This window comes from Microbacterium abyssi, from assembly GCF_015277895.1.
GTDB classification, from domain to species: domain Bacteria; phylum Actinomycetota; class Actinomycetes; order Actinomycetales; family Microbacteriaceae; genus Microbacterium; species Microbacterium abyssi.
Map to the genome: position 1 here is coordinate 2995153 of NZ_CP063815.1, position 114117 is coordinate 3109269.

108 protein-coding genes (2 of these 108 cut by a window edge) are annotated in these 114117 nt (G+C 68.7%); 62 read left to right on the forward strand and 46 right to left on the reverse strand.

Going from position 1 to position 114117, the window contains the following annotated elements; all coding sequences use genetic code 11:
* A protein-coding gene (locus IM776_RS14430) for a TrmH family RNA methyltransferase (protein ID WP_194420772.1) crosses the window boundary here: on the reverse strand, positions 1-262 show its 5' portion. Its footprint begins 353 nt before the window's first position; the window shows 262 of its 615 coding nt (coding positions 1-262); its start codon is at positions 260-262; its stop codon lies beyond the left edge, outside the window.
* A gap of 155 nt (positions 263-417) precedes the next feature.
* Between IM776_RS14430 and IM776_RS14435 the strand changes: the two genes are divergently transcribed.
* Genes IM776_RS14435 through IM776_RS14450 form a run of 4 tightly spaced genes read left to right on the forward strand, consistent with a single transcriptional unit; the run spans position 418 to position 2625 of the window.
* A complete protein-coding gene (locus IM776_RS14435; RefSeq protein WP_194420773.1) occupies positions 418-1050 on the forward strand; it encodes a metal-dependent transcriptional regulator in 633 nt (210 codons plus the stop codon).
* Between the two features lie 41 nt (positions 1051-1091).
* On the forward strand, positions 1092-1892 hold the full coding sequence (locus tag IM776_RS14440) for an HAD-IIA family hydrolase (RefSeq protein ID WP_194420774.1): 801 nt from the start codon (positions 1092-1094) through the stop codon (positions 1890-1892).
* Between the two features lie 5 nt (positions 1893-1897).
* Complete coding sequence (locus tag IM776_RS14445) at positions 1898-2467, forward strand: YdeI/OmpD-associated family protein (RefSeq protein ID WP_194420775.1); 570 nt, start codon at positions 1898-1900, stop codon at positions 2465-2467.
* A complete protein-coding gene (locus IM776_RS14450) occupies positions 2464-2625 on the forward strand; it encodes a hypothetical protein (RefSeq protein ID WP_194420776.1) in 162 nt (53 codons plus the stop codon). Before IM776_RS14445 ends, IM776_RS14450 begins: the two co-directional genes overlap by 4 nt.
* 127 nt (positions 2626-2752) lie before the next feature.
* On the opposite strand, the gene IM776_RS14455 is transcribed toward IM776_RS14450, so the two are convergent.
* From IM776_RS14455 to pyrE, 3 genes are all read right to left on the reverse strand, one after another.
* Positions 2753-3913, reverse strand: coding sequence for an anhydro-N-acetylmuramic acid kinase (locus tag IM776_RS14455; RefSeq protein WP_194420777.1), 1161 nt, complete (start codon positions 3911-3913; stop codon positions 2753-2755).
* 116 nt (positions 3914-4029) lie between these two features.
* Positions 4030-4932 (reverse strand): ROK family protein, encoded by a 903-nt coding sequence (locus IM776_RS14460; protein WP_194420778.1) that lies wholly within the window; start codon positions 4930-4932, stop codon positions 4030-4032.
* Entirely contained in the window at positions 4929-5486 is a 558-nt protein-coding gene (gene pyrE, locus IM776_RS14465; RefSeq protein WP_194420779.1) for an orotate phosphoribosyltransferase, read from the reverse strand. The genes IM776_RS14460 and pyrE overlap by 4 nt, the downstream gene beginning before the upstream one ends.
* A gap of 85 nt (positions 5487-5571) precedes the next feature.
* Between pyrE and IM776_RS14470 the strand changes: the two genes are divergently transcribed.
* Together IM776_RS14470 and IM776_RS14475 are read left to right on the forward strand one after the other, a co-directional pair.
* A complete protein-coding gene (locus IM776_RS14470; RefSeq protein WP_194420780.1) occupies positions 5572-6108 on the forward strand; it encodes a YbhB/YbcL family Raf kinase inhibitor-like protein in 537 nt (178 codons plus the stop codon).
* A gap of 28 nt (positions 6109-6136) precedes the next feature.
* Entirely contained in the window at positions 6137-6982 is an 846-nt protein-coding gene (locus IM776_RS14475; RefSeq protein WP_194420781.1) for an exodeoxyribonuclease III, read from the forward strand.
* 34 nt (positions 6983-7016) lie between these two features.
* On the opposite strand, the gene IM776_RS14480 is transcribed toward IM776_RS14475, so the two are convergent.
* Both IM776_RS14480 and IM776_RS14485 read right to left on the reverse strand, forming a co-directional pair.
* Positions 7017-8000, reverse strand: a complete 984-nt coding sequence (locus tag IM776_RS14480) for a DUF1416 domain-containing protein (RefSeq protein WP_194420782.1) — start codon at positions 7998-8000, stop codon at positions 7017-7019.
* A gap of 201 nt (positions 8001-8201) precedes the next feature.
* Entirely contained in the window at positions 8202-8690 is a 489-nt protein-coding gene (locus tag IM776_RS14485; protein WP_323740983.1) for a dihydrofolate reductase family protein, read from the reverse strand.
* Positions 8691-9019: 329 nt separating this feature from the next.
* Between IM776_RS14485 and IM776_RS14490 the strand changes: the two genes are divergently transcribed.
* Together IM776_RS14490 and IM776_RS14495 are read left to right on the forward strand one after the other, a co-directional pair.
* Positions 9020-10282, forward strand: a complete 1263-nt coding sequence (locus tag IM776_RS14490) for a sensor histidine kinase (RefSeq protein ID WP_194420784.1) — start codon at positions 9020-9022, stop codon at positions 10280-10282.
* Positions 10279-10953: a response regulator gene (locus tag IM776_RS14495; protein ID WP_194420787.1), complete on the forward strand. Its 675-nt coding sequence runs from the start codon at positions 10279-10281 to the stop codon at positions 10951-10953. Before IM776_RS14490 ends, IM776_RS14495 begins: the two co-directional genes overlap by 4 nt.
* 73 nt (positions 10954-11026) lie before the next feature.
* Here the strand turns inward: IM776_RS14495 and IM776_RS14500 are convergent, their stop codons facing one another.
* Positions 11027-11599, reverse strand: a complete 573-nt coding sequence (locus tag IM776_RS14500; protein WP_228479781.1) for an NADPH-dependent FMN reductase — start codon at positions 11597-11599, stop codon at positions 11027-11029.
* 247 nt (positions 11600-11846) lie between these two features.
* Here IM776_RS14500 and IM776_RS14505 point away from each other — a divergent pair, with 247 nt between their 5' ends.
* The 9 genes from IM776_RS14505 to IM776_RS14545 all read left to right on the forward strand — a co-directional run bounded on the left by IM776_RS14505 (position 11847) and on the right by IM776_RS14545 (position 21893).
* Positions 11847-12710, forward strand: a complete 864-nt coding sequence (locus tag IM776_RS14505; protein ID WP_194422666.1) for an ABC transporter ATP-binding protein — start codon at positions 11847-11849, stop codon at positions 12708-12710.
* Positions 12707-13804, forward strand: coding sequence for an ABC transporter permease (locus IM776_RS14510; RefSeq protein WP_194420792.1), 1098 nt, complete (start codon positions 12707-12709; stop codon positions 13802-13804). Before IM776_RS14505 ends, IM776_RS14510 begins: the two co-directional genes overlap by 4 nt.
* A gap of 288 nt (positions 13805-14092) precedes the next feature.
* On the forward strand, positions 14093-15688 hold the full coding sequence (locus IM776_RS14515; RefSeq protein WP_194420795.1) for a peptide ABC transporter substrate-binding protein: 1596 nt from the start codon (positions 14093-14095) through the stop codon (positions 15686-15688).
* A gap of 42 nt (positions 15689-15730) precedes the next feature.
* Positions 15731-17113 carry a M14 family zinc carboxypeptidase gene (locus IM776_RS14520; protein ID WP_194420797.1) on the forward strand — a complete coding sequence of 461 codons (1383 nt, stop codon included), beginning with the start codon at positions 15731-15733 and terminating at the stop codon, positions 17111-17113.
* A gap of 22 nt (positions 17114-17135) precedes the next feature.
* Positions 17136-18062, forward strand: coding sequence for an ABC transporter permease (locus IM776_RS14525; protein ID WP_194420800.1), 927 nt, complete (start codon positions 17136-17138; stop codon positions 18060-18062).
* Positions 18055-18975, forward strand: coding sequence for an ABC transporter permease (locus IM776_RS14530; RefSeq protein ID WP_228479782.1), 921 nt, complete (start codon positions 18055-18057; stop codon positions 18973-18975). The genes IM776_RS14525 and IM776_RS14530 overlap by 8 nt, the downstream gene beginning before the upstream one ends.
* A 37-nt stretch (positions 18976-19012) precedes the next feature.
* A complete protein-coding gene (locus IM776_RS14535; RefSeq protein ID WP_194420805.1) occupies positions 19013-19528 on the forward strand; it encodes a GbsR/MarR family transcriptional regulator in 516 nt (171 codons plus the stop codon).
* 2 nt (positions 19529-19530) lie between these two features.
* A complete protein-coding gene (locus IM776_RS14540; RefSeq protein ID WP_194420807.1) occupies positions 19531-21198 on the forward strand; it encodes a dipeptide ABC transporter ATP-binding protein in 1668 nt (555 codons plus the stop codon).
* A 107-nt stretch (positions 21199-21305) separates the two neighbouring features.
* Positions 21306-21893 carry a nitroreductase family protein gene (locus IM776_RS14545; RefSeq protein ID WP_194420810.1) on the forward strand — a complete coding sequence of 196 codons (588 nt, stop codon included), beginning with the start codon at positions 21306-21308 and terminating at the stop codon, positions 21891-21893.
* Between the two features lie 237 nt (positions 21894-22130).
* Here the strand turns inward: IM776_RS14545 and IM776_RS14550 are convergent, their stop codons facing one another.
* Complete coding sequence (locus IM776_RS14550; RefSeq protein ID WP_194420812.1) at positions 22131-22730, reverse strand: TetR/AcrR family transcriptional regulator; 600 nt, start codon at positions 22728-22730, stop codon at positions 22131-22133.
* A 129-nt stretch (positions 22731-22859) separates the two neighbouring features.
* Here IM776_RS14550 and IM776_RS14555 point away from each other — a divergent pair, with 129 nt between their 5' ends.
* The 3 genes from IM776_RS14555 to paaZ are packed head-to-tail and all read left to right on the forward strand — an operon-like array spanning position 22860 to position 26469.
* Positions 22860-23600 carry an enoyl-CoA hydratase/isomerase family protein gene (locus IM776_RS14555; protein ID WP_194420813.1) on the forward strand — a complete coding sequence of 247 codons (741 nt, stop codon included), beginning with the start codon at positions 22860-22862 and terminating at the stop codon, positions 23598-23600.
* Complete coding sequence (locus IM776_RS14560) at positions 23597-24436, forward strand: 3-hydroxyacyl-CoA dehydrogenase family protein (RefSeq protein WP_228479783.1); 840 nt, start codon at positions 23597-23599, stop codon at positions 24434-24436. Before IM776_RS14555 ends, IM776_RS14560 begins: the two co-directional genes overlap by 4 nt.
* Positions 24433-26469, forward strand: a complete 2037-nt coding sequence (gene paaZ / locus IM776_RS14565) for a phenylacetic acid degradation bifunctional protein PaaZ (RefSeq protein ID WP_194420814.1) — start codon at positions 24433-24435, stop codon at positions 26467-26469. The genes IM776_RS14560 and paaZ overlap by 4 nt, the downstream gene beginning before the upstream one ends.
* A 10-nt stretch (positions 26470-26479) precedes the next feature.
* On the opposite strand, the gene IM776_RS14570 is transcribed toward paaZ, so the two are convergent.
* Positions 26480-26902 carry an HIT family protein gene (locus tag IM776_RS14570; protein WP_194420816.1) on the reverse strand — a complete coding sequence of 141 codons (423 nt, stop codon included), beginning with the start codon at positions 26900-26902 and terminating at the stop codon, positions 26480-26482.
* 174 nt (positions 26903-27076) lie between these two features.
* Here IM776_RS14570 and IM776_RS14575 point away from each other — a divergent pair, with 174 nt between their 5' ends.
* The 7 genes from IM776_RS14575 to IM776_RS14605 all read left to right on the forward strand — a co-directional run bounded on the left by IM776_RS14575 (position 27077) and on the right by IM776_RS14605 (position 33099).
* Positions 27077-28549 carry an HNH endonuclease signature motif containing protein gene (locus IM776_RS14575; RefSeq protein WP_194420818.1) on the forward strand — a complete coding sequence of 491 codons (1473 nt, stop codon included), beginning with the start codon at positions 27077-27079 and terminating at the stop codon, positions 28547-28549.
* A 78-nt stretch (positions 28550-28627) separates the two neighbouring features.
* Positions 28628-29596, forward strand: coding sequence for a 1,2-phenylacetyl-CoA epoxidase subunit PaaA (paaA, locus tag IM776_RS14580; RefSeq protein ID WP_194420827.1), 969 nt, complete (start codon positions 28628-28630; stop codon positions 29594-29596).
* Positions 29593-29895, forward strand: coding sequence for a 1,2-phenylacetyl-CoA epoxidase subunit PaaB (gene paaB, locus IM776_RS14585; protein ID WP_194420829.1), 303 nt, complete (start codon positions 29593-29595; stop codon positions 29893-29895). Before paaA ends, paaB begins: the two co-directional genes overlap by 4 nt.
* On the forward strand, positions 29895-30716 hold the full coding sequence (paaC, locus tag IM776_RS14590) for a 1,2-phenylacetyl-CoA epoxidase subunit PaaC (RefSeq protein WP_194422669.1): 822 nt from the start codon (positions 29895-29897) through the stop codon (positions 30714-30716). Before paaB ends, paaC begins: the two co-directional genes overlap by 1 nt.
* Positions 30710-31204 carry a 1,2-phenylacetyl-CoA epoxidase subunit PaaD gene (gene paaD / locus IM776_RS14595; protein WP_194420831.1) on the forward strand — a complete coding sequence of 165 codons (495 nt, stop codon included), beginning with the start codon at positions 30710-30712 and terminating at the stop codon, positions 31202-31204. Before paaC ends, paaD begins: the two co-directional genes overlap by 7 nt.
* A complete protein-coding gene (gene paaE / locus IM776_RS14600) occupies positions 31159-32307 on the forward strand; it encodes a 1,2-phenylacetyl-CoA epoxidase subunit PaaE (RefSeq protein WP_194420836.1) in 1149 nt (382 codons plus the stop codon). The genes paaD and paaE overlap by 46 nt, the downstream gene beginning before the upstream one ends.
* A gap of 21 nt (positions 32308-32328) precedes the next feature.
* Positions 32329-33099, forward strand: a complete 771-nt coding sequence (locus IM776_RS14605) for an enoyl-CoA hydratase/isomerase family protein (protein WP_194420837.1) — start codon at positions 32329-32331, stop codon at positions 33097-33099.
* Between the two features lie 66 nt (positions 33100-33165).
* Here the strand turns inward: IM776_RS14605 and pntB are convergent, their stop codons facing one another.
* The 4 genes from pntB to coaBC form a co-directional block, all read right to left on the reverse strand.
* Positions 33166-34578, reverse strand: a complete 1413-nt coding sequence (gene pntB, locus IM776_RS14610; protein ID WP_194420840.1) for a Re/Si-specific NAD(P)(+) transhydrogenase subunit beta — start codon at positions 34576-34578, stop codon at positions 33166-33168.
* Positions 34575-36149, reverse strand: a complete 1575-nt coding sequence (locus tag IM776_RS14615; protein ID WP_194420847.1) for a Re/Si-specific NAD(P)(+) transhydrogenase subunit alpha — start codon at positions 36147-36149, stop codon at positions 34575-34577. The genes pntB and IM776_RS14615 overlap by 4 nt, the downstream gene beginning before the upstream one ends.
* Before the next feature lie 317 nt (positions 36150-36466).
* Positions 36467-38614, reverse strand: coding sequence for an ATP-dependent Clp protease ATP-binding subunit (locus IM776_RS14620; protein ID WP_194420855.1), 2148 nt, complete (start codon positions 38612-38614; stop codon positions 36467-36469).
* Positions 38615-38636: 22 nt separating this feature from the next.
* Positions 38637-39854 (reverse strand): bifunctional phosphopantothenoylcysteine decarboxylase/phosphopantothenate--cysteine ligase CoaBC, encoded by a 1218-nt coding sequence (gene coaBC / locus IM776_RS14625; RefSeq protein WP_194420865.1) that lies wholly within the window; start codon positions 39852-39854, stop codon positions 38637-38639.
* A 90-nt stretch (positions 39855-39944) separates the two neighbouring features.
* On the opposite strand from coaBC, the gene IM776_RS14630 reads away from it, so the two are divergent.
* Complete coding sequence (locus tag IM776_RS14630) at positions 39945-40637, forward strand: NRDE family protein (RefSeq protein ID WP_194420869.1); 693 nt, start codon at positions 39945-39947, stop codon at positions 40635-40637.
* Positions 40638-40654: 17 nt separating this feature from the next.
* Here the strand turns inward: IM776_RS14630 and IM776_RS14635 are convergent, their stop codons facing one another.
* Entirely contained in the window at positions 40655-41632 is a 978-nt protein-coding gene (locus IM776_RS14635; RefSeq protein ID WP_194420870.1) for a GlxA family transcriptional regulator, read from the reverse strand.
* A 101-nt stretch (positions 41633-41733) separates the two neighbouring features.
* On the opposite strand from IM776_RS14635, the gene IM776_RS14640 reads away from it, so the two are divergent.
* Positions 41734-41895 (forward strand): hypothetical protein, encoded by a 162-nt coding sequence (locus tag IM776_RS14640; protein WP_194420871.1) that lies wholly within the window; start codon positions 41734-41736, stop codon positions 41893-41895.
* A gap of 47 nt (positions 41896-41942) precedes the next feature.
* On the opposite strand, the gene IM776_RS14645 is transcribed toward IM776_RS14640, so the two are convergent.
* Positions 41943-43124, reverse strand: coding sequence for a glycosyltransferase family 4 protein (locus tag IM776_RS14645; protein WP_194420872.1), 1182 nt, complete (start codon positions 43122-43124; stop codon positions 41943-41945).
* Between the two features lie 4 nt (positions 43125-43128).
* Complete coding sequence (locus IM776_RS14650; RefSeq protein ID WP_228479785.1) at positions 43129-44310, reverse strand: glycosyltransferase; 1182 nt, start codon at positions 44308-44310, stop codon at positions 43129-43131.
* 169 nt (positions 44311-44479) lie between these two features.
* Between IM776_RS14650 and IM776_RS14655 the strand changes: the two genes are divergently transcribed.
* From IM776_RS14655 to IM776_RS14715, 13 genes are all read left to right on the forward strand, one after another.
* The gene (locus IM776_RS14655; protein WP_194420874.1) at positions 44480-45082 is read left to right on the forward strand and encodes a helix-turn-helix domain-containing protein; all 603 of its coding nucleotides are present in this window, start codon (positions 44480-44482) and stop codon (positions 45080-45082) included.
* A 3-nt stretch (positions 45083-45085) separates the two neighbouring features.
* A complete protein-coding gene (locus IM776_RS14660; RefSeq protein WP_194420875.1) occupies positions 45086-46273 on the forward strand; it encodes a CaiB/BaiF CoA transferase family protein in 1188 nt (395 codons plus the stop codon).
* A 149-nt stretch (positions 46274-46422) separates the two neighbouring features.
* Positions 46423-47718, forward strand: coding sequence for an MFS transporter (locus tag IM776_RS14665; protein ID WP_194420876.1), 1296 nt, complete (start codon positions 46423-46425; stop codon positions 47716-47718).
* A gap of 5 nt (positions 47719-47723) precedes the next feature.
* Positions 47724-49088 carry an FAD-dependent oxidoreductase gene (locus tag IM776_RS14670; protein WP_194420877.1) on the forward strand — a complete coding sequence of 455 codons (1365 nt, stop codon included), beginning with the start codon at positions 47724-47726 and terminating at the stop codon, positions 49086-49088.
* Positions 49085-50275 (forward strand): CaiB/BaiF CoA transferase family protein, encoded by a 1191-nt coding sequence (locus IM776_RS14675; protein ID WP_194420878.1) that lies wholly within the window; start codon positions 49085-49087, stop codon positions 50273-50275. Before IM776_RS14670 ends, IM776_RS14675 begins: the two co-directional genes overlap by 4 nt.
* Positions 50272-51090 carry an enoyl-CoA hydratase-related protein gene (locus IM776_RS14680; protein ID WP_194420879.1) on the forward strand — a complete coding sequence of 273 codons (819 nt, stop codon included), beginning with the start codon at positions 50272-50274 and terminating at the stop codon, positions 51088-51090. Before IM776_RS14675 ends, IM776_RS14680 begins: the two co-directional genes overlap by 4 nt.
* Positions 51072-52010: a dihydrodipicolinate synthase family protein gene (locus IM776_RS14685; protein ID WP_228479786.1), complete on the forward strand. Its 939-nt coding sequence runs from the start codon at positions 51072-51074 to the stop codon at positions 52008-52010. The genes IM776_RS14680 and IM776_RS14685 overlap by 19 nt, the downstream gene beginning before the upstream one ends.
* A 1-nt stretch (position 52011) precedes the next feature.
* Positions 52012-52785, forward strand: coding sequence for an SDR family oxidoreductase (locus tag IM776_RS14690; RefSeq protein ID WP_194420880.1), 774 nt, complete (start codon positions 52012-52014; stop codon positions 52783-52785).
* A gap of 17 nt (positions 52786-52802) precedes the next feature.
* Positions 52803-54239 carry an aldehyde dehydrogenase family protein gene (locus IM776_RS14695; RefSeq protein WP_194420881.1) on the forward strand — a complete coding sequence of 479 codons (1437 nt, stop codon included), beginning with the start codon at positions 52803-52805 and terminating at the stop codon, positions 54237-54239.
* A gap of 2 nt (positions 54240-54241) precedes the next feature.
* Positions 54242-54655: a cytidine deaminase family protein gene (locus tag IM776_RS14700; protein WP_194420882.1), complete on the forward strand. Its 414-nt coding sequence runs from the start codon at positions 54242-54244 to the stop codon at positions 54653-54655.
* Positions 54656-54707: 52 nt separating this feature from the next.
* Complete coding sequence (locus IM776_RS14705; RefSeq protein WP_194420883.1) at positions 54708-55286, forward strand: hypothetical protein; 579 nt, start codon at positions 54708-54710, stop codon at positions 55284-55286.
* Between the two features lie 58 nt (positions 55287-55344).
* The gene (locus IM776_RS14710) at positions 55345-55824 is read left to right on the forward strand and encodes a MarR family winged helix-turn-helix transcriptional regulator (protein WP_194420884.1); all 480 of its coding nucleotides are present in this window, start codon (positions 55345-55347) and stop codon (positions 55822-55824) included.
* On the forward strand, positions 55821-56492 hold the full coding sequence (locus tag IM776_RS14715) for a hypothetical protein (protein WP_228479787.1): 672 nt from the start codon (positions 55821-55823) through the stop codon (positions 56490-56492). The genes IM776_RS14710 and IM776_RS14715 overlap by 4 nt, the downstream gene beginning before the upstream one ends.
* Positions 56493-56513: 21 nt before the next feature.
* On the opposite strand, the gene IM776_RS14720 is transcribed toward IM776_RS14715, so the two are convergent.
* Positions 56514-57170: an SRPBCC domain-containing protein gene (locus tag IM776_RS14720; RefSeq protein WP_194422672.1), complete on the reverse strand. Its 657-nt coding sequence runs from the start codon at positions 57168-57170 to the stop codon at positions 56514-56516.
* Positions 57171-57172: 2 nt separating this feature from the next.
* A complete protein-coding gene (locus IM776_RS14725; RefSeq protein ID WP_194420885.1) occupies positions 57173-57526 on the reverse strand; it encodes an ArsR/SmtB family transcription factor in 354 nt (117 codons plus the stop codon).
* Between the two features lie 174 nt (positions 57527-57700).
* On the opposite strand from IM776_RS14725, the gene IM776_RS14730 reads away from it, so the two are divergent.
* Positions 57701-58399, forward strand: a complete 699-nt coding sequence (locus tag IM776_RS14730; RefSeq protein WP_228479788.1) for a Pr6Pr family membrane protein — start codon at positions 57701-57703, stop codon at positions 58397-58399.
* Here IM776_RS14730 and IM776_RS14735 read toward each other — a convergent pair.
* From IM776_RS14735 to IM776_RS14755, 5 genes are all read right to left on the reverse strand, one after another.
* On the reverse strand, positions 58359-59723 hold the full coding sequence (locus IM776_RS14735) for a flavin monoamine oxidase family protein (RefSeq protein ID WP_228479995.1): 1365 nt from the start codon (positions 59721-59723) through the stop codon (positions 58359-58361). The genes IM776_RS14730 and IM776_RS14735 overlap by 41 nt on opposite strands.
* A 142-nt stretch (positions 59724-59865) precedes the next feature.
* Positions 59866-61497, reverse strand: coding sequence for a fucose isomerase (locus IM776_RS14740; protein ID WP_228479789.1), 1632 nt, complete (start codon positions 61495-61497; stop codon positions 59866-59868).
* Positions 61494-64073 (reverse strand): GH116 family glycosyl-hydrolase, encoded by a 2580-nt coding sequence (locus tag IM776_RS14745; RefSeq protein WP_194420888.1) that lies wholly within the window; start codon positions 64071-64073, stop codon positions 61494-61496. Before IM776_RS14745 ends, IM776_RS14740 begins: the two co-directional genes overlap by 4 nt.
* Positions 64066-65562 carry an FGGY-family carbohydrate kinase gene (locus IM776_RS14750; RefSeq protein ID WP_194420889.1) on the reverse strand — a complete coding sequence of 499 codons (1497 nt, stop codon included), beginning with the start codon at positions 65560-65562 and terminating at the stop codon, positions 64066-64068. Before IM776_RS14750 ends, IM776_RS14745 begins: the two co-directional genes overlap by 8 nt.
* Before the next feature lie 197 nt (positions 65563-65759).
* Complete coding sequence (locus IM776_RS14755) at positions 65760-66740, reverse strand: LacI family DNA-binding transcriptional regulator (RefSeq protein WP_194420890.1); 981 nt, start codon at positions 66738-66740, stop codon at positions 65760-65762.
* Positions 66741-66884: 144 nt separating this feature from the next.
* On the opposite strand from IM776_RS14755, the gene IM776_RS14760 reads away from it, so the two are divergent.
* From IM776_RS14760 to IM776_RS14770, 3 genes are read left to right on the forward strand one after another with little or no spacing between them, the layout of a single operon-like run.
* Positions 66885-68030, forward strand: a complete 1146-nt coding sequence (locus tag IM776_RS14760) for a glycoside hydrolase family 172 protein (protein WP_228479790.1) — start codon at positions 66885-66887, stop codon at positions 68028-68030.
* Between the two features lie 4 nt (positions 68031-68034).
* Positions 68035-69201, forward strand: a complete 1167-nt coding sequence (locus tag IM776_RS14765; protein ID WP_194420891.1) for a DUF4185 domain-containing protein — start codon at positions 68035-68037, stop codon at positions 69199-69201.
* A gap of 29 nt (positions 69202-69230) precedes the next feature.
* Positions 69231-69974 (forward strand): SDR family NAD(P)-dependent oxidoreductase, encoded by a 744-nt coding sequence (locus tag IM776_RS14770; protein ID WP_194420892.1) that lies wholly within the window; start codon positions 69231-69233, stop codon positions 69972-69974.
* Positions 69975-70042: 68 nt separating this feature from the next.
* Here IM776_RS14770 and IM776_RS14775 read toward each other — a convergent pair whose 3' ends face one another.
* Entirely contained in the window at positions 70043-70531 is a 489-nt protein-coding gene (locus IM776_RS14775) for a nucleotidyltransferase family protein (RefSeq protein WP_194420893.1), read from the reverse strand.
* 49 nt (positions 70532-70580) lie between these two features.
* Between IM776_RS14775 and IM776_RS14780 the strand changes: the two genes are divergently transcribed.
* Positions 70581-71606 carry a lactonase family protein gene (locus tag IM776_RS14780; RefSeq protein WP_194420894.1) on the forward strand — a complete coding sequence of 342 codons (1026 nt, stop codon included), beginning with the start codon at positions 70581-70583 and terminating at the stop codon, positions 71604-71606.
* Positions 71607-71610: 4 nt separating this feature from the next.
* Here IM776_RS14780 and IM776_RS14785 read toward each other — a convergent pair whose 3' ends face one another.
* The 5 genes from IM776_RS14785 to IM776_RS14805 form a co-directional block, all read right to left on the reverse strand.
* A complete protein-coding gene (locus IM776_RS14785) occupies positions 71611-72198 on the reverse strand; it encodes a P-loop NTPase family protein (protein ID WP_194420895.1) in 588 nt (195 codons plus the stop codon).
* A 2-nt stretch (positions 72199-72200) separates the two neighbouring features.
* The gene (locus IM776_RS14790; RefSeq protein ID WP_194420896.1) at positions 72201-73097 is read right to left on the reverse strand and encodes a carbohydrate ABC transporter permease; all 897 of its coding nucleotides are present in this window, start codon (positions 73095-73097) and stop codon (positions 72201-72203) included.
* Position 73098: 1 nt separating this feature from the next.
* On the reverse strand, positions 73099-74025 hold the full coding sequence (locus IM776_RS14795) for a carbohydrate ABC transporter permease (RefSeq protein WP_194420897.1): 927 nt from the start codon (positions 74023-74025) through the stop codon (positions 73099-73101).
* A 69-nt stretch (positions 74026-74094) separates the two neighbouring features.
* Positions 74095-75459: an ABC transporter substrate-binding protein gene (locus IM776_RS14800; protein ID WP_194420898.1), complete on the reverse strand. Its 1365-nt coding sequence runs from the start codon at positions 75457-75459 to the stop codon at positions 74095-74097.
* Positions 75460-75568: 109 nt separating this feature from the next.
* Positions 75569-76720, reverse strand: a complete 1152-nt coding sequence (locus tag IM776_RS14805; RefSeq protein ID WP_194420899.1) for a DUF4185 domain-containing protein — start codon at positions 76718-76720, stop codon at positions 75569-75571.
* Positions 76721-76834: 114 nt separating this feature from the next.
* On the opposite strand from IM776_RS14805, the gene IM776_RS14810 reads away from it, so the two are divergent.
* Positions 76835-77806, forward strand: a complete 972-nt coding sequence (locus IM776_RS14810; RefSeq protein WP_228479791.1) for a hypothetical protein — start codon at positions 76835-76837, stop codon at positions 77804-77806.
* A gap of 99 nt (positions 77807-77905) precedes the next feature.
* On the opposite strand, the gene IM776_RS14815 is transcribed toward IM776_RS14810, so the two are convergent.
* The 4 genes from IM776_RS14815 to IM776_RS14830 all read right to left on the reverse strand — a co-directional run bounded on the left by IM776_RS14815 (position 77906) and on the right by IM776_RS14830 (position 81979).
* Positions 77906-78775 carry a dihydrodipicolinate synthase family protein gene (locus tag IM776_RS14815; protein ID WP_194420900.1) on the reverse strand — a complete coding sequence of 290 codons (870 nt, stop codon included), beginning with the start codon at positions 78773-78775 and terminating at the stop codon, positions 77906-77908.
* A complete protein-coding gene (locus IM776_RS14820; RefSeq protein ID WP_194420901.1) occupies positions 78772-80418 on the reverse strand; it encodes a tripartite tricarboxylate transporter permease in 1647 nt (548 codons plus the stop codon). Before IM776_RS14820 ends, IM776_RS14815 begins: the two co-directional genes overlap by 4 nt.
* On the reverse strand, positions 80415-80942 hold the full coding sequence (locus IM776_RS14825) for a tripartite tricarboxylate transporter TctB family protein (protein WP_194420902.1): 528 nt from the start codon (positions 80940-80942) through the stop codon (positions 80415-80417). Before IM776_RS14825 ends, IM776_RS14820 begins: the two co-directional genes overlap by 4 nt.
* Before the next feature lie 68 nt (positions 80943-81010).
* A complete protein-coding gene (locus IM776_RS14830) occupies positions 81011-81979 on the reverse strand; it encodes a tripartite tricarboxylate transporter substrate binding protein (RefSeq protein WP_194420903.1) in 969 nt (322 codons plus the stop codon).
* A 139-nt stretch (positions 81980-82118) separates the two neighbouring features.
* Here IM776_RS14830 and IM776_RS14835 point away from each other — a divergent pair, with 139 nt between their 5' ends.
* Positions 82119-83525 carry a GH1 family beta-glucosidase gene (locus IM776_RS14835; protein WP_194420904.1) on the forward strand — a complete coding sequence of 469 codons (1407 nt, stop codon included), beginning with the start codon at positions 82119-82121 and terminating at the stop codon, positions 83523-83525.
* A 72-nt stretch (positions 83526-83597) separates the two neighbouring features.
* Here IM776_RS14835 and IM776_RS14840 read toward each other — a convergent pair whose 3' ends face one another.
* From IM776_RS14840 to IM776_RS14850, 3 genes are all read right to left on the reverse strand, one after another.
* Positions 83598-84965 (reverse strand): extracellular solute-binding protein, encoded by a 1368-nt coding sequence (locus tag IM776_RS14840; protein ID WP_194420905.1) that lies wholly within the window; start codon positions 84963-84965, stop codon positions 83598-83600.
* A 110-nt stretch (positions 84966-85075) separates the two neighbouring features.
* Positions 85076-86029, reverse strand: coding sequence for a carbohydrate ABC transporter permease (locus tag IM776_RS14845; protein WP_194420906.1), 954 nt, complete (start codon positions 86027-86029; stop codon positions 85076-85078).
* Positions 86029-87024 (reverse strand): carbohydrate ABC transporter permease, encoded by a 996-nt coding sequence (locus tag IM776_RS14850; protein ID WP_228479792.1) that lies wholly within the window; start codon positions 87022-87024, stop codon positions 86029-86031. The genes IM776_RS14845 and IM776_RS14850 overlap by 1 nt, the downstream gene beginning before the upstream one ends.
* Positions 87025-87262: 238 nt before the next feature.
* Between IM776_RS14850 and IM776_RS14855 the strand changes: the two genes are divergently transcribed.
* A complete protein-coding gene (locus tag IM776_RS14855; protein WP_228479793.1) occupies positions 87263-88786 on the forward strand; it encodes an FAD-dependent oxidoreductase in 1524 nt (507 codons plus the stop codon).
* A gap of 7 nt (positions 88787-88793) precedes the next feature.
* On the opposite strand, the gene IM776_RS14860 is transcribed toward IM776_RS14855, so the two are convergent.
* Genes IM776_RS14860 through IM776_RS14870 form a run of 3 tightly spaced genes read right to left on the reverse strand, consistent with a single transcriptional unit; the run spans position 88794 to position 91395 of the window.
* Positions 88794-89393, reverse strand: coding sequence for a class II aldolase/adducin family protein (locus IM776_RS14860; RefSeq protein ID WP_194420908.1), 600 nt, complete (start codon positions 89391-89393; stop codon positions 88794-88796).
* Positions 89390-90646 carry a 3-oxo-tetronate kinase gene (otnK, locus tag IM776_RS14865; protein ID WP_194420909.1) on the reverse strand — a complete coding sequence of 419 codons (1257 nt, stop codon included), beginning with the start codon at positions 90644-90646 and terminating at the stop codon, positions 89390-89392. The genes IM776_RS14860 and otnK overlap by 4 nt, the downstream gene beginning before the upstream one ends.
* Positions 90643-91395, reverse strand: coding sequence for a DeoR/GlpR family DNA-binding transcription regulator (locus IM776_RS14870; protein ID WP_194420910.1), 753 nt, complete (start codon positions 91393-91395; stop codon positions 90643-90645). Before IM776_RS14870 ends, otnK begins: the two co-directional genes overlap by 4 nt.
* 72 nt (positions 91396-91467) lie before the next feature.
* Between IM776_RS14870 and IM776_RS14875 the strand changes: the two genes are divergently transcribed.
* The 12 genes from IM776_RS14875 to IM776_RS14930 all read left to right on the forward strand — a co-directional run bounded on the left by IM776_RS14875 (position 91468) and on the right by IM776_RS14930 (position 107525).
* A complete protein-coding gene (locus tag IM776_RS14875; protein ID WP_194420911.1) occupies positions 91468-92874 on the forward strand; it encodes an FGGY-family carbohydrate kinase in 1407 nt (468 codons plus the stop codon).
* Complete coding sequence (locus IM776_RS14880; protein WP_194420912.1) at positions 92871-93743, forward strand: hypothetical protein; 873 nt, start codon at positions 92871-92873, stop codon at positions 93741-93743. Before IM776_RS14875 ends, IM776_RS14880 begins: the two co-directional genes overlap by 4 nt.
* Complete coding sequence (locus IM776_RS14885) at positions 93740-94399, forward strand: aspartate/glutamate racemase family protein (RefSeq protein WP_194420913.1); 660 nt, start codon at positions 93740-93742, stop codon at positions 94397-94399. The genes IM776_RS14880 and IM776_RS14885 overlap by 4 nt, the downstream gene beginning before the upstream one ends.
* A 63-nt stretch (positions 94400-94462) precedes the next feature.
* Positions 94463-95758, forward strand: a complete 1296-nt coding sequence (locus IM776_RS14890) for a cytochrome P450 (protein ID WP_194420914.1) — start codon at positions 94463-94465, stop codon at positions 95756-95758.
* 113 nt (positions 95759-95871) lie between these two features.
* Positions 95872-97653: an alpha-galactosidase gene (locus IM776_RS14895; RefSeq protein ID WP_194420915.1), complete on the forward strand. Its 1782-nt coding sequence runs from the start codon at positions 95872-95874 to the stop codon at positions 97651-97653.
* On the forward strand, positions 97650-99497 hold the full coding sequence (locus tag IM776_RS14900; protein ID WP_194420916.1) for an MBL fold metallo-hydrolase: 1848 nt from the start codon (positions 97650-97652) through the stop codon (positions 99495-99497). The genes IM776_RS14895 and IM776_RS14900 overlap by 4 nt, the downstream gene beginning before the upstream one ends.
* Positions 99494-100522, forward strand: coding sequence for a LacI family DNA-binding transcriptional regulator (locus IM776_RS14905; protein ID WP_194420917.1), 1029 nt, complete (start codon positions 99494-99496; stop codon positions 100520-100522). The genes IM776_RS14900 and IM776_RS14905 overlap by 4 nt, the downstream gene beginning before the upstream one ends.
* Before the next feature lie 133 nt (positions 100523-100655).
* On the forward strand, positions 100656-101618 hold the full coding sequence (locus IM776_RS14910) for an ROK family protein (RefSeq protein ID WP_194420918.1): 963 nt from the start codon (positions 100656-100658) through the stop codon (positions 101616-101618).
* Complete coding sequence (locus IM776_RS14915; RefSeq protein ID WP_194420919.1) at positions 101611-102189, forward strand: D-sedoheptulose-7-phosphate isomerase; 579 nt, start codon at positions 101611-101613, stop codon at positions 102187-102189. The genes IM776_RS14910 and IM776_RS14915 overlap by 8 nt, the downstream gene beginning before the upstream one ends.
* On the forward strand, positions 102186-104894 hold the full coding sequence (locus IM776_RS14920) for an alpha-mannosidase (RefSeq protein WP_194420920.1): 2709 nt from the start codon (positions 102186-102188) through the stop codon (positions 104892-104894). The genes IM776_RS14915 and IM776_RS14920 overlap by 4 nt, the downstream gene beginning before the upstream one ends.
* Positions 104891-106753: a hypothetical protein gene (locus IM776_RS14925; protein ID WP_194420921.1), complete on the forward strand. Its 1863-nt coding sequence runs from the start codon at positions 104891-104893 to the stop codon at positions 106751-106753. Before IM776_RS14920 ends, IM776_RS14925 begins: the two co-directional genes overlap by 4 nt.
* A 76-nt stretch (positions 106754-106829) precedes the next feature.
* A complete protein-coding gene (locus tag IM776_RS14930; RefSeq protein WP_194420922.1) occupies positions 106830-107525 on the forward strand; it encodes an alpha/beta fold hydrolase in 696 nt (231 codons plus the stop codon).
* 34 nt (positions 107526-107559) lie between these two features.
* On the opposite strand, the gene IM776_RS14935 is transcribed toward IM776_RS14930, so the two are convergent.
* The 7 genes from IM776_RS14935 to dnaK form a co-directional block, all read right to left on the reverse strand.
* A complete protein-coding gene (locus tag IM776_RS14935; protein WP_194420923.1) occupies positions 107560-108594 on the reverse strand; it encodes a Gfo/Idh/MocA family protein in 1035 nt (344 codons plus the stop codon).
* Positions 108591-109607 (reverse strand): Gfo/Idh/MocA family protein, encoded by a 1017-nt coding sequence (locus IM776_RS14940; protein WP_228479794.1) that lies wholly within the window; start codon positions 109605-109607, stop codon positions 108591-108593. Before IM776_RS14940 ends, IM776_RS14935 begins: the two co-directional genes overlap by 4 nt.
* Positions 109608-109722: 115 nt before the next feature.
* Positions 109723-110388 carry a GntR family transcriptional regulator gene (locus tag IM776_RS14945; protein WP_194420924.1) on the reverse strand — a complete coding sequence of 222 codons (666 nt, stop codon included), beginning with the start codon at positions 110386-110388 and terminating at the stop codon, positions 109723-109725.
* Positions 110389-110432: 44 nt separating this feature from the next.
* Positions 110433-110852, reverse strand: a complete 420-nt coding sequence (locus IM776_RS14950; protein WP_194420925.1) for a heat shock protein transcriptional repressor HspR — start codon at positions 110850-110852, stop codon at positions 110433-110435.
* A 95-nt stretch (positions 110853-110947) separates the two neighbouring features.
* The gene (locus IM776_RS14955; protein WP_194420926.1) at positions 110948-111931 is read right to left on the reverse strand and encodes a DnaJ C-terminal domain-containing protein; all 984 of its coding nucleotides are present in this window, start codon (positions 111929-111931) and stop codon (positions 110948-110950) included.
* 7 nt (positions 111932-111938) lie between these two features.
* Positions 111939-112562, reverse strand: coding sequence for a nucleotide exchange factor GrpE (locus IM776_RS14960; RefSeq protein ID WP_194420927.1), 624 nt, complete (start codon positions 112560-112562; stop codon positions 111939-111941).
* 2 nt (positions 112563-112564) lie between these two features.
* Positions 112565-114117: the 3' portion of a molecular chaperone DnaK gene (gene dnaK / locus IM776_RS14965; RefSeq protein WP_194420928.1), read on the reverse strand. It continues 307 nt past the right edge of the window; only the last 1553 of its 1860 coding nucleotides appear in the window; its start codon lies beyond the right edge, outside the window; its stop codon occupies positions 112565-112567.

Below are 114117 nucleotides of genomic sequence, written 5' to 3' on the forward strand. Positions count from 1 at the left end.
TGTCGGCGAGGAACGCGTTGGCGCTGCGCACGATCGAGCCGATGTTCATGTCGTGCTGCCAGTTCTCGATCGCGACGTGGAACGGATGGCGCTTCGTGTCGAGGTCGGCGACGATCGCCTCCATCCGCCAGTAGCGGTAGCGATCGATCACGTTGCGGGTGTCGCCGTGCTCGAGCAGCTCGGGGTCGTAGTGGTCGCCCTCGGGCCATTCGCCCTCCCAGGGTCCCAGGCCGTGGGTGCTGCGCTCGGGGGTCTCGGTCACTGTCTCAGCGTAGCCTCGCCCGTCGGCGCCCCCGCTTGCCGTCCGCGCCCCCAGGTATAGGCGTCGCCAGCCGGGGGCACGGACGGTAACGGGGGGCGGGGTTCGAGGAGCACGGCCGCCCCGCTGGGCGGGACAGCCGCGGGTAGTCTGGAGCCGTGGCATCCCCGGCAGCTGACGACTACCTGAAGACGGTGTACGCGCACACCGAGTGGCAGGACGCCCCGATCACGCCGTCGGTTCTCGCCGCCAAGCTCGGCATCGCACCGTCGAGCGTGACCGAGATGGTCAAGAAGCTCGCGGCCGCAGGCCTCGTCTCGCACGTGCCGTACGGCGCGGTGCGTCTCACGGCAGAGGGCGAGGCGCGGGCGCTGCAGATGGTGCGGCGGCACCGGCTGATCGAGACCTGGCTGGTGCAGGAGTTCGGCTATGCCTGGGACGAGGTGCACGACGAGGCCGAGATCCTTGAGCACACCATCAGCGACCGCCTGCTGGGGGGCATCGACGCCCGCCTCGGCCACCCCCGTTTCGACCCGCACGGCGATGCGATCCCGGATGCGTCCGGTGAGGTCGTGCGCGAGCCGTTCGTGCTGCTCGCCTCAGCCACGGCGGGCCACGAGGGACGCGTGCTGAGGGTCAGCGACGTCGACCCGGAGCTGCTGCGGGCACTCGACGCGCTGGGCCTGGCGGTCTCGTCCGGGGTGCGCGTGACCGCCGAGGGCATCGAGCTCGACGGCGCGCCGGTCATCCTTCCGGACGGTGCCGCCGACGTCGTGTGGCTCAGCGCGTAGCATCCGCGGTCGACGCCGGCTCCGACCAATAGGCTGAGCACATGGCACATCGCGATGACATCGAATGCTGGCTCACCGACATGGATGGTGTGCTCGTCCATGAGAACGAGGCCATCCCCGGGGCCTCCGAGCTGCTCGCGGGGTGGGAGGCGAACGGCATCCCGTATCTCGTGCTGACGAACAACTCGATCTTCACCGCGCGCGACCTGTCCGCGCGCCTCCGCGCGAGTGGGCTGAACGTTCCCGAGGAGCGTATCTGGACCTCGGCCCTGGCCACCGCGGACTTCCTCAAGCAGCAGGTACCGGGCGGCTCGGCGTTCGTCATCGGCGAAGCAGGCATCCTCACCGCCCTGCACGATGCCGGTTTCGTGATGACCGAGACGAACCCCGACTTCGTGGTGGTCGGCGAGACGCGCACGTACTCCTTCGAGGCGATCACCAGGGCGATCCGCCTGATCAACAGGGGCGCGCGCTTCATCATCACCAACCCGGATGCCACCGGCCCGAGCGTCGACGGCGTGCTGCCCGCGACCGGCGCTGTCGCGGCGCTCATCACCAAGGCCACCGGACGCGAGCCGTACGTGGTCGGCAAGCCGAACCCGATGATGTTCCGCTCGGCACTGAACAAGATCGGCGCCCACTCGAAGAAGACCGGCATGATCGGCGACCGCATGGACACCGACATCGTCGCCGGCATCGAGGCGGGCCTGCACACGGTGCTCGTGCTCACCGGCATCAGCGATCAGCGCGAGATCGAGAAGTACCCGTTCCGGCCGGATGAGATCGTCGACTCGGTCGCCGACCTGCTGCCCACCATCACCGGGACCATCAAGACAGTCTGAAGCTGATGGGCGTTCTCGACGACGGCGAGCGGATCACGCTGGCGGATGCCGCGGCCTGGCGCGCCTGGCTCGAAGAGCATCACGCGACCGCCGCAGGTGTGTGGGTGATGAACGTGCGCGGCGCGGGAGCCGGTTCGTCACTCGAGTACGAGGATTCCGTCCGGCAGGCGCTGTGCTTCGGATGGATCGACGGGCCGGTGCGCACGTTCCCGGAGGGCAACGGGCAGTGGTTCTCGCCGCGGCGGCCGTCAAGCGGCTGGGCTGCGACCAACAAGGCTCGACTGGCCCTGCTCGAGGAGGCGGGGATGCTGGCGCCGGCCGGCATCCGCGCGATCGAGGTCGCGAAGGCCAACGGCACCTGGGAGATGCTCGACGGCCCTGAGGCCGGGATCGAGCCGCACGAGCTCAGCGCGGCATTGGATGCCGTCCCTGCCGCGCGCGCGAACTGGGACGCCTTCCCGAAGTCGGTGAAGAAGCTTGGCCTGACGCTTATCGCGACGGCGAAGCGGCCGGAGACGAGGTCGGCCCGCATCGCGAAGGTCGTCGCGGATGCCGCGGACGGAAAGCGCCCATGAATCAGAGCGATCTGCTGTTCCTCGTGATGATCCTCATCGGTCTGTCGACCCTGACGATCATCATCTGGCAGTTCGTGGGATCCCGCCGCCGCGGCGGTCGCGGTGACGACCGCTCGGGCAACTGGTGGGAAGGCCCCTGGGACGACGACAAGCGCTGAGCGGCCGCCTGCGGGGCGCTCGCGCTGACCCGGGGAGGTGTCGCTTCGTGTCGCTTCGGCGCACCCCGAGCGACACTCTCGGCCACCTGCCCGATCTACGCTCGGTCAGCGTGCGGAATGCCTCGGCTCAGCGTGCGGTGAGCACCAGGCTGCGCAGCTCGGCGACGGGCTCGGGCATCCGCAGCGGACCGGCACCCGGGGTGATCGTGCCGAGGATGCGCGGTTCGCGCGCACCGGTGCCGCCGGGGACGACGGCGGCCACGCCGTGCATCGTGCACCAGCCGATCAGCGCGAACAGGATCGCCTCTTTCGCATCGGCCGAGGCGCCGAGCTCGTCGGCCAAGACGACTTCGGTACCGGGGAGCGCGGCGCGCAGCCCGTCCATGATCAGCGGGTTGTGGCATCCGCCGCCCGACACGGCGAGGAAGCCGACGCCGGCGTTCCGAACGTCCTGCGCGACGGTGCGAACGGTGAGCTCGGTGAGCGTGCGCACCAGGTCGGCCACCGGGATGTCGCGACCGAGTGCGGCGACGCGCTCGCGCACGTAGTCGAGGTGGAAGTGCTCCTTGCCCGTGCTCTTGGGGGCGGCGAGCGCGTAGTACGGGTCGGCCAGCAGCTCGCCCAGCAGCTCGTCGTCGACGGTGCCGGCCAGTGCGATGCGGGCATCCTCGTCGTAGCCGAGCGGGTTGAGTCCGTACGCCGCGATGACCGCGTCGACGAGCGCGTTCGCCGGGCCGATGTCGTACGCCGACAGTCCATCCCCGACGATCGTGATGTTGGCGATGCCGCCGAGGTTCAGCGCGGCCGAAACGCCCGCGCGCCCGCGCAGCAGCAACTCGTCGAGGAACGACACCAGCGGGGCGCCGTGGCCGCCCGCGGTGATGTCGCGGATCCGCACATCCGAGACGACCGGGGCGCCGACCGCCTCGGCGATCCAGGCCGGCTGCCCGATCTGGAGCGTGCCGCGGGCGTGATCGCCCTCGACCCAGTGGAAGACGGTCTGGCCGTGCGTGCTGACCGCGTCGACGCCGCCGACGGATGCCGCGACATCCCGCGCGACGTCCGCGAACGCCTGACCGATCAGGGTGTCGAGCTCGCACACCTCGGCGAGCGTCGTCGGTGCGGGCGGGAGCGCGGCGACCAGGCGGGCGCGCAGCGCAGGCGCGTAGGGCACGCTGTCCGAGTGCAGCACCACGCCGCGCAGCATCCCGTCCTGCTCGATGAAGTCGACGACGGTGACGTCGATCCCGTCATGAGAGGTGCCGGAGAGCAGACCGAGTACGCGCATCACTCGAGCCTACGATGCCCCGATCCGCGGACACCTTCACGATCTGCGGACGTTCTGGCCGGATTCGTCCGCAGATCGGTACAACCTCAGCAGATCGGGGGCACCAGATCGGCCGGCTACCGCAGCACGAACGCGGCGGCGCCGATGAGCGGGCCCTCGTCGCCGAGCCCCGAGCGCACCACGCGCGCCGCGCGAGAGTAGTCGTGCGCGGCGGATGCCGTCAGCGCCGCCTGCACGAGGTCGATGTAGTCGTCCGACACTCGGGAGAAGCCTCCGCCGATCGCGATCACGTCGAGGTCGACGAGGGTCGCGGCATCCGCCAGCGCCTCTCCCACCGCACGCGCCGAGCGCTCGATCGCGGCGCGGGCGATCGCGTCGCCGGCTGCGGCATCCCGGGCCAAGTCCTCGCCGGTCGCTCCCGTCCAACCCCGCGACTGCGCCCACGAGGCGCTCGCCGGTCCGGATGCGATCTCCTCGAGCGTCAGCCCGCCCTCGCGGCGCATCTGCCCGAGGTGGCCGGCGTTCCCCGAAGCCCCGGGGACGTACCGGCCGTCGACGACGAACCCGCCGCCGACGCCGGTCGAGACGACGATCGACAGCGATGCCCGCGCCTCTCGCGTGGCGCCCAGCCAGGATTCGGCGAGCGCGAGCGCACCGCCGTCGTGCCCGAAGACGGTGCGGATGTCGCGGCCGAGAACGTCGGATGCCGCGGAGCGGACAGCATCCGCCAGTCCGTACCCGCGGGCGAGGGGCATGTTGACCGGCAGGATCGTGCCGGTGTCGCGATCGACGGGACCCGCGCTGCCGACTCCGGCGCCGACGAGCTCGGCCTCAGCAGGAAGGGCGGCGAGCGCGTGCGCGACGACGGCGCGGATCGCGGCATCCATCGACGTCGGCGTCGCCTCGCGACCCGTCGCCTGCCTGCTGCGGCTGCCGGAGACGAGCGTCCCGTCGGCGCCGACCAGCGCCGCTTCGAGCTTGGTGCCGCCGACGTCGACGGCGAGCGCGTAGCGGCTCACTGCGGATCGAGTCCGAGGTCGTCCAGGTCGAAGGCGGCGAGCCACTGGAGCCCCTCGGCCTCGATGGCTGCCTGCGCGCCGGTCTTGCGGTCGACGATCACGGCGACGGCGACGATCTCTGCGCCCTCGCGGCGCAGCGCCTCGACGGCCTTGAGCGCGGACTGTCCGGTGGTGGAGGTGTCCTCCAGCACCACGACGCGCTTGCCCGCGACATCTGCGCCCTCGATCTGCCGGCCGCGGCCGTGGTCCTTGGGCTCCTTGCGGACCACGAACGCGTCCAGGGCACGATCGGTGGCGACCGAGGCGTGCATGACGGAGTTGGCGATCGGGTCGGCGCCGAGGGTGAGTCCGCCGACCGCGACGACGTCGAGCCCGCCGATCAGGTCGAGCATGATGCGGCCGATCGCGGGAGCAGCGCGGTGGTCGAGGGTGAGCTTGCGCATGTCGACGTAGTATGTCGCCTTCTTGCCGCTCGAGAGGGTGAAGTCGCCGTGGAACACCGCCTCATCCTTTATCAGGGCGAGCAGGGATCGGCGGTCGGCGTCGAGAGTCACGGCATCCAGTGTAGGGCGCGCCGCCGGTGGTCACGCATGGCCGTTTCGCCTATCGTGGCGATGGATCCGTAACGCAGGGAGGCCCATGTTCTCGTACGACCCCTATGCCGAATTGGCCGCGCTCCGCGACTTCGCTCCTCTCGAACTGACCAGCCCCGACTTCGAACCCGGCGGCCCGCTGCCGCTGTTCGCCTGGGCGACTGAACGCGGCGGTGAGGATCGCTCACCCGCACTGCAGTGGTCGCAGCCGCCGGCGGGCACGAAGAGCATCGCGATCTCTTGCTTCGATCCGGATGCACCGACCGGATCCGGGTTCTGGCACTGGGCGGTCTTCAACCTGCCGGCGAGCACCACGACGCTCGCCAGCGGCATCGGCGACCTCGCCGCGCTCCCGCCGGGCGCGACGGTGTTGCCGAACGAGTCCCGCACCGAGCGCTTCATCGGTGCGGCGCCGCCCGAGGGCACCGGCGTGCACCGCTACTTCTTCGTCGTCGACGCGCTCGACGTCGACGCCCTCGAGATCGCGCCCGGCTCCACGCCGGCGGTGCTCGGCTTCAACCGGCACTTCCACTCGATCGCCCGCGGCATCCTGATGGGGACGGCGGATCCGGCCGAGCGCTGACGTCGTAGGTCGCCCGTAGGCTGGACGCATGCGTCTGGCCACCTGGAACATCAACTCGATTCGCACCCGCGTCTCCCGCGCCGTCGACTTCGCCGTACGTGAGGACATCGACGTGCTCGCGCTGCAGGAGATCAAATGCACGCCCGAGCAGTTCCCGTACGCACCGTTCGAAGAGGCGGGCTATCACGTCGAGGCGCACGGCCTGAATCAGTGGAACGGCGTCGCGATCGCCAGCAGGCTGCCGATCACCGATGTCGAGACGTCGTTCGCGGGGATGCCGGGCTTCGCGAAGGGGCATGAGGGCCCGGATGCTCCGCTCGAGGCCCGCGCGATCGGCGCGACGATCGACGGCGTCAAGGTGTGGAGTCTCTACGTGCCCAACGGCCGTTCGCTGGGCGACCCGCACTATCTGTACAAGCTGCACTGGCTCGATGAGCTGCGTCAGGCGACGGCCGCCGAGTTGCGGGCGAATCCCGACCTGCCGCTCGCCCTGGTCGGCGACTTCAACATCATCCCGCTGCCCGAGGACAATGGCGATCCGGCCATCGTCGAGGGCGTCTCGACGCACGTGTCGCCGCAGGAGCGCGCCGCGTTCTTCGCCCTCGAGACCGCCGGTGTCATCGACGTCGTGCGCCCGCTGATCCCCGACGGGTTCACGTACTGGGACTACCAGCGCCTGAAATTCCCCCGCAACGAGGGGATAAGAATCGACTTCATCCTCGGTTCGCGCGCGCTGGCGGATGCCGTGACCGGAGCATCCATCCACCGGAACGAGCGCAAGGGCGAGCAGCCCAGCGATCACGTCCCGGTGGTCGTCGACCTCGACTTCGGCGGCGCCGACGAAGATGACGACATGCCGATGATCTTCGCCTGAGCGCGGTGGCGGCCGGCCGTCTTCTCAGCTGTCCTCAGACGTGGACACGCCCGCGCGACAGGAGCAGTCCACCGGCCACGAGCATCATCGCCGCGAACACCATGATCAGCACAGGCGTCTCGCTGCCCGTCGCAGCCAGAGAGCCTGTGCTCGCAGTGCCCTCGACTGGACGCTCCACCGGATCGACGGGAGCGGCCGGTGCCGCTGGAGTCCCCAACGAGAAGTCGATTCCCGCTCGAACCTCAGTCCCCGCGACCGTGATGGGCGTTGCCTCCGCAGCGGTGGTGACGTGGTCGAAGTACTGGACCCCCAGGTCGGCTTGGGTCTCCTGGGGGATCGCTGAAGCGCGAACGATGTATGTCCCCGCCGGGACGTAGAGCGTGTACGTGCCGCTGGTGTTCGCGTACGCCATCGCGAGGAAGACGCCGTTCTGGTCGTAGGCCTCGACGAACCGGTCATAGACGGCAGCGTCGCCGGTGTCGATGGTGCCGGTGATCAGGGCACTTGGCGCGAGCACGGCGTCGATGCCGACCAACTGATCCTCCTCGGCCACGGTGATCGGCACTGCGTCCACCTCCGCGCGCGCGTCCGGCCAGTACTCGCTGAGCGCAGCGTCCTCGTAACTGACGAAGTGCAACGTGTACGTCCCCGGCGCAAGAGAGATCGTGTACGACCCGTCCGCACCGATGTCCACACTGTCGCTGTATCCGCCGGCGTCAGTCACCGAGACGACGCCCACCGCGGGCGCGCCATCGGAGGCACGCGTCACGGTTCCACTGATGCTCGATGCTGCGGCCGCGAGCGTGACGGCACCGGTCTCGGCGGCGGGATCCTGCTCCTCGACCACGACCTCGTCCCCGATGCTTTCGTCGAGTGCACCCGTGGGCGCGGCGTCGGCCGGCCCATCCTCTGCATGCTCCGCCTCCTCCGACACCCCCTCCGGCGCAACCGCCTCCGTCGTCTCGACCGGCGCAGTCGGGGATTCCTCCGCAGCGTTCGCCGCAGCAGCTCCCGTCATGATCATGACTGCCACTGCCAGTCCCGCAAAATACGCGCGCGCCACAGCGCGCGACCGCGATCGCACCATCGTCACCCTCGGATCTCATCGGACACTCGGCGGCCTTGCCGATGCCCGTTCCCCCTGCTCCAAGCGGTGCATTAGGTATGAATCTAGCGCCCGAACGGGCTCGCGAGGAAGCGCCGGCTTGGGGCTGTGAAGTCACGACTCCATCGTGCCGGTGCGGACGGCGCCGGCCGCTGGCGCGTAGCGCAGACTCACCGCGCCGTTGTCGCCGGCCTCGACCCCGAGCAGCGTCAGATTTCCCGGAGCGAGCCCGTCCGGGAAGACCTTCTTCCCCTGTCCGAGCACCAGCGGGTACACCCAGAGCTGCAGCACGTCGAACAGCTGAGCGTCCAGCAGCGTGTGCACGAAGTCGATGCTGCCGATCACGTGCACGTCCTGATGATGAGCACGCAGCCACTGCATCTCGGCATCCAGATCGTCGCCGATGCGCGTCGATCCCTGCCAGTCGAGCGGGATACCGGGGTTCCGGGATGCCACGTACTTCGGAACCCGGTCGAACAGCTGTCCGATCCACCCCTCCGGCCCGGTCGTGTGCTGCGGCCAGTACCCGGCGAAGATGTCGTAGGTGCGGCGCCCGAGCAGCAGCGGTGGACATGCCCTCCATGACCCACCTTCCGACCGCATCGTCGGGCACTCCGGCCTGCCAGCCACCGAACGGGAACCGCCCCGAGGTGTCCTCCTCGGGTGCGCCCGGTGCCTGCGCCACGCCGTCGAGCGTGGTGAAGAGGTCGATGATGATGCGACCGCTCATGATGCTTCGCCCTGTTCGGCCATGAAGGAGTCGGGCCCCGTGGGGAGATGGACGAAGATCTTCGTGGACATGCGGATGGACCTCCTTGTCGCGGTTGTGCTTCCCAGGGTGCGCCTGTTCACGCCCGATGTCGATGGGTTCTCGGGCCCGAATCCCCCGCAGGGCGGATGCCGTGGCATCCGAGCCCCCGTACCGTTGAGGCATGTCCGCTACTTCCCGTGCGCTGACGCCGCGTCAGCGTCAGGCCGATGCGCTGCTGGCCGTCGTCGTGTTCCTCACCGGCATCATCAGCGCCGCGCTGTCGGCGATCTCGGAGATCTACGGCGACGAGCAGGCGCCGCTCTGGCAGGCCCTGATCTACCTGGCGATCATCTCGGCACCGCTCGCCTTCCGCCGGGTCTGGCCCGCACCGGTCGCGATCATCGTCTCCGTCGCCTACTTCGTCTCGGTCACACTGCACCTCCCCGAGATCTACGCGGGGAACATCGCGGTGTTCATCTCGCTGTACACGGTCGGCGCCTGGATGGCGAACCGCCGTGCCGCCATGGTTGTGCGCGCGGCGATCATCGCCGGCATGTTCATCTGGCTGCTGTTCACGATGTACCGCGACGCCGTCGACGCCGCTCGCGAGGAGGACGTCATCGCGGGCGCGATGTCGCCGTACCTGGCGTTCATGCTGCTGAACCTGCTGATCAACGTGCTCTACTTCGCGGGTGCGTACTACTTCGGCGAGCATGCCTGGAACGCTGCCATGCAGCGCCAGGCCCTCGAGCAGCGCACCGCCGATCTCGAGCGCGAGCGCGAGGTCACCGCTGCGCAGGCCGTCGCGCTGGACAGGGTGCGCATCGCCCGTGAGCTGCACGATGTCGTCGCGCACCATGTATCGGTGATGGGCGTGCAGGCGGGTGCCGCGCGGATGGTGATCGACCAGGATTCTGCGAAATCGAAGGATCTGCTCGGCGGCATCGAGACATCCGCGCGAGAGGCGATCAGCGAGCTGCGGCATCTGCTCGAGACGCTGCGCGCGTCCGGCGCCGACGGCGAGGATGCGCCCTCCACCGTCGGGCTGGCCGACATCGCGGCGCTCGTCGACGCGTCAAACGCCGCGGGGCTGCACACCGAGTTCTCCGTCGTGGGCGATGAGCGGCCCGTCCCCTCGGTCGTGCAGGTGAACCTGTACCGGATCGCACAGGAATCGCTCACGAACGCGCGGCGTCATGCGGGTGCCGCCGCCACGGTGGACCTGCGCCTGCGCTACACGGATGACGACATCGAGCTCGAGGTCGTCAACACCGGCCGTCGCGTGCTCGCGCCGCGTCCGGGTATGGGCCAGCTCGGTATGCGTGAGCGCGTCCTCGCCTCCGGCGGCACGCTCGAATCGGGGCCGCGTGAACAGGGCGGCTGGCGGGTTCGCGCGCGGATCCCGCTCGTCGATTCCGCAGACCTCATCGGGGCGTCCGCATGACCGCTCCGATCCGCGTGCTCCTCGTCGACGACCACTCGATGCTGCGCGCCGGGTTCCGGACGATCCTTGACAGCCAGGCCGACATGACGGTGATCGGCGAGGCCGCGACGGGCGCCGAGGCGGTGGTGCAGGCATCCGCTCTGCGACCCGACGTGATCAGCATGGACGTGCAGATGCCCGACATGGACGGCATCGAGGCGACCCGCCGGATCGTCTCCGACGCGGACGTGCACGCCGCGATCGCGATCGTGACGACCTTCGACCGCGACGACTACCTGTTCAGCGCCCTGGATGCCGGCGCCAGCGGGTTCCTTCTCAAGAACAGCAGTCCGGAGGATCTCGTCGCGGCGGTCCGCGTGCTCGCCGCGGGCGACGGGATGCTGGCGCCGGAGGTGACCAGGCGGGTCGTGCAGCGCTATGCGGCGGGAGCGCCGGGCGCTGAGAGTGCGGCCACGGCATCCGCCCCGCTGGCGCTCGCGGATCCCTTCACCGATCGTGAAGCCGAGGTGTTGGCGCTGATGGCGGAGGCGATGAGCAATGCGGAGATCGCAGCGGCGCTGTTCATCGGCGAGGCGACGGTGAAGACGCACGTGTCGCGGATCCTGCAGAAGCTCGGCGCGCGCGACCGCGTGCAGGCCGTGGTGCTCGCGTTGCGGGGCGGGCTCGCGTAGGCCCCGGTGAAAGGAGGAAAGTGGTCGGCATCCAACCGAGAACCGACCACTCTCCTCCTTTCGAGCCTTGGGCTTACGCGTTCAGGAGCTCCGCGGAGTGCTGCACGCGCGAGATGAGGCCGTTGAACGCCTCGAGGTAACCGACGAGGAAACCGGCCGTCGAGTCGTCCGTGACCTGGCCGTCCTCGGTGAACAGACCCGGGCGGTCCTGGATGAAGCCCTCCGGCTGACCCATGGTGATCGCGTTGAAGTGGCCGAGAATGGCGCGCAGGTGCTGCTGGGCGGCCGCAGTGGCGACGCCAGAGCCCGAGGTGCCGATGACGGCGGTGGGCTTGCCGAAGAACGACATCTCACCGTAGGGGCGGGTCGACCAGTCGAGTGCGTTCTTCAGGACGCCCGGGATGGAGCGGCTGTACTCGGGAGTGAGGATGATGACGCCGTCGACGTCGGCGATCGCCTTCTTGAAGTCGAGGGCGACCTGCGGGAAGTCGGCGTCGAAATCGGGCGAATAGAAGGGCAGGTCCTTGATCGGGATCTCGACGAGCTCCGTACCCTCAGGTGCAAGGTTCGCCAGCACGCGCGCGAGGCGGCGGTTGATGGAGGTGCTGGAGATGCTGCCGACGATGTATCCGATGGTGCGGGTCACAGGGAGATTCCTTCTGTTCGGGCTCAGGGCGAGCCGGGGATGTTCCGTGGGTGCAACGACCACCCGAGGGATTCTATTCCGGTGAATGTAGGAGGATTCTGAGCGCTCCACCAAGAGGCGGAGGGCGAAGATCCGCCCTGTGGGGGATGCCGCGCCCCTGGCTCGCTCCATAGCGTGGAGTCATGGGACGAACTGAGCGAAGGAGCGAGTCGAAGTGACTTCAGGAACACTGCAGCTGACCGGCGTCATGAAGAGCTACGGCTCTCGGCGCGTGCTCGACGACATCACCTTTCCGGTCCACGCCGGCCGGCTGACGGGGTTCGTGGGCGGCAACGGCGCCGGCAAGACGACCACGATGCGCATAATCCTCGGCCTGCTCGTCTCCGACGGCGGCTCGGTCACGCTCGGCGGCACCGCGCTCACCGGCGACGCCCGCCGCCAGTTCGGCTACATGCCCGAGGAGCGCGGCCTGTACCCGAAGATGAAGGTGCTCGAGCAGGTCGTGTACTTCGCGCGGCTGCATGGCTTCTCCAAGGCGGATGCCACGGCGAAGGCCACGGCTCTGCTCACCGAACTCGGGCTCGAGGAGCGACTGAACGACAACATCGAGGCGCTCTCGCTCGGCAATCAGCAGCGCGCGCAGATCGCGGCATCCCTCGTGCATGAGCCGGAGGTGCTCATCCTCGACGAGCCGTTCTCGGGCCTGGACCCGCTCGCCGTCGAAACGGTCGCCGGCGTACTCCAGGAACGGGCGTCGCGCGGCGTCTCCGTGCTGTTCTCGTCGCACCAGCTCGACGTCGTCGAGCGCCTCTGCGACGACCTGGTCATCATCGCGGGCGGCACGATCCGCGCCGCGGGTCCCCGCGAGGAGCTGCGCGAGCAGCACTCGGCACCGCGCTGGGAGCTCGAGGGAACGAGCGACGTCGGCTGGCTCCGCGACGAACCCGGCGTCACCGTCGTCGACTTCGAGGGCGGCAGTGCCGTGTTCGACGTCGAGGATCCCGCCACCGCGCAGCGCGTGCTCCGGCGCGCCCTGCAGGACGGCGACGTCAGCAGGTTCGGTCCGCAGCATCCCACCCTCGCCCAGATCTTCAAGGAGGTCATCCAGTGAACGCCTCATCGACCAACGCCGTCTCCACCGGCCAGGGCGTCTGGCTCGTCGCCGAACGCGAGCTGAGCACCAAGCTGCGCAGCAAGGCGTACCTGATCTCCACCGGCATCCTGCTGCTGATCGCCCTCGCCGGCGTCATCTGGGCCGGCTTCTCCTCTTCGAACACCAGCTCGACGCCCATCGCGGCGACGAGCGCGACGGCATCCGCTCTTTCGGAGGTCGACGGCTACGAGGTGACCGAGGTGACGGATCGGGATGAGGCGACCGCGCTCGTCGAATCGGGCGAGGTCGACGCCGCTGTGATCGACGACGCATCGTCCGCGACCGGCCTCGTGATCATCGCCGACGAGGAAGCGCCCCAGAGCCTGCTGATGGCACTTTCCGTGTCGCCGGAGGTCGAACTGCTCAACCCGGACGCTGCCAGCGGTCCGCTGCGCTACCTCCTCGGCATCGGCTTCGGCCTGGTGTTCATGATGGCCGCCATCACCTTCGGGTCGCCGATCTCCACCAGCGTCGTCGAGGAGAAGCAGACCCGAGTCATCGAGATTCTGCTCTCGACCATCCCGGCACGCGTGCTGCTGGCCGGCAAGGTGATCGGGAACACGATCCTCGCGATCTCGCAGATCCTCCTGCTGGTGGCTGTGGGCACCGTCGGCCTCATCGTCACAGGGCAGACCGCGCTCCTCGCCGGGCTCGGCGGTCCGGTGATCTGGTTCGCGGTGTTCTTCCTGTTCGGATTCATCCTGCTCGCGGCGATGTTCGCGGCCGCAGGATCGATGGTGTCGCGCCAGGAGGACGTCGGCGCCACTCTGACCCCGGTGATGTACCTGACGATGATCCCGTACTTCCTGGTGATCTTCTTCGGCGACAACCCGGTCGTGATGACCGTGCTCTCTTACGTGCCGTTCTCTGCCCCGGTCGGGATGCCGATCCGGCTTTTCTTCAACGAGGCGGAGTGGTGGGAGCCGCTCGCGTCGCTGGCGATCATGCTCGTCGCGTGCGTGCTGGTGATCCTGCTCGGCGCGAAGATCTACGAGAACTCGCTGCTGAAGATGGGCGCGCGGGTGAAGTTCCGCGAGGCGCTGCGGGGCTGAAGCGCCCGAATCCTCTGAGACTGCATTCCGCGGACGAGACGCACCGGATTCCGGGCGATCTCGGCCGCGGAATGCAGTTTCGTGTGGGTGGTGCCCGATTCAGCGATGGGTATTGCGCTTGGGCGTCGGGCGTGTTTCACTCCTATTACAACTTTCAGTAATCCCTGAAAGTTCATTGACGATTGAACCGGATTCCTTCTAGCGTTCTGGGAACACGGCTGCGAACCCGAGCAGCCCGTCCCCGCCGCACCGAGACGGATTCCAGACGGTGTGGCTCAAGGAGGAGTTATGCACAGCAAGGCACGACTGGTGGCGGCCGCGTCGGCGGTGGCAGCGCTGACGCTCGCAGGATGCTCGGCAGGTCAGACGGATGACGGCGGCGGCACCGCCGACCCGATCCGGTACGCCGTCGAGCAGCCGGACTCGATGATCCCCGGCAACCAGTTCAGCTCATACGTCATCCTGGAGTCGATCTTCGCTCCGCTCACGCAGGTCGACGAGGACGGCGAGGTCTCCTTCGTCGCGGCCGAGTCGGTGGAATCCGACGATGCGCAGACCTGGACGATCACGCTCCGCGACGGCTGGACCTTCCACGACGGCGAGCCCGTCACCGCGCAGGACTACGTGGACACGTGGAACTACGCCGCCTACGGCCCGAACGCGTGGGTGAACGGCCCGCAGCTGGCGAACGTCGCCGGCTACGCCGACCTGAACCCCGCCGAGGGAGAGCCGACCGCGACCGAGCTCGCAGGGCTCTCGGTCGTCGACGACCGCACCTTCACGGTCGAGCTGTCGGCCCCCGACCGCCAGTACCCGCTGCAGCTCGGCATCGGCCAGACCGGCCTGTACCCGCTGCCCTCCGAGGCGCTGGACGACTTGGAGGCCTGGGAAGCGGCGCCGGTCGGCAACGGACCGTTCGAGCTCACGGACGGCTGGAGCGAGTCCGACCCGATCGAGGCCGTGGCCTACGACGACTACGCCGGGGATGCGCCCACGCTCGACGCCGTGACGTTCGTGCCGTACCTCGACACCGCCACCGCCTACACCGACGCTCTCGCGGGCGACATCGACATCGCCGCGATCGCGGCCGGTCAGGCCGTGCAGGCGCGCAACGACTTCGGCGAGAGCGTCTACGAGCTCGACGCCCCCGGTGTCGACTTCCTCGGCTTCACCCTGTCCGACCCGCGCTTCTCGGACATCCGCGTCCGCCAGGCGATCTCGATGGCCATCGACCGAGAGGCCATCAACGATGCCGTGTTCGGCGGATCCCAGGTGCCGGCCACCTCGCTCACCGCGCCCAGCATGCCCGGCGATCCCGAGGGCGTGTGCGGCGAGTACTGCGAGTTCGACCCGGATGCCGCGAAGGCACTGCTCGAAGAGGCCGGCGGCTTCGACGGCGAGATGAAGATCCACTTCGTCGCCAACTGGGGTCAGGAGGACTACTTCGAGGCGATCGCGAACCAGCTGCGCCAGAACCTCGGCATCGAGTCCGTCATCGCCAGCCCCTCGGCCGATTTCGCCGCCTTCACCGACGCCGTGCAGAAAGGGGAGACCGACGGGCCGTTCCGCGCTCGCTGGGGTGCTCTCTACCCCAGCCAGCAGAACACGCTCACCGCGGTGTTCACCGCCACGGGCGAGGGCAACTTCGGCGCCGGCGGCTACAGCAGCCCCGAGGTCGACGAACTGCTGCGACAGGCGAACGCCGCTGACACGCTCGAGGAGTCCCTGGCCGGATACGTGGCCGCACAGGAGCGGATCCTGCAGGACTTCCCGACCGTGCCGATGTTCGGCAACCGCTACCTGTACGTGACCTCGGACCGCATCGCCGAACTGCACACCAACGCGGGCGCGATCGATGTGCCCAAGATCGCCGTCGCCGACTGACGCGCCCCGACGCACACTTCCTCAGGACGGAGCAGTATCACCGTGCACGACCCCCAGGCTGCGCTCGGCACGACGGAGGACATCCTCCGCCGTGCCGGCGCGGTGCCGCAGCTGACCAGCATCCCCACCGTCGACGAGCTGAACGCCGGCCTCGAGCGACTGCGTTCCGAGTACCCGGATCTCATCTCGTGCGAGCGCATCGGCACGAGCCGGCTCGGCGAGCCGATCCGGCTGTATCACGTCGGCTCGGGTCGCCGATCGGCGCTCATCGTGGGCGGGGTGCACCCGAACGAACCGATCGGTTCACTGACGATCCTGCACCTGGTCGAGCAGCTCGCCGTCGACGAAGCGTTCCGCACCGGCTGCGACACCGCGTGGCACATCGTGCCGTGCGCCGACCCCGATGGCATGCGTCTGAACGAGGGCTGGTTCGCGAATCCGTCCGATCGCGGGCTCTACACCCGCGAGTTCTTCCGTCCCGCACCCGACGAGCAGGTGGAGTGGACGTTCCCGTTCGCCTACAAGGACGCCTACTTCGACGCCATGATGCCCGAGACGGTCGCCCTCGCCAGGGCCATCGATCTCACCACCCCCGACCTGTACGTCCCGCTGCACAACAGCGAGGGCGGCGGAGCGTACTTCTACCTGTCGCGCCCCGTGCCGGCTCTGTATCCGCTGCTGCACGAGATCACGGCATCCTGCGGGGTGCCGCTGCACACCGGCGAACCGGAGGGCGCGCACTTCACCGTGCTCGCCGACGCGATCTATGAGATGGGCACTCTGCAAGACGCCTACGACTGGACCGAGGAGGCCGGCCTCGACCCGTATCCGCCCGGCAGCGCCGGCGACGCGTCGACCTCGTACGCGAGCCGCTACGGAACCCTGTCGCTGATCGCCGAGCTGCCTCAGTTCGGCGACCCGGCCGCCGATGACTCGTCGCTGACCGACACCGTGCATCGCGATGCCCTGCGTCGCTGCGGAGAGCGGCTCGTCGACACCGGCCGCATCCTCACCGAGGTGATCGCCTCGGTCGACGCGCACGTGCGGATGGACACGCCGCTGCTGCGAGCCGCGCGCGTCTTCTCACCGATGGCCACCGGCGCCGGCAGGGCGGATCTCCTCCGCGCCGAGAAGGAGGACGACCGCCGCGCCACCGTGGCCGAGCTCAGCAGCCTCGACGGCGTGGTGAACCTGCACCGTCTGCGCTGGGGCGGGATGCTGCGGCGTGCACTGAACGCCGAGGTCGCAGCGGGCGTCGCAAGCCCCGAGGTTCGGCGAGCCGCGGCGGAGATCCAGAGCGTCTTCGACGGATGGCTCGCCGAGGCCCGAGCGGGAGGCGACGCTCCCCCGCTGCCGCTGGCACAGGTCGTCGGTGTGCAGTACGGGGCTATCCTCGCCGCACACGCCCAGTTGGAACGATCCTGATGCGGATCATGCCCTGATGCGAATGACACTCAGCGTCCTGCAACGCCTGGCCGGCTTCGCGCTGGTCTTCATCGGCGTGACCTTCATCATCTATGTGGCCGTCTTCAGCCTGCCCGGTGACCCCATCCGCGCGCTGGCGGGCGACCGGCAGCTTCCGCAATCGGTGGTGGATGCCATCAACGCGAAGTACCTGCTCGATCAGCCGCTGTGGGTGCAGTACACGAACTACCTCGGCAATCTGCTGCAGGGCGATCTCGGCCTCGATCTCACCGGTCGTGCCGTCGCCGACAAGCTCGCCGCCCGCTGGCCGGTCACCATCACACTCGCGCTCACGGCCTGGGTGATCCAGGTCGTCCTCGGGCTCGCAGTGGGCATCGTCTCGGCGCTGAAGAACGGCACCGTGATCGACAAGGGACTGCTGGTGATCACGATCGGCTTGAGCTGCATCCCGGTCTTCGTCCTCGGCATCACCGCCCAGATCATCTTCGGCGTACGGCTGGACTGGCTGCCCGTCGCCGGCATCAGCGACGGATGGCCGCTGTCGTATCTGCTGCCGTCGCTGGTGATCGCCGCGATCGGCCTCGCCTCGGTGTCGCGGCTCGTGCGCGGTTCGATGATCGAGAACCTCGAGGCCGACTACGTGCGCACGGCACGGGCCAAGGGCATCGGCGAGGGCCGCGTGGTAGGTCTGCACGTCATGCGGAACTCCCTCATCCCGACGGCGACGTTCCTCGCGACCGACCTCGGGTTCCTGCTCGGCGGGACGGTCGTCATCGAAGGGATCTTCAACCTGCCCGGCGTCGGAAACCTGCTCTTCACGGCGATCCGCGACCATGAGGCGGCGATGGTGGTCGGGATCTCCACCGCGCTGATCGTCATCTTCCTGCTCACCTCGCTGCTCGTGGACGCCATCCATGCGCTGCTCGACCCGAGGATCCGACGTGCCTGAGAACATCCCGCCGACCACGGCGAAGATCCCCGCGCCCAAGACCACCCGGATCGCCGTGCCTCAGAAGCGGCAGAGCCCGTGGCGGATGCTGCTGCGCCGGCCGCTGTTCTGGATCGCGGCGGTCATCCTGCTCGTCATGCTGGCGTTCGCAGTGGCGCCGGCACCGTTCGCCGGCCTCTTCGGCAACGGCGATCCGCGCGCCTGCGATCTCGCGAACAGCAAGGTCGAGTCCGCTCCGGGGCATCCGTTCGGGTTCGATCTGCAGGGCTGCGATATCTGGGCCGGCGCTGTCTACGGAGCGCAGGCGTCGATCTCGGTCGGCCTGCTCGCGACGACCATCGCGCTGGCGATCGCGCTCATCATGGGGCTCATCGCCGGCATGGGCGGGCGCGCGGCCGACTGGATCGTGTCCCGCCTGACCGAGGTGTTCCTGGGATTCCCGTTCCTGCTCGCGGCGATCGTCGTCCTGAACATGCTCGGCACGCGCAGCGTCCTGACGGTCGGCGTCGTGCTCGGGGTGTTCGGCTGGCCCATGATGGCGCGGCTGATGCGCGCCTCGGTGCGATCGGTGACGGGAGCGGACCACGTCCTCGCCGCGCGCACCATGGGCCTCGGCACCGGACGGATCATCGCCCGCTACGTCGTTCCGAACGCGGTCCAGCCCGTGCTGCTGCTCGCCACGCTCACGATCGGCGGGGTGATCGTCGCCGAGAGCACGCTGACGTACCTCGGCATCGGGCTCTCCTCGCCCGCCATCTCGTGGGGCCTGCAGATCGCGGCGGGCTCCCGGGTGTTCCAGACCTCTCCGCACGTGCTCGTGCTGCCGAGCATCATGCTCGCCCTCACCGTGCTCGCCGTGGTCGCGCTGGGCGAAGAGCTGCGCAGCGTCTTCGATCCGCGCGAGCGCCGGTGAGGGTGGGATGCTGAGGATGCAGGAGAAGGGATCGAACATGGCGGATGACACCACCGAAGAGGCCGACGAGCGCGAGCAGTACCGGCGCGAGTTCGCCGAGGAGATCAGTCTGATCTGGGAGATGACGGGCACTTCCCGCATGGACGGCAAGGTGCTCGGTTATCTGATGATCATGGACAAGCCGTACATCTCGTCGGCCGAGCTGGCCGAGGCGCTGAGCGCCAGCACCGGGGCTGTCTCGATGGCGACGCGGCGCCTGATCGACACGAACTACATCCGGCGTCACCCGGTGCCGGGCGACCGCAGCCACTATTTCAAGGCCGAAGAGGATCCGTGGGGAAGCTTCCTCGCGAACGAACGCCGCTACTTCGATCGGCACATCCGCTCGATCGACACGGCGCTGCACTGGCTCGGTCCCGGTGAGGATGATGCCCGCATCCGCCTCACCAACGGCCGCGACTACCTGGAGTGGGTGCAGGACTACCACCACAAGATGCTCGCCGACTGGCAGGAGCACAAGCGCGCCCGCGACGAGGGCGCAGACAAGGGCTGACGATGAGCGCACCGACCGACGACTCCGTGCTCGACGCTGCGACCGCCGTGCTCGGCATCCGCGATCTGCGGGTGCGATTCGGCAGGCGCGATCCGATCGAGGTCGTCCACGGACTCGATCTCGACATCGCACAGGGCGAGGTCGTCGCCGTGGTCGGCGAGTCCGGATCAGGCAAGTCGGTGACGGCGCTGTCGGTGATCGGGCTGCTGCCCGAGAACGCGCACGCCACCGGGTCGATCACCCTGCAGGGGCGCGAGCTCCTGGGGCTGGGGGCGAGCGAGATGCGGCGCCTCCGCGGATCCGAGATCGCGATGATCTCGCAGGATCCCGTGGCATCCCTCAACCCGGTCTTCACCATCGGGTTCCAGGTGGTCGAGGCCGTGCGCGCGCACGACCGCACGCTGAGCACCCGCGCCGCGCGGCGGCGGGCGATCGAGCTGCTCGAGCTCGTCGATCTGCCCGAGCCCGCGCGGCGCATGAAGCAGTACCCGCACGAACTCTCGGGCGGGCAGTGCCAGCGCATCGGTATCGCGATGGCCCTGGCATCGGACCCGCGGCTGCTGATCGCCGATGAGCCGACGACCGCGCTCGATGTGACCGTGCAGGCCGAAGTGCTCGACGTGCTCGCGCGCGTCGGACGGCGAGAGGGTCGCGCCATTCTGCTCATCACGCACGACATGGGTGTGGTCGCCGAGCTCGCTGACCGCGTGGTGGTCATGCGCGACGGAGAGCTCGTCGAGCAGGGCTCCGTGCGAGGGGTGCTGATGAAGCCGACCGCGCCGTACACGAAGCAGCTGCTCAGCGCCGTGCCGCGCATCGGCTCGCGGGTCGCTTCTGACGCGGGCGCGGAAGCGGATGCGGCGCTCGTGCTGGACGTCGCGGATCTCGAGGTCACATACGGCGGCCGGATCCGCGGGCTGTACCGAGCCGTCGAAGGGGTCAGCCTCCAGGTGCGTCGCGGAGAGATCCTCGGACTGGTCGGCGAGTCCGGCAGCGGCAAGTCGACGATCGGGCGTGCGATCATCGGCGCAGCGCCCGCCACCGGCGGATCGATCCGGGTGGACGGAGTCGACATGCTCGGTGCGTCCAGGGCCGTGCGGCGGGAGACCCGGCGGCGGATCGGCGTCGTGTTCCAGAACCCGGCGCTGTCGCTGAATCCCCGGTACACCGTGCGGCAGAGCGTCGCCGAGCCGCTGCATGCCATCCGCGGATTGCAGGGCAGCGAGCTTCGCGACCGGGTGGATTCGCTGCTGGACTCTGTCGGGCTGCTCGAGCGCGCCGGGCGCTACCCGCATGAGCTCTCCGGCGGCCAGAAGCAGCGCGTCGCCATCGCCCGCGGTGTGGCGCTGGATCCTGCTCTGCTCATCGCCGACGAGCCGACCAGTGCCCTTGACGTCTCCGTGCAGGCACAGGTCCTGGATGTGTTCCGCGAGCTGCAGGAGCGGCTGAAGTTCGCATGCGTGTTCGTCAGCCACGATCTGGCCGTCGTCGACGAGTTGTGCGACAGCGTGACCGTGCTGCGCCGTGGAGTCGTGGTCGAGTCCGGCTCGCGCGAGCAGGTGCTGCAGCATCCGTCCGACGACTACACCAGGCGTCTGCTGGCGGCGGCGCCCGTGCCGGATCCCGACCTGCAGAAGGAGCGGCGCGCCGCGCGCCTCGCGATGGCGTGAATGACGCCGTGTGACTGACGCACAGGCGGGCCGTATTAGCCTGAATGGATCGAGGACGAAGGGGTCCGCAGTTCCGATCGGTCGCCCCTTCGACCCCGAAAGGCATCATGAGCACTCCCATCCTCGAGCGCACCGCTGAGACCTCCGTACCCGTTCTCGACGTCCTCGCCGCGCGGTGGAGTCCGCGCGCCTTCGACCCGAGCAGCCCGATCGACGAGGGCAAGCTCACCGCAGCGCTGGAGGCGGCGCGCTGGTCGCCGTCGGCCAGCAACACCCAGCCGTGGCGCTTCATCGTCGCCCGACGCGGCACAGACCTGCACGCCGCGATCGACGGCGCGCTGATGGGCTTCAACCGCGAGTGGGCCGGCAACGCGCAGGTGCTGATCGCCGCGTTCGCGGAAGAGACGGATGCCGATGGCAACCCCCGTCCCTGGGCGCAGTACGACCTGGGCCAGGCAGTCGCGCACCTGTCGGTGCAGGCGCACGCCGACGGCCTGTTCGTGCACCAGATGGGCGGCATCGAGCGCGACGCGCTGCAGGCGCTGCCCGGGGTCGAAGACCGCTTCACGCCGGTGTCCGTGATCGCACTCGGCGAGATCGGCGACGCGTCGACCCTGTCCGAGAAGCTTCAGCAGCGCGAGGTCGCTCCCCGCGCCCGCCGGCCCCTCGCAGAGACGGTCATCGCCTCTGCCTGACGCCGCGTCGGCTCGGCCGCCGGCGCCTGGACGAGACGATCATCGCGAGCGCCTGAGCCTGGCTTCGACTCCCTGCGGTCGCTCAGCCCGTTTCGTCTTCGGCGCTGCGCGCCTGCGCTCAACGACCCGCATCAGCTGCCGAGCTATTCAAGGGCGTCCTTCCGCGGGTCGTTGAGCGAGCACAGCGAGACGAAACGGGGTGAGCGAGCCGAAAGCGAGTCGAAGCCTCCTGGGACGTCAGGGCTTCACGAGACCATTCAGTGCGACAGCCAGCACGTCGCGCGCGAGCTCGGCGGCATCCTCGCCGCCGCTCGGCCGGTACCACTCGACGATCGAGTTGACCATGCCGAACAGCAGACGCGTGGCGACCGACGGATCGACGTCCGACCGCACCGTCCCCTCGGCCTGTGCCGACCGCACGAGCCCCGTCACGTCCCGGTCGAATGCGCGACGCCGCTCGAGTGCGGCCCGCTCGACATCACTGTTTCCGCGCACCCGCAGCAGCAGAGTGACGTAGGGCAGCTTGTCGACGAGCACGAGCACCGCTCCGTGCAGCACCTGCTCGAGCCGGGCGCGGGCGGAACCATCACCGGCATCCTGCAGCACCCCTTCGAGCCCGCCGAGCGCCTCCTCGAGCGCGACCTCGAGCAGCTCCTCCTTCGAGGCGAAGTGGTGGTACAGCGCAGACTTCGAGAGTCCGAGGCGCATCGCGAGCGACGCGACCGAGGTCGCGTCGTATCCCTGCTCGATGAACACCTGCACTGCGATCTCGAGGATCTGGTCCCGGTCGTAGCCGGGGCGTCCTCGGCGTGCGGGTGTCTGGTCGGCGTCTGACACGCTGTCCAGTCTGGCACGCGCGGCAGGGTCGACATCCGTGATTGCCGGGCTGCGGCATCCTTGCCATAATCGATTACTGAACGAACGGTCAGAAATTGCCACGTTCCGACGACGCGGTCAGGAGGGCAGATGCACGAGGCACTCCTCGTCGACCGACGGCCCGACCGTGTGATCGCGCAGCTGAACCGACCAGACAGGCGCAACGCGATCGACCGCGAGACGATCGACGCGCTGCATTCGCTCTGCGCGGAGCTCGAGGCCCTGCCCCGCGTGCTCATCCTCATCGGCAGCGGCGACGACTTCGCGGCCGGTGCCGACATCGCTCAGCTCCGCGCCCGCCGCGCCGAAGACGCGCACCTCGGCATCAATGCGATGGCGTTCATCCGCATCGCCGCGCTCCCGATGCCGGCGATCGCCGCGCTCGACGGCTATGCGCTCGGCGGCGGCGCCGAACTCGCCTATGCCGCGGACATCCGAATCGCCACCCCGCGTCTGAAGATCGGCAATCCCGAGCCCACCCTCGGCATCATCGCCGCGGCGGGGGCGACGTGGCGCCTCCGCGAGATCGTCGGCGACGGCCTCGCAGCCGAGATGCTGCTGACCGGACGCACATTGACGGCTGATGAGGCCCTCGCCGCTGGCCTGGTGTCCGGCATCCACGCGCCCGACGAGCTAGTGCCTGCAGCGCACGCGATCGCCGACCGGATCGCGGCCGCGGATCCGCTCGCGATCCGGCACACGAAGACCGCGCTGCGCGCACCGCGCGACGCCCACCCGTCGATCGACGGCGACCTGCAGGCGGAGCTGTTCGAAAGTCCGGAGAAGATGCGCCGGATGACCGAGTTCCTTGAGCGGAAGGGGCGCCGGTGAAGGTCGGGGTCCTCGGCGGCGGGCGCATGGGCGCCGGCATCGCGCACGCGTTCCTGCTGGCCGACTGCGAGGTCGTGGTCGTCGAGCGCGATGACCAGACGGTGGATGCCGCCGCGCAGCGCATCAGCGAGAGCATCGCGCGTTCGATCGAGCGCGGAGCGACCGGTCGTGGTGCCGACGAGCTGGAAGCCGCGCTGACGGTCGGACGCGACATCGCGGCGTTCTCAGTGTGCGAGACCGTGATCGAGGCGGTGCCGGAGGATCGTGCGGTGAAGGCCGAGGCCCTGTCGCGGATCGCGGGCGCGGCACCGGATGCCGTGATCGCATCCAACACGTCATCCATCTCGATCGACGATCTGGCCGCGTCGCTCGCCCGGCCCGATCGCTTTCTGGGGCTGCACTTCTTCAACCCGGTGCCGGCTTCGACACTGGTCGAGGTCGTCGCCGGCGCAGCGACCGCGCCCGCCGTGCTCGACCGGGCGCGCGGCTGGGTCGAATTGCTCGGCAAGACGCCGATCGTCGTCCGCGACTCCCCCGGCTTCGCGTCCAGCCGCCTCGGGATCGTGCTCGCGCTGGAGGCGATCAGGATGCTGGAATCCGGCGTCGCTTCGGCGGAGGACCTCGATCGTGCGATGGAGCTGGGGTACCGGCATCCGATGGGTCCGCTCCGCACCACCGACATCGTCGGACTCGACGTGCGCCTCGGCATCGCCGAGGAGCTCCAGGCGGCGCTCGGCGAGCGGTTCGCGCCGCCCGCGCTGCTGCGGCAGCTCGTCGCCGAGGGAAAACTCGGCCGCAAGAGCGGCGAAGGCTTCTACAGGTGGGAGAGACCATGACTTCAGCGACCGGGATCGTGCCGAGCTACCTGCAGGACGCGTGGTGGACGCCAGAGCCGACCGGCGATACGACCGTCATCCGGGATGCCTCGACCGGTGAGGAGATCGCGCGCGTCAGTACCGAGGGCCTTGATCTCGCCGCGGCTCTCGAGCATGCGCGCACCGTCGGCCAGACCTCGCTCGGTGAGCTGACCTTCCATCAGCGCGCCCTGCTGCTGAAGCAGTTCGCGCTCGCGCTGACGGAGCGCAAGGACGAGCTGTACGCGCTGTCGGCGCGCACCGGTGCGACCAGGGCCGACTCGTGGGTCGACATCGACGGCGGCATAGGCGTGCTGTTCGCCTATTCGGGCAAGGGACGCCGCGAGCTGCCGAACGCGCAGGTGTACGTCGACGGACCGGTCGAACCGCTGTCGAAGGACGGCAGCTTCCTCGGTCGTCACGTGTACACCCGGCTACCGGGGGTCGCCGTGCAGATCAACGCGTTCAACTTCCCCGTGTGGGGGCCGCTGGAGAAGTTCGCGCCCGCGTTCCTCGCCGGGATGCCGTCATTGATCAAGCCCGCCACACCCACCGGGTACCTGACCGAGGCGATGGTGCGGATCCTCGTGGACTCCGGCCTGCTGCCGGCGGGGTCGCTGCAGCTCGTCAGCGGCAGCGTGCCGACGCTGTTCACTGAGCTGCGGCTCGGGGACGTCATCGGGTTCACCGGCAGTGCGTCGACCGCCGCCTCATTGCACTCGCGGACGCCGTCCGGCGTGCGATTCACCGCAGAGACGGATTCGATCAACGCCTCTCTGCTCGGACCGGATGCCGTCGCCGGCACACCGGAGTTCGACGCGTACATCCGTCAGCTCGTCGTCGAGATGACGTCGAAGGCCGGGCAGAAATGCACTGCCATCCGGCGCGCGGTCGTGCCGACAGCACAGGCGGATGCCGTGATCGACGCCGTCCGCGCGCGCATCGACGAGAAGACCGTCCTCGGTGATCCTCGGGACGAGGGCGTGACGATGGGTCCGCTCGTGTCGCTCGAGCAGCGCGATGAGGTGCTGCGTCAGGTGCAGGCTCTCGTCGACGGCGGCGGGCGGATCGTCATCGGCTCTTCGGAAGCGCCCGCGGAAGCACCCGCGCGTGACGGCGCGTTCGTGCCGCCCGTGATGCTGCGCTTCGACGACGCGCATGCCGATGCCGTCCACACCGTGGAGGCGTTCGGCCCCGTGTCCTCACTGATCACGTACGACACCGTGGCACAGGCATCCGACATCGTCGCCCGCGGCGGCGGTTCCCTCGTCACCAGCGTCGCGACGCACGACGCGGAGTTCGCGGCGCGGATCATGGCCGGCATCGCCGCGTCGAACGGACGCGTGCTGTTCCTGGATCGCGACGACGCCCGCTCGTCCACCGGCCACGGCTCTCCGATGCCGGGCCTGGTGCACGGCGGGCCGGGTCGCGCGGGCGGCGGCGAGGAGCTGGGCGGCATCCGCGCGGTGCTGCATCACATGCAGCGGACGGCTGTGCAGGGCTCGCCGGAGATGCTCACGGCGATCACCGGGGTGTGGCACGCGGGGGCGGCCGCACGCGAGGACGGCGTGCACCCCTTCCGCAAGCCGCTCGCGCAGCTGCGGATCGGCGACCGCGTCGCCTCGGCATCCCGCGAAGTCACGCTCGAAGACATCGAGACGTTCGCGCACTTCACCGGCGACACGTTCTACGCGCACATGGACGAGGAGGCCGCCGCCGCCAACCCGTTCTTCCCCGGTCGCGTCGCGCACGGCTATCTGCTGGTGTCGTGGGCCGCTGGCTTGTTCGTCGATCCCGACCCCGGCCCCGTGCTCGCGAACTATGGACTGGAGGACCTGCGCTTCGTGACGCCCGTGTCTCCCGGCGACAGCATCCGCGTCGAGTTGACGGCCAAGCAGATCACGCCGCGCGAGACCGACGAGTACGGCGAGGTGCGCTGGGATGCCGTGATCCGCAACCAGGACGACGAGACCGTCGCGACGTATGACGTGCTGACGCTGGTGGCGAAGGAGTAGAGCGGGGCTTTCAGTCCGGTCGCCGCAGAGCTGCGGAGAGCAGTCGCGCCAGTTGCGCTCTGGCGTCGGCGTCAGATGGCATCCCTGGTTCGAAGGGCGACTCCATTCGATCCTTGCTCTTGTCTCGATAGCGTGGGATCACGTGCAGGTGAAAGTGGAAGACGGTCTGCCACCCGACGTCTCCGTTGCAGTTCAGCAGGTTCACGCCTTCAGCCCCGAATTGGCTGTGCACGGCCTTCGCAATCCGTTGTGCGGCGAGCGTGGTCGCGACCAGGTCCTCGGGCGCAACGCTGAGAAGGTCGGCACTGTGACGTTTCGGGATGACGAGCAGATGGCCATCTGATCCAGGGTCGATGTCCATGAACGCCAGGGTTGTCGCATCCTCGGCGACTTTGTCGCACGGCGCACGTCCGGCGACGATCTCACAAAACACGCACGAATCGTCTGGTGCGTCCTGAGCAACTCAACCGCTTGAATCACCCATTCACTGGTCGAGAAACTGGAGCGAGTGCGCACTTCTGCAGCGCGTTCGAGATCGTTTCGAAAAGTCCCCTGATCGGCCAGTTCTTCAGGTCCGAATGTCGGTGGCCCTCGCTCTAATAGAGGTATGAACAGCATCACTGCTCACCTCGAAGACCTGGACAGGTCTCTCGCCGAGGCGAGCAGTGATGCGTTCGGACGCGAAGAGATTCCCGACCTCTCGGATGCTGACATCGCCGCGCTGCTCGAAGCGAGCGGCCGCATCCAGAAGCGGATCGAGGGGCTGCAGGTCGAGGCGACAGTGCAGGTCATCGAACGGTCGGCGCCGATGCGCGATGACAAGATGACGGCGAAATACGGGTGGTCGCGGCCGGTCGACCTGGTGCGAGTCCTGACGCGCTCGGAGTCACGCGACGCGAACCGCGTGGTGAAGACAGCCCGACTGCTGACCCGCAACCGGGGGATGTCGAGCGGAGAGTTCGTGCCCGCCCGCTACCCGGAACTACGCCAGGCGATGGTGTCTGGAGCAATGGGCGTCGCGGGACTTCTGGCGGCGATGGAGCCGCTGGAGCAGTCCCGCGACCGAATCTTCGACGACGACCGTCTGGAAGCCGACCGTCAGCTCGCCGACCTCGCCTGCGGGATCATCCGCGACGACGACAGGCAGACGGGCACGGTTCCATTGCCGACGCCGGAGGATCTGCGGATGCTGTCGCGCGTACTGGTCGCCTATCTCGACCCCGACGGCGCCGAGCCGGCAGACAAGGCCGGCGCGCGAGGACGCAGCTTCATGATCGGGCGCGAACGCAACGGCAACGTGCCGGTACGCGGCAACATCCTGCCGGAGGTGGCCGGGCAATTGCAGTTGCTGATGGACAGCACGTGCAACCCGCGCGTCGATGGCCCGGACGACCCGACCGCCGGAGTGCGATTCGAGGAGAGCCCCGACGAGGAGCTCACCCCGAACGGCGAAACGCACAGCACCGCACGGATCGATGAGCGCACCCGCACGCAGAAGATGCACGACGCGTTCGCGATGATCGTAGGCGTCGCCGCCCGCGCCGGCGAGTTCCCCGACATCGGCGGCGCCGCGCCCACCCTGGTCGTGACGGTGACCGCCGAGGACTACGCATCCGGCAGCGGATGGGCGACCGTCCTCAACACCGGCGACCGCATCCCCTCACGCGTCGCCGCGCAGACCGGGTGCGCGGGCGGCATCCAGCGCGTCATGTTCGACGAGAACGGCCGCATCGCCGCAATCGGCACATCCGCACGAATCTTCAATGCCCTGCAACGGCGCGCGATCACCTTGCGTGACGACGGCTGCATCATTCCTGGTTGCACGGTGCCGGCATCCTGGTGCGAGATCCACCACGTCACCGAGCACGCCGACGGCGGTCCGACACACACCGACAACGGCGTCCTGCTGTGCTGGTGGCATCACCGCAACCTCCATCTCTCCGAGTGGCGGATCCGCATGAATCGAGGCATCCCGGAGGTACGCGGACCGCGGTGGTGGGATCACGAACAACGCTGGCACCCAGCCGGATCGCCTCGCCCTCGAGTACACGCTGGCGGCGCCGGGATCCGCACCGGGTGATGCGCGATCCGCGCGGGTGTGCGAGAATTACTGAACGTACGGTCAGTAATGACGCACCATGACGACGAAGGGGTCGTGATGACCGAGGCCACCCGCGACGAAGAGACCACCGCCGAGCAGCGCCGGTTCGACGAGATCATCTCGGCGGACTCGCGCATCGAGCCGCGCGACTGGATGCCGGATGCCTACCGCAAGACGCTCATCCGGCAGATCTCGCAGCACGCGCACTCCGAGATCATCGGCATGCAGCCCGAGGGCAACTGGATCAGCCGCGCACCGAGCCTCAAGCGCAAGGCGATCCTCATGGCGAAGGTGCAGGACGAGGCAGGCCACGGCCTGTACCTCTACTCCGCCGCGCAGACGCTCGGCATCACGCGCGACGAGATGACCGACCAACTCATCACCGGCAAGGCGAAGTACTCGTCGATCTTCAACTACCCCACGCCGACGTGGGCCGACATGGGCGCGATCGGCTGGCTCGTCGACGGCGCCGCGATCTGCAACCAGGTGCCGCTGTGCCGCGCGTCGTACGGACCGTACGGGCGTGCCATGGTGCGCGTCTGCAAGGAGGAGTCGTTCCACCAGCGGCAGGGTTTCGAGATCCTGCTGACCCTCATGCAGGGCAGCGACGCGCAGCGCGAGATGGCGCAGGATGCCGTGAACCGCTGGTACTGGCCGAGCCTGATGATGTTCGGTCCGCCCGACGGCGACTCCCCGAACTCGGCCCAGTCGATGGCCTGGAACATCAAGCGCTTCTCGAACGACGAGCTGCGTCAGCGCTTCATCGGGATGCTGGTACCGCAGGCCGAGGTGCTCGGCATCACCCTCCCTGATCCTGAGCTGCGCTTCGACGAGGAGACCCAGCAGTACGTCGGCGGCGAGATCGACTGGACCGAGTTCTTCGAGGTGCTCGCCGGTCGCGGCCCGATGAACGCCGAGCGGGTCAGGGCACGGCGCGAGGCGCACGAAGAGGGTGCCTGGGTGCGCGCGGCCGCAGCCGAGTACGCGCGCAAGCAGGCAGCGCGGGCAGAGGAGGTAGCGGCATGAGTGAGACAGCATCTTCGTCTGAGATGTGGCCGCTGTGGGAGGTGTTCGTCCGCGCGAACCGCGGAATGAGCCACGTGCACGCGGGGTCGTTGCACGCTCCGGATGCCGAGCTCGCGGTGCGCAACGCCCGCGACCTGTACACGCGGCGCGGCGAGGGCACCTCGATCTGGGTGGTGCCGTCGGATGCCATCACGGCCAGCGACCCGGACGCCAAGGGCTCGTTCTTCGAGAGCCCCGCCGGTAAGAACTACCGCCATGCGGTGTACTACACCGCATCCGAGGGGGTGCCGCACCTGTGATGTCCCATGACCCGCACGGCGCCGTCACCGTCGACGAGCTCGAGCTCAGCGCTGAGCTCGCAGGCAGTGGAGACGCCGTCGCCTCCGCCGCCGTCGCCGAGTACGCCCTCTGGCTCGGCGACGATGCGCTGATCCTCTCGCAGCAACTCGGCGCCTGGATCGCCCGCGCCCCAGAGCTCGAAGAGGATGTCGCGCTCGGCAACATCGCCCTCGACCTGCTCGGCCATGCGCGCTCGCTGCTCCGCTACGCCGGCACCGCCGACGGGCGCACCGAGGACGACCTCGCCTACTTCCGCGACGAACCGGAGTTCCGCAGCGCCTGGCTCTTCGAGCAGCCGAACGGCGACTTCGCGCAGACGATCGCGCGGCAGCTCGCGGCATCCGCGTACCTGTTCGAGCTGTACTCCGCCCTGCGCCTCTCACGCGACGCGACGCTCGCAGCCATCGCCGAGAAGTCGCTCAAGGAGGTCGACTATCACCGCGACCACGCCGTCCAGTGGACGCTGCGCCTCGCGGGCGGCACCGACGAATCGCGCCGCCGCATGATCCGTGCGGTGACCGATGTCTGGCCGTACGTCGACGAGCTGTTCCGCGACGAGCCGTTGATCGACGAGCTCGACGGCATCGCGGTGCGCCCATCGGTCCTGCGCGACGGGTTCGACGCCGCGGTCGACGTCGTCTTCGCCGAAGCCGACCTCCACCGTCCCGAAGGCCAGCCGTCCGCCGGCGGCGGGCGCCGCGGCATCCATTTCCCCGCCCTGTCGCGCATCCTCGCCGAGATGCAGGTTCTCGCAAGACAGCATCCGGGGGCGACATGGTGACCACCACACGCCGACAGGACGCCTGGCGCGTCGCTGCGACCGTGACCGACCCCGAGGTCCCCGTCCTGACGATCGAAGACCTCGGCGTCCTGCGAGACGTAACGGTCGACGGCGAGCGCGTCACGGTCACGCTCACGCCGACGTACAGCGGATGCCCGGCGCTGGACGCCATGCGCGACGACGTGATCCTCGCGCTCACCGCCGCCGGCTTCGACCACGTCGATGTGCGCACCACGCTCTCTCCCGCGTGGACGACGGACTGGATGACGGATGCCGGGAAGCGCAAGCTCACCGAGTTCGGCATCGCCCCGCCGACCGGTCGTGCGGCGCTGGGGCGGGGACCGGTGAAACTCCGGCTCGCCGTGAAGTGCCCGCGCTGCGGATCACCTGACACCCGCGAGATCGCGCGCTTCGGCTCGACCTCCTGCAAGGCGCTCTACGAATGCCGCGCCTGCCTCGAGCCCTTCGACCACTTCAAAGTGCTGTGAACGCCACCACGCGCACACGCCGCCGCGGGCGCTTCCACGAGCTCGAGGTCACCGAGGTCAGGCCGCTCACCGCGGAGAGCATCGAGGTCACATTCGCCGTGCCACCGGAGCTGCATGACGACTACCAGTACCTTCCTGGCCAGTACGTGGCGCTGCGCGCCCACGTCGACGGCCAAGAGGTGCGCCGCAGCTACTCGATCTGCCGGCCGCCGAGCCCCGGCCGCATCAGCGTCGGCATCAAGCGCGACCTCGGCGGACTGTTCTCGGTCTGGGCGCACGAGAACCTCAAGCCCGGCGACCGCATCGAGGTGATGAGCCCGGAGGGGAAGTTCACCACCAACCTCCCCGACCTCGACCACGCGCATATCGCGGGCATCGCCGCGGGTTCGGGCGTGACGCCGATGATGGCGCTGGCGGCTCACGTGCTGGCATCCTCGCCGACGGCGCAGTTCAGTCTCGTCTACACGAACCGCGCCACTCAGGACGTCATGTTCCTCGACGACCTCGCCGACCTGAAGGACCGCTACCCGTCCCGCCTCGCACTGCACCATGTGCTCTCGCGCGAGCAGCGCACCGCTCCCCTGCTGTCCGGGCGCATCGACGGCGAGAAACTCGGTGCGATCCTCGACGGGCTGGTACCGCCGGGGACCGTCACGGAGTGGTTCCTGTGCGGGCCGTTCGACCTCGTCGCACTGTGCCGCGAGACGCTCGAGGCGCGCGGAGTGCCGACGGGCAGCATCCGCTTCGAGCTGTTCACGAGCGACGCCGATGGCCCGCGCGTCGATCGCGGGCGCCCCGTCGTGATCGACAAGGGCGACGAGGTGCGGAAGATCGAGTTCACGCTCGACGGCCTGTCGTCGACGGTCGAGTCGCCGGTGTCGGCGAACGAGGCGATCCTGGATGCCGCGTTGCGCGTCCGCGGAGACGTGCCGTTCGCGTGCGCCGGAGGGGTCTGCGGCACGTGCCGGGCCCGCCTGCTCGAGGGCGAGGTGCGGATGACGCAGAACTTCGCGCTCGAGCCGGAGGAGCTCGAACGCGGCTATGTGCTGACCTGCCAATCCCACCCGACCACGGCATCCGTGGTCGTCGACTACGACGCGTGACCCCACAACAGACGGAGCGCCATGATCGACCTGACCATCGCCGATGACATCGCCCACGTGGTGCTGAACGCGCCGGAGAAGCGCAACGCGCTGGACGTCCAGGCGCTCGCCGACCTCGGCGCCGCGTACGACGACGCCGAAGCCGCGGGCGTGCGGTCGCTCGTGCTGCGCGGCGAAGGGCCGGGCTTCTGCGCGGGTCGAGACATCGCCGGCGTCGACCCGGCGACGGACGACGTGACCGGCTACCTCGACGGGCTCGTCACGCCGCTGCTGAAGAAGATGTCGTCGTTTCCCGCACCGACCTTCGCGGCCGCGCACGGTGCCTGCCTCGGGGTGGGTCTCGGTCTGCTCATCGCCACGGACGTCGTCTACGTCGCGGACAACGCGAAGATCGGCTCTCCCTTCGCCGCCCTCGGAGCAACGCTCGACTCCGGCGGACATGCGCTGTTCTACGAGCGGCTCGGCGCGCACAGGACGCTCGACCTCATCTACACGGGCCGGCTCATGAGCGGCGCGGAGGCCGTGCAGTCCGGCCTGTTCTCGCAGGTGTTCCAGGAGGATAAGGTGCAGGCGGCGACGGAAGACGCGGCATCCCGCGCCGCCCGGGGCGCGACACAGGCGTTTCTCGCGAGCAAGCGCCTCGTCGCCCGGCTGCGCGACGAGCGACTCGCGCTCTGGGATGCCGTCGCCGTCGAGAACGCGAATCAGGCGTCGCTGCGCGACACCGCCGACTACCGCGAGGGATTCGCGGCGTTCCAGCAGAAGCGGAAGCCGGAGTTCACCGGGCGCTGACTTCAGGTCGCACTTTCTGCCGGTCTCAGCACGCCAGAGCGGCAGGAAGTGCGACCTGAACGAGGGTTACAGCGCTCGCAGGATGTCGTCCACCCGATCCTTCGCATCACCGAACAGCATCTGCGCGTTCTCGCGGAAGAACAGCGGGTTCTGCACGCCGGCATACCCCGAGGCCATCGAGCGCTTGAACACGATCACGTTCTCGGCTTCCCACACGCGCAGCACCGGCATTCCGGCGATCGGGCTGCTGGGATCCTCGGCCGCCGCGGGGTTCACGGTGTCGTTCGCGCCGATCACGAGGACGACGGCGGTGGATGCCAGGTCGTCGTTGATCTCGTCCATCTCGAGCACGATGTCGTACGGCACCTTGGCCTCGGCCAGCAGCACGTTCATGTGCCCGGGCAGGCGTCCGGCGACGGGATGGATGCCGAACCTGACGTCCACGCCGCGATCGCGCAGTTTCTGCGTGAGCTCGGCGACCGGGTACTGCGCCTGTGCGACGGCCATGCCGTAGCCGGGTGTGATCACGACGGTCGAGGCGCTGCCGAGCATGTCGGCCACGGACGCCGCGTCGATCTCACGATGCTCGCCGTGGTCGACGTCATCCTTCGTCGGCGCCGCGATGCCGAACCCGCCGGCGATCACCGAGATGAACGACCGGTTCATGGCCTTGCACATGATGTACGACAGATACGCACCGGAAGATCCGACCAGCGCACCCGTGACGATCAGCAGGTCGTTGTTCAGCAGGAAGCCCGCGGCGGCGGCGGCCCAGCCGGAGTAGCTGTTCAGCATCGAGACGACCACCGGCATGTCGCCGCCGCCGATCGAAGCGACCAGGTGCCACCCGAGCGCCAGAGACAGGGCGGTGACGACGATCAGCAGCACGAGCGACGGCGTCATGACGTACCAGACCGTCAGGCCGATGAACACGACGATCGCACCGAGGTTCAGCACGTTCTTGCCCGGCAGCATGAGCGGCTTCGACGAGATGCGCCCCGACAGCTTCAGGAACGCGACGATGGATCCGGTGAACGTCACGCCGCCGATGAAGATGCCGATGAACACCTCGGCGTGGTGGATGTCGGCGAGCGCGCCGGTGAGCCCGGGGCTGTGCAGGTGGCCGTTCCAGCCGACGAGCACGGCCGCGAGACCCACGAAGCTGTGCAGCAGCGCGATGAGCTCCGGCATGCCGGTCATCTCGACGCTGCGCGCCCGCCAGAGGCCGATGACCGCGCCGACGAGCATCGCGACCAGCAGCAGCACGAGCCCGAGGATCGCCTGCGGCTGCCCCCACGCACCCTGGAACGTGACCCAGATCGTGGCGACCAGGGCGATCGCCATGCCGACCATGCCGTAGGTGACGCCGGCGCGCGAGGACTCGTGGCGACTGAGCCCTGCGAGGCTCATGATGAACAGCAGAGCGGCGACGATGTACGCGGCGCCCGCGACGGATGCGGAGAGTTCGACGGCGCTCATCGGCCGGCCCCCTTCTCAGAAGTCGAGGGCGCGTCCTTGGAGAACATCTTCAGCATGCGGCGCGTGACCGCGAACCCTCCGAAGATGTTGATGGATGCCACGAGCACGGCGATCGCGGACAGGATCTGCACCACGAGGTTCGGCGTCGCGATCTGCACGATCGCGCCGACGATGATGATGCCCGAGATGGCGTTGGTGACGCTCATGAGCGGCGTGTGCAGGGCGTGCGAGACCTTGCCGATGACATAGAAGCCGATCACGACCGACAGCATCAGCACGGTGAAGTGCTGCGGCAGAGGCGCCGGCGCGACCGCGTTGACGAGGAACAGCGCGGCGATGCCTGCCGCGACCAGCGCGACCTTCGCACCGGCCGACAGGCCCTTCTTCTTCGCAGGGGCGGCGGGTGCGGCATCCACAGCCTTCGAAACAGGCGCCGCCGACACCTGCACCGGCGGTGGCGGCCAGGTCTCCTCGCCGTCGCGCACGACCGTCACGGTCCGCTGCACGACGTCGTCGAAATCGAGCACGAGCTGCCCGTCCTTGGCCGGCGTGAGCAGCTTCAGCAGATTGACGAGATTCGTGCCGTACAACTGCGAGGCCTGGGTGGGCAGGCGCCCGGCGAGGTCCGTGTAGCCGAGGATGATGACGCCGTTCGCCGTGACGACGCGCTCGCCTGCGACCGAGCCCTCGACGTTTCCGCCCTGTGCGGCTGCCATGTCGACGATGACGCTGCCCGGTTTCATGCTCGCGACATCCGCCGCCGTGATGAGCCGCGGGGCGGCGCGGCCCGGGATCAGAGCGGTGGTGATGATGATGTCGACGTCCGCGGCCTGCTCGGAGTAGAGCTCTGCGGCGCGGCGGTCATACGCCTCGCTGGTCGCCTTGGCGTAGCCGTCGCTGGAGATCTCCTTCTGCTCCTCGGGCACGATGACCTCGAGGTACGTGCCGCCGATCGACTTCACCTGATCGGCGACTTCTGGACGCGGATCGGTCGCGCGCACGATCGCGCCGAGGCTGGATGCCGCACCGATGGCGGCGAGCCCGGCGACACCGGCACCGGCCACGAGCACCTTCGCCGGCGGCACCTTGCCCGCAGCGGTGACCTGTCCGGTGAAGAACCGGCCGAACTCGTTCGCCGCTTCGACGACCGCGCGGTAGCCCGAGATGTTCGACATCGAGCTGAGCACATCCATCGACTGCGCCCGCGAGATGCGCGGCACCGCATCCAGCGCCAGCGCGGTGATGCCGCGCGTCGCGAGCGCCTGACGCAGCTCAGGGCGCAGGTTCGGGCTCAGCTGTGCGATGAGCGTCGCGCCGTCCGCGATTCTGGCGATCTCGGCATCCGTCGGGGCGTTGACCTTCAGCAGGATGGGCGACGCCCACGCCTGATCGGCGCTGACGATCACCGCGCCGGCGGTCGCGTAGGCGTCGTCGGGATAGGCGGATGCCACGCCCGCACCTGTTTCGACCGCGACGTCGTAGCCGAGCTTGCGCAGGGCCCCTACGGTCTGCGGCGTGGCGGCGACCCGCGTCTCGCCGTCCTGCTCACGCACGATGCCGATCTGCGTCATCACAGCTCCTGTCTCCCGTCGGCGACGAACGGAACAGTCCGCCGTCGACACACATGAGACGAGACTCTATCGACGGGACACCGAAGCGCAAGGGGATATTTCGTTCGATCGGATCGAAAGAAATCCTGTTCTTGAGATTTCATCAACTCCAGCGCCGCGCGTGCATCCATGGGCGCGCTCCAGGTCACACAAAGTGCGGGTTCGGCGGCCGAGCACCCGCATGTTCTGAGACACGCACCGGATGATGTCTCAGAACATGCGAGTTCATGCCCCTCGCGGTCGCCACTTCTGAGACACGCGCCGCGGCGCCCGGCCGCTCAGGCCGAGGTCAGCACCAGCCCCGCGCCGTCGGCCGAGACATCCACGCGCACGGTGTCGCCGTCGTGCACTCCGCCGGACAGCAGGGCGGTTGCGAGCTTGTTCTGCACCTCGTTCTGGATCAGCCGGCGCAGCGGCCGCGCGCCGTACACGGGGTCGTACCCCCGCTGGGCGAGCCACGAGCGGGCGTCAGGGGTGACCGCGAGCGTCAGCCGGCGATCGTGCAGCCGCTGCTGCAGCTGATCGACGGTGAGTTCGACGATCTGCGCGAGGTCGTCCTCCGACAGCGCCGAGAACATCACGATGTCGTCGAGACGGTTGAGGAACTCAGGACGGAACGACTGCCGCACCAGCGCCATCACGGCTTCCCGCTTCTCGCCCTCGGACATCACCGGGTCGATGAGGATCGGCGAGCCGATGTTCGAGGTGAGGATCAGGATGACGTTCGAGAAGTCGACCGTCCGCCCCTGCCCGTCGGTGAGGCGGCCGTCGTCGAGCACCTGCAGCAGCACGTCGAACACCTCGGCGTGCGCCTTCTCGACCTCGTCGAGCAGCACGACGCTGTACGGACGGCGACGCACGGCCTCGGTCAGCTGACCGCCCTGCTCATATCCGACGTACCCCGGAGGGGCACCGACGAGACGCGAGACTGTGTGCTTCTCGCCGTACTCCGACATGTCGATGCGCACCATCGCGTGCTCATCGTCGAACAGGAACTCCGCGAGAGCCTTGGCGAGCTCGGTCTTTCCCACACCGGTCGGTCCGAGGAACAGGAAGGACCCGGTCGGGCGACCGGGGTCGCTGATGCCGGCACGCGAGCGGCGCACGGCATCCGCCACCGCGCGCACCGCGTTCTTCTGGCCGATCAGGCGCCGGCCGAGCTCGTGCTCCAGGTGCAGCAGCTTCTCGCTCTCGCCCTGCAGCAGGCGTCCGACGGGGATGCCGGTCCACGCAGCGATGACGCCTGCGATGTCCTCCTCGGTGACCTGGTCGTTGACCATACGGCCCTCGCCCGACTCGGCGGAGGCGGCTTCGGCCTGCTCGGCCTCGGCGATGTCGCGCTCCAGGCGCTTGATCGTCTCGTACTCGAGCTTCGACGCCTTGGTGTAGTCGGCCTCGCGCATCGCGAGGTCGCGCTGCGTGACCGCATCGTCGAGCTGCTTCTTCAGTTCGCCCACCCGGTTCAGGCCTGACTTCTCGCGGGCCCAGCGCTCTTCGAGGACGGCGAGTTCGCGCTCCTGCTCGGCCAGCTGCTCGCGGAGCGCAGCCAGGCGCTCCTTGGAGGCCGCGTCCTTCTCCTTCTTCAGCGCGAGCTCTTCGAGCTTCATCCGGTCGACCTGACGCTTGAGCTGGTCGATCTCGACCGGAGACGAATCGATCTCCATCTTGAGCCGCGACATGGCCTCGTCCATCAGGTCGATGGCCTTGTCGGGCAGCTGGCGGCTCGGCAGATACCGGTTCGACAGCGCCGCAGCGGCGACGAGCGCGCTGTCCGCGATCGTCACGCCGTGGTGCGCCTCGTACCGGCCCTTGAGCCCGCGCAGGATCGCGATGCTGTCCTCGACCGTCGGCTCACCGACGTAGACCTGCTGGAAGCGGCGTTCGAGCGCGGCATCCTTCTCGATGAACTCGCGGTACTCGTTCAGCGTCGTGGCACCGATCAGGCGCAGCTCACCGCGGGCGAGCATTGGCTTGAGCATGTTGGATGCCGCGACCGATCCCTCGCCGCCGCCGGCGCCCATGAGCGTGTGCAGCTCGTCGATGAACGTGATGATCTGCCCGTCGGACTCGGTGATCTCCTTGAGCACCTGCTTCAGGCGCTCCTCGAACTGGCCGCGGTACATCGCACCGGCGACGAGCGCGGAGATGTCGAGGGTGATGAGGTCCTTGTCCTTCAGGGATTCGGCGACGTCGCCCGCGACGATGCGCTGAGCCAGCCCCTCGACGACGGCGGTCTTGCCGACGCCCGGTTCGCCGATGAGCACGGGGTTGTTCTTCGTGCGGCGGGTGAGCACCTGGCTGACGCGACGGATCTCGCTGTCACGGCCGATCACCGGGTCGAGCTTGCCCTGGCGGGCGCGGTCGGTCAGGTTGATGCCGAACTGCTCGAGGGCGGACTGCTGTTCATTTTGTGCGGGCGTGGTCATCTGCTTCCTCCTGGAGGACTCCTTACAAAGTTGAGTGTTGTTGACTCAAGTTTAGCACCGCGTCCCAGATCGCGCGAGCGACCTCGCGCTTGGATCCCTCGGCCGACGCCACCACCGCTCCGCCGTCGCCGATGACCTCGACCGCGTTGTCAGGGTTCTCGAATCCATGCGCGGCGTCGGCGAGATTCACCGCGAGCAGGTCGACGCCCTTGCGGTCGCGCTTGCGTCTGGCGCGCTCGCGCCGCGCGTCGGCATCCGTGAGCGTCTCGGCGGCGAACGCGACGACGATCTGGCCGTTCGGGCGTGAGGCGGCCAGCCCGGTGACGATGTCGTCGTTCTCGACGAGATCGATCCGGTCGAGGACGCCCTCCTCCTTGGTGAGCTTCTGTTCGGCGGCGCTCGTCGGACGGTAGTCGGCGACCGCGGCCGCCATGATCACGACGGCGGCGGATGCCGCGGCATCCCGCATCGCCTCGCCGAGCTCTGCGGCGGCGCCGACCGTGCGGACGTCGATGAGCGGATGCCGCGCTCCGGCGAGCACGTCTGCGGAGATGTTCGCCGCGACGAGGGTGACCTGCGCACCGCGCGCTGCCGCCTCGGCGGCGAGCGCGACGCCCTGCCGACCGCTGGAGCGGTTGCCGAGGAAGCGCACCGGATCGATCGGCTCGCGCGTGCCGCCCGCGGAGATCGCGACGCGCGTGCCGGCCAGATCCTGCGGGGTGAGGAGGGCGAGGGCTGCGTCGAAGATCTCCTCGGGTTCGAGCATCCGTCCCGGGCCCGAGTCGCCGCCGGTCAGTTCGCCGTCGGCGGGGCCGAGGATGTGCACGCCGCGCTCGCGGAGGGTCTGGATGTTGGCCTGCGTGGCCGGATGCCGCCACATCTCGGTGTGCATCGCGGGGGTGATCGCGACAGGGGCGGTCGTCGCGAGGAGGGTGGTGCCGAGCAGGTCGTCGGCGAGGCCGACGGTCATCTTCGCGATGGTGTTCGCGGTGGCCGGCGCCACGATGATGAGCTCAGCGGCCTGCCCGAGTGCGACGTGGCGCACCTTCGCGACGTCGTCGTGGACGCTGGTGGTGACCGTGTTGCGGCTCACCGCCTCCCAGGTCGGAGTGCCGACGAACCGCAGCGCGTCCTCGGTGGGGATGACCGTCACCTCGTGTCCGGCCTTGATGAGCAGCCGCACCAGCTGCACCGTCTTGTACGCGGCGATGCCGCCCGTGACTCCGACGACGATGTTCATGCCTCGATTCTGCCCGACGCGTGGATGCCGCGGGGCCTGGCGTGAGCCGACCCGCGGGTCCGCACACCGGCACGCACCTAGACTGGGCGCGTGTGCACGGTCGTCATCGATGTCGCAGAGCCCGGCGGTTCGCGGCTGCTCGCCGTCCGCGACGAGGATCCTGAGCGGGCCTGGGATTCCCTCGGCGAGTGGTGGCCGGAGCAGTACCCCGGAGTGGTCGGCATCCGCGATCGGCGGGCGGGAGGAGCCTGGCTCGCGGTCGACCGCACCACGCACCGCCTCGCCGTGCTGCTGAACCGCGCCGACGTCCTCGACCTTCCAGAGGATCGAGTGCGCAGTCGGGGCAGTCTCGCGCTCGAGTCCGTCGCGGGGCGCTCCCCCGAAGGCCCACTGCCGATGCACGGCTTCAATCTTCTCGAGATCGGCCCGGATGCCGCCCGCGTGCTGTCGTGGGACGGGCGGATGCTGCGCGAGACGCCCGTGCCGCGCGGCGTCCACATGATCGCCCACGACGACCTCGACGATCAGGCGACCGCCCGCATCGCACGCTGGCTGCCGGAGTTCCGCGAGCGCCCTGCGCGCACGGACGGGTGGGAGCGACGCTGGATCGACCTGCTCGCGGCATCCGCTCGTCTGGACCCGACCGACGACGCCGCGATCATTCGCGACAACCGTCCGCACGGATACCCGACGCAGTCGCTGCTGTACTGCGTCGCGGACGTCGGGCACCACGGCGTCGAGATCGACGAGTCGAAGCTGACCGCGCCGGGCCACTGGGGCTGACGGAGCCCCGGGCCGGCTCAGGCCACCGGAACCGCGTCCTCGCTCGTCGTGCATGAGAAGGTCGCGCGGTACGCGGTCGGCGTCGTGCCGAGCACGCGGGCGAAGTTCTGGCGGAGCACCGCCGCCGAGGCGAACCCGCATTCCGTGGCGATGACCTCCAGGCCGAGATCGGTGCGCTCCAGCAGCCGTTGCGCCTGGATGATCCGCTGCCGGGCGAGCCATGCGGCCGGGGTCGCACCGTGCTCCGCCTTGAACCGGCGGGCGAACGTGCGCGGAGACATGTGCGCGCGTCCGGCGAGATGATCGACGGTCAGCTCTTCACGGAGATTCTCCATCGCCCACTCGGTGACGGCGGCGAGCGAGTCGCTCTGCACGGCGCTGATCGGCCGGTCGATGAACTGCGCCTGGCCCCCGTCGCGCTGCGGCGGCACGACCATGCGGCGCGCGACGCGGTTCGTCAGCTCCGCACCGATCTCCTGGCGCAGCAGGTGCAGGCAGGCGTCCAGGCCCGCGGCCGTGCCGGCGCTGGTGATGATGCGCCCGTCCTGCACGAACAGCACGTCGGGATCGACGTCGATCTGCGGATACATCGTCATCATGGTGTCGGAGTACATCCAGTGCGTCGTGGCCCTGCGCCCGTCGAGCACCCCCGCCTGCGCGAGCACGAAAGAGCCGCTGCAGACGCTGAGCAGCCAGGCGCCGCGCGCCGCGGCATCCCGCACCGCGTCGAGGACGCGCGGATCGGTGTGCCCCCACCACTCGCGCGGGATCGGGCACACGACGACGAGGTCGGCCTCGTAGGCGAAGGAGAGGTCGTTCTCCACGTTGACGGAGAAGCCCATCTTGGATGCGACGCGCCCTGCGTCTGCGGCGACGACGCGGAAGTCGAAGTTCGGGACGCCGTCGTCAGAACGGTCAAGCCCGAACGCCTCGCACGCGACGCCGAACTCAAAGGGCGCGAAGCCGTCCTGGAGGATGCACGCGACGGTCTTCATGGCACTCCTTCGTGGTGATCGAATCAGCGTGGCAGTTTTTCGATGATCTATGTCTATTCTGCCACTCGTGGCACGATTCCACCAGGCGTAGCTTTTCTGCCATGATCATCGTCATCCTTCTCGCAGCACTCGCCCTGATCGGCCTGGTCGCGACAGTGGTCGAGATCCACCGCGACGGATACCGGGCAGCGCCCACGGACTGGACGCGCGTCGCCGAGCACGACACCCTCAGGGACGCCGAGTCCACAGTCGCGTACCGCTGAACGGCACCCGTACTCCGGAGACGCGCGAAGCAGCCCCCGCGCGCCGATCAACCCGCGCGCAGCACGCGCTCGTAGATCTCGATCATCGCCGCCGTGCGCGATGACTGGCGGAAGGCCGCGGCGACCTCGGGATCGGGCGTCGGCGCGCTGCCGGCCGAGAGGTCGGATGCCGCCTGCTTCAGCGTCGCGGCGAGCGCGGCGACCGACCCGTCGGACACGGCCCACAGTCCCCCGCGCAGTTCGGCGGCGATGTCGGGGTCGCTGACGATCGTCGGGGTGCCGAGCGTCGCCGCCTCGAACGGAGTCATACCCTGCGTCTCGAATCCGATGGAGGTCTGCACCACAGCATCCGCCGCCGCGATCCGCGCGAGCGTCTCGGCGTAGGGCAGGCGCCCGGCGAAGCGGATGCCGTCATGCCTGCGGGCGATCTTCTCCGCTGCGCGCAGCTGCCCTCCCCCGCCGATGACCTCGATGTCGGCATCCACCTGCGATTCGACGACCGCCTCGAGGAACGGCAGGAGCCTCTTCTCGGGACTCATCCGTCCGAGCCAGACGAACCGCGGGCGCCGGTCGCCCCGCTCCTCCCGCGCGGCCAGAACCGACGCGAGCAGGTCGTCGTCGATGCCGTTCCAGATGACGTCGACATCACCGAAGACATCGTGCTGCTCGAGGCGGCGCGCGAAATGCCCCGACGGTGCGGTGACGGCGTTGGCGACCTGGGCGATGCCGCGCAGGAAGGCCCAGCCATCGCTGCCGGACACCGGCCGGCCGATCCCGCGCATCGCCCGGCGCCGCCACAGGTTCAGCACGGCCAGCACCTGACGGTGCAGGGGCGTGACGGCCGCCATACCGACGTCGACGCGGTTGTGCATCGTGTGGACGACCGGGATGCCGTGCCGATGTGCGAAGCGATGGCCGATGAACGCGCCCCAGAAGTCGGCCTGCACGTGCACGAGGTCGACGGGCGGACGCGAGGCGAGAGCACGATCGAGGTATCGGTCGGTTCTGCGGCCTGGCCACGACATCGAGTACTCGCGGTCGAGCGTGATCGGGATCGAGGGGAGATCCAGGTAACCCGCATCCGACGACCCGCGCGACGCGTGCATCCTCGGCGCCACCGCCGTGACGGTGTGCCCGGCGCGCTCGAGGAATCGCCGCTGCAGCCGCATCGACACCTGCGCTCCGCCGAGGGACTCGAGGTGCTGATCGCCGAAGAAGACGATGTGCATCGGACTACTCCGGCAGCGGCTGGTCGCGGTAGAGCGCCTCGAAGGTGTCGAGGGTGCGGTTGATGTCGTGCACGATGACGCCGTCGAGCGAGGCCTGCTGCATCCGCTCATACTCCTCGGTCGACGCGGTGAACACATCCGTGAGCCGCGCGGCGAGCTCGTCGACGTCGCCGGGCTCGAACAGGTATCCGTTCTCGCCGTCGTGGACGAGGTGAGGGAGGGCGACGGCATCCGCGGCGACGACCGGCAGGGCGGATGCCATCGCCTCCATCGTCGCGATGGACTGCAGCTCGGCGATCGACGCGATGACGAACAGGCTCGCGCGCGACAGCACGGCGCGCAGCTCCTCGTCGGTCGTGCGGCCGTGGAACGTGACGCGATCGGACAGGCCGAGCTCGCCGGTGAGTCGTTCAAGGCTCTTGCGCTGATCTCCGCCGCCGACGATGTCGAAGCTGACATCGAGCGCCGGGTCGAGCTTCGTCATGGCCTCGAGGATGATCTCGACCTGCTTCTCGGCGGTCAGACGCCCGACGAAGACCATCCGGTTCTTCTCGCGCTGCCCCATCGTCGGGGTGTACTGCGTGCGGTCGATGCCGCAGCTCACCGGGATCACGCCGCTGACCTCGACCGTGCGCTCGAGGAAGTCGGCTGCGCGGCGGGTCGGGGTGGTGATCGCGCGGGTGAGGTCGAACGTGCGCTTGGCGTCGGCCCACGCGAGCTTCAGCACGATGTCGTCGACGAACTTCGGCATCGTGGTGTGATCGAGGATGTTCTCGGCCATCACGTGGTTGGTGGCGATGACCGGGATGCCGCGCTGGTGCGCGATGCGCGAGAGCCCGCGCCCGATCACGATGTGCGACTGGATGTGCACGACGTCGGGCTTCACACGGTCGAGCACCTTGCGGGCGTAGTGCTTGGAGCGCCACGGCCACACGAACCGCAGCCAGTCGTGAGGCGCCCAGCGCACCGACGGCAGACGATGCAGCGTCATCGGCTCGCCCTCGATGACCTCGGTTGCGGGCTGCGCACGGCGATATTTCCGATTCGGCGCGACCACGTGCACGTCGTGCCCGCGCTGCACGAGCCCTGCGGCCAGGCGCTCAGCGAACCGTGCGGCTCCGTTGATGTCGGGAGCGAAGGTGTCGCAGCCGATGAGGATCTTCAGCGGGGCGTCAGGGGAGGTCACGGATTTGCAGCCTTTGGTACGCGGGAACCCGGATCCGGGCGCTGGCAACTCTACCCGAGGGCCCTGCGGACACCGGGGAGCACTGCCGTCGACCCGAGGACGACGCGCGCACAGCTGACAGTGAAGAGATTCAATATAATTGAGGAACCTTCAACCCGGGAGCCACACCATGGGTACTACTTCCACACCGGCCGGACCGGCCGTCGCGAACCTGCTCGAGGGCATCGGCGAGACCGTCCGGTCGATGCGCAAGAAGAAGAAGCTCACGCTCGCAGACCTCGCCGAAGCCACCGGTTTGAGCGCGGCGATCATCAGCCAACTCGAGCGAGGGCGCGCGAACCCCTCGTTCAGTACGCTTGCGCAGCTCGCCCACGGCCTCGACATCCCGGTCGGCAAACTCCTGCCGTCATATCACGAGACGAAATCTCCAGTGGTGCGACGCAGTGAGCGCCGCGACCTCCGCCGAAGCACACCGGAAGGCATGGGGCAGGCAGTGTACGAGCTGCTCGTGCCCGACCTCAACGGCGCTCTCGAGGCGCTCTGGGTCGTCACCGATCCCGGGCACGACACCAGCGACGCTCCATTCACCCATGGCGGCGAGGAGTTCGGCCTCATCATCTCCGGCCGCCTCGAGATCTGCGTGGACGGCGAGCTGTTCCAGCTCGACGGCGGCGACTCCATCCGTTTCGATTCCACCAAGCCGCACTGGTTCCGCAATACGTCGAGCGAGCAGTGCGTCGCGGTGTGGGTCAACACGCCTCCGACCTGGTGATCCATGCAGGGCTCCACGCTTCCCCTTGACGGCATCCGTGTCATCGACTTCACGCAAGTCATGCTCGGCCCGTCGTGCACCCAAGCGCTCGGGGACTTCGGTGCGGACGTCGTCAAGGTGGAGCGGCCGGGCGGCGGCGACCTCTCGCGCACCGGCGTGCTCGCGGCGACCGGAGGCGACAACCCGATCTTCCTCGCGCTGAACCGGAACAAGCGCGGGATCGTCGTCGATCTCACCACCCCCGCCGGTCGCGAGGTGATCGCCGATCTCATCCGCGGCGCCGACGTCGTGGTCAGCAATTTCCGGCCAGGCGTGATGGAACGCCTCGGATTCGGAGCACAGGCCGTCGCCGAACTCAACCCGCGGGCGATCTGGGCGGCCGGATCCGGCTTCGGCGCTTCCGGCCCGTATGCGCACAAGGGCGGCCAGGACATCCTGGGACAGGCGTACTCCGGTGTCATGAAGCGGCTCGCCGACCCTTCGCATCCGGTGACGATCTACGCCACCCCGATCGCCGACTACACAGCGGGCCTGCATCTCGTGCAGGGCATTCTTCTCGCGCTCCTGCACCGTGAGCGCACCGGCGTCGGGCAGCGCGTCGAAGTGAGCCTGTACGACTCGATGCTCGCCATGCAGATGCAAGAGGCGACCACCCGGCTGATGTACGACCAGGAGCTCAACTGGGCGCTCATGCCCCTGACCGGATGCTTCCCCACCAGCGACTCCGAGATCGTCATCATCGGCGCCTTCAAGGAGAACCCGCTCGCCGACATCTGCCGCGCCCTGGATCTGCCGGACCTGTCGGCCGAAGAGCGCTTCGCGACGCTCGACGGACTCAGAAGCAATCGAGATGAGATACGCGGCATCATCGGGGCGCGACTGCGGGAGAACAGCTCTGCGCACTTCCTGGCCGCGCTGGAGCGCGAAGACGTGTTGTGCGGCCCGGTGCGCACACTCGACGAGGCGCTGCATGATCCGCAGACCGAGCACAACCGGATGATCCTGGAGTTCGAGGACCAGGACGGCCGCCTCATCCGCACGATCGCGCCTCCGATCCACCTCTCCGAGGTGCCTTCGCTGGTGCGCCACGCACCTCCGCGAATCGGCGAGCATACGATCGAGCTCCTCAACGACCTCGGGTACGACGACGCCAAAATCGAAACTATGCGTGCATCAGGCGCGATTCGTTGAAGAATCTGTTTGATATCACAAATATTTTTAGTAAGGTGAAGATGTCGCGGTGAGGCATTCGGAACCTCGCCCGACTCCACCAATCCCAGGGTTCTTCGACGTGTCACGTCGAAGTGACCTGCAAGCAGTGTCGCTTGACAAGGAGCATCATGACCGACACCACCGTCGACACCTCCCGCGAAGTCCGACGCCTCACCCCTGATGCCAAGCGCGGCCTTCTCGGCCTCGGACTCGGCAACACCCTCGAGTGGTACGACTGGATGATCTTCGGACTCCTGTCGGCCTACCTCGGCCCGCAGTTCTTCCCGTCCGATGATCCCGTCGCCGAAACCATGAGCGCCCTCGCCGTGTTCGCTGTCGGATTCTTCTTCCGGCCACTCGGCGGCATCGTGCTCGGAACTGTTGCCGACCGCATCGGCCGCCGCAAGGTGATGATGCTGTCGATCATCCTCATGGCGATCAGCACGCTCGTGATCGCTCTGGTCCCGACATACGAGTCCATCGGAGCCTGGGCCGGCGTCATCCTGCTGTTGTGCCGCGTGGTGCAGGGCATCTCCACTGGAGTGGAGGCTCCCCTGTCCACAGCGCACGCCGTCGAACTGGTCCCAGAGGGGCGCGAAGGCTTCGTGGCCGGCATCATCTCGTTCTTCGTGAACATCGGGATCGTGGGCGCGCCGCTGGTGACATGGCTGGTGACACTTGCTCTGAACGAGTCTGAGATGTCCGAGTGGGGCTGGCGCGTCCCGTTCATCGTCGGCGCGCTGCTCAGCGTCGTCATCATCTACCTGCGCCGCACTCTCCCCGAAACCATGACGAAGGAGGAGCTGAAGAGCACCTCCACGGGGTCAGTGTGGACCGGTGTGCGGCGCAGCTGGCTGAGCGTGCTCGCGATCGTGTTCATCGTCGGAGCTGTGCAGGCATACAACTATGCCTGGAACGTCGGTCTCCCGAATGCTGCACGATCCACCATGCAGGAAGACCCATCCGCGGTCTTCGGCTTCACGACGCTGCTGGGACTCATCATGGTCGTCGGCAGCCTCGTGGTCGGCAAGCTCACCGACGGAAGGTCGCTGTCGCGCTGGTTCATCGTGACACGCCTGCTGGCGATCCCCTCGGTGTTCATCATGCTTCTGTACGTGCAGCCCGGGCTGGGCGGCTTCGCCGCCGTGCTCCTCGGCGGCTCGATCGTGCTGGTCCTCAACATGACGCTCTACAACGTCGTCTCGGCATCTCTCATGCCGAAGGTCTATCGCGGTGCCGGCGCCTCGCTCGGCTACGGACTCGGCGTCGCGATCTTCGGTGGCACCGCCTCGTACCTGTTGGTGTGGTTCCAGAGCCTCGGCCTGCACTGGTTGTTCCCCTCCTATGTCGCCGTACTCTGCGCCCTCAGCATCGTCTTCTACCTCGTCGCCCGCCGTGTCAACGGCATCCATCTCGGAAAGTGATCTACATGTCGTACCGCAGCACCGAACTCGCCGTCACCAGCGCCGATCTGAAGGCCCCTATCGTCTCCCGCTCCGACGTCATCGTCGTGGGAGGAGGCCCGGCCGGCGTCGCCGCCGCCGTCACCGCTGCCCGGTCAGGCGTCTCAGTCACGCTGATCGAGCGCTACCCCTCGCTCGGCGGACTGGCCTCGGGCGGAATGGTGCTCGTGCTCGATGACATGATCAACGGGCAGGAGATCACCGTCACCGGCATCGTCTCGGAGTACATCGAGCGCCTGCAGAAGCTCGGACTCGCCGTCGTGCCCCCCAAGGAGGACCGTAAGCAGTCCCAGGAGCTGTGGAACAAGTGGGGCCGCTGGGGAACCTTCGACTTCCACACCCACACGCAGCCGAAGCCCATCTGCTACGCGGCGGCGTTCGACCCCGACGGCTGGAAGCGCGTCTCGAACGACCTCGTCCGTGAGGCAGGGGTGAAGGTCGCGATGCACTCGGTGTTCTCTCGTCCGATCGTCGACGCCGGCGTCATGAAGGGCGTCATCGTCGAGACCAAGGCCGGTCCGCAGGCCTACCTCGGCGACATCGTCATCGACACCACCGGCGACATAGACGTGGCATCCCGCGCCGGCGCCGACTACAACCAGGGCAGCTACATCACGACCCTCGTCTTCCGCCTCGGCGGCGTCGACACGGCTCGCGCCGAGGAGTTCGAGCAGCAGGACCCGAAGGCCGCCCGTGCGATCAACCGCACTGTCAAGCGCATACTCGGCGGCGCGTGGGACCTGTGGTGGCTGAAGACGCCGCTGCCCGGCGTCGTCTGGTGCAACGCTCCGCACATGCGCGGATTCGACGGCACGGACCCGCTCTCGCTCACCGAGGCGGAGTTCACGGCACGCGATCGCATCGCCGAGGCCGTCGGCTACGTGCGTGAAAACCTTCCCGGATTCGAGAGCGCCTACGTGCTCGACACCGCGCCGCAGATGGGCGTCCGTCAGACCCGCCTGCTCGAGGGCGAGTACGTCATGACGAAGGACGACGTCGTGCAGCGTCGCCACTTCGCCGACACGGTCGCCCGTGGCCGCGACTACTACTACCCCTACCGATCGCTGCTGCCCAAGAACGTGGATCAGCTGCTGGTCGCCGGCCGCCACTACTCGGCGACCTCGGAGGCGCAGAAGTCCTCGCGCGAGATCCCGCCGTGCATGGCCATGGGTCAGGCGACCGGAGTCGCCGCGGCACTCGCGCTGTCGCAGAACAAGCTCGTGCGGGACGTCGACGCCGTCGAGATCCAGGCGGGCATGCGGCAGCACAATGCCGACCCGGGCGACCGCCCGTCGGCCAACGCCACCCTCGAGGAGGCGATCCTGGTATGACTCGGCTCGCGCTGCCCCTCGACGGCATCACCGTCGTCGACTTCACGCAGGTGTTCATGGGACCGAGTTGCACGCAGCTGCTCGGAGACTTCGGCGCCGACGTCATCAAGGTCGAACGCCCGGGTGTCGGCGACTCGTCACGCAACTCCTACCCCGACAAGGACGGGCAGGACAACCCGATCTTCCAGTCGATCAACCGCAACAAGCGAGGCCTGTCGATCGACACGAAGAGTGAAGAGGGGCGTGAGGTGCTGCGGCGCATCATCGCCGACGCGGATGTCGTCGTGAGCAACTTCCGCGCAGGGGTGATGGAGCGCATGGGCTTCGGCTACGAGGAGCTGCGCGAGACCAACCAGCGTCTGGTCTGGGCGTCCGGAACCGGATTCGGCACGGAAGGGCCATACGCGTCGCTGGGCGGGCAGGACGTCATCAACCAGGCCTACTCGGGTGTGATGTGGCGCCGCAGCGGCACGGACGACCCGCTGTCGATCTATCCGACGACGCTGTGCGACTACACCACGGGCATGCACCTGTTCCAGGGCATCCTGCTGGCGCTGCGCGCCCGCGAGGCGACGGGTGATGGCCAGAAGGTCGAGGTGACGATGTACGACTCGATGCTGCACATGCAGATGCAGGAGGCGTGCATGCAGCTCAACCGCGGCTACGAGGTCAACTGGGGGCGGATGCCGCTGTCGGCGGTCTTCGCCACCACGGACGGCGCGGTGTGCATGGTGGGCGGCTTCACCCCCGACCCGCTGACGCACATCTCACGCGCTCTCGAGTTCGACGAGAACCTCACCGATCGCCCCGAGTTCGCCACGTTCGACGATCAGATGACCAACCGCATCCAGCTCCACGAGGTGCTCGCCGCGCAGGTCGCGACGAACACCACCGCGCACTGGACGGCCCGTCTCGAGGCGGAGGGAGTGCTGAACGCGCCGGTGCGCTCGCTCGCCGAGACTCTCGACGACGCGCAGACGGCGGCGAACGGCATGATCGTCGAGGCGGAGCATCCGACCGCCGGCCGGTTCCGGATGCTGGATGCCCCGATCCACCTGTCGAACACCCCCGCCACCGTGCGGCGGGTGGCGCCGCGACTCGGCGAGCACAATGTCGAGGTGCTGCGCGACAACGGATTCGACGACGACGCGATCACCAAGCTGCAGGAGTTGGGAGTGCTGCGATGACCGATACCGCCGCGACCACGGCGCGCATCGACGAGGTGCGCCTGACCATCGACGACCGCCGAGTGGCCACCGTCACGATCGACCGTCAACACGTGCTGAACGCGGTCGACGGCCGAACCCTCGCCCGGCTGAACGAGATCTGGGCGCAGCTCGAGGCAGATGAGTCGATCCGTGCCGTCATCGTCACCGGCGCCGGTGAGCGCGCCTTCTGCGCCGGCGCCGACATGGCCGCCGGCAGCGTGGAGAAGACGGGGCTGGAGTACTGGGGAGACGGCGACCCCAACGGGTTCGGCGGGCTCAGCCTCCGAGCCACCCTGGACGTCCCGGTGATCGCGCAGGTCAACGGCTACGCACTCGGTGGCGGGATGGAGATGGTGCTCGGCGCCGACATCGTCGTCGCCTCAGAGAACGCACAGTTCGCCCTGCCCGAGCCCCGGGTCGGACGGCTCGCACTCGACGGCGGCATTCCGAATCTCGTTCGCCGCATCCCCTACACGCAGGCCATGGGCATCCTGCTGACGGGCCGTAAGGTCCCGGCAGCGGAGATGGCTCGACTCGGTCTCGTGAACGAGGTCGTTCCCCTCAGCGACCTGCCAGATGCGGTCGAGCGATGGGTCGCACAGATCCTTCTGTGCGCGCCGTCGTCGGTGCGAGCAGTGAAGCAGATCGTCAACCGGACCGGGCACCTCACTGCCGCCGAGGCGCGGAACGCGAGCGTTCCTGCGCTCGTCGCGTCCCTCGCAGGCTCCGAGCAGCACGAAGGAGTGCGCGCCTTCCAGGAGAAGCGGATGCCGTCATGGGCGGAGCAGTCATGACCGGCGCGCCGGCCGACGTCGAACCGCTCGCACGCGGAGTGTGGGGCGTCGTGGCGACGCCCTTCCGTGGTGTGCACTGCGCGGTCGACACCGAGAGCCTCGGGCGCCTCGTTCGTCACTACGAGGCCGTCGGGGCGACCGGACTCACCGTCCTCGGCGTGTTCGGCGAAGCCAGCACGCTCACGGCGAGCGAGCGAGCCCTCGTGCTGAAGACGGCCGCTGACGAGACGTCGCTGCCGATCGTCGCCGGCATCACCTCCCTCGCGACCGCTCCGGCGATCGATGAGATCGAGACGGCACGCGCCGTCCTCGGCGAGCGCCTGGCGGCCGTCATGATCCAGGTGAACTCCCCACGCTCGGATGCCGTCGTGCGCCACCTCGAGGACATCCACGCCGCCACCGGCACTCCGGTGGTGCTGCAGGATTACCCGGTCGCGAGCGGGGTCACCATCTCGACCGACGACCTGCTGCGGGTCATCGGCGCCTGCTCCTTCATCAGTGCGGTGAAGGCCGAGGCCCCGCCGACAGCCGCCGCGATCGCTCGCATCTCCGCAATCACCACGGCTTCGGTGTTCGGCGGACTGGGCGGGCAGAGCCTGCTCGACGAGCTCGCCGCCGGCTCGGCCGGAGCCATGACCGGGTTCTCGATCCCCGAGGCCCTGGTCGCGTGCGTGAACGCGTGGCTCTCCGGCGACGAACAGGGCGCCCGTGAGGTGTTCACCCCGTTCCTGCCGCTGGTGAACTTCGAGCAGCAGCCGAAGATCGCGCTCGCCCTGCGCAAGGACCTCTTCGCCCGCCGGTCGTTCTTCACCGAGCGCACGGTGCGCGCCCCCGGTGCGGCGTTCCCCGAGCAGCTCGAACCGCTTGCGATCAGCCACCTGGAGCACGCCGAAGCGCTGCTCGCCGCCGGGACGGCCTGACATGGATCTCGGGCTGCACGGGAAGACCGCATTCATCGCCGCATCGACGGGAGGACTCGGACGTTCCGTCGCCGAGGCGCTCGGCCGAGAGGGTGCGAATATCGTCGTGACGGGACGCCGAGGTGACGAAGCCGCCGCGATCGCCGCCGCACTCCCGTCCGCGATAGGCCTCGAGGTCGACCTGCTGGACGCCGACTCCCGCGCGCAGGCGGTGGATGCCGCAGAAGCGGAGTTCGGCACGATCGACATCCTGGTGATCAACGGGCCGGGCCCCCGGGCGTCCGCCGCGAGCGATCTGACATCCGCTGACGTCGAGACCGCGTTCGCGCAGCTCGTCGCCCCAGGCCAGAGCCTCGTGAACCGCACGCTGCCCGATATGCGCGAGCGGGGCTGGGGGCGCATCCTCGCGATCGGCTCGAGCGGGATCGCCGCTCCCCTCGAGAACCTGGCATCGTCGAACCTCGGCCGTGCGGCGCTGGCCGGCTACCTCAAGACGCTCGCCGGCGAGGTCGCCCGGGACGGCGTCACCGTGAACCTGCTCCTGCCCGGCCGCATCGCCACCGACCGGGTGGCTGCGCTGGATGCCGCGACCGCCGACCGCACCGGCGTCGACGTCGACACCGTCCGCGAGCGCTCTGCCGCCGGCATCCCCATCGGCCGCTATGGCGACCCCGCCGAGTTCGGGGCGGCCGGAGCATTCCTGTGCAGCGCACAGGCCTCTTACATCACTGGCATCGCTCTGCGATGCGACGGCGGACTGGTTCGTTCGCTGTGAGATCGGAAAGGACTCTCATGACTACTCCCGCACTGGCTCAGCACCTCATCGGCGGCGCCCTCCTCGGCGATGCAGAGAAGGAGCGCCGCAACCCGGCGAGACTCGAACAGGTCGCCGTGCTCTCGCCCTCAGGCACCGCAGCCGACGCGGACAGTGCGATCTCCGCGGCCGTCGCCGCGCAGCCCGCGTGGGCGCGGATGCCGCTGCCTGCACGCGGAGCGATCCTGTTGAAAGCCGCGGAGATCCTCCGCGAGCGCACCCCACAGGTCGCCGCAGATCTCGTGCGCGAGGAGGGCAAGACCATCGCCGAGGCCACCGGCGAGGTCGGCCGCGCGATCGGCGTGCTGCAGTTCTTCGGCTCCCTCGGCTGGGCTGCCACCGGTAGCACCTTCGCGAGCGGCATCCCCGCCACCACCGTCAACACCCGGCGTGAGCCGATCGGCGTCGTCGGCCTCATCACGCCGTGGAACTTCCCCATCGCGATCCCGGCGTGGAAGACCGCGCCCGCGCTGATCAGCGGCAACGCCGTTGTCCTGAAGCCCGCCGAGCTCACCCCGATGTCGGCCACGCATCTGGCCGTCGCATTGCATGAGGCCGGTCTTCCGGACGGCGTGTTCAACGTCGTGCACGGCAGCGGCCGCGTGGTCGGCGACGCGATCGCTCGGGACCCACGCGTGGGCGCCCTGTCGTTCACCGGGTCCACGGCCGTCGGCCTGGGACTCGAGAAGACTCTCCAGGAGCGCCGCGCGCGCGTGCAGCTCGAGATGGGTGGCAAGAACGGCGTGCTCGTGGTCGACGACGCCGACGCCCGCCGCGCAGCGCAGGTGGTCGCCGCCGGCGGCTTCTCGCTGACCGGCCAGGCGTGCACCGCGACCTCGCGCGTGTATGTGACTCCCGGCATCCGTGATGCGTTCCTGAGCGAGCTCGCCGACCTCGCCCGCACCTACGTGCCGGGCGACGGCCTCGACGCCGCCACCACGATGGGTCCCGTGGTCAGCGAGGACCAGCTTCAGCGCGACGTCTCGGCCGTGCAGGAGGCGCTCGACGGGGGCGCACGGCTGCTCGCCGGCGCCGCTGAGGCGAGGGGACTGAACTTCGCTCCCGTGGTGGCCGTCGACGTCGAGCACACCGCGCCGATCGCCACGGAGGAGATCTTCGGCCCTGTCGTCGCCGTCATCGACGTGCCCGACTACGAGGCGGGGCTCGCCGCGCTCAACGACTCGCCGTACGGCCTGACCGCCGGCATCTGCACCACGAGCCTGAAGCACTCCTCGGACTTCGCCGACCGCGTGCAGGCCGGTGTCGTGAAGGTCAACCGACCGACCTCAGGCCTCGATCTGCACGTGCCCTTCGGCGGTGTGAAGGAGTCCTCGTCGAACACCTTCCGCGAGCAGGGACACACCGCCACCCAGTTCTACACCTGGGAGAAGACCACCTACGTCGGCGTCGAGTGAGCATGCACGCACTCACCGCCGACGACCACGCACTCGTGCGCGCGGCGTCCGATCTGCTCGTTCGCGCGTACGACGACCGCAACCATCGGGTCGCCGCGGCTGTGCGCGGAGCGTCGGGCGAGGTGCACCTCGGGCTGCACCTCGCCTCGACCAGGGTGAACATCTGCGCCGAGCCGAGCGCGATCGCGAACGCCCGCATGGCCGGAGAGAACGGACTCGACACGATCGTCGCCGTGGGCATGGGCGCTGACGGCCTGCCGAAGGTCATCAATCCGTGCGGTGTCTGCCGCGAACTCGTTCCGCATTACGGCGAGGGGCTGCGGGTGATCGTCGATGACGCCGGAGAGATCGGCGTCATCGCTCCGGCCGATCTCCTGCCGATCCCGTGGGTACGAGCGCAGTCCTACGACAACTGAGCCCGCTCCCCATGCTGAGCCGGCTCCGAGCAGCATCCTCTAGCGTGTGATCATGCGCATCGTCAGCTCCGCAGACCCGCAGCTCTGGATCCCGGTCACCGACTCCTTCGGCTGGAAGGGACGCCGCCATCGCAAGGCGGCGATCCGGATGCTGATGATGCAGGCCGGCGGAGCGGCCCTGCCGCGCGGGACCAAGGTGGGCGCCTGGGCGCTCAGCCAGTTCGCGCCGGCGCTGATGAAGCGCGCCGACGGGCGCGTGCTGGTGTGGACCTGGAAGGCCGACCCCGAGCTCGTCGTCGCGATGGCCACGACGCAGGAGCTCACCAACGACGTGCGTCGCGCCCGCGCGATGATGCCCATCGAGTACGACGATACCGAGACGTTCTCCTCCGCGCTGGGCGCCGGCGAGAAGCTCGTGATGTCGCTCCCGCCCGACCCGAACCAGCCGCCGTTCGCGACGTACACGTGGGACACCGGCTCGCACCTGATCACCCTGTCTGCGGTCGGCGGCGACCGCGAGCGGTTCGGCACGCTCATCCCCGCGCTGGACGACCTGGCGCGCAGCATCCGGATCGCCGACGATGTCACCGGCGGCGAGTCGCCGGACGTGCTCCGCATCGACCCGGCCTGACCCGGGGAGCGCGTCACGATTTAGTGAAGTCGCGTAATGATGTAGTAGCATCACTATTATGACTCCGCTGCTGCTCGATCGTCTTCTCCAGATCGCCGACCTCTTCCAGAAGGACATGGCGCGCGCCTTCGCGGGCACCGGCCTGACGACCGCTCGCGTCCATCTGCTCTGGATGCTGCAGCACCACGGCCCGTCGACGCAGCAGGCGCTCGCCCAGCTCTGCGAGGTGAGCCCGCGCAACATCACCGGGCTCGTCGATGGGCTCGAGCACTCCGGACATGTGCGTCGCACCCCGCATCCGACCGACCGCCGCGCGGTGCTCGTCGAACTCACCGAGACCGCGCGCGAGACGATGGCGAAGATGCAGCAGGAGCACGTCGAGCTCAACGAGACACTGGTCGCCTCGATCACTCCGGAGGATCGTGCCGCCGTGGAGCGCGGTGTCGCCGCGCTCGCCGATCACCTCGCGGCGCTGGTCGCGGACGCCGAGAGTGACGCCGCCGAGATGACGGATGCCGGTGCGAGGGCCGGAGCATGACCGCAGAGATCACGATCCAGCGACCGGCACCGACCCGATGGCAGCGCTTCGCATCGATGATGCGGCGAGCGCTCCACGCCGAGCTGCGGGTGTACTCGAGCATCGGTCGGGCGATCGCGCGGCGGCCCGCGGTACCACGCGGCGGCACCGGCATCGGCTACCACCGCCCGACACTGACGGTGCTGATCGTCTTCATCGTGCTGTCCGCAGTCGAGATCCCGATCATCGACCTGATCGTGCACCGCTGGCCCGCCGTGCGCATCGGATTCCTCATCCTGGGCATCTGGGGACTGACGTGGATGATCGGACTGCTGTGCGCGATGCTGATGCGTCCGCACGCTGTCGCGCCCGACGGCATCGTGATCCGGGGCGGGCTCGAGGTCGACGTCGCGATCCCGTGGAGCGCCGTCGCCTCGGTCGCGATTCGCAAGCGGATCGACGAACCGAAGCAGCCTCGCGTCACGGAGCGACCGGACGGCTGGGAGTACGCGGAGCGCGTCCTGCACGAGACCAACATCCTGATCGAACTGGAGCAGCCTCACCCGGTGCGGCTGCCGGGCCTTCCGCCGCGCGGTGGCGAACAGCTGGTCACGTCCGTGCGCATCTGGGCAGACGACCCGCGCGCCTTCCTGGACGCCGCACGCCCATTCCTCCTCGCGGCGGACTGACGACGCCGTGAGGACTACCGGTCATTGCTGGCCGGTGTAGAACGCGTACGTCGCCTCGGCAGCACTCGCGGCAGCCGCGGAATCGGCACCGGCGGCGATATGCGCTGCAGCCCAACCGTCGGCGGCCGCGCGGGTGAAGGCCTTGCCCTCGTCGGACAGCTGCCAGGCCTCGGCCTCTGCGGGCGAGATGGATCCGTCGACCGAGCCGAGGTGCAGGGCGAGACCCAGCAGTGCCTGGTCCCAGCCGACGCCGGTGGCCCCGGGTCCGTACGTCTCCCACATCCCCGGCGGCACGTCAGCGGTCCGCGCCGTGTGCTCGAGCTCGAATCGCGTTCGGTCGGCGCTCTCTTCGGTGAGTCTGACCGTGAGCCAGGTGACGCCACCGCCGTACTCCCAGGTGACCCGATATGAGGCCGTTCCACCGGACGGCGGGCTGCATTCGAGCACCTCGCCTCCCGCATTGCCCTCGAGCTGATACCGTCCGCCGAGTTCGAGATCGCCGGAGACGGGCAGGAACCAGCGCGCGATGCGCTCGGGCGTCGTCACCGCCTGCCAGACGTCGTCGATCCCGGACGGATACCGCTCACCGATCGTCTGCACGTTCGACGGCGCGCCGTCGATGTCTGCGGTGCGCAGCTCCCGCTCGACCGCGTCGATCTGCTTCTGGATGTCAACCATGGTCATGCCTCTCCTTCTTCGGATCCTTCCCGTGCACGATCGCGTCTGCCGCGGGTGAGTTCGGTGTCGAGCGCGGCGAGCGGCCCGTTCCAGAATCGCTCGAACGGGCTCAGCCACGCGCTCGCACGCTGCACGCCTGCCGCATCGACGGCGTAGAGCCGCCGGGTGCCCTCGGCGCGCACGGTGGCGAAGCCCTGTTCGCGCAGGAGACGCAGATGCTGCGAGACAGCAGGCTGGCTGATGCCGAACTCGGCCTGGATGACCGAGCCGATCGCGCCCGCGGACTCCTCGCCCTCGGCGAGCAGCTCGAGGATGCGTCGGCGGACCGGATCTCCGAGGACGTCGAGTGCGTGCATGCCTCCATACTTGCGTTGTTGCTTATATAAGTCAAGACACAAATATCGGGGGCCCATGGGGGTTCTGAAGGGAGGTCCTACGTAGACTCGCCGGATGACGCATTCGCACGTCATCCATGGCGCACCGGGCCGGGAGGGAGATCACGGGACGTGAGAGCACGGAACACGTTCGGCGTGCTTCGCCTCTTCACGGCCGCCGTGTGCCTGATCGCGCTCGTGCACCGGCTGTTCTGGGGACTCAGCTCGCAGACCATCGCCGGCCGCAACTTCTTCGCGTATCTCACGGTCGAGTCGAACATCGCCCTGGTCGTGGTGCTGATCATCGGCGGCGTTCTCGCCTTCACTCGCCTCGCGGATCCACGCTGGTTCAGCATCTCCCTGTCTCTCGTGCTCACCTGGACCATCACAGCGGGTCTCGCGTTCGCGCTGATCGTGTGGCAGGCCGGACTCCGCGGCATCCGCGTGGATGTGCCCTGGTCGGATCAGCTGCTGCACTTCTGGCTGCCCGCGTTCACCGCGATCGCCTGGACGCTCACCCCCGGCCATCGCTCCGTACCATGGTGGATCGTGCCCGGGTCGCTGGTGTTCCCGCTGGCGTGGGGCGGAGTGACGATGTGGCGGGGTCCGATGATCGGCTGGTACCCGTACTACTTCCTGGACCTGCGCCAGGTCAGCGGTATCGGCGAATTCCTTGTCACGAGCGGCATCGCTCTGGCGATCTTCGCGCTGATCGCAGCCGTGCTCGCACTGATCAGCAGGATCAGTCCGGCGAAGGCCGAGCGCCGGGCGGGCTCCGGAGCCGATCCGAACGCCGGCGGCGACTCGAAGCGGGTCAGCCCGCCTCCGGCGGCAGGAACGGCGCCAGCGACGTGAGCGCTGCGAGAAGCGCATCCTGATCCTCGAGCTCGGCGAAGCTCTCGGCCGCGTCTGCGCCGACGATGCCGACGAGGATGCCGTCGCCGGTGGCGGGCATCAGATTGATCCAGGTGCGCACCGGGTCGTCGCCGCCGACGGAGTGCCAGATCGTGGCGTCGGTCTCCCAGAACGGCTCGTCGTAGCGCAGCCAGATCGTCTCGATGTGGCCCGTGCCGAGGGCGTTGATCGCGCCGCGATGCGAGAACGGCAGGGGTGGCGAGAAGTCGACGCCACCAGCCTGCAGCACTCCGAGCGGTACGGTCACGACGACGCGATCGAACGACGTGGACTCGCCGGTGCCCAGGCGCAGGCTGACGCCGGCATCGTCGTACGCGATTCGGGTCACGGGGGATGACAGGGTGAGCTGCGCGCTCGTCAGCAGTGACTTGACGTGCGCATCGAAATCGCCGGTCACCGCTCGCAGCTCGGAGGAGGGCAGCTCGGGCGGGAACCACGAGGAGAGCACATCGGCATCCGCACCCGCCGTCGTGGCGAGATACGAGAGCAGCGCCGCGATGCTCGGATCCTCGAGATCGGCCCCCGTCTCGGTGAGCGCTTCGGCGAGCGCGATGTCGGTCGGAAGCTTCTGTGCCGCAGCGATGGCCGTCTCGAGCGGAGCGTTGCCGATCGGCTCGACGTCGCCTTCCGGCGACCGCCAGAGAGCGGATGACAGCTCCGTGGTCTCGGGCAGGCCGGATTCCTCGCGCGCAGGTTCGTCGCCTTCGGCAAGCGCTGGGAGCAGCCAGCCGCCGAGCTGGATCGGCACCGCCCACTCCTCGTCGAGCTGCGAGTGCGCACGCCCGCCGACGCGGTCGCGTGCTTCGAGGACCGTGACGTCGAGGTCGGCATCCGCGAGTCCGGCCGCCACCGCGGCGCCGGCGAGGCCCGCGCCGATCACGGCGATCCGCTCGCCGGGTGCCGCCATCGCACGGATGCGCACCGCGGCACTCTCGCCGGAGTGGATCGCCCCGCGGATGGTGGCCGGATTGTCGGCATCCGTCGCCTCGCCGGCGAAGAACACGCGACCGTCGACCGGTTCCGCCAGGCGACTGCGGGCGTCGGCCTGCACGCCGATGCGCGTGTAGCTGACCGCGCCGCGTGAGTACGGGTCGGTCGCCCACGTGCTGCGGACCGTGGCTGCCGGAGCGGGAACCGGGGTGGTCGGCAGTGGTGAGGGCGTGCGCGTCTTCGTGGGCGTGGGCTTCGGCTCCGGTGTGCAGGACACGAGCAGCACGCCGAGGGCGCCGGCTCCGGCGCCGACCAGCAGTTCTCGACGCGTCATCCTCACCCGCGCCAGACTACCCGCTCCGTCTCGCTCGCACCCAGGCCGCGAGAATCGCTTTGCTGAATGGGAATCGTGCTCCCACGCTGATTCTCGAGCAGCAAAGCAATTCTCGCGGCGACGCGCAGCGTACGCGGGAGCGTCAGACCGTGACGTCGCCGATCAGGTTCACCTTGATGCCCATGCCGTCGAACATCGCGGCCTTGGCGATCAGGGCCTTGTCGGCGGTCTCGGCATCCGGCGCGTACACGAGCTGCGCGTGGTTGGCCTTGTGACGGGCCATGAACTGGTCGCGCGAGACGCCGTGCAGCACGACGTGCGCGATCGGCCACTCCGGGTTGGTGGCCGCGTGACGACGAGCGGTCTCCTCCGCGGGCAGTTCGACTACCGAGGCACGGAAGATGTCGGCCTGCAGGATGCCGTCGGCGATGAACACACGCGAGAGCACGACCTCGCCGGGCTGCGAGACGCCGTTGAGCGTCGCACCACCCGCGGGGAAGAACACGTGCCCCTGACGCCAGCCCTCGGCCTTGTCCCAGCCGCCGAGGTGCGAGGCGGGAACCGAGCCCGAGATCTCGTACGCCCAGACGAACTGGCCGTCGTACTCCTCGCCCCAGCGCACGTCGTGCAGGGTGTTGTCGGGCACGAGCCCCATGGCGCGCCACACGCGGTCGGTGACCAGCGCGTCGACCGCGACGCCCTCATCGGCCTCGTTGAAGTGCGGGAAGGCGCGACCGGCGTGCAGTTCGCGTTTCCCGTCACGGGAGAACACCGGAGGACGCTCGGTCGAGTTCAGGATGCCCTCGGCGAGGTCGGATGCCGGGACGAGATCCTTGAGGCCCTGCTGGTACTGGATGCCCACGGCATCCAGACCGAAGTCGTCCGCGATGCGGAGGGCGGCGATGTACATCTTCATCTGCCACTGCACCTGCTCACGGGTGAGCTCGGTGGCACCGTCCTCGCCGTACTTGAAGGTCATGCCGGCATCGATCAGCCAGTCATACGCAGCATTCGCCTCTTCCTCCTTGACCTGGAGCATCTCGGCGTACAGCGCGGACTGCGACAGCCGCTCCTTGTAGATGCCGGTCTGGTTGAGCAGCTCGTCGTCGAAGATGGCGTTGTACATGCCCATGCAGCCCTCGTCGAAGACGCCGATGATGGCCTTCTCGTCGAGCAGCTGCGCGGCGAGCGCCTCGCCGAGCTGCTTCTCGGGGCTGTCCGGCAGGGCCGGGAGCTCGCGGACGTGCGAGTAGTCGTGGGTGATGGTGCCGGTCTCGGTCCACTCCTTCAGCCCCTGACGGAACCACTCGTCGGTGAAGTCGACCGACCAGGTGGTGGCGTACGGCTTGTCCATCTTCGTCAGGCCCGCGTTGAGGCCGAGGAGCCCGACCAGCCCCGGCCAGTCACCAGCGAAGTTGGCGACCGTGAGAATCGGGCCCTCGTGGGTGCGGAGCCCGGCGAGCACGTGGTGCGAGTACTGCCAGTTCGCGATCGCGACGATGAGCGGTGCGCCTGTGGGGATGTTCTTGAAGACCTCGAGGCCCATGCGCTGGCTGGAGATGAAGCCGTGTCCGGTCTCCGGGTCGACGTCGAAGGCGCGGACGACGCTCCAGCCGAGTCCCTCGAACACGCTGGTGACGCCGGCCTCGAGGGCGACCTGGGTCGGCCAGCCGCCGACGTTGGCCGACTCGCGCAGGTCACCGGAGGTGATCAGGTACGCGGTCTTGGGGGCGGATGCCGGACGCGTCGCCGGCGTGGGAAGGGTGTAGCTCATGATTCCTCCGGTGTTGAGTGGTTGTCTGGGAGCCGCGCGGCGTACACGTCGCCGGCACGGAGTCGGATGCCACGGGCGATGGTCGCACCGTGGAGCTGCAGTTCATCGGCCACGAGACGGCCGCCGTCGAGGCGGAGCGTGAGGGTGTCGCCGTCGATCTCGACGCGCCCCCACCCCGTACCCGTGGTGAACAGCGATCGGAAGGGGCCGCTCGTGGCCGGCGCGAAGCCGAGCGTGCGCGACGGGGCGTCCCACTGCGCGCCGGCAGCGGCGATGATCAGAGCCCAGGACGCCAGCGAGCGGGCGTAGTGGTTGCCGCACTCGATCTCGTTCCACGGGTTGCGATGGGCACCGTCGTATCGTGCGCGCAGCGTGCGCTCGATCAGCAGGGCGTCCTCTGTGCGGCCGGCGAACATCAGGGATGCCGCAACCTGGTGCTCGATGCCCGTCCACACCTCGTCGGAGTACACGAACGGGATCGCGGGCCGTCCGCCGCGCGGCCACGAGGCGAGCAGCAGTCCGCCCTCGTCGTTCAATGCGTACACGCGCTGCGTGCTCTCGTGCCGGGACAGGTCGACGCGGTGGTTGTGGGCGACGATCGCGGCGAGCGCGGACTCGATGCGCTCGGGCGGCAGCAGATGCCCGAGTCCTCCGAGGAAGGCGTGGAACTGTCCGAGCAGCTGGTCGGAGAGGATGCCCTCGCCGTACTGGTAGCGATGCTGGTCGACGTCGGAGATCACCTGCCGGTAGTACTCGCCGTTCCAGAGGACGGCATCCATGGCATCCGCCGCGCGGTCGGCGCGCGCCGACCAGTCCCGCGCACGATCGGTCTCGCCGAGGTGTTCGGCCATCCGGGCGCCGGCGCGCAGGGCGGCGAGGAGGATGCCGTTCGCGAGCGGCTCGATCCCGTGGAACTCGATGTCGTAGGTGTTGTGCAGCTCGCCGTCGAGCAGGCCGTCGCCGTCGCGGTCCCATTCGCGGAGCGCGTGGTCGAGCGAGCGGGATGCCGCCGGCCACAGCTCCGCGAGGAAGTCGTCGTCGCCGCTGAAGCGCCACTCCCTGTGCAGGCGCAGCAGGGTGCCGAGCTGTCCGTCGACGGCTGGACCCATGAACCACGACGGGCCGCCGAAGACGCGGTTGCCACGGAACTTCTGGGCGCCGCCTGCATCCGTCTCGAGCAGGTACTCGGCCCGGCGCGCGCTGCGCTCGAGCGACGGGAAAAGCCACGCCGCCGTCTGCGCGTAAGACCAGACGTGGGTGCAGGTGCCCTCGCAGGATCCGCCGTGGTCGAAGGACCCCTCCCAGGCGGCGAACACGGGGCCCTCGCCCAGCTCGGGGTTGGGCGATTCGAGCACGAAGCAGGTCGTCGAGCGGAGGGCGGCGATGTTCGCACCGGCTGCGTCGCTGATGACGGGATCGAGGCTGCCGCCGTAGAGTGCCGCGACGAAGGCGTTCGTCTTGTCCTCGAGCGCGGGGAGCTCGCGGTGCAGGTGCGCGGCTGCCGACCAGGCGTCGGGCCAGAGCGTGGCGTAGTGGTTGCGGACGACGCCGCTCTCGGGGTCGTCCAGGATGATGTGGCCGTGCCAGCCGCGGCGCCGGTTGGGGAAGCTCCAGGCGAGCACGAACTCGAAGTCGTAGCTCTCCCCGGGAGCGAGCGTGTGCACGATGCCGAGGGACCCGGTGCGGATCCGCGGCAGCTTCGCCATCATCTGCTCTTCGGTCAGCTGGGTGTCCGCGCCATCGGCGTCCAGCTCCGCGAACAGCCCGTGCGGACGGTCCTCCAGCGTGAGCCGGGGCTCGGGTGCCAGCACCCCGTCGTCGGCGAGGTCGTTCCAGAACAGCCGGGCGCCGTCGGGCCAGTAGCTGGTCACCCATTGCGGTTTCACGGTGGTCGAGGCGTCCGTCGTGGTCAGGCTCAGGGTGCCGTAGCCGGGGTCGTCCTCGGGGAGGTCGATGCCGAAGTCGAGCCCGCGCACGTCGCCGTCGTCGCGCCAGCGGACGGTCTGCGTGGCGCGCATGCCCCAGGGCGCGTCGGGCCCCGGCGTACCGCGACCGGCGGTGTGCGAGACGCTGCCGGCGACGGTCACGGCGACCGGCGACGGCCCCGGGTTGGTCACCCGGTAGCGCAGCACGGCGGCGGGGATGCCGGACGCATCAGCGTCGAGCGGCACGAGAGGCGTGAAGGCGCGGAGCGAGACGTCGACGGGAAGGTCGTCGTCGGTGAAGTCGATGTCGACCACGGGATACTCGCCGTGGAGCGTTGCCCCGGCGAGCCGCGGCAGGCCCGCGAGCTGGTCGAACGGGTATCCGGCATCCGCGTCGTGACGGCCGGTGAACCGCGCCTCGAGAACGCGGGTGATCGCCTCGCCGCCTTCGGGCGCCGCGTGGATCGCGAAGAAGGAGTGCGGGTTGCGGCGACCCTTGTCGGGCAGGTTCTCCAGCTCCCAGTCGCGCAGCTCGCCGCGCGCGCCGAGCGAGACGTTGCCGGTGCCGATGCCGCCGAGCGGGAAGGCGGTGGCCTGCGAGGTGTGCGGGATGCCGCGCGCCCGGCGCTGCGCAGGCTGCCGCTCACTCACGGCGGGCTCCGCGCTGTTCGGCCGCGAGCTCGTGCACGACGTCCTTGGATCCCTCGTACAGGCGCACGTAGCGGTCGAAGAGCGTGTCGTAGAAGTCGGCGAGCGCCGGGTCGGGCCTGATGGTCTCGGTGATCGGGTTCCAGTCCGTGATGACCGGGGCTTCGCCCTCGTTCGCGACGGCGGATGCCGCGAGGAACGCAGCCCCGTAGCTGGCGCCGATCGTCGTCGCGGGCAGCTCCTGCACGAGACCCGTGACGTCGGAGACGACCTGCAGCCAGAGGCGGCCCTGCGTGCCCCCGCCGACGGCGACGATGCGACGGATGTCGGCGCCCGCCGCACGCATGGTCTCGACGTTGTGCCGCACCCCGAGCGCGGTTGCTTCGAGGGCGGCGCGGTACAGGTCGCCGCGGGTGTGCTCGAGGGTGAGTCCCGCGATGACGCCGCGGGCGTCCGGGTCCTGGATGGGCGTGCGCTCCCCCGCGAAGTACGGCAGGACGAGCAGCCCGTTCGCGCCGGGGCCGGAGGTCTCGGCATCCGCCAGCAGATCCGGATAGTCGGAGCCGGTGAGATCCTTCAGCCACGCCGTCAGCGCGCCCGAGGTGGACAGGCCGCCGGCGAGGTTGCGGGTGCCGGGGAACGCGCCGGCGGTGGTCCACATCGACGGGGTGCGCAACGTCTCATCGCCGGTGGCGACCAGGAACATGGTCGTGCCGTACATCAGCATGAGGTCAGAGGCCCCGTGGGCGCCGACGCTGACCGCCTCGGTCCAGGCGTCGATCGTGCCGGTGATGACCGGTGTGCCCTCCGGAATGCCGGTGAGCTCTGCCGCTTCGGCGGTCACGTGGCCGGCGATCTCACCCGCCCAGGTGAGCCGCGGCTGTTCGATCCGGCCGGCGTAGCGCTGCCACCACGCGTCATACCAGGTCTCGTTCTCGATGTCGTAGAGCGGCGAGGTCTGGCTGGCCGACTGGTGGTCGAGCACATAGGCGCCGGTGAGATGGCGGGCGAGCCAGGATGCCGGCATGAAGAAGCGCTCGGCGCGGGACCAGGCATCCGGCTCCTCGTCCGCGATCCAGGCGATCTTCGCGCCGCCGGCCTGCGAGGTGAGGGTCGAGCCGCCGATGCGGGTGATCTCGTCGGTGCCGAGTTCGTCGTTCATGCGGGTGATCTGGGCGCCGGAGCGCGTGTCGACGCCGTAGAGGATCGCCGGGCGGACGGGCTGGTCGTCGGCGTCGGCCAGGAGCACGCAGGGGCCCATGCCGCTGACGCCGACGGCGGTGATCTCGGCGTCCTGGTGGGCGGCGATCAGCTCGCGGGCGATGTCGGTGAACTCGTCCCACCAGATGCCCGCGTCCATCTCGACCCAGCCGGTGTGCGGGCGGTCGACGTCGTGCGCACGAGTGGCGGATGCCACGATCCTGCCGTCCTCGGCGACGAGCACGCCCTTCGTGCTCGACGTGCCGACGTCGACACCGAGGGTGCAGCGCATGCGGTCCTCCCTGATCGCGAGTTGTGATGACAGCCTACGCGAAATCGATTTCATGCCGCAAGCAGGTCGGCCGATCCGTCGGGACGGGCCCGCCGATCCATCGGGAGGGGTCGCATGTGGTCGCCTGGCCGCGCGCGAGGCGACCAATCGCGCCACCTCCGGTGCGAGCCGCGGCGCGGGCTCGGCGGGGCGGCGACTCAGCGCAGGATGCTGGCGGACTGCAGTTCGTTGCGCAGCACGACCGTGCGCGCGGGCTGCTGGTCTCCGCGAATGCGCTCGAGCAGCATGTTCGCCGCGGTGACGCCCATGTGTCGGGCCGGCAACCGCACCACGGTCACCGCACTCGGCGAGAGCGTCGTGAACGGCAGCGATCCGATGACCGCGACGCCGACGGCGGGAGGGGTGAGTCCGTGCTCGGTGAGCACCTGGATCGCCCCGACGCCGATGAGGTTGTTTCCGGCGACGACGGCATCCGGCGGCTCGGGCAGTGCGAGCAGCTCCTCCATGGCAGCGCGGCCGCCGTCCACCCGGAAGGTCGAGAAGCGCAGCAGGTCGGGGTCGGTGTCGCGGCCGTCCGCGGTGATGGCATCCTGCCATCCGGCGGCGCGCTCGGCGGCGGTGTCGATGTGGGCCGGACCCCCGATGTACGCGATGCGGCGGTAACCGGCGCGGATGAGGTCCTTCGTCGCCGAGGTTCCCGCGGCACGGTTCGCCATCACGACGCCGTCGACGTCGTACGCGGTGTGGCGGTCGACGGCGACGACGGGCCGTCCGGTCGAGATGATCTGATCGAGGTTCGAGAGCTCGGAGGAGGTCGCGATGATGACGCCGGACATGTGCTCGGCGATCGCGATCTGCAGGTATGTCGACTCCTTGTCGACCTGGGCATCCGAGTTGCACAGGACCACGGAGTAGCCGGCCTTGGAGGCGACGTCCTCGACGCCGCGCGCCATCTCGGTGAAGTACGGGTTCTCGATGTCGGGGATCACGAGGGCGATGACCTCGGAGCTCTGCGTACGGAGTGTGCGCGCGGCGCGGTTGGGCGTGAAGTTCAGCTGCTTCGCGGCGTCGCGGACCGCGGCGACCTTCTCGTTGGACACGCTGGTGCCGTTGAAGACGCGCGAGACAGTGGCCGGCGAGACTCCGGCCAGCTCCGCGACGTCGTAGATCGTGGACATGTGCACCTCACTGCATCTTCCGGTTGCCCGGTCGTGATGAAACAGTATCGTGCCCGAGGGCGCCCTGGCGCTCGAGTCTGAAATCGATTACATTTGGGACACCGCGATGCCCGGCGCCTTCCCGCCGGCCAGACACACAAGGACGTGAACGAAGAGATGACATCCGCACCCTCTGATCTCGCATCGATCGCCGCACTGCGCTCCGTGCAGACCCGATCGATCTCGCCGGAGAACTTCGACGGCTCCGTCGGGGGCGGCGGTCGCGCCACCGAGGGGACGGGCGCCTCCTGCGCCCGCGATCTCGGGCCGGGCTGGAAGATCTCGCCCAGCGTCGACATCAAGGCCGGAGAGACCTTCGAGCTGGCAGACATCCAGGGCGCGGGCAAGATCACGCACATCTGGATCACCACTCACACCGACAACTGGCGCACGCTGCTGTTGCGCGCATACTGGGACGGCGCGGAGGAGCCCGCCGTCGAGGTGCCGTACGGCGACTTCTTCTGCAACGGCTGGGGCGTCTTCTCGCAGGTGAACTCGCAGACCATCGCCGCCAACCCGCACGGCGGGTTCAACTCCTACTGGCCGATGCCGTTCCGCGACGGCGCACGCCTGACGATCGAGAACACCTCGGTCGTCGACGTCCGCGTTTACTACCAGGTCACCTACGAGATCGGCGGCGACTACTCGAACGACGCCTACTTCCACGCGCAGTGGCGCCGCTCGAATCCCCTCGAGGACAAGACACCGCACACGATCCTCGAGGGCATCGAGGGCCAGGGGCAGTACGTCGGCACCTACATCGCGTGGGGTGTGAACTCGAACGGCTGGTGGGGCGAGGGCGAGATCAAGTTCTATCTCGACGACGACACCGATTACCCGACGATCGCCGGCACCGGAACCGAGGATTACTTCGGCGGCGCCTGGAACTTCGACATCCCCGGCCAGGGGTACACCGAGTTCTCCACCCCGTACCTCGGGATGCCGCAGGTGATCAAGCCCGACGGCCTGTACGTCTCGCAGCAGCGGTTCGGCATGTACCGCTGGCATCTGCTGGACCCCATTCACTTCAGCTCCGGCATCCCGAAGGTCGACATCCAGGCGCTCGGCTGGCGAAGCGGATGGCGCTACCTGCCGCTGCGCGACGACATCGCCTCGACCGCGGTGTTCTACCTCGACCGCCCGACGGCACGCCGCCCGAAGACGCCGACGGCCGACGACATGGAGGTGCACTTGAGCACCGCTCCGGTTCCGGACATCGGCGCGACGCCACCGCGGGCGCCCCAGGACTGACGCCGTGCGCCGCGCCGTCGCTTCGGCCGGGCTCGCCGCACTGGTGCTCGTGGCGACCGGATGCTCGTCGCCGGCGCCGGACGGGATGCCCGCGCCGATGCCCGACGCGGCGTTCTCGGCGATCGTCGCGGACAAGCCGACCGCCATCGGCATCTCCGATGGCGACCTGTGGCCCAGCTGCTGGTCGGAGGACGACGCGCTGTACACCGCCAACGGCGACGGCGCAGGATTCGGCAACGAGTTCAGCGACATCGTGATGAACCGGGTGAGCGGCACCCCGGCATCCGATGACCTGACCGGCGAGGCGCTCGCGCTCGGCGACGAGCTGGGCCAGGTGTGGTCGGGCGAGGGCTTCTCGCGCAAGCCGACCGGAATGCTGTGCATCGGCGGCAGCATCTACCTCGCCGTGCAGGATCTCGCGTTGGACTTCAACGCCGCCCCCGCGGCCACGATCGCGCGCAGCGATGACCACGGCGAGACCTGGATGTGGGATCAGACGGCACCGATGTTCGACGACGGCGTGTTCACGACGATCTGGTTCGCCGACTACGGTCAGGATGCGGCATCCGCGCCCGATCCCGGCTACGCGTACGCGTACGGGCTCGACGGGAATTGGCGCGATTCCTTCTCGGATGCCGTGCCGGACCCGACGGAACTGTTCCTCGCGCGCGTCCCGGTCGAGTCGGTGCAGGATGCCGAGACGTGGGAGTTCTACGCCGGCGAGCCGGGCGATGCGGATGCCACGTGGACGGACGATATCGCGTCGAAGCGCCCGGTCCTTATCGATGAGCGACGACAGCATCCCGGCGAAGGGAACAACGACGACGATGCGGGTCAGACCGTCGGCGTGCACGACCTGAGCGTCATCTCGCAGGGCGGGGTGACCTACCTGCCGAAGCGTGATCGCTATCTGTACACGTCGTGGACGGAGTTCACCTTCGAGTTCTACGAATCGCCGACCCCATGGGGTCCGTGGACGCTGTTCCTCTCGGAGGACTTCGGCGAGTACCCGTGGGATGCCGAGCGCATCGGCGGGTACGGCACGACGATCCCATCGAAGTTCGTCTCGGAGGATGAGAAGACGATGTGGGTGCAGTCCAACGTCTGCCCGTGCGCACCGGCGGGGACGACGTCGTACTGGTTCGGCCTGCGCGAGCTGACCCTGGGCTGAGACCGCCCGCTGACGAAAGGAATGAGGACATGACAGAAGCGGTCTATCCCGACCTCGACGGCAAACTCGTCGTCGTCACCGGCGGCGGGCGAGGCATCGGGCTCGCGACGGTGCGCCGGTTCATCGGCCAGGGCGCCCGGGTGGTCGTGCTCGATCTGGCGGGCGACGCGGACGTCGATGCGGAGTTCATCGAGGTCGACGTGACGGATGCCGGTGCCGTGGCATCCGCGGCTGACAAGCTGACCGCACGACTCGGCGCTCCCGATGTGGTGCTGAACGCCGCGGGTATCGTGCGCTCGGCGAGCGCGGAGGACATGTCGGCAGAGGACTGGACACGCGTGATCGACGTCAACCTCTCCGGCACCTTCCACGTGTGCCAGGCCTTCGGCAGGCACATGCTCGCCGCCGGTCGCGGCGCAATCGTCAACATCGCATCGATGAGCGGGACGGTGAGCAATTTCCCGCAGAAGCAGGTGAGCTACAACGCGTCCAAGGCCGGTGTGATGCACCTCACCAAGACCCTGGCCGGGGAATGGGCGGATCGCGGTGTGCGCGTGAACTCGGTCTCCCCCGGCTACATCGCCACGGATCTGACGGCTGCGCTGCTCGAGCGCGAGCCCGAGCTCGGCGAAGTGTGGCGTGAGAGAACACCCACGGGCCGCCTGGGAACGCCAGACGAGGTCGCGTCGATCATCCTGTTCCTCGCCTCGGAGGCGTCGAGCCTGATGACCGGCTCCGACGTCATCGCCGACGGCGGATACACCGTCTGGTGACCAATCGCCCCCGTGCATAGCGTCGAGATGCGCGACGGCTTCGGTGAGGAGTTCGTGCAACGTGCGGCTCACAGCGGTACCGCCTCGGCGAGCGCTCGTTCACGCGCGTACTCGGGCAACCCCCGCACCGGCACGACGTCGACGTGCGCGTCAAGAACAGCGGACAACTCGCGTTCGAGCCTCGACAGCGCTCCGAGACCCAACGCACGCGGAGTCTCGACGAGCATGTCGACGTCGGATTCCGGTGTCTCTGTTCGTCTCGCGACGCTCCCGAAGATGCGGGCATCGGTGACGTCGTATTTCGCGAGCAAGTCGATCATCTTCTCGCGCTGCTGCGCGACGCGCAGTGCCAACGGTCCCGGTGGCTTCTGACGCAACAACCGCGACACCTCGGGCTGACTTCGGCGCACGATCTGCGCGATCTCGCGCTGGGACAGCCCTGCGGACGCGGCGCGGTGCGTGGCATCGAGCAGCAGGTCGCGAGACTGGCGCTGCAGTGCGTCTGCTCGCGCCGCTTCGCTGCTGATCTCCTCAGCCAATCGCGTTCGCATATCCATATAGCAGATGCTATCACCCGGGTTCCCGCGTCTGGCTTACGATCGAGGCATGACCGACTCTCCGCTCGTCCTGGTCGCCAACGCGGGCGACGGCGCCATCAGCACCTTCCGGCTCGGGGACGGACGGCTCGAGCGCCTGGCCGTCACCGACGGACTGCCGGGATGCTCGACCTTCGCCGTGGACGTCCCGCGCGACCTGGTCTATGCCGGCGTGAAGGGCGAGCCCGCCGGCATCCTGACTCTCTCGCTCGATCGCGAGAGCGGCCGACTCACGCAGGAGTCACGCCTCGACCTGCCGGACGGCGGCATGAACTACCTCGCGCTCGCGCGGAGCGGCGCCGGTCTGCTCGGCGCGTCGTATGGGGGCGGCTACGGCATCAGCTGCCCGATCGCAGGCGGCGTCGTGGGCGCGCCCGTGTCGAGGATCGAGTTCCCGAACCTTCACTCGGTCCTGCCCAGCGCCGACGGCCGCTTCGCCTACTTCGTCTCGCTCGGGGCCGACCTCGTGGCACAGTACGCACTGACCGACGATCTGCGGCTCGAGCCGCTGGCGCCCGAGACGGTGGCTGCACCGGCGGGAAGCGGACCACGGCATCTCGTGCTGAATGACGCGCAGGACGCCGTGTACGTGCTGACCGAGTTCTCCGGCGAGGTGCTGCACTACGGCCGCGACACGACCACCGGCGAACTCACGCTGCGCGGAGCGGCCACCGCCTACGACACGGCCAAGGACCTGGGTCACAGCGTGTTCGGCGCGGACCCGCTCGCGAACCACTACATCTGGGGTGCGGACCTGCACTTCGGCGCGGGCGGCCGGCTGTGGAGCTCGGAGCGCACCGAGAGCACGCTGGGCGCCGTCTCTGTGACCGAAGACGGCTCGGTCTCGCCGCCGCAGCGCTTCACTGCCACGGAGACCCAGCCGCGCGGATTCGCCATCAGCCCCGATGGCGCCTACCTCGTCGCCGCGGGCGAGAGGTCGACGACCGTCTCGCTCTACGCCGTGCAAGACGACGAGCTCGAGCTCCTTCAGCGCGCCGAGACCGGCCAGGGCGCGAACTGGGTCCGCTTCGTCTGAGCCGTCACCGCCGCTGCAGCTGTTCGACCGCCCAGACCTGCACTCGACCGACGACCTCTCCCGGCGACAGGTCGTCGGTGTCGATGATGGTCACCGGCCAGCGCGCGTCACCGGCCTGAAGTTCCGCCCACCGATCCCATCTCATCGGCACTGAACTGTCGACGCGGATGACCTCCGGCTGGAAGGCGGGATCCTTCGCGTGACGATGGAACCAGGCTCCGAATCGCAGATGATGCACGAGGGAATCGGCCGGCTCACCCCGGCCGATCAGGCGCGCCTCCTGCACCTCGGGCGAGGAATGCAGAACGCACACCGCGATGGCGTCGAGCCGATCGGCCGAAGGCGCGGCGAGCAGCTCACCCGGCGGCACCTGACCTGCGAGCAAGACATGCCGCCCGGCATCCTGCTCTTCGATCGCGAACCGGACCCAGTGCTCGATCGCACCATGCCGCCACGCGGTGTCGGCACCGTCCGGAACGCCGATCGAATCGAACTCGACACACGTCACGTCCGGCCCGTGATCCGACTCCTCCAGCGCCGCGAGCACGGTCGATTTTCCGACCCCGCTCGCTCCGGTGACCGAGAGGAGCATTCCTACTTGAGCCCTGCCATCTTGATGTTGCCGATGATCTGGCGCTGGAAGATGAGGAACAGGATGACCACGGGCGCAGCCGCGAGCACCGATCCCGCCATCAGGAGTCCCAGCTCGGTCGAACGCTCGGAGCGGAACGTGGCGAGATACTGCTGCACGACGAAGCGCTCAGGGCTCGTGATCGTCAGGATCGGCCAGACATACGAGTTCCAGTAGGCCAGGAATGCGGTGATGCCCATCACGACGAACGGCGGCTTCGACAGCGGCAGGAAGACCCGCACGAAGATCGCGAATCGTCCGCAGCCGTCCAGCATCGCCGCCTCTTCGAGGCTCGCCGGGATGTTCAGGTAGAACTGGCGGATGAAGAACACCGTGGCCGCGCTCGCGGCACCCGGGAGCACCAGGACCGCGAGGGTGTCGAGCATCGACAGCTTCGTCACCACGATGAAGCTCGTCAGCAGGATCGTCATGGCCGGGATGAACATCGTGGTGATGACGATCGTCCAGATGGTCCGCTTGAACCGGAACTCCAGTCGCGCGAACGCGTAGGCGGCCAGCGAGTTCACCGTGAGGCTGAGGAGCGTGAACAGCACGGCGCCCATGAACGTCCACCCCATGGTGAGCGTGAACGTGGGGTCCGAAAGGATCTGGACGTAGTTCTCCCACCTCCACACCTCGGGGAAGAACTGGAACGGGGTCTGGATGACCTCGGTCTTCGATTTGAAGCCGGCGATCACCATCCACGCCAGCGGGAAGAGCGCGGCGATGAGGAAGATCAGACCGGCGATCAGCTTGCCGATGAGCACCAGCCACGATCCCGGTGTGCGCGGCAGCGGCTTGCGCTTGGGCTCCTTGCCCGCGAGAACGATGCGGGTCGTCGTGTCCTGGATCACAGCCATCTCAGTCCACCAGCCTCTCCGAGTTGACGAATCTGAAGACCACGGCCGAAACCGTGCCCAGCACGACGAACATCAGCAGCGCCGCGGCGATCGAGTAGCCGACGTTGATGTCGTTGCGGAAGTGATTGAAGATGAACAGGTTCGGCAGCATGGTCGAATCCAGCGGCCCGCCGTTGGTCATGACGAGAGGCAGCTCGAACTGCTGGATCGCGGCCACGAAGCCGGTGATCAGCAGGTACAGGAGGATATTCTTCATCTGCGGAAGGGTGATGAAGGCGGTCTTCTGCCACCAGTTCGCGCCCTCCATCGCCGCCGCCTCGTAGAACTCCTGCGGGATGTCCACCATCGCGGCCACCATGATCAGCGAGGTCAGGCCCATGCCCAGCCAGATCGCCGGGACGGCGATGGCGAGCAGCGCCCAGGCGGGGTCACCGATCCACGCGATCGGGTCGATGCCGAACAGCGCGAGGAACCAGTTGAGCAGACCGCCTGAGTAGTCGTAGATCAGCACGAAGATGATCGACGTGATCACCGCGGAGATGATCGTCGGGATGTAGATGCTGACCTTGAGGATGCCGGCGAACCGCTTGCCGACGCTGACCACGAGGCTGGCGAACAGGAACGCCAGGACCAGCATGGGCGGCACCGTCATCGCGACGAACACGAAGCCTCGGCCGACCGACGCCCAGAACAGCGGGTCGGACATCACGTCGATGAAGTTCTTCCAGCCGACGAACTCGGGATCCTTGTAGAAGCTCCAGTTCTGGAACGACAGGTAGCCCGCGTAGATCGCCGGCCAGATCACGAAGATCCCCAGGAGCCCTACGACCGGCAACAGGAACCAGTACGCGATCTTGTCGTCCCGGAATCGATGCCGGTTCTGCCTCTGCCGGATCATCCGGCGCTCTTGCACAGCTTGACTGGCCATGTCCACCTCGTCGTTCGGTGCGTCACGGTTCGGGGGCCGGGATCATCCCGGCCCCCGAACCGTGCGCGGTCAGTTCTTCGGTGCCTTCTCGGCCAGGCCGTCGCGGTCGATCACGGTCTGGATCGCGTTGTTCGCGGTCTTGATCGCGTCATCCGCGGATGCTGCGCCCTTCATGACCGACTCGAATGCGGTTCCCACCGCGAGCGAGACGTCCCAGGGGTAGGTGGGCTCGGGGATCGCCGTCGGAGCGATCTCGTTGACGATGACGTCCGACCAAGGAGCGTCGGCAGCCGCGTCGTCGTCGGCCACGGCATCCTGCACCGACTGACGGACGGGCACCTTCGTGAACTGCGTGTTCACGAAGAACGGCACGACGTTCTCCGGGTCGCCGGCGATCGCCCAGCTGAGGAACTCACCTGCCGCTTCCGCGTTCGCGGTCTTGGCGTCGATGACCCACTTGAAGTTGCCGAGCGTCGTGGCGGTGCGGTCGTCGGATCCCTCGGCGTTCGGGAATGCTCCGATTCCGGTGGAGCCGAGCAGGTCGGGGTAGTCCGAGCCGATCTCCGACATCATCCACGAACCCGAGACCTTGAAGGCGACCTTCTGCTCGCCGAAGTCCTTGCCCTCGACGTACGCGGCGAGCGGCTGCTTGGGCATGTAGCCGTTGTCCCACAGCGCCTTGTACTGCTCCATCATCGCGCGATAGCCGTCGTCGTCGATGTTCGGTGCGGTCCAGTCGTCGGTGAGGGCGGTGTGACCCGCGAAGTTGTACTGCTGTCCGACCGAGGACCACGCGAAGGTCGCGGCATCCTGCGCGGGCGAGATGCAGTACTGGCCGCTGGCGAGGGTGGGCTGGATCTTCTCGCAGGCCGCCATCAGCTCCTCCCAGGTCTCCGGGCCGTTCTCGGAGTCGACGCCGGCGGCGTCGAGCAGGTCCTTGTTCCAGAACAGCACGGCCTGGGGCTCGAGCAGCAGCGGGTACGCGTAATAGGTGCCGTCGATCTCGGACACCGGCTTGGCGGCGTCGATGATCTCCTCGAGGGCGTCGGCGGGGACGATCCCGTCGAGCTCATGCAGCTGCCCGGCGTTGACGGCATCCTGGATGCTGCCCGGGTGGGTGTAGACGTCGGGTGCCTTGCCCGCGGCCTGCGCAGCCTTCATCTTCTGGTCCCACGCGTCGGCGGGAACCTCGGTGTCGACGACCTTGATCTCGTCCTGCGACTCGTTGAACTCCTTGACGATGTTCTCGTACCACTCGTTCTCCACAGGGGTGAAGGTGCGGTGCCAGAACTGGATGGTGGTGACGCCGGACTCGTCGCCGTTGTCCGCCGATTCTCCCGGCGTGCTCGACCCGCAGCCGGAGAGGGCGAGCGTGCCGACCGTCACCGCACCCACTGCGGCGATCACGGCACGACGTGTGCGTGTGATTCTCATGGTTTCTCCTCAGGAACACGACTCGTCCTCGAGTCGGGGCTGTGTGCGGCAACTGTGCCGTACGCGTCACGCTAGACGAAATCGATTTCATGCGCAAGCGCTTCGTTCGTCAGGACGTGTGCTCCAGGTGCGCCGAGAACCAGAACACGTTGTAGGGACCCCAGAGCGACAGCGTGAAATACACCGTCCGGCCGTCCTCCGAGACGTATCGCGGGTTCATGTACGGCGAGTACAGACCCGGATAGTCGCCGGCCGACACGAGCTCGGCCGGGTCGCCCCACGGACCCCACGGCGTGATGCCCTCACGGATGTACGCGTTGCCGGCATCCGAGTAGGTCATCAGCCAGCGATCGAGGTAGGTCGACCACATCACGGAGAGCTCGCCGATCGTGCCGTCGACGACGGTCTCGGCATCCGCCATGTCGGCGCTCCACCGCGGTGTCTGGCCGTCGACGCCGGCGAAGTACGAGTACGCGCTCTGGTCTTCGACGGATGCCTCGTCGGCCGGCACGCGCATCAGCTGGACCCCGCCGAACCTGCCGGCGGGGATCGACCAGAGGTAGATGTAGTCCTGGCCGCTCTCGGTGACCTGAGCGGTGGCGACCTGGATGAAGTTCGAGTCGCCGGGCCACTGGACACCCTCGACCGGATCCCAGGATTCGCCGCCGTCCCGCGAGACGATGAGCGCCGAGTGGTTCGCGTCCCAGGCGCCGGGCTCGCCCCAGTGGCGCACCGACATGTACGACACGTAGATCGTCTCGCCGATCGCGAAGCCGTAGGTGGGGATCTTGGTGACCTCGCCGCCGGCCTCGTTCGCATCGTGGTCGCCCTCGATCAGGGCTGCGGCGAGGCCGACATCGTCGGAGACCCAGCCGTCGAAAGTGATGCCGTCGGCCGGATCGTCGTCGGTCGTCCACGCCGACACGTTGGAGCGCCAGAAGCCGCCCTGCCCGCCGATCAACTCCGGATCACGCTCGCCGAAGGTGTCGCCGAACAGGAAGAACGTCCTGTCGCCGACGTTCACCATCGATCCGAGATCGGTGCCCGCGACCGACACCGAGGCGGTGTCGTTCATCGCGTCGGGCCCGGTGAGCTGCGCGATCTCGGTGACCTCCGAGACGCCTTCGAGCACGAATGGCTTGTCCGGATCGGGATCGACGCTCACGGCGCCACCGCCGGAGCAGGCTGCGAGCGAAAGGGACAGAACCGCGGATGCCACGACGGCGGTCCAGCGGGTGAGCATACGGCGTTCACGGGACATGATCCTCCTCGATCGGAGCCCACTCTAGCGAAATCGATTTCAACCGACTACGTTGATTTCTCACACCGATCCGACGTCGCCACACCCCGCACATCCCCCGAAAGGACTACTCCGTTGCGCACCGACTGGGCCGAGAGATTCGCCGCCGCCACACCCGCTTCCGTCGAGGGCATCTGGCTGCGTCCCGCCGCGGATGCTCCGACCGAACCGCGCTGGGGTCATGCCGACGGCCTGCAGCTCGGCATCCATCCGATCCCCGGCCCGCGCGGTCTGCTGCGGATCTTCACGCACTACCTCGACCACCCGCGGGAGAGGCTGGTGAACTTCATCGCCGTCGAGCCGATCCCGGTCGGCACGACCGAGCGCGGCTACTCCGAGCTTGAGCCCAGCTCACTGGACCCCGGTGACAACGGCAAGCGCTTCTGGTCGACGGATGCCCCCGACGACCTCGCGCCGCGAGACCCGCTCGCCCCGTCGCGAGGTGTCGTCGACGAGGTCGACGGCGTCGAGCGCCTCACCGTGTGGATCGGCGTCGAGCGGTTCGACAACGGTGCGGACGTGCGGGTTCGCGTGCGGTTCCGCGCCGACCGGCCGCACGAGGTGGAGGTCGCAGGGTTCGCGAACGACGTCTCCGTTCCCCTGTCGAATCTGGTGCTCACCGCCACGATGGGCAACTGGGCGCGTCTTCGCCGGCTGCACCTGGCCGACCGGGTCGTCGAGGCGGCGGAGCTGTGGCCGGATCACTCCGGCACCGGGTTCACCGAGCACGGCCGGCTCGCCCTAGCGGATCTCACCCGCGACGGGGATGCCGCGATCGTCAGCGCCACCGGCGACGAGGACGATCCGGGCTCTGTCGTCTACTCCGACGACACGGCGAAGCACTGGCACTTCCTCGGCCGCCGCGCCGTGCAGGCCTGGCGGGTGGACGACCCGCATCCCGATCTCGAGGTGCTGGTCAACGCGCGCTGGTCGTACTGGGCGAGCGCCTCGCCGATCCCCGGCGGCCCGGCCTACGAGAACTTCGAGATCCTCGAGCCGTTCCGCCAGGGTGCGGCGTTCCGCTTCTCGGTCGAGCCGCTGGACTGAACACCGTTGCCGTGGACGACGAAACGGGGTTTGCTGCACCAGACGGCGGCACAAAGCGCCCGTCTCATGCGGCAAACCCCGTCTCGCGGGGGCGCACCCTCAGCGGTGCCGCGCCACCACCTGCGCGACAGCCTCGCGCTCGGCATCCGTCGGCTCGGCGATCGCCATGCGGCAGTGCGCATCCGTGACGCCGAGCACCCGGTAGGCCTCCTTCATGCGCGCCATGTCTCCCCCGACGAGCGAGACGACGTCGTCGACGTCGGCCTGCGCGGCGGCGATGGCTGCCGAGTCACCGGAGCGACCGGCATCCGCCAGCGCGCGGAAGGGCTTGGGCGTGACAGACGAGACACCGGAGACGACGCCCTGGGCGCCCACCTCGACGGCGGCGATCAGGTCGCGGTCGGCACCGGTGTACAGCTCGAAATCGGCGGGGACGGCGGCGCGGTACGCGGCGATGTCGTCCAGCGAGAGCTCGCTGATCTTCGCGCCGACGATGTTCGGCAGCTCGGCCAGCCGCACCAGGAGCTCAGGCGAGACCGGGTTGCCGCTGCGCGCGGGGTAGATGTACACGTACAGGCGCCCGTCGCCGACCGCATCCGACACGGCCTGGAAGTAGTCGAAGATCGCGTCATCCGTCGACGGCAGGTAGTACGGGGTGAGCGCGGCGAACTCGGTCGCGCCGAGGTCGCGGGCGATTCGCGTCAGCCGCACCGCCTCGAACGCGCTGGGCTGGCCGACGTGCACGATCACGCGCATCGTGCCTGCGAGCTCCGCGAGGGCCGCTTCGACCAGCGAGGTGAATTCACCGGCGTCCACCGATGCGAACTCGCCCGTCGTGCCGAGCACGAACGCACCCTCGTTGCCCGACTGCCCCACGAAACGGAAGATCGCACGCGACCCTTCGACGTCGAGGCTCCCGTCGCGGTGGAACGCGGTGGGAATCGCGGTGAGGATGTCGTAACGGGTCACTTCTTCTCCTTGGAGTTCTTGCGGGAGCGGCGGATCTTCGCCGCGGGCGTGCTGCGCACCGTCGAGGTGAGCAGGTCAGGGTTCGCGGCGAGCTCGTCGTGCGCGTTCGAGATCTGCGTGAGGCTCTCGGTGTCGAGCACCGAATCGGCGAACGACGCACGCTCGGCACGGGGCTTGCGCGCGGCGCGGATCGCGGGCATCACGATCGAGAGGACGGCGAGTGCGAGCAGCACGATCGCGATCGGGCTGACGACCTCGAAGAACGGCCGCGACGGCAGGATCGCGAGGGTGCGGGCCAGGTTCTCCTCGGCGAGCGGGCCGAGCAGCAGACCGAGCACGACGGGTCCCGCCGGCACCTGCATGCGCTTGAGCAGCACGCCGACGACGCCGAAGACGAGCATCGTGATGACGGTCGAGAGGCTGTTCGAGGTGGCGTACGTCCCGATGATGCAGAAGATCAGGATGCCGCTCCACAGGTAGGGCTGCGGCACATCGAGCAGCTTCACCATGCCCTTCATGCGCACGAGGCTGAGCCCGAGCGAGAGCAGGGTGGCGACGAGCATGATGCCGACGATCGAGACGACGAGGTCGGGGCGCTCGGTGAACAGCGTCGGGCCCGGGGTGATGCCCCAGATGATCATCGAGCCGATCATGACGGCCATGACGGAGTCGCCCGGGATACCGAGCGCCATGGTCGTGGTGAGCGATCCGCCGAGGGTGGCGCTGGATGCCGTGTCGGATGCCGCGACACCTTCGACCGAGCCCTTGCCGAACGCCTCCGGGGTCTTGGAGACCTTGCGTGCACGCTCCCAGCCGATGAGGCCGGCGATGTCGCCGCCGGCCGCCGGGATGAGCCCGACGCCGAGCCCGACCGCTCCGCCGACGGCCGTCGCGCGGCCGCTCTGCTTGAGTTCGGACCTGTTCGGCCACCAGCGGCCGAGACTGGAGATGGGTCGCACATTGCTCTTGCGATGCGTGAGCAGCTGGTCGAACAGCTCAGCGATGCCGAACAGCCCGATGATCACGGCGATGAAGTTCACGCCTTCGACGAGCTCGAGGACGCCGAACGTGAAGCGCTTGTCCGCCGTGGCGGCGTAGGTGCCGACGGTTCCGAGCATGAGGCCGAAGAGCCCGGCGAGGATGCCCTTGAGCATCGACTTCGACGAGATGCCGATCATGATCGCGATGCCGAACACGACGAGGGCGAACAGCTCGGGCGACTTGAAGTAGTCACGGGCGAAGCTGGCGATCGGCACGGCGGCGACGGAGAAGAGCACCAGGGAGGCGAGGATGCCGACGGCCGACACGATCGCCGAGATCGTGAGGGCGAGCCCCGCCCTGCCCTGCTTGGCCATCGGATAGCCGTCGAGAGTGGTGGCGATGGATGCCGGGGTGCCCGGCGTGTTGATCAGGATCGAGGGCACCCGGTCGCCGAAGTTCGCGGCGACGTAGATCGTGAGCAGAACGGCGAGCCCCTGGACGGGCTCGAGCGTCATGGTGAAGCCGGCCGCCAGGGCGACGGCCATGGTGGCGGTGATGCCGGGGAACGCGCCGACCATGAAGCCGAGCACGAGGCCCACGCCCATGTAGAGCAGGATCGAGATGTCGAGGAGCGAGTTGAGCCCCTCCAGCAGCGGGGTCATAGCGGGATCCTCAGGAGCATGCCGAACACGACGTAGACGAAGGCCGTCACGGACACCGTGTAGATGATGAGGCTCAGCCATCGGCGGTGCCCGTACACGAGCATCAGCGCGGCCATGAGCAGAGCCGTCGCGATCGGGAACACCTCGATGCGGTAGCCGAACAGGATGATCGAGCCGAGCGACCAGATCGCGATGAAGGCGCCGGAGATCAGGAGTGTGACGACCACGCGGAGCACGCCACCGGACTGGATGCGCTCGATGTCCTCGCGCCCAGGGGCGGGTCGTGTGATCGCGATGACGAGGATCGCGATCGCGACGACGACGCCCGTCACACCGAGCAGCATCGGCCAGAATCGGGCGTCGATCTGGCCGGGAGCCGCCTCGCGCCGCAATTCGATCTGGGTCGAGAGCGCCAGGTATCCGGCCGTCACCGCGAGCGCGACGAGCGCGAACGCGATCTCGAGGGGACGCGACGGCGTCGCGCCCTGGTACTCGTCGCTCTCGGCGACTTCTGAAGTCGACATGTGCTTCCTTGGACGTGGTCGGATGCCGGGGTGGGAGGTGGGGCCGGGCGAGCCCGACCCCACCTGCCTCAGCCCAGCAGTTCCTGGAACAGGTCGAACTGGTCCTCGACGAAGGTCGTGAACTCCGCGGAGTCCCGGTAGACCACGAGGTTTCCGGCGTCCTCCTGGAACTTCTGATAGCTGTCGGACTCGACGGCTTCCTTGATCGCTGCCTCGAGCGTGGCGTGCACGTCGTCCGGGAGCCCGGCGGGTGCGTAGATGCCGCCCCAGCCGCCGAAGACGACCTCGGCGCCGATGGCCTCTTCGACCGTGGGGACGTCGGGGGCGTCGGGGTGGCGCTCGTCGTTCATGACGGCGAGGATGCGGACCGCACTGCCCTGAGAGAGCGCCTCGCCGAGCCCGGAGACCGCGGCGACGGTCTCGCCCGATGCCGCAGCGGCGACGGCGGGGGCTCCGCCGTCGTAGGGAACGGGCGTCACCTCTCCGCCGGTCTCGGCGCCGAGGGCGATGCTCGCCGCTTCCCAGATCGAGCCGGCACCGGAGTTGGCGATCGTGATCGGGGCGGTCTTGGACTGCGCGACGAGGTCCTCGAGAGTCTGGATGTCGCTGGATGCGGAAACGGTGATGACGCCCGGGGCGAGCATGATCTGGCCGAGCATGTCGTAGTTCTCGGGGAGGACATCGGCATCCTGCGTGGTGTTGAGCATGGCGATCTCGACCGGTCCGAACCCGATGACGTAGCCGTCCGGGTCCTGCTCGGCGACGTACTCCATCGCCAGGGCGCCGGCCGCGCCGGGCATGTTCTCCGGGATGACGCTGACGTCGAGGATGCCCTCGAGCTCGGTGGCCAGCGCGCGGGAGGACAGGTCCGAGCCGCCTCCGGGGTTGGCCTGGATGATCAGGCGGATGTCCTTCTCGGGGAAGGACGATGCGGCGTCGCCGCCCTCTTCGACCTTCGTGCATCCGGAGACGATGAGAGCGGTCGCTGTGAGAGCGGCGAGTGCGGCTGCCGCCCGAGTGATGCGCTTGCGGGGCATCTTTGCTCCTCTAAATGGGTCGACCGTGTTGTCGACTCGGCGAGCATATCGCGTTAACTGTTAACAGTCAACGAGGGTTCGGACCTGTCCCGGTCTGCGAGGCTGGCATCGATCCCACACATCGGGCAGACTTCTTGTCATGGCCGACTTTCCTCCTGATTTTCTCTGGGGCGCCGCCACCAGCGCGTACCAGATCGAAGGATCGCTCGATGCCGACGGGAGGGGCCGCTCGGTCTGGGATTCGTTCGCCGAGCTGCCGGGCAGTGTCCAAGGCGGCGGCGATGCTCGCATCGCGTGCGACTCCTATCGTCGGTGGGAAGAGGATCTGGACATCTTGTCCGACCTCGGCATGCGCGCCTACCGATTCTCGCTGGCCTGGTCGCGGATCATGCCCGACGGGCGCGGTCGCGTCAACGAGCGCGCCCTCGACCACTACGAGCGCGTCATCGACGAACTCCGGCGTCGGGAGATCGAGCCGGTGGTGACGCTGAACCACTGGGACATGCCGGCGGCGCTGATGACGCATGGCGGATGGATCGGGCGTGACAGCGTCGATGCGTTCGTCGAGTACGCGGTCGCCGCATCCGAACGACTCGGAGATCGCGTCGACTGGTGGATCACCCAGAACGAACCGTGGATCATCCAGCTCCTCGGCTATCAGCTGGGACTCCATGCGCCTGGCATCCGCGACCTTCGTGGTTCCGCGGCCGCTGGACACCACCTGCTCCTCGCGCACGGCAGGGCGGCCGACGCGATGCGATCCTCCACGAAGGGCCGGATCGGAGTGGCGCTGAATCTCCTGCCGTGCGTGCCCGCCACCGACAGCGCCGCCGACGCAGAGGCGGCGTGGGGCTCTGACGGCTACGTCAACCGGTGGTTCCTCGACCCGCTGCTGCGCCATGGCTATCCCGCGGACATGCGAGCCCATTGGGAGCGGGCCATCGGCGGCCCGCTCGACGAGATCATCCGCGACGGGGACGAGGACGCCATCGCGGGGCGAAGCGATTTCCTCGGCGTCAACTTCTACACGCATCGCGTCATGTCCGCAGCCCCGGCCGGCGCCGACCGCCCGTTCCCATGGCAGGTCGTCGGGTCGACCGGCGAGGTCGACCGCACGGATGAGAGCACAGAGATCGTGCCGGACGCCTTTCGCGACCTGCTGCTCCGCCTGCACCGGGAGTATCCCGGCATCCCCCTCATGGTCACCGAGAACGGCGCCGTGTACGGCGACTCCCCGACCCATGACGGCGCGATCCATGATGTCCGCAGAACCCGCTACCTCCGATCGCACATCTCGGCGATGGCCGAGGCGATCGCCGGCGGTGCGCCGCTGGTGGGCTACACGCACTGGTCGCTGCTCGACAACTTCGAGTGGGCGCTCGGCTACCGACCGCGGTTCGGCCTCGTATACGTCGACTTCCGCACCGGAGAGCGCGTCGTCAAGGACAGCGCTCTGCACTACGCCGAGATCGTCCGTGCCGGCGGATGCATCGACGGCGATGACGCGCGGCCACCGCAGGTCGACAGCATGGGAGCGTTCGGCTGAGCGTGATACGCGGCAGGGGGTGAGCCGACCGAAGTCGACTCACCCCCTGCCGTCCCCAGCGATGCCGGTGCGTCAGCCGGCTGTCGCGTTCTCGTACGCCCGCATCGCCGCGCCCTGCGCGTCGGCAAGCGCCTGCTCCGGCGTCTTGTCTCCGAGCAGCGCGGCGGTGACGGCGTTGTTCAGCTCGTTCTGGATCTCCTGGCCCGCGGGCGACGATCCGAACGACTGGCCGTAATCGACGACCTCGTAGAACGTCGAGATCACCTGATCGAAGCCGGCGTTGCCGGTCTCGACCACGAACTGGTCGCGAATCGCCTGGTCGGAAGCCGGCGAACCGGTGAACAACCCGGTGTTGAGCCCGCCGTTCTGCGTCAGCGTCGTGGCGCGGGCTTCACCTGCAGCCATCCACGCGTCATCGGAGGTGAGGTTGATCATCCAGGCACAGGCCGCCGCCGGGTTCTCAGCACCCACAGGAATCACGAAAGAGGTTCCGGATGCGACCGAGAACGGGTCGCCGTTCGCGTCACGGAAGGGCACCGCCTCGATGTCGATCTGGTCGGCGTACGGTCCGAGCACGTTCGGGTACCACTGCGCGTTGACCTGAGCGCCCACCTGACCGGCGACGTACTGGTTGTTGTCGCCGAAGGTGTCGAACGAGTCGGTGAAGCTCTTGACCGCGGCGAAGCCGCCCTGCGCATCGGTGATCTGCTTGAGGATCTCGATTCCGGCTATGTTGCTCGGATCGTCGAGCGTCGGGGCGCCGTCGGCGTCGTTCAGCTGACCTCCCATACCGAGGATCCACAGACCCGACTGTCCTGTCGGGACCGGATCGAACCCGAGCCGGGATGGAACGCCCCCGGACTCCTGGTAGATCTTGCCGATCGCGTCGATCAGCCCCTCCGGGTCCGACGTGTCGATCTGGTCGGGCGTCACACCGGCCTCATCGAGCACGGTCTTGTTCACGATGATCGCCGGCGGCTGATAGAACTGCGGCACCGCCCAGATCTCATCGTCATAGGTGACATCGTCCACGACGAACGGGTACCAGTGATCACGCGGCGACACGTCCTGGGCCTCGAAACAGGCATCGAGCGGCATGATGAGGCCCTGCGCCGCGTAGGTCGTGACGTACCGGCGATCCATCTGGACGACATCGGGCACGTCTCCACTGGCGATGCGAGTCGTGAACTTCTGCGCGTCGAACGCCGTGGCGTCGAGATCGATCTCGACATCGCTCAGCTGCTCGGCCGCATGATCCATCCGCGAAGTGCCGACGTCGTCGGCGTTCTCGAACCCCCATGCTTTCAGCGTGCCGGTGGCGTCGGCGCTGTAGTCGACGTCGCCGCCGGGATCCTCGCCGCTCCCCCCGCCGCTGCAGCTCGTGAGGATGACAACGGATGCCGCAGCCATCGCGGCGATTCCCAGAATGCGCTTGCGCATCTTCTTTCCCTTTCGATTGGGGCGGCCCCATCGCGTCCGCCTGATCTGCCTGTTGCGGTGACGCAATGGTGCTGCCTGCTGTGTTGCTGCTCTGTGATCTTGTGCCGGCGCTATCCCTTGCGGCCCTGCGTCGCCACGCCCTCGATGAAGTACCGCTGACCGAAGGCGAACAGGATGAGCATCGGGAGCGTGATGATGAGCGATGCCACCATCACGTACTGATAGTCGCCATGCCCGCCGGCCGTGGGACTGTACTTGGTCATCGCGTAGGCGATGCCCAAGGGCGCCGTGAACTGGTCGACCGAACCCGCGTTCAGATAGATGAGGGCGGCCTGGAGGTTGTTCCAGCTGGCCTGGAATTCGAACAGGAAGACGATGACGAACGACGGGATCGACAGCGGCATCGCAATGCGCCAGAACAACCCCCAGTAGCTGGCGCCGTCGAGACGCGCCGCTTCGAAGAGCTCCTTCGGGAGCCCGAGGAAGAACTGCCGCTGAAGGAAGATGTAGAACGCCGACCCGAACAGGTTCATACCCCACAGGGGCACCCACGTGCCCAGCAGTCCGGTCTCCTTCCAGATCAGGTAGATCGGGATCATCGTCACAGCGCCGGGGAGCATCATGGTCGCCAGCACCAGTCCGAACAGCAGGCCGCGCCCCGGGAACTTGAAGTACGCGAACCCGAACGCCACGATCGAACTCGAGATCGCGACGGCTCCAGCCGCCAGCAGGGCGATGGCGATGCTGTTCCACATCCAGCTCATCAGCGGCAGCTGGTTCCACACCTCGACGTAGTTCTCCGGAACGAAGGTCTTCGGGATCAGCGAGTTGTCGAAGACCTCTCCGCGCGGCTTGAAACTCGCCGCCAGCAGCCACGCGAACGGGTACAGGAAGAGCAGCGCGAACAGGACCAGGACGACGGCGAGGACCACGCGCGCAGCGAAGCTCTTGGGCTGAGCGATGTTGCGGCGCCAGCGCGAGCGCTTCGGAACGGTGACCGCCATGGTCTCCAAACCGCCACCCGGTGCCGTGGGCGGAGGAGCCTGTTGCAGTGGCGCCGACATCAGCGATCTCCCTCGTAGTAGACGAATCGGTTTCCGAACTTCACCTGGATCACCGTGATGATCATGATGATCACGAAGAGCAGCCAGGCCATCGCAGCGGCGAAGCCGAAGTTGAACTGACGGAATGCCTGCTGGAACAGATAGATCGCGTAGAACAGCGACGCCTCCGGCGAGGAGTTGCTCTGATCTCGCCAGAAGATGATGTAGGCCTGATCGAAGATCTGGAAGGCCGCGATCGACAGCACGATGACGTTGAAGAACATCGCACCCGAGATCATCGGCAGCGTGATCGAGAAGAACTTGCGGATCGCCCCTGCGCCATCGAGCGACGCGACCTCGTACAGCTCGGTGGGGACGTTCTTGAGAGCGGCCAGGAAGATCACCATGGTGCCGGCCACGGTCCACATCGTCATGATCACGATGCTCGGCTTGACCCAGGCCGGGTCGACGAGCCACTGGGGCCCCTCGATCCCGAACAGCCGCAGGAACTGGTTGATCGCCCCCGAGTTACCGTTGAGCAGCAGGAAGAATACTGACGCCGTCGCCACGGCAGGCGTCATCTTCGGAAGGTAGTACAGCGTGCGGAATACGCCGGCGCCGCGGCCGACGCGGGCCAGCAGCATCGCGAGGATCAACGCGAAGATGATCTCCAGCGGCACGGCCATCACGACGTAGAACAGCGTGTTCGCGAGGGAGACGCCGACGCGGGGATCGTCGAAGAGTTCCGCGTAGTTGTCGAATCCGACGGGCCGTGCGGTGTTGGTGGCGAGGTTGTAGTTGCTGAACGAGATGTACAGGCTGTAGATCATCGCTCCGGCGGTGAAGACGAGGAAGCCGATGATCCACGGAGTGATGAAGAGATAGCCGGCCAGCGCCTCGCGCTTGTTGTAGCTCACCTTCGACCCAGGCAGATGGAAGACTCCGCGTCTGCGGCGCTTGCCGTCCGAGGTTCCGACGACGAGATTCCGGGTCTCCGTCTCGGACCTGAGGCTCATTTCGGACCCTCTTGCGCGAAGGCGTTCACGCGATTCGTGTCTGTCATGACGCTTCTCCCGTCGAATTGTGGCATCGTTACCACATGGCAGTGACTATACGGCTCGAACTCGTCCCGCCGCAACCGGTCTCCGTGCAACACGCCGCAATGCTAAGCATCTGCGCCGCCTTCCGGCGAGGGCTTGCGCCACGGCGCTGGGGTGTGACTCGGATCGGGGACCGGCCGTGATCGATGCGGACGTGGCTGTCTATGCGGCGACAGCGGCCGGAGTGTGTGCGGCGGTCGCGGCTGCGCGCGCGGGTGCACGCGTCGTCGTACTCGAGCCCGGCCGGCACGTCGGGGGTATGACCAGCGGAGGCCTCGGCTACACCGACGTCGGAGATGTACGCGCACTCGGTGGTATGGCGGCCGAGTTCCGGGCCGCCGTCGCCGATCATTACAGCGTCCAGGTCGGTCGATACGCGGGGCCGGAACCGCACGTCGCCGAGGAGATCCTGACGCGCTGGCTCGATGCCGCCGGCGTCACGCTGGTGCTCGGCGCCCGCGTGAGCGCGGCGGAAGTGCGGGATCGCCGCATCGTCTCAGCGGAGTTCGATGACGGCACAGCCGTCACGGCTGCCGTGTTCATCGACGCCGGTTACGAGGGCGACCTGCTGGCCGCTGCCGGCGCCTCCTGCGCAGTGGGGCGGGAGGACCGCGCTCTGCATGGGGAACTGTTCGCCGGTCGCAGGGAGGTCGCCCCCGGCCGCCATGCGACGCCGCCATGGATCTCGCCGTTCCGCGACGATGAGAGCGGCCGGGAGCCCGGTGCGCTCCTGCCCCAGATCAAGCCGGAGCCGATGGCCGAGGTGGGCAGCGGCGACGGCGGGGTCATGTCGTTCGGATACCGAGTGTGCCTGTCACGGGCGCCCGACCGCGTTCCGTTTCGGAAACGGGACGGCTACGACGATGCGCAGTGGGAACTGGGGCGCCGGATCTTCGCCGATGCCGAACGGCGCGGCGATGTGCATCCTGCCGGCAGGTACGTCGGGCTCGAACCGAACCTTCCTGGCGGCAAGGCCGACGGGAACTCGCTCGGGCCGTTCTCGCTCAGCGTCCTCGACGGTTCCGCCTGGCAGTACCCGTCGGCGACGGCTGACCGGCGCGAGGAGATCCGCCTGCACCATCTGCATCACGCCGAGGACCTGCTCTGGTTCCTAGCCAACGACCCGGCGGTTCCGATCAGCGTCCGCCGCGGAATGCAGGAATGGGGCCTGCCCGCCGACGAGTTCGCCGACACCGGCCACATGCCGCATCAGCTCTACGTCCGGGAGGCTCGGCGGATGAGGTCTGACACGATCCTCACCGAGCGCGATCTGCGCGGCGGCCTCATCCCGCACGATGTCATCGCACTCGGCTCGTACCACCTCGACATCCGGGAGGTGCAGCGTGCGTGGCGCTGGGTGTACGAGCATCCGGATCCCATCGCGATGGTCGTGACAGAGGGATACCTGTCCGTGCCGGTGCCGATCTACGGGATCGGCTACAGCGCGCTCGTGCCGAGCCGAGCGGAGTGCGAGAACCTCATCGTCGCGGTATGCGTCTCGGCATCGCACGTCGCGTTCTCATCCCTGCGGATGGAGCCGCAGTATCAGATGCTGGGTCAGGCGGCCGGGACCGCGGCCGCCCTTGCTGCGCGAAGCGGGAAGCCGGTGCAGGACATCGACGTGCACACGCTGCAGGATCGGCTGCGTGACGCCGGCGCAGTGCTGTCGGTTCCCTGACCTCGGTTCAACCCCACGCCGTCGCCGGATCGAGCCTCGTGGCATCGTGGCCGCGCAGCGCGAGGGTGAGCTCGGCCGCCGCCTCGAGCTCCTCGCAGAGATCGACCGCGCGGGAGATGCTCGGAGCGCAGATGAGGCTGCCGTGATTCGCCAGGAGCATGCAATGACTGCCGGATGCCGCGGCCTCGACGCCATCGGCGAGCTCTGCCGATCCGGGCGCGGAGTAACCGACGAGCGCGACGTGCCCCAGCATCCGGATTCGATAGGGCGTGTAGAACGGCAGCGGATCCCCGTCGTCGGCCGACGTCAGGCACGAGACGGCGGTGGCCGCCCGGGAGTGCAGGTGCACGACCGCGCCCGCAGTCGGCCGCGCCCGGTAGGCGGCCAGATGCATCGCCCACTCCTTCGTCGGCGCGGGGCCGGCGACATGGGTGCCGTCGATCTCGAGCACCACGATGTCACCGACGCCGACGCGACCGAGTGCAGATCCCGTCGGCGTGATGAGGATGCGATCGCCCTCGCGCACGCTGGCGTTGCCTGAGCTTCCGGGAGACAGGCCGGACGCGGCGAGCGCACGGCACGCGTCGACCAGCAGCTGTGCGCTCATGAGCTCTCCTCCCAGGCGTCCACGAACAGACGCGGACCGCCGAAGTTCCCCGATTTGAAGCACAGATCCAGCGCGCGACCGGCCGGATCGGTCGCCGTGGTCCACGCCACCCCCGGCGCGACCACTCGACGAACACGAAGCGCCGTGACCCCGAGCGCCGCGGCGACGGCGCCCGATGTCTCCCCTCCGGCGACGAGAACGCGGCGTATGCCGTGCCCTTCCACCGCGCGGACGGCGGCGCGCGCGAGCGCGCCTTCGACTAGCGCAGCGGCGTGCTCGCGGCCCCAGCGCTTCTGAACGCCGCGGACGACATCGGGTTCGGCGGCCGCGGTCACCAGCGGAGTTCCATCGGCCTCGCCGAGGAACGCGTCGATCCCGGCGAGGACAGCGTCCGCGTCAGTGGCGAGCGCGTCGACGTCGATCGTGAAAACCGGCCCCTCATGGGCGGCGACCTGCGCGCGCGTGCGCTCCGATCCGCTGCCGGAGAGGATGAGCGCTCTCCCCGCCGGCGCCGGCGCCGGCGCAGGGGCGCCGCCCTTGCCCAGGCGGATGGCGATGGCGACGGCGAGGCCGGCGGCCCCGCCCAGGAGCAGGTCCTCCGCATCGGCGATGGCGAGAGCGGCGGCATCCAGGTCGGCGTCTTCGATGGCATCGAGGAGCACGTGCCGAACGTCGCGGGCGCGCAGCGTGGCGATCTCGGCGATGATCGCCGGCACCCCCTCGTGCACGCGCTCGATGGGGACGGAGCCGACGTCGTGCGGGGTCTGCCGACCGAGCACGCGCACGAGGTCGGGATCGCGCATGGGCGTGAGCGGATGCTGCGCGAGCGACGACTCCGACAGGAGCCGCCCGCCGACGAAGAGGTGTCCGCGATGCATGGTGCGCTCCGCCGCCGGGGTCGCCGGCGTGCCGACGGAGGCCGCCGTGGATGAGATCTCGGCGAGCAGGGCATCGGCGATCGGGCCGATGTTCCCGGCGTCGGTGGAATCGAACGTCGAACAGTACTTCTGGTAGAGCCGCCGCGCGCCCCACATCCGGAGCGCCCGTGCCGCGGCGACGCTCTCCGCGACGGCGTCCGCAACCGGTGCCGTGCGCGACTTGAGCGCCACGATGACGCATTCCACCTCTGGTGCCTCGGCCGGTGCCGGCGCCCCGAGACGGATCTCGGTATCGAGGCCGGCGGCGCTCACGCCTGCCGCGACGTCGCACGCTCCGGTGATGTCGTCGGCGATGACGCCCAGTTCGATCGTCATCCGGCGATCCTGATCTCGATGCCGGCATCCGCGAACGGGGCGAGGTCGGCGGCATCCGTGCTGCTGTCGGTGACGAGCACATCGACGATGTCGAGGCCGGCGATGCGCACCGGAGCCGTCCGGCTGAGTTTCGCGGCGTCGGCGAGCAGCACCACCCGCGACGACTGCTGCGCCAGCACCCGCTTGATCGCGGCATCCAGCGCGTTGGTCCCCCACAGGCCGTGTGCACCGGCCGCGGTGGCGGACAAGAACGCGACATCGCATCGCACGCTCCGCAGCGCGTCTTCGGTGAGGGGGCCGGCGAAGCTGCGGGTGTCGGGCTGGTAGTGCCCGCCGGCCGCGATCAGCTCGGCGGAACCGGTTCGGGTCAGCGCCTCGATCACCGGCAGGGAATGCGTGACGATCGTGCTCGATGCCACAAGCGGGACGAGGGCCGCGATCGTGGTGCCGGCATCCAGGGCGATCGTGTCCGCGCTCTCGGCCTCCGACGCCGCGAGCACGGCGATGGCCCGCTTCTGCGCCGCCCCCGCACTGTGACGCCGCTCGAACGGCACGCCGTCGCCGGCGATGGCCGCACCTCCCGCGACGCGGCGCACCGCCCCCTCCTCCTCCAGCATGCGCAGATCGCGTCGCACCGTCATCTCGGAGACCCCGAGTTCCTGCGCAGCGGCGGCCGAGGAGAGATAGCCGTCCGCCGATATCCTGCGTGCCAGGTGCGCGCGCCGCTGCGGAGCATCCGTGTATCGCATGCGGTCCTTCCGTAACTGTTGATTATCGGACATACTTGCAATTTCTGTTCAGAATGTCACACACTGGGGCGCGTGACACTCGTCCTGGGACTGGACATCGGCAGCACGTCGACGAAGGCCGCCCTCGTCGACGTGGCCGATGGGGTGACCATCGTGCGCGTCGCCCGGCGGCCCACACCGTCGACCGCCGACGACCTCGTCGTCACGGCGGCCGCGGTCGCACGGGATTGCGTTACCGACGCGGCCATGCCGGTCGCCGCGGTGGGGATCGCCTCGATGGCCGAGAGCGGAGCACCCCTGGATGCGGAAGGCCGGGCTCTCACTCCGCTGCTTCGCTGGGATCGCCGGGTCGATCGTTCCCATCTCGACTCGCTGCTCACCCGGCTCCCGGATCTCCCCGTGGCCACCGGTGTCCCGGCGACGACCAAGCCTGCCGCCGTCGCGCTCACCGCGCTGCGTGCCGAGCAGCCCGATGCATTCGCGGCGATGCGGCACTGGTCGGGTGCCGCCGATCTGATAGCCCGCGTTCTCACCGGCGAACGCGCCACCGACCACACGCTCGCCGCGCGAACCATGCTCGCCGGCGCTCGCGGCGACTCATGGGATGCCGACGTCCTGGACGGGCTCGGCCTGCGCGACGCGCTCCTGCCGACGGTGCGTGCACCCGGCGAGCCTGCCGGCTCCACGACGGCATCGGCTCGCGCTTTCGGCCTCGCGCCCGGCATCCCGGTGCACATCGCCGGGCACGACCACGTCGTCGGCACTTGGGGCGTCGGCGTGCGGAGCCCGGGCGAGACCGCAGACTCCCTGGGAACCGCGGAGGCGATCGTGCGGGTGACGCATGCCGTCGACATCGCTCGCGCCGTCGCTGCAGGATTCTCGGTCGGCCGCACCGTCGACGGGTCGGCGGCGACAGTGCTGGGCGGCAGCCCGGCCTGCGGTGCGATGCTCGCCGGGTGGGATGCCGAACACCCTGATGACCACGTGATCTCGCACCTCAGCACCGTGATGCCGGACGAGTGGATCGCCGGCTCTTCGATCGTGCTGCCGTACCCGTCCGGGCGGCAGTGCCCGAGACCCGATCCCGGCGCACGAGTGCGCGTTCTCGGCGACGCGCGCGATGCGTCCGATCGCGCGCACAGCCTGCTGCAGTCGCTCGTCGCCCATTCCCGATGGATGCGCGAGACCGCGGACGAGTTCGCCGGCTCCCCGACCTCCGTGCTCACGGTGCTCGGCTCACTGGCCGAACGCATCCCGATCTGGGCACCGCTGGTGGCGACGGCACACGTGCCCACCCGGATCAGCACCGTCGACGAGCCGGTCGCCGCCGGCGCCGCCTTGCTCGCGGCTGTCCGCAGCGGTGAGGTCGCCGCGGGGGCCGCGATCCTGCCTCGAACAGCCGTCGCACCGCTGCACGCACCGGAATCCGACGACATCCATCGACGGTTCCTCGCGGCCGTCACCGAAGGAGAACAATGACAACGCTCGACACCATCGCCCGGCCTTCCGGAGCTTTCGCCATGGTCGCCATGGATCAGCGCGAGAGCCTGCGGCACATGTTCGACCTCGCCGGCCACGGCCGGCCGGAGGATGAGGTCCTCATCGATTTCAAGGTGGCGGTGGCGCAGGAGCTCGGCCCGCACGCATCCGGCTTCCTCGCCGACCGGCAGTTCGGCTTCGACCGGGTGAGTGCGGCGGTTCCGGCATCCACCGGGCTGATCCTCGCGGTCGACGCGCTCGATCAGGCCGAGGGCGGACCGGTCGAGGACACCGCCCTCGACGAGCAGAGCGTCGCCGATCTTCCACTCGGGGTCGACGCGCTCAAACTGCTGCTCATCTGGCGGCGCGACGAACGTCGCGATGCCAGGGTGGAGCTCGCCTCCCGGTTCATCGAGGCGGCGCGCGAGCGCGGTGTGCTGTCGGTGCTGGAACCCGTGGTGCGCGCGGCTCCGGACGAGAAGGACTTCGATGCGGATGCCGCGATCCGCGAGGCCGCGCGCGAGCTCTCGGCCCTGCATCCGGATCTCTACAAGGCACAGGTTCCGATGGCCGGAGCCGGCACCGAAGCCGAGCAGCGGAGCGCGAGCTCCGCTCTGAACGAGTGCATGACAGGTCCGTGGGTCGTGCTCTCGCAGGGCGTCGAGCGGGATCGGTTCGCGGATGCTGTGCGCGCGGCGTGCCAGGAGGGCGCCAGCGGCTTCCTCGCCGGACGGGCCCTGTGGAGCGACGTGGTCGGGGCTGAAGACGTGCGATCCGAGCTGCGCGCGCGATCGGTCGAACGGCTCACAGCACTCTCCGACGTGGTGGACGAGCACGCGCGCTCTTGGCGGGACTGGGGGCGGGCATGAGCACGCGCGTCGGCGTCCTGCACACGGTGCCTGCCCTCGTCCCGGTGTTCGACACACTGCTGCGCGCACGAAGCGACGACCTCGACATCGTGCACACCGCGGACGCATCGCTGCTGTCCCGCGCCATCGCCGACGGTGTGACGGATGACCTGCGCGCGTCACTGCGCGAGCACCTGCGCGGGTTGCGCGACGCCGGCGCCGAGTCTGTGCTCGTCACGTGCTCCTCGATCGGAGAGGCCGCGGTCGAGGCGGCAGCCGTCGTCGGGGTTCCGCTGCAGCGGGTGGATGCGCCGATGGCGGCCGAGGCCGTGACCCGCGCGTCCGCCGGCTCCGGTCGGATCCTCGTGCTGGCGACGTTGGAGGCGACGCTGGGGCCGACCACCCGGCTGGTCGAGGCAGCCGCGACAACAGAAACAGGCGAGATCGCCGTCGAGTCGCGCGTGGTCGAGGGAGCAGCGGCCGCACGCAGCGCCGGCGACCTGAAGGAGCACGACGCCCTTATCGCCGCAGCGATCACCGAAGCAGGCGATGTCGACGCGATCGTACTGGCGCAGGCGTCCATGGCATCCGGGGCCGGTGCCGACTCACGGGTGCTCACGTCGCCGGAGTCGGGCGCGGCCGCGTTCGTCACGTCGCCCGGCGCAGCCGGCCGATAGCACAACAGCTGGCATGGCGCCTCCCCCTGGATGGATGAACGGGAATCCTGACACCGTGGAGACATGAGCAATCCTCTGCGCGATGACTCGGTCTCGATTCTCACCCGTGGCTACGACTTCGGCGCGCGCATCTGGCGCAGGGTCCGTCCGGACGCCCGGTCAGCACCCATGCGACTGCTCGGCGACGAGGCGTTGTTCGTGCGCGGCGCCGAGGGCGTCGACCTCTTCTATGACGAGCGGCGGATCGCGCGCCATGGCGCCATGCCCGCGATCGTGCAGGAGACGCTCTTCGGCCACGGCTCAGTACACAGTCTGGACCGCGACGAACACCGCCACCGCAAGGCGACGTTCGTGGATGTCGCGTACGAGGACGCGCAGGTCGCGCGGCTGCTGCCGATGCTCGCACGTGAATGGCAGACGGAACTCGACGCCTGGGCCGATGGCACCAGCCGGCGTTCGGCCTACGACGCCGCGGTGGGTGCGCTCGGACGCTCGATCATGAGGTGGGCAGGGCTGCCCGGGACCCCGGCCGCGAAGACGAGATGGTCGGCGCGACTCGCGCAGATCGTGGACGGCTTCGGGGCCCCCTATTCACCGGCGTTCCTGTTCGCCTGGCTGAACAGGAACTGGTCCGACCGGCACGCGCAGCGCCTGATCGAGGCGGTGCGCTCGGGCGCGCTCGCGGCCGAGGATGGAACGGCTCTGCACGAGTGGGCATGGCACCGCGACCGCGACGGCGAGCTGCTGCCGCCCGGGCTCGCCGGGGTCGAGCTGCAGAACAGCATCCGCCCCATGGTCGCCGTCGCGCGCTTCGTCGCCTTCGCGGCGAAGGAGCTGCACGAGCGGCCGGAGTGGCGCGCGCGCATCGCCTCCGAGACAGCGGAGCGCGGCGAGCTCGTGGGCGGTCCGATCGCGACGGCGTTCGCACAGGAGATCCGCCGCACCGCGCCCTTCGTGCCCATGCTCCCCGGGTGGGCGATCGACGACGTCGAACTCGACGGCCGGCGGGTCCCCGCGGGAGGTCGGGTCGTACTGGATATCCTCGGCACGAACACCGACGAGGACTCATGGGAGCGCCCGGAGGAGTTCGATCCCGAGCGGTTCATCGGCGTCGACGACTATGAGGCGCTGCGTGCGTTCATCCCGCACGGTGGGGCGGGCGTGTCCACGGGTCACCGCTGCCCGGGCGAGAAGCTCGCGATCGCCGGCCTCGCGGCGGGCATCGCGGCGATGAGCGATCCGCGCGTGACCATCCTCGGCAGCGGACTCGGCGTGAGCCGGCGCCGACTGCCGACCAAGCCCGCATCCGGGGGTCGCGTGCGAGCGGCCGATGCTCCGGCGCGCTGCCCGTTCCACTGACTCGGGGCAGGGGGATCATGGGCGGGTGGAGGTCAGTGTCTTCGTCGCGCACAGAAGGCACGATACTGCACGCGTGCTCGTCCTCTGGGAACGTTGTCATATAGCCTGGGACAATGAGCTCAGCACCCTCAGTGACGAGTGTTCCTGATCGACGCACGATCCGGGGAGCCTGGTACTCGCTGTCCTGGCGCAGAGGATCGAACGGGTTCAGCAGGTCCCCCTACTTCGAGCTCTCCGACGCGGACGGCGCGCGTTGGATGCGGCTGAGTGGTCTGTCCAGCGCCCACACGCGCTCGGCGCGCGACGAGGCGATGCGGATCTCCGAACCGGAGATCCGCATCGATACGGACGCCGTCGTGGTCACCGTGCACACCGAATCCACGGCATGGCAGGAGCGAATCCTCGAGGTGCGCTGCTCGAATGATTCGATCGAGATCACGCTCGTCGCCACCGGCACGGGCGATGTCACCGACGTCACGGTGCTCGGCGGTGATGGCATCCTTCCCACCGGCGCGGCGGGGACCTTCCGTTCCGGATTCGACGCCCGCTCGCTGTACGTCCCGAGCCCGACCGAGCCGGTCGCCTTCGTCCGCCCGATCTGGTCGGCCGCATCTCTCGGCGTGGTCGGCGACGCCGATCCCGGGCGCCTGAACGGCATCTTCTCCCCTCCGCCGCTTCTGCTGGCGTTCGGCCGCGCGCCGGTCACCGATGCCTTCCGGCCGGGCGAGGGCCCATGGCTCGCCGCGTGGCTGCGCGACCCTGTGGAGAGGCTCGGCTTCACCACCCTGCGCTTCGATCCCGTCGACGACGGCGCGCTCCTCCGCCTGGCATACGAGGGGCACACGTCCGTCGACGGCACGTGGCGCTCCCCGACGGTCATGCTGCGCGAGGCGAACTCTCCCGCGGATGCGCTCGCGGACTACCGCACGGACCTCGTCGTGAACGATTGCGCACCTGCCCCGGCGAAGGAAGTCCAGCCGTGGTGGCTCGAACCCATCTTCTGCGGCTGGGGTGCGCAGGTGGCGCGCGGGGATGCCCCCGCTCCCGACCTCTGCCGCCAGGAGATCTACGACGAGTTCCTCGGCACCCTGGCATCCGCGTCGCTCGACCCCGGCACGATCGTGATCGACGACCGTTGGCAGGCGGAGTACGGCACGGCCGAGCCGGATGCCGAGGCGTGGCCGGACATGCGCGGCTGGATCGCCCGTCAGCACGCCGAGGGCCGCCGGGTGCTGCTGTGGTGGAAGGCATGGGACCCCGCGGGGCTCCCTGCGGACGAGTGCGTGACGGATGCCGCGGGCCGTCCCGTCGCGGTCGATCCGGGGAGCCCCGCTTACCTCGCCCGACTCGACGGGATCGTCGAGCGGCTGCTGTCAGCCGACGGGCTCGACGCCGACGGCTTCAAGGTCGACTTCACCCAGCGCACTCCGAGCGGCGTCATGCTGCGTTCAGCTCCCGACAGCGACGGCGTCTGGGGGATCGCCGCACTGCACCGGCTCGTCGGGCGTCTGCACGGCGCCGCGACCCGCATCAAGCCGGACGCCCTCGTCATCACCCACACCGTGCACCCCTCATTCGGCGACATCTCCGACATGATCCGCACGAACGACGTCCTCGAGCACGACACCGCGGGCGCACCGGTCTCGGTCGCGGCGCAGCTGCGGGCACGGCACGAGATCGTCGCAGCGGCGCTTCCGCGGCATCCGGTGGACACCGACCAGTGGCCCATGCCCAACCGCGAGGAATGGTTGGATTACGCCAGGTCGCAGGGGCAGTACGGCGTGCCGGCCCTGTACTACCTCGAACGCGTGGGCGAGGGTGAGGAGCCGATCGACGTGGAGCATCTCGCCGAGGTGGCTCGTCTGTGGGAAACGTACCGAGAGAGCCTCAGATGACCGCGATGGAGGTCACGAGGGGTGTGTGGCGGATCGCCGACACCTGCCACGTCTATCTCCTCTTCGATCCGGATGCTCCGGCGGGCCGGCGGGACGCCGTCGCCATAGACTTCGGCTCCGGCCTCGCACTCGAGCACCTCGACGATCTCGGCGTCCGTCGCATCACCGACGTGCTCATGACGCACCACCACCGCGATCAGGGGCAGGGGCTTCCGCTGGCGATCGAGCACGGCGCGCGCATCCACGTGCCCCCGGTCGAGCGGGAGCTGTTCGACCGCGTGGAGGAGATGTGGGAGCGCCGCCCTCTCGACAACGACTACAACCTCCGCCAGGACCGCTTCTCGCTGCTGTCGTCGGTAGCGGTGCACGCCACGGTTCCGGAGTACCGCGAGATGGACGCCGCCGGTGTGCGCCTGCGCGTCGTGCCGACCCCCGGGCACACGATCGGGTCGGTGACCTATCTGCTCGAACGCGAAGACGAGACCATCGCGTTCTCGGGCGACCTCATCTACGCACCGGGCAAGGTCTGGTCGCTCGCCGCGACGCAGTGGTCGTACACGCAGAACGAGGGCCCCGGCATGACAGTTCTCAGCGCCCGGATGCTCGCGCGCGAGGGCGTGACGCGCCTCGCGCCATCGCACGGCGACGTCATCGACGACGCCGTCGCCGCACTCGAGATGCTCGCCGACACGATGCAGCAGTACGTCGACTCGCGGCGCTCCTACCCGTGGGACCTGCTGGCCCGCCTCGACGACCCCTATGTCGCTCTGACGCCCCATCTGCTGATGAACCGCACGTCGATGTCGTGCTCCTACGTCGTCCTCTCCGAGACCGGCGAGGCGCTGATGATCGACTACGGCTACGACATGACCACCGGGATCGTGCCGGGCCAGGAGCGCGCCGCCCGCCGTCCGTGGCTCGCCTCGCTGCCCGCGCTGCGGCGCGATCACAGCGTGACGCGGATCACCGTGGCCCTCCCCACGCACTACCACGACGACCACATCGCCGGGATGCCGCTGCTGCGCGACATCGAGGGCACCGCGCTGTGGATCCCCGAGAACGTCGCGCCGACGATGGCCGATCCGTGGCGGGAGGATCTCCCGTGCCAGTGGTACGACCCGATCGTCGCCGATCGCGTACTGCCGCTGGACGAGCCGTTCACCTGGAACGAGTACACCTTCACTGCGCATGCGCAGCCGGGGCACACGCTCTACGCCGTCGCCTACGCGCTCGAGATCGACGGTCTGACGGTGGTCTTCACCGGCGACCAGCAGGAGGGGCTGGGCGGCAAGGACGGCCGGCGCGACATCATGAACTACCAGTACCGGAACCTGTTCAGACTCGGCGACTACTCGCGGAGCGCTGAGCTCTACCGGCGCATCGGCCCGGGGCTCATGGCGAGCGGCCACTGGGAGCCGCGGTGGGTCGACGACGAGTACCTGGAGTACCTCGCCGAGTCCGGGCGATTCGTCGACGAGCTGCACGAACGGCTGCTGCCGCTCGATGACCTCTCGATCGGGCCCGACGGTCAAGTCGCTCGCGTGACGCCGTACCGGCGGCGGGCGACCGTCGACGAACAACTGGAGTATGCGGTGCACGTACGGAATCCGCTCGCCGGACGCGCGGCAGCGAGGCTCACGCCGGTGCTGCCGATAGGCTGGCGCTCGTCCCAGCCTGAGATCGACCTCGACCTCGGACCCAGCGAGGAGGCCTCTGTGCTCTTGACCGTCACCCCGTCTTCCGCGGGAAGCCGGCAGCGCCTGGCGATCGACGTCACGATCGGCGACCTGCGACTGGGCCAGCACGCGGAGGCCCTGCTCGACGTGATGGAGCCCGGCGCATGAGCGCGCCGCGACGCCAGCCGATCGCGCGCCCGACCATCCGGGAGGTCGCCCAGGCCGCGGGGGTCTCCCGCTCCACGGCGTCGCGTGCACTGTCCGGCAGCGGCTATGCGGCTCCGGAGGTTCGCGAGCGCGTCCGCGCGGTGGCCAAGGAGATCGGCTACGTGGTCGATGTGACCGCCCGCAGCCTCAAGCAGCGCACCAGCCGCTCCGTCGGTCTGCTCGTCTCCGACCTTCGCAACGTCTTCTACGCGGGTCTCGCCTCCGGCATCGGAGAGGAGGCGCGCGTGCACGGGCGCACAGTCGTTCTCGTGGATCTCCACGGAGACGGCAACGACGAGCTGGCCGCCGCCGAGACGCTCGTCGGCTCCCGCGTCTCCGGCGTCATCGCCACTCCCGTCTCCCGGCATCTCAGCGAGTACCTGAGCCGGATCGGCGTGCCGCTGATCGAGATCGACCGGCGGTTCGATGCGGACTCGACGGATGCCGTCGTCGTCGACAATCGTGCGGCGGCCCGCGACACCACGATGCGCCTGCTCAAGGCGGGCCACCAGCGCATCGCCCTGCTGATCGATGAGACCGAGTGGACGACGGGCGAGGAGCGTCAGCGCGGCTACCTCGACGCCCTCGTGGCGCGCGGCGTGCCCATCGACGACTCGCTCATCGTGCAGGCCGGCTGGGATGCCGACGAGGCGACGGCCGCGGCGCGCGCCATCCTTTCCCGGCCGGATCGCCCGACCGCCGTCTTCGCGGCCAACAACGTCCTCGCCGAGGGAACCTGGCGGGCAGCGGCCGAACTCGGCCTCCGTGTTCCGGCTGACGTGAGCATCGCCGGCTTCGACGATGCCCCGTGGATGAGCATGGTCGATCCGGGCGTCTCGACCCGCATGCAGGATTCCCGTGCGCTCGGCGCGACGGCGCTGCGCGCCCTGCTGGAGCGCATCGAGGCTCCCGACGCCCCCGTGCGGACGATCGTGATGCCCACGGCCTTCGTCGATCGCGGCTCGATCGGCGCTCCGCCGGCCTGACCCGCCCGGGGCGATCGAGCAAGGGCGACGAGATCCGATGACGAGACTGTTGCGGCTGATCATCCCGTTGCTATGATGTGGGAACGATGTCACATTGTGCTGGCGACATGCTTTGCACAGGCCGGAGGAACGAATGGCAACGCAACGGGGCGTGCTCGCGCTCGACATCGGCGGCACCAAGCTCGCCGTGGCGATGGTGACGCCGGACGGCCGCACTCACGCCTTCCTCTCCGAACCGACCGACAAGCTGCGGGGTCCGGATGCGGTGATCGCGCACCTGTTCGAGATGGGGCACCGGAGCATCACGGCCGCGGGGCTGGGAGGTCCGCTCGCGCTCGGCATCAGCTGCGGCGGCCCGCTGGACGCAGCGGCAGGGGTCCTCACCCAGCCGCTGCACCTTCCCGGCTGGATCGACGTCCCGATCGTAGCCATGGCGCGCGAGGAGTTCGGCGTGCCGGCGGTCGTCGAGAACGACGCGAGCGCCGCGGTACTCGGCGAGCATCGATTCGGTGCGGCTCGCGGGGCGGACATCGCGCTCTACCTCACGCTCTCGACCGGCGTCGGCGGCGGCTCGATCATCGACGGCCGCCTCCACAGGGGCGCCGCGGGAAACGGCGGCGAGTTCGGCCACCTCACGGTCCGCCCCGGCGGTCGCGACTGCCTGTGCGGGCGCAGGGGATGCCTCGAGGCCTACGCGTCCGGAACCTCCATCGCCGAACGTGCGAACGATCTGCTCGCGGCATCCGATCGCGACTCGTCGCTGCGCAGCCTCCCCGCGGTGCGCGCCGAGCACGTCTCGGCCGCCGCTTCAGCCGGCGATGCTCTCGCGATCGAGGTGTGGGACGAGACGACCGCACTGCTCGGACAGGCCGTCACCGACCTCATCAACCTCTTCGAGCCGCACGTCGTCGTCCTCGGCGGTGGGGTGACCCGCTCGGGCTCGCAGCTGCTGGACCCGGTCAGCCGGATCGCGCATGCCACCGCGATGCCGCCCGCTGCCCGCGCCTCCGTCACCCTGGCCGGACTCGGCGATGAGGTCTGCGTGGTCGGAGCCGGGGTCCTCGCCCTCGACCTCATGGAGGACGTCAATGTCTGACTGGCTCGACGACCAGCTCGCCGCCCACATCCGCACCGCCGAGGGTGCGGAGCAGCTCCTCCCCCGAGTGCGGGAGATCGGCGACATGCTGATCGACGCATTCGATCGCGGCGGCACCCTCTACACATTCGGCAACGGCGGCAGCGCCGCCGACGCGCAGCACTTCACCGGCGAAGTCATCGGGCACTACCGGCGCGATCGGCGCCCGCTGCCGGCGGTGTCCCTGACCACGGATGCCACGGTGTCCACCTGCATCGCGAACGACTATGCCTTCGAGGACGTCTTCTCTCGTCAGGTCGAGGCGCTCACAGGTCCCGGCGACGTGGTCGCGGCGTTCACCACCTCGGGACGCTCGGCGAACATCGTGCAGGGTCTCGAAGCGGCTCGCCGGAAGGGGGCCACGACACTGCTCTTCGCCGGCGGCGACGGCGGCCCCTCGCTGGCGCTCGCCGACCACGCACTGCTGGCGCCCTCCGCCGAGACGCCGCGCATCCAGGAGTTGCACACCTTCCTTCTGCACGCGCTTTCCGAGATCCTGGATGCCTGGGCAGCCGGAGAGGAGCTGGTGTGAGCACCCCCGCCGAGCGCGCCGCCACGGCAGCGCACCAAAGCGTCGAGCATCACAGCGGCCAGGCCGAAGACCTCGTGGAAGAGCCTCACGGGGCAGCGCCCGACGACGCCGCCATCACAGGCAGGCAGCGTAAGGCCCCGGTCGCCAACGCCCCGTCGGGCGATCAGCCGCGCGACCTCGTCGCTGGGAGGCCGGTGGCGACGCCGGATCGCACCCTGCACATGATCGGGAATGCGCACCTGGATCCGGTGTGGCTGTGGCCGTGGCAGGAGGGGTATCAGGAGGCGCGCGCGACATTCGCAAGCGCGCTCGACCGGATGGACGAGTATCCCGATTTCGTCTTCACGTGCGACCAGATCGTCCTGCTGTCGTGGGTGGAGGAGCAGGATCCGGAGATGTTCGGCCGTATCGCCGAGCGGGTCGCCGAAGGCCGCTGGGTCAATGTCGGCGGCTGGTGGGTGGAGCCGGACTGCAACATGCCGATGGGCGAGTCGTTCGCACGCCAGGGGCTGTACGGGCAGCGGTACCTGCAGTCGCGCTTCGGGCAGATCTCCACCGTCGGCATGAACGTCGATCCGTTCGGCCACAGCGCGAGCCTGCCGCAGATCCTGCGCGGGCAGCGGATGGACTCCTACTGCTTCATGCGTCCCGGCCCGCACGAGGGCGACCTCGACGAGACGCTCTTCCACTGGGAGTCCCCCGACGGCTCCCGCGTGCTCGCCTACCGCATCCCGTTCGAGTACTGCAGCCCGCCCGGGGACGTCTCCGGACAGACGGAGAAGGCCCTCGGCCAGCTGGACCGCTCGCTCGGCGAGATGATGGTGTTCTACGGCGTGGGCAACCACGGCGGCGGCCCGACCAGAGCCAACATCGAGTCGATCCACCGGTACGACCGGATGGGAACCTTCGGGAGGATGACGATGTCGTCACCGCGCGCGTACTTCGACGAGATGCTCAGCCGCGGCGAAGCGTTCCTCGGCACCCTCGCCGTCCGCGACGAAGACCTGCAGCACCACGCCCCGGGCTGCTATTCGGCGCACTCCGGCATCAAGGTCTGGCAGCGGAAGGCGCAGTACGCGGTGCTCTCCGCCGAGCGCTGGGCCGCCGTCGAGGTCGCCCTCGGCAGCGACGAGTATCCGCGCGAGGACCTCGAGCGCGCCTGGAAGCAGGTGCTGTTCAACCAGTTCCACGACATCCTGCCCGGGTCGGCGATCGAGCCGTCCTACGATGACGCGCGCGATCAGCTCGGCGAGGCCATCGCGATCTCGAAGCGGATCATCACCCGCGCGCACAATCGCATCGCGCGACGGATCCACGTGCCGACGGACACCGCGACGCAGCCGGTCATCGTCTTCAACCCGCATCCGTGGCCGGTCGCCGTCGATGTGGACATGCAGTACGGCGTCCAGCCGAACGGCGTGCGCGTCGTCGACCACGACGGCTCGGCCGTCCTCTCTCAGGCCACGCAGTCGACGGCCACCACCGGTGATCGCGGACGCGGCGCCGTGACGTTCCGCGCGGACGTTCCCGCCCTGGGGTACGCCCTGTACCGACTGCTGCCGGGACCTGCGCTGCCGGCACAATCGTCCCTCACCGTCAGCGACGACGGCACCGTCATCGAGAACCAGCATCTGCGCGCGGAGATCGATCCGGAGACGGGAGATCTCACCTCGCTGCTCGACAAGGCCAGCGGCGTGGACCCGCTCAGCGGAACGCGCGGACAGCCGCGCACCGCGGTGTGCGATGACCCGACCGACACCTGGGGCCACCGGGTGATCTCCTACGCATGGCCAGGCGCCGCGATGACACTCGACCGCATCGTGGTGCGCGAGACCGGACCGCTGCGCTCACGCGTGCGGGTGGAGCGCTCCTGGGGCGCGAGCACCCTCATCGAGGAGTATCTGCTCGCCCACGATTCCGCTGCCCTTCGCGTCGCGGTCACGATCGACTGGCGCGAGAAGGCCCATCTCCTCAAGCTCAGGTTCCCGGTGGGGCTGACCGATCCGGCATCCACCTATGAGATCCCCTACGGCACCATCGAGCGGCCTGTCGACGGCGCCGAGGAGCCGGCGCAGTCGTGGGTCGACCTCACCGGCACCGTCGACGGCGCCGCAGCCGGCCTCACCGTGATCTGCACGACCAAGCACGGCTGGGACGTCTCGCCCGCCGGGTCGGCAGGATCGGACACCGCCAGCATCGGAATCACCGCGGTGCGCAGCCCGGTGTACTCCTGGCACGACCCCCGCCTGCTCGACCCCGAGGGCATCTACTCCTTCCAGGACCAGGGCGAGCAGCGCTTCGACCTCGAGCTGATCCCGCACGCCGGCGACTGGCGCACAGCGCAGCCGACTCGGCGCGCCGCCGTGCTGGGCGCCCCGGTGCGCGCTCAGCAGGAATCGTTCCACGACGGCGACCTGCCGCAGCGGCAGAGCTTCGCCGAAGACGGCGCCGGCGCTGTGATGGTCACCGCGATCAAGGGCAGCGAGGACGCGCCTGACGGCGCAGCGACTGATCTCATCGTCCGCGCGGTGGAGACCCGCGGCAGCGCGGCATCCGCTCGTATCGAACTGCCCGTCGTCGATCGCACCATCGAAGCGGAGTTCGGGGCGCACCAGGTGCGGACGTTCCGGGTGCCGATCGATCCGAGCATCGACATCGTCGAGGTCGATCTGCTGGAGTGGCCGATCGGAGAGCCGCCGGCGTGAGCGCGCTCGTCGCCGGTTCCGCCCTCACGCCGACGGTGGAGGTGCTCGATGCCGACCCCGCCGGCTTCCGCATCGACGTCCGCCTCGACGGGGATGCGCATCGCATCACGGTCCGTCACATCGGGGAGGATGCCGTGGCCGCGGCGATCCGCATCTCGGTCAAGGTCCCGGATGCCACGGCTCCCTGGTGGCTCATCCCCGGACTGTTCTACGGGGATGGCCGCCCCGCCGCGAACGATCGCCTCTATCCGCGCTTCGAGGCTGGCGCGGCGACGCCCGATCAACGAGACGGCTTCGTGAGCGACGAATGGCACTTCCGCTCGGATCGAGCCTCCACCCCGGTCGTCTTCGCCTGGCCCGCACCGGATCGCGCCGGTTTCGCGGTGTCCGCTGCGCCGAGCACTCCGCTCGGGCTCACGGGCGTCGGGTTCGCGTTGCGCGATGGCGCGGCCGTGCTCAGCGCGACGTTTCCTGCGCGCGAATTCCCGGTCACCTACTACGGCGACGCCGACCCGCGTCCGGCCGAGGTGCTGCAGCACCGGTTCGCCGCCGGCGAGTCGGTCGACCTCGTCGTGCGAGTTCACGAACTGACGCCAGACCGTCATGACTACGCGCGTGTGCTGCGTGAGCTGCACTCCGATTCTGCGGCGAGCGCACCGCTGCGCCCCTGGGTCGACATCCCCACAGCCGCTGCTCTGAGCGCCGAGGGGTTGCACCGCTGGCACTACGACCCTGACCCCGGCATCCTGCTGGAGACTGCCGGGTTCGACCGGGAGATCTCCGGGCGCGACGGCAACTCCGTCGACCGTCAGGCGATGCACGTCGGCTGGGTGTCCGGAATCCCCTGGGCCTATGCGATGCTCCGGCACGCGACCCGCACGGACGATGAACCGCTCCGGGCGGCTGCCGAACGCGTGATCGACTTCTGCACCGCCGACCTGTCGCCGAGCGGCACGTTCTGGGGCGTCTGGTATCGCGAGAGCGGGTGGACCCAGAGCTGGACCTCGCATCGTCGTGGGCTGCATGGACGCACGCTCGGCGAGGCGACCCAGTTCCTCGTGCGCGCTCTCACGCTCACAGATCGGGACGACTGGCGCAGCGCCGCGGCATCCAATCTCGACGCGGTCGTGACCCGGCAACGGGACGACGGCAATCTCGGCAGCATCCATCATGCTGAAACCGGTGAGGTGCTGACGTGGGACGGCTCGGCAGGGCTGGCCTGGGCCGGGGCGCTCGCCGAGGCGGCCGACTGGGACGAGCGCTATCTCGCGGCCGCGGTGCGCGCTGGACGCTGGTACGCGCGGTTCGTGCTCGACGAGCACCTGCACGGCGCCCCCGAGGATGTCGACCTCGCCGGCACCAGCGAGGACGGCTATGTCGCGGTGATGGCGTACATGGCGCTGCATCGGGCGACCGGCGACACCGAATGGCTGGACCTCGCACGACGCGCAGCCGACTTCGCCCTGTCGTTCCGCTACACCTACGACGTCGACTTCCCGGCGACCTCGATGCTGGGGATCTTCGGCTTCGGTACCCGCGGCGCCGACCAGGCCTCGCCCTCCAACCAGCACCTGCACGCGTACGGGCTCGTCATGACGAACGAGATGCTGCAGCTGTCCGACGCCCTCGGCGATAAGCATTACCGTGAGCGCGCGCTGGAATCGCTGGCGTGCTTCCGGCAGTTCGTCGCACGGTTCGACGGCGACTTCAACGCGTACCGGGGCATGGTGACAGAGCGCTACTACCAGACCGAGTGCTTCCAGCCGAAGGGGATGCTCCTCACCCTGTCGCACGCGTGGAGCGCGGGAGTCCTGCTGCTGGGCTGCGAGGATGCGATGGCGGCGGGAATCGTCGACTGACTGCGCTTGCCTGTCAAGCCCCTCGGCCTGCATCCGCCGGTGCCGCACGATGAGGCGAGACCCCGAGGAGGCGCGCATGGACGTCATTCTGGTGCCAGGACTCTGGCTCGACGGTTCGTCATGGGAGGACGTGTCCTCGAGGCTCAGGGACGCCGGTCACGTCCCGCATCCGCTGACGCTTCGAGGTCTCTCGGCGCGCACCGCCGACCGCTCCGGCGTTCTGCTCGCCGATCATGTCTCTCTCATCGCGAACACGATCGATCAGATGGGCGGACCGGTCGCACTGGTCGGCCACGCCGAGGCATGCGGTCTGGTGCACGCCGCGGTCAACCGCCGGCCCGATCGCGTCGCACGCGCGTTCCACGTCGGAGGACTGCCGAGCGCCGACGGCACGTACGTCCTGACCGGCTTCCACGCCGATGCCCACCGCGACACGACCGAGTTCGCAGAGCGATGCGCACGCGATGGCAGCCTCGCCGCCCTTCGCGAGCGCCAGCGGGTGGAAGACGGGCACGGGGTCGACTCGCGGCAGCGTCTGACCGACAAGCGCCGGTTCGACGTGCCGGTCACCATCGTCGCCTCGGAGTACACGACGGACGACGTCCGACGCTGGATGAGCGAGGACGCGGACCCCGCCCGTGAGCTGGTGCGCATGCGCGACGTGACTCTCGTCGACCTCCCGGCGGGGCACTGGCCTCAGTTCGAGCGTGGCGCGGAACTGACGCGCGTCATCGTCGATGGCTTGTCGGCTCACGCGCGTTCCGCCGCCTGATGAGCCGAGGAGCGTGAACGCTCGGCACCCTCCGTCAGGCGGCGCGAGTTCGAGCAGCGTTCTGCACCGCGGCAATGGTCCCGCGCGTCGACGATTCATACGCGGCCAGAATCACGCCGAGCACGTCGATCCCCTCCACGTGCGTCTGGATCGGCCGGGCTCCTGTTCGGATGCATTCGGCGAAGTGCTCCACCTCGGCGGCGAACTCGTGCACCGGCTCGAAGGTCGTCGTCACCGGCTCCTGTCCGCGGACGCGGGAGATCAGGGTCGTCCCGTCCGAGCTCAGAGATCCCTTCTCGCCGACGAGCGAGAACTTCTCGGTGCCGACCGCGGGCTCGTATGCCCAGCTGGTCGTGACGTGCCCGACCACGCCGTTGTCGTAGCGCACCAGCACCTGTGCGGAGTCCTCGCCCTCCATGAACCCGAGCCGGTGCTGTGAGAGCATCGCGCCGACTTCGACGGGGGTTCCGCCGGCGAGATGCTGGAGCAGATACAGGGGATGGTAGCCGGTGTCGATGAGCTCGCCGCCGCCGGACGTGATGGCCTTGGCTCGCCAGCCCATGCTCTCGACGGTGAAGTCGTTGTGGAAGCTGTCGGTCGTGCGCACCTCATAGACCCGTCCGAGCACACCGGACGCGACGAGATCTCTCGCGGCGGCGACGGCCGGCAGGAAGAGCTGATTGTGCGCGCACATCACGGTCACGCCGTTGCGCTCCACGGCCGCGGTGATCGCATCAGCCTCCGCCATCGTCAGGCACAGCGGCTTCTCGCACAGCACATGAAGCCCGGCATCCGCCGCAGCGATCACGGCCTCCGCGTGCAGGTGGTGCGGCAGGCAGATGTCGACGGCATCCAGCCCACCGGCGGCGATCATCTCGCGATAGTCCGCGTGAATGCGCACGTCGGCGTCGTCGCCTCGGCGCCTCTCCGCATTCTCGGTGATCGGATCGGCGATCGCCGCGAACGTGACCGTTCCGGGATTGCGCCGGTATGCGGCGACGTGAGCGCCGGCGATGCCGCCGGCGCCGATGAGACCGATCCGGACCTTCTCCTTCATGGGGCTGTTCATGCGTGTCCTCCCTGATCGACGACAGTGGCTTCGCCGGTCGTCGCAGCGGTGTTGGCGGCGACCACGAACCGGGTGAGGTCGATCGCCGCGTGGAGATTCTTCGTGGTGTCGGCGTCGCCGCGGATCGCATCGACCCAGAGTTCGAACGGGCTGCTCGCGTCAGAGGCGAGCGGCACGGACGTCCAGGCGTCACCGAACCGCCCGCCCTTGCCGATGAGCTCCTCACGGCCGAAACCGAACAGCAGTGAAGCCTCGGTTCCGCGCAGTTCCAGAGCGAAGGCTCCGGGCGTCGTCACGAAGCTCGCCTCCGCTACTCCCAGGGCGCCGTTCGAGTAACGTGCGGTCACGACGGCGTTGTCCTCCACTGTCCGGCCAGTGACACGACCGTATGAGGCGGTGACGCGGTCCGGCCGTGCACCCAGGAATCGCTGCACGAGGTATGCCGGGTGGCATCCGAGATCCGAGAAGGCGCCGCCGATGGCCGCGACCGGGTCGGCGAACCGCTCGGGCAGCCACCCTCCCAGCCAGCCGTCGTGAGCCATGCGGACACGGGCGTAGGTCACATCGCCCAGTGATCCATCGTCGACGAGCCGGGATGCCGTGACGATCAGCGGCTCCGACAGGCGTGGCAGCGACACGACGAGCGCGACGCCCTGCCGCTGGGCGGCATCGACGAGCTCTTCGCATTCCGCAACGGTCGGGGCGAGCAGCTTCTCGGTGAAGACGTGCTTTCCGGCGGCGATCGCCCTCCGGATCACGTCGGTGTGCTCGTTCGTCGCCGTCGTCACGGTGATCGCGTCGACATCCGGTCGCGCCAGGAGCGCATCGAGCGTCTCCGCGTGGTCCGTCCCGAGGCGTCGTGCGCCCTCCCGAGCCCGCTCCTCGTGGGGATCCCATGCTGCGACGAGCCTGGTGCCGCCGTGCGCTGTCGTCTCGCGGGCGTAATCGTCGGCATGCACATGCCAGAATCCGGCGACTCCCACCCCGATCATGTCGTCGATCAAATCGCGCACACTCCCTCGTGTGGACTCGGACCCGGCCGAACGCGCGCCGATGGACGAGCTCGTTCGGGTGGAATTGTGGCAACGTTACCACATGCCGCCGACGCTCGGATCGGCGCGGGGCCGCTCAGGCTTCGCGCGTTCGCAGTTCGCTGAGCATCCGCTCCCGGGCGCCGTCGAGGTGCGCTGCGAGCACGCCGGCGGCCTCATCGAGCGTGCCCTCGCGCATGACCTTCATCAGACGCACATGGTCGACCGACGACTCGTGCAGATCGTCGTCGTGATTGATGGTCACCTCGAGCAGCGCGGTGAAGGTCGGGAGGTACTGGCTCCACGCGCCGGCGAGGCGCGGGTGATCCGCGAGGTGGTAGATCTGCGAGTGGAAGTCGAGATCCGCGGCGACGAAGGCGGCGTGATCGCCCGCGTCGGCGGCATCCGCCATCCGCTGGACCGCGTGGAGCATCTCGCTCCACCGCTCATCCTCGTCCACCCGCATCGCACGGGAGAGGGCGAGGTGCTCGAGCGCCCCGCGGAGACTGTAGAGCTGGTCGACATCGTCCTGGCTCAGTCCGACGATGTACACCCCACGCGGGCGCTGGATCTCGACGAGCTTCTCGAAGCTCAGTTGCGTGAGCGCATCTCGGACCGGCCCACGGCTGACCTGGAACTCTTCGGCGAGCGCCTCCTCGGTGATGCGCGCCCCTGGCGCGAGCTCACCCCGAACGATCCGCTGCCGTAGGACTCCGGCCACCTGGGTGCCGAGAGACTCGCCGCGCTTTACAGTCTGCGTCACTGCATCCTCCTGTTAACAGTGAACAGAATACACACAGCTGCCGGTCAGCCGTCGTTCTTCGGACTCCAGAGCACCACCTCGGTCGAGCGACGGATGCGGCGACCGCCCGTCACGGGAACCACACCGGTCGCTCCAGCGGCGAACACGCGCACGCCCGGACGGTTCTGCCGTTCGGCGCGCAGCGCGCCTTCGAGCTCTATGACCCGGCGGCGCAGCATCCGCACCTCATCCTCGAGATCGAGCAGCCGTGCGATCGCCGGGAGGCTCATCCCGTCGGACGAGAGGCGGGCGACCTCGCGCAGCTGCTCGATGTTCCGCGGCGAGTAGCGTCGCGAGCCGCCGCGCGTGCGACCGGGCACGACCAGTCCGATGCGGTCGTACTGGCGCAGCGTCTGCGGGTGCATGCCGGCGAGTTCGGCCGCGACGGCGATCGCGAAGACCGGGGCGTCCTCATCCTCGACCATCGTGATCACCGTCCTTCCGTTCGTTCCGACACTTCGACTCGCTTCGCTCGCTCAGTGCGTTTCGTCTCGCTGCGCTCGCTCAACGACCCACGGGGTCAGGCCCGCGCTTTCGCCATCATGTCGGCGCGCGGGTTCTCCTTGGGCTCCAGCTCCTGGAACCGTTGCAGCGCCTCTCGCGCGGCGTCGTCCAGATGCGTCGGGACGGCCACCTGCAGCTCGGCGAGCAGATCGCCGGTGCCCTTCGAGCTCTTCACGCCGCGGCCCTTGACGCGCAGCACGCGGCCCGAGGGCGTCCCCGGCGCGACACGGAGCTTGACCACATCGCCGCCGAGCGTCGGCACCTCGATGGTGGCACCGAGGGTCGCCTCGGTGAAGGTCACCGGCACGGTGAGGCGCAGATTCAGGCCATCGCGCGTGAACACCGGGTGCGGACGCACCGTGATCGACACGACGATGTCGCCGCTCTCGCCACCATCCGGCGAAGGCCGGCCACGACCGCGCAGGCGGATCTTCTGCCCGTCCGCGACACCGGCCGGGATCTTCACCTTGAACGGCTTGCCGTCCTCGCCCTGCAGCGTGATCGTCTCGCCCTGCACGGCTGTGACGAAGTCGAGCGTGGTGCGGGCCGTGACGTCGGCGCCCTTCTGGGGGCCGCCGAACCCTCGGTATCCGCCGCTCGTCTGACCGAACCGGCCGGAGCCGAAGGAGCCGCCCTGGCCCTGGTTGAACATCGCGAAGATGTCCTCGAAGTCGGCGCTCTGCCCGCGACCACCCTGGCCGAATCGGCTGAACACGTCCTCGAAGCCACCCGCGCCGGAACCGCTCGCGGTGAAGCGCGCCCCCGAACCCATGGCCCGGATCTCGTCGTACTCTTTGCGCTGCTCCGGGTCGGAGAGCACCGAGTACGCCTCGCTGATCTCCTTGAACGTCGCCTCGGCCTTGGCATCGCCCTGATTGGAGTCCGGGTGATACTTGCGCGCCAGCTTGCGGTACGTCTTCTTCAGCTCCGCGTCACTGACATCCTTGGAGACGCCGAGCGTCTTGTAGAAGTCCTTGTCGAACCAATCCTGGCTGGCCATGTATCACCTACTCCGCGGGGACGGCGACGACGACCTTCGCGGGGCGCAGCTCCACTTCACCCAGGCGGTAGCCGACCTCGACGACCTCGAGGATCGTGGACTTCTCGACGCCGGGCGTCGGCTGCTGGAAGATCGCCTCGTGGTGCTGCGGGTCGAACTCCTCGCCCGTCTCGCCATAGGCGACGACACCGAGCCGCTCCACGACAGCGCGGACCTTCTCGCCGATCACGAAGAAGGGTGTGCCCTCCACGAGGTCGCCGTGCTGTGCGGCGCGGTCGAGATCGTCGAGCACCGGCAGCAGGCCCTTGGCGGCCTCGCCCTTGGCGCGCGCGATCTCGACGTGGCGCTGCTCCTCGGTGCGTCGACGGTAGTTGGCGTATTCGGCCTGCAGGCGCTTGAGGTCGTTGAGCAGCGCGTTCTCCGCGTCCGCGAGCGCGTCGTCGGCGCCGGCCGCTTCCTCGCTCTGCTCCGCGCCGAGGATGTCGTCGACCGTGAGGTCGTCATCGGATCCCTCGGCGGCCTGTGCCTCAGTGGAGTCGGGGTTCTCCTGCGGCGCGGGGCCGGATGCCGCAGCATCCGACCCCTCGTCGCCGGGAACCTCGCCGTTTTCGTCGAAGTTCTTGTCCGTCATGGTTACTTCTTCTCGTCCTCTTCGTCGATGACCTCGGCGTCGACGACATCCTCATCGGATGCCTCGTCCGCAGGGGCCTCGCCCTCGGGTGCCGCGCCGGCCGCGGCGTCGGTCTGCGACTGGGCGTAGATCGCCTCGCCGAGCTTGCCCTGCGACTCGTTCAGCTTGTCGAATGCGGTCTTGACGGCGTCGTCGTCATCGCCGGCGAGTGCCGCCTTCAGAGCGTCGACGTCGGCCTGGACCTCGTCCTTGACCTCGGCGGGGAGCTTGTCCTCGTTCTCCTTGATCAGCTTCTCGATCGAGTACGAGAGCGTCTCGGCCTGGTTGCGCTGCTCGAGGGCCTCGGCGCGCTTCTTGTCCTCGGCCGCGTTCTCCTCGGCCTCGCGGACCATACGCTCGATGTCATCCTTCGACAGCGACGAGCCGCCCGTGATGGTCATCGACTGCTCCGTACCGGTGCCCTTGTCCTTGGCGGACACGTGGACGATGCCGTTCGCGTCGATGTCGAACGTGACCTCGACCTGCGGGACGCCACGGGGAGCCGGCGCGATTCCGGTGAGCTCGAAGGTGCCGAGCGGCTTGTTGTCGCGGGTGAACTCGCGCTCGCCCTGGAAGACCTGGATCGCGACGGACGGCTGATTGTCGTCCGCGGTGGTGAAGGTCTCGCTGCGCTTGGTCGGGATCGCGGTGTTGCGGTCGATGAGCTTCGTCATCCGCCCGCCCTTGGTCTCGATGCCGAGGCTCAGCGGGGTGACGTCGATGAGCAGGACGTCCTTGCGCTCGCCCTTGAGGACACCGGCCTGGAGAGCGGCGCCGACAGCGACGACCTCGTCCGGGTTGACGCCCTTGTTGGCCTCCTTGCCGGTCTCGCGCTTGACGAGCTCGGCGACGGCCGGCATGCGGGTCGATCCACCGACGAGCACGACGTGGTCGATGTCGGCGACCTTGACGCCGGCCTCGCGGATGACGTCCTCGAACGGCTTCTTGGTGCGGTCGAGGAGGTCCTTGGTGAGGTCCTCGAACTTCGCGCGGGTGATCGTCTCGGACAGCGAGACAGGGCCCGACTCGGTCAGCGACAGGTACGGCAGGTTGATGGAGGTGCTGGTCGAGCTCGACAGCTCCTTCTTCGCCTGCTCCGCAGCCTCCTTCAGGCGCTGCAGGGCGATCTTGTCGGAGGACACGTCGACGCCGCTGGTCTCCTTGAACTGCTTGATCAGGTGGTCGACCAGGCGCTGGTCCCAGTCGTCACCGCCGAGGCGGTTGTCACCCGCGGTGGCGCGGACCTGGATCGTCGAGAAGTCGTCGTCCTTGCCCACCTCGAGCAGGGAGACGTCGAAGGTTCCGCCACCGAGGTCGAAGACGAGGATGAGCTCGTCCTCCTTGCCGCGGTCCAGGCCGTAGGCGAGGGCTGCAGCGGTCGGCTCGTTGATGATGCGCAGGACGTTCAGACCCGCGACCTCTCCGGCCTCCTTGGTGGCCTGACGCTCGGCGTCGTTGAAGTAGGCGGGGACGGTGATGACGGCATCCGTCACGGTGTCGCCCAGGTAGGACTCGG

Coding starts and splice junctions, on each gene's coding strand:
- IM776_RS14915 (WP_194420919.1), top strand. CDS start 101,611: ATGTCTGACTGGCTCGACGACCAGCTCGCCGCCCACATCCGCACCGCC.
- IM776_RS14680 (WP_194420879.1), top strand. CDS start 50,272: ATGACCGATACCGCCGCGACCACGGCGCGCATCGACGAGGTGCGCCTG.
- IM776_RS14800 (WP_194420898.1), bottom strand. CDS start 75,459: ATGAGAATCACACGCACACGTCGTGCCGTGATCGCCGCAGTGGGTGCG.
- IM776_RS14645 (WP_194420872.1), bottom strand. CDS start 43,124: ATGCACATCGTCTTCTTCGGCGATCAGCACCTCGAGTCCCTCGGCGGA.
- IM776_RS14930 (WP_194420922.1), top strand. CDS start 106,830: ATGGACGTCATTCTGGTGCCAGGACTCTGGCTCGACGGTTCGTCATGG.
- IM776_RS14690 (WP_194420880.1), top strand. CDS start 52,012: ATGGATCTCGGGCTGCACGGGAAGACCGCATTCATCGCCGCATCGACG.
- IM776_RS14860 (WP_194420908.1), bottom strand. CDS start 89,393: ATGAGCGCACAGCTGCTGGTCGACGCGTGCCGTGCGCTCGCCGCGTCC.
- IM776_RS14740 (WP_228479789.1), bottom strand. CDS start 61,497: ATGAGCTACACCCTTCCCACGCCGGCGACGCGTCCGGCATCCGCCCCC.
- IM776_RS14620 (WP_194420855.1), bottom strand. CDS start 38,614: ATGACCACGCCCGCACAAAATGAACAGCAGTCCGCCCTCGAGCAGTTC.
- IM776_RS14685 (WP_228479786.1), top strand. CDS start 51,072: ATGGGCGGAGCAGTCATGACCGGCGCGCCGGCCGACGTCGAACCGCTC.
- coaBC (WP_194420865.1), bottom strand. CDS start 39,854: ATGAACATCGTCGTCGGAGTCACGGGCGGCATCGCCGCGTACAAGACG.
- IM776_RS14950 (WP_194420925.1), bottom strand. CDS start 110,852: ATGGTCGAGGATGAGGACGCCCCGGTCTTCGCGATCGCCGTCGCGGCC.
- IM776_RS14900 (WP_194420916.1), top strand. CDS start 97,650: ATGACCGCGATGGAGGTCACGAGGGGTGTGTGGCGGATCGCCGACACC.
- IM776_RS14890 (WP_194420914.1), top strand. CDS start 94,463: ATGAGCAATCCTCTGCGCGATGACTCGGTCTCGATTCTCACCCGTGGC.
- IM776_RS14515 (WP_194420795.1), top strand. CDS start 14,093: ATGCACAGCAAGGCACGACTGGTGGCGGCCGCGTCGGCGGTGGCAGCG.
- IM776_RS14700 (WP_194420882.1), top strand. CDS start 54,242: ATGCACGCACTCACCGCCGACGACCACGCACTCGTGCGCGCGGCGTCC.
- IM776_RS14445 (WP_194420775.1), top strand. CDS start 1,898: ATGGGCGTTCTCGACGACGGCGAGCGGATCACGCTGGCGGATGCCGCG.
- paaB (WP_194420829.1), top strand. CDS start 29,593: ATGAGTGAGACAGCATCTTCGTCTGAGATGTGGCCGCTGTGGGAGGTG.
- IM776_RS14845 (WP_194420906.1), bottom strand. CDS start 86,029: ATGTCGGCGCCACTGCAACAGGCTCCTCCGCCCACGGCACCGGGTGGC.
- IM776_RS14470 (WP_194420780.1), top strand. CDS start 5,572: ATGTTCTCGTACGACCCCTATGCCGAATTGGCCGCGCTCCGCGACTTC.
- IM776_RS14660 (WP_194420875.1), top strand. CDS start 45,086: ATGCAGGGCTCCACGCTTCCCCTTGACGGCATCCGTGTCATCGACTTC.
- IM776_RS14755 (WP_194420890.1), bottom strand. CDS start 66,740: ATGTCCACGATCTACGACGTCGCGGAGCTGGCCGGAGTCTCGCCGGCC.
- IM776_RS14475 (WP_194420781.1), top strand. CDS start 6,137: ATGCGTCTGGCCACCTGGAACATCAACTCGATTCGCACCCGCGTCTCC.
- paaD (WP_194420831.1), top strand. CDS start 30,710: ATGGTGACCACCACACGCCGACAGGACGCCTGGCGCGTCGCTGCGACC.
- IM776_RS14750 (WP_194420889.1), bottom strand. CDS start 65,562: ATGCGCTGCACCCTCGGTGTCGACGTCGGCACGTCGAGCACGAAGGGC.
- IM776_RS14525 (WP_194420800.1), top strand. CDS start 17,136: ATGACACTCAGCGTCCTGCAACGCCTGGCCGGCTTCGCGCTGGTCTTC.
- pntB (WP_194420840.1), bottom strand. CDS start 34,578: ATGAGCGCCGTCGAACTCTCCGCATCCGTCGCGGGCGCCGCGTACATC.
- IM776_RS14665 (WP_194420876.1), top strand. CDS start 46,423: ATGACCGACACCACCGTCGACACCTCCCGCGAAGTCCGACGCCTCACC.
- paaC (WP_194422669.1), top strand. CDS start 29,895: ATGTCCCATGACCCGCACGGCGCCGTCACCGTCGACGAGCTCGAGCTC.
- IM776_RS14885 (WP_194420913.1), top strand. CDS start 93,740: ATGAGCACGCGCGTCGGCGTCCTGCACACGGTGCCTGCCCTCGTCCCG.
- IM776_RS14735 (WP_228479995.1), bottom strand. CDS start 59,723: ATGACGCGTCGAGAACTGCTGGTCGGCGCCGGAGCCGGCGCCCTCGGC.
- IM776_RS14670 (WP_194420877.1), top strand. CDS start 47,724: ATGTCGTACCGCAGCACCGAACTCGCCGTCACCAGCGCCGATCTGAAG.
- IM776_RS14615 (WP_194420847.1), bottom strand. CDS start 36,149: ATGACGCAGATCGGCATCGTGCGTGAGCAGGACGGCGAGACGCGGGTC.
- IM776_RS14935 (WP_194420923.1), bottom strand. CDS start 108,594: ATGAACAGCCCCATGAAGGAGAAGGTCCGGATCGGTCTCATCGGCGCC.
- IM776_RS14840 (WP_194420905.1), bottom strand. CDS start 84,965: ATGCGCAAGCGCATTCTGGGAATCGCCGCGATGGCTGCGGCATCCGTT.
- IM776_RS14440 (WP_194420774.1), top strand. CDS start 1,092: ATGGCACATCGCGATGACATCGAATGCTGGCTCACCGACATGGATGGT.
- IM776_RS14775 (WP_194420893.1), bottom strand. CDS start 70,531: ATGGATATGCGAACGCGATTGGCTGAGGAGATCAGCAGCGAAGCGGCG.
- IM776_RS14795 (WP_194420897.1), bottom strand. CDS start 74,025: ATGGCCAGTCAAGCTGTGCAAGAGCGCCGGATGATCCGGCAGAGGCAG.
- IM776_RS14535 (WP_194420805.1), top strand. CDS start 19,013: ATGGCGGATGACACCACCGAAGAGGCCGACGAGCGCGAGCAGTACCGG.
- IM776_RS14490 (WP_194420784.1), top strand. CDS start 9,020: ATGTCCGCTACTTCCCGTGCGCTGACGCCGCGTCAGCGTCAGGCCGAT.
- IM776_RS14805 (WP_194420899.1), bottom strand. CDS start 76,720: ATGTCCCGTGAACGCCGTATGCTCACCCGCTGGACCGCCGTCGTGGCA.
- IM776_RS14785 (WP_194420895.1), bottom strand. CDS start 72,198: ATGCTCCTCTCGGTCACCGGAGCGAGCGGGGTCGGAAAATCGACCGTG.
- paaA (WP_194420827.1), top strand. CDS start 28,628: ATGACCGAGGCCACCCGCGACGAAGAGACCACCGCCGAGCAGCGCCGG.
- IM776_RS14710 (WP_194420884.1), top strand. CDS start 55,345: ATGACTCCGCTGCTGCTCGATCGTCTTCTCCAGATCGCCGACCTCTTC.
- IM776_RS14820 (WP_194420901.1), bottom strand. CDS start 80,418: ATGACCCCGCTGCTGGAGGGGCTCAACTCGCTCCTCGACATCTCGATC.
- IM776_RS14505 (WP_194422666.1), top strand. CDS start 11,847: ATGAAGAGCTACGGCTCTCGGCGCGTGCTCGACGACATCACCTTTCCG.
- IM776_RS14450 (WP_194420776.1), top strand. CDS start 2,464: ATGAATCAGAGCGATCTGCTGTTCCTCGTGATGATCCTCATCGGTCTG.
- IM776_RS14655 (WP_194420874.1), top strand. CDS start 44,480: ATGGGTACTACTTCCACACCGGCCGGACCGGCCGTCGCGAACCTGCTC.
- IM776_RS14880 (WP_194420912.1), top strand. CDS start 92,871: ATGACAACGCTCGACACCATCGCCCGGCCTTCCGGAGCTTTCGCCATG.
- IM776_RS14575 (WP_194420818.1), top strand. CDS start 27,077: ATGAACAGCATCACTGCTCACCTCGAAGACCTGGACAGGTCTCTCGCC.
- IM776_RS14790 (WP_194420896.1), bottom strand. CDS start 73,097: ATGGCTGTGATCCAGGACACGACGACCCGCATCGTTCTCGCGGGCAAG.
- IM776_RS14705 (WP_194420883.1), top strand. CDS start 54,708: ATGCGCATCGTCAGCTCCGCAGACCCGCAGCTCTGGATCCCGGTCACC.
- IM776_RS14695 (WP_194420881.1), top strand. CDS start 52,803: ATGACTACTCCCGCACTGGCTCAGCACCTCATCGGCGGCGCCCTCCTC.
- IM776_RS14955 (WP_194420926.1), bottom strand. CDS start 111,931: ATGGCCAGCCAGGATTGGTTCGACAAGGACTTCTACAAGACGCTCGGC.
- paaE (WP_194420836.1), top strand. CDS start 31,159: ATGCCGCGCCTGCCTCGAGCCCTTCGACCACTTCAAAGTGCTGTGAAC.
- IM776_RS14770 (WP_194420892.1), top strand. CDS start 69,231: ATGACAGAAGCGGTCTATCCCGACCTCGACGGCAAACTCGTCGTCGTC.
- IM776_RS14725 (WP_194420885.1), bottom strand. CDS start 57,526: ATGCACGCACTCGACGTCCTCGGAGATCCGGTCCGCCGACGCATCCTC.
- IM776_RS14850 (WP_228479792.1), bottom strand. CDS start 87,024: ATGAGCCTCAGGTCCGAGACGGAGACCCGGAATCTCGTCGTCGGAACC.
- IM776_RS14455 (WP_194420777.1), bottom strand. CDS start 3,913: ATGCGCGTACTCGGTCTGCTCTCCGGCACCTCTCATGACGGGATCGAC.
- IM776_RS14495 (WP_194420787.1), top strand. CDS start 10,279: ATGACCGCTCCGATCCGCGTGCTCCTCGTCGACGACCACTCGATGCTG.
- IM776_RS14605 (WP_194420837.1), top strand. CDS start 32,329: ATGATCGACCTGACCATCGCCGATGACATCGCCCACGTGGTGCTGAAC.
- IM776_RS14910 (WP_194420918.1), top strand. CDS start 100,656: ATGGCAACGCAACGGGGCGTGCTCGCGCTCGACATCGGCGGCACCAAG.
- IM776_RS14485 (WP_323740983.1), bottom strand. CDS start 8,690: ATGCGGTCGGAAGGTGGGTCATGGAGGGCATGTCCACCGCTGCTGCTC.
- paaZ (WP_194420814.1), top strand. CDS start 24,433: ATGACTTCAGCGACCGGGATCGTGCCGAGCTACCTGCAGGACGCGTGG.
- IM776_RS14635 (WP_194420870.1), bottom strand. CDS start 41,632: ATGAAGACCGTCGCGTGCATCCTCCAGGACGGCTTCGCGCCCTTTGAG.
- IM776_RS14835 (WP_194420904.1), top strand. CDS start 82,119: ATGGCCGACTTTCCTCCTGATTTTCTCTGGGGCGCCGCCACCAGCGCG.
- IM776_RS14545 (WP_194420810.1), top strand. CDS start 21,306: ATGAGCACTCCCATCCTCGAGCGCACCGCTGAGACCTCCGTACCCGTT.
- IM776_RS14780 (WP_194420894.1), top strand. CDS start 70,581: ATGACCGACTCTCCGCTCGTCCTGGTCGCCAACGCGGGCGACGGCGCC.
- IM776_RS14870 (WP_194420910.1), bottom strand. CDS start 91,395: ATGCGATACACGGATGCTCCGCAGCGGCGCGCGCACCTGGCACGCAGG.
- otnK (WP_194420909.1), bottom strand. CDS start 90,646: ATGACGATCGAACTGGGCGTCATCGCCGACGACATCACCGGAGCGTGC.
- IM776_RS14715 (WP_228479787.1), top strand. CDS start 55,821: ATGACCGCAGAGATCACGATCCAGCGACCGGCACCGACCCGATGGCAG.
- IM776_RS14960 (WP_194420927.1), bottom strand. CDS start 112,562: ATGACGGACAAGAACTTCGACGAAAACGGCGAGGTTCCCGGCGACGAG.
- IM776_RS14825 (WP_194420902.1), bottom strand. CDS start 80,942: ATGTCGACTTCAGAAGTCGCCGAGAGCGACGAGTACCAGGGCGCGACG.
- IM776_RS14640 (WP_194420871.1), top strand. CDS start 41,734: ATGATCATCGTCATCCTTCTCGCAGCACTCGCCCTGATCGGCCTGGTC.
- IM776_RS14555 (WP_194420813.1), top strand. CDS start 22,860: ATGCACGAGGCACTCCTCGTCGACCGACGGCCCGACCGTGTGATCGCG.
- IM776_RS14905 (WP_194420917.1), top strand. CDS start 99,494: ATGAGCGCGCCGCGACGCCAGCCGATCGCGCGCCCGACCATCCGGGAG.
- IM776_RS14675 (WP_194420878.1), top strand. CDS start 49,085: ATGACTCGGCTCGCGCTGCCCCTCGACGGCATCACCGTCGTCGACTTC.
- IM776_RS14830 (WP_194420903.1), bottom strand. CDS start 81,979: ATGCCCCGCAAGCGCATCACTCGGGCGGCAGCCGCACTCGCCGCTCTC.
- IM776_RS14480 (WP_194420782.1), bottom strand. CDS start 8,000: ATGACGGGAGCTGCTGCGGCGAACGCTGCGGAGGAATCCCCGACTGCG.
- IM776_RS14720 (WP_194422672.1), bottom strand. CDS start 57,170: ATGGTTGACATCCAGAAGCAGATCGACGCGGTCGAGCGGGAGCTGCGC.
- IM776_RS14895 (WP_194420915.1), top strand. CDS start 95,872: ATGAGCTCAGCACCCTCAGTGACGAGTGTTCCTGATCGACGCACGATC.
- IM776_RS14540 (WP_194420807.1), top strand. CDS start 19,531: ATGAGCGCACCGACCGACGACTCCGTGCTCGACGCTGCGACCGCCGTG.